This window comes from Nocardia sp. CC213A (assembly GCF_030766805.1).
In the GTDB taxonomy this organism is placed as follows: domain Bacteria; phylum Actinomycetota; class Actinomycetes; order Mycobacteriales; family Mycobacteriaceae; genus Nocardia; species Nocardia otitidiscaviarum.
Genome location: NZ_JASFXA010000004.1, coordinates 113,488 through 227,293 on the forward strand (window position 1 = coordinate 113,488; position 113,806 = coordinate 227,293).

At 68.9% G+C, this 113,806-nt stretch carries 111 protein-coding genes and 1 riboswitch (2 of these 112 running past the window's edge); of the genes, 47 read left to right on the top strand and 64 right to left on the bottom strand.

Annotated features, from left to right (window positions below; genetic code table 11):
- Positions 1–570, bottom strand: the start of a protein-coding gene (gene lat / locus QJS31_RS09000) for an L-lysine 6-transaminase (protein ID WP_282781813.1). 771 nt of this gene lie to the left of the window's left edge; only the first 570 of its 1,341 coding nucleotides appear in the window; it begins with the start codon at positions 568–570; its stop codon lies beyond the left edge, outside the window.
- 65 nt (positions 571–635) lie between these two features.
- Complete coding sequence (locus QJS31_RS09005) at positions 636–1,088, bottom strand: Lrp/AsnC family transcriptional regulator (protein ID WP_029925658.1); 453 nt, start codon at positions 1,086–1,088, stop codon at positions 636–638.
- 55 nt (positions 1,089–1,143) lie between these two features.
- Between QJS31_RS09005 and QJS31_RS09010 the strand changes: the two genes are divergently transcribed.
- Complete coding sequence (locus QJS31_RS09010; RefSeq protein ID WP_282781815.1) at positions 1,144–2,673, top strand: aldehyde dehydrogenase family protein; 1,530 nt, start codon at positions 1,144–1,146, stop codon at positions 2,671–2,673.
- A gap of 19 nt (positions 2,674–2,692) precedes the next feature.
- Here the strand turns inward: QJS31_RS09010 and QJS31_RS09015 are convergent, their stop codons facing one another.
- Positions 2,693–3,544 carry an SDR family oxidoreductase gene (locus QJS31_RS09015; protein WP_306356412.1) on the bottom strand — a complete coding sequence of 284 codons (852 nt, stop codon included), beginning with the start codon at positions 3,542–3,544 and terminating at the stop codon, positions 2,693–2,695.
- 121 nt (positions 3,545–3,665) lie between these two features.
- Entirely contained in the window at positions 3,666–4,628 is a 963-nt protein-coding gene (locus QJS31_RS09020) for a patatin-like phospholipase family protein (RefSeq protein ID WP_306356413.1), read from the bottom strand.
- A 68-nt stretch (positions 4,629–4,696) separates the two neighbouring features.
- Here QJS31_RS09020 and QJS31_RS09025 point away from each other — a divergent pair, with 68 nt between their 5' ends.
- The gene (locus QJS31_RS09025; protein WP_282778014.1) at positions 4,697–5,377 is read left to right on the top strand and encodes a TetR/AcrR family transcriptional regulator; all 681 of its coding nucleotides are present in this window, start codon (positions 4,697–4,699) and stop codon (positions 5,375–5,377) included.
- On the opposite strand, the gene QJS31_RS09030 is transcribed toward QJS31_RS09025, so the two are convergent.
- The gene (locus tag QJS31_RS09030) at positions 5,328–5,873 is read right to left on the bottom strand and encodes a histidine phosphatase family protein (protein ID WP_282778015.1); all 546 of its coding nucleotides are present in this window, start codon (positions 5,871–5,873) and stop codon (positions 5,328–5,330) included. The genes QJS31_RS09025 and QJS31_RS09030 overlap by 50 nt on opposite strands.
- A 113-nt stretch (positions 5,874–5,986) precedes the next feature.
- On the opposite strand from QJS31_RS09030, the gene QJS31_RS09035 reads away from it, so the two are divergent.
- From QJS31_RS09035 to QJS31_RS09055, 5 genes are all read left to right on the top strand, one after another.
- Complete coding sequence (locus tag QJS31_RS09035) at positions 5,987–10,939, top strand: DEAD/DEAH box helicase (RefSeq protein WP_306356414.1); 4,953 nt, start codon at positions 5,987–5,989, stop codon at positions 10,937–10,939.
- 18 nt (positions 10,940–10,957) lie between these two features.
- A complete protein-coding gene (locus tag QJS31_RS09040) occupies positions 10,958–11,728 on the top strand; it encodes a DNA-formamidopyrimidine glycosylase family protein (RefSeq protein ID WP_306356415.1) in 771 nt (256 codons plus the stop codon).
- A 143-nt stretch (positions 11,729–11,871) separates the two neighbouring features.
- Positions 11,872–12,264: a MarR family winged helix-turn-helix transcriptional regulator gene (locus QJS31_RS09045; RefSeq protein WP_306356416.1), complete on the top strand. Its 393-nt coding sequence runs from the start codon at positions 11,872–11,874 to the stop codon at positions 12,262–12,264.
- Between the two features lie 85 nt (positions 12,265–12,349).
- Positions 12,350–12,670 (top strand): multidrug efflux SMR transporter, encoded by a 321-nt coding sequence (locus tag QJS31_RS09050; RefSeq protein WP_195119791.1) that lies wholly within the window; start codon positions 12,350–12,352, stop codon positions 12,668–12,670.
- Positions 12,671–12,703: 33 nt separating this feature from the next.
- Entirely contained in the window at positions 12,704–13,120 is a 417-nt protein-coding gene (locus tag QJS31_RS09055; protein ID WP_282778025.1) for a multidrug efflux SMR transporter, read from the top strand.
- Between the two features lie 103 nt (positions 13,121–13,223).
- Here the strand turns inward: QJS31_RS09055 and QJS31_RS09060 are convergent, their stop codons facing one another.
- The 4 genes from QJS31_RS09060 to QJS31_RS09075 all read right to left on the bottom strand — a co-directional run bounded on the left by QJS31_RS09060 (position 13,224) and on the right by QJS31_RS09075 (position 14,736).
- Positions 13,224–13,490, bottom strand: coding sequence for a DUF4235 domain-containing protein (locus QJS31_RS09060; protein WP_039810455.1), 267 nt, complete (start codon positions 13,488–13,490; stop codon positions 13,224–13,226).
- Positions 13,491–13,494: 4 nt separating this feature from the next.
- Complete coding sequence (locus QJS31_RS09065) at positions 13,495–13,800, bottom strand: DUF3618 domain-containing protein (protein ID WP_306356417.1); 306 nt, start codon at positions 13,798–13,800, stop codon at positions 13,495–13,497.
- Positions 13,797–14,234: a phage holin family protein gene (locus QJS31_RS09070; protein WP_306356418.1), complete on the bottom strand. Its 438-nt coding sequence runs from the start codon at positions 14,232–14,234 to the stop codon at positions 13,797–13,799. Before QJS31_RS09070 ends, QJS31_RS09065 begins: the two co-directional genes overlap by 4 nt.
- 190 nt (positions 14,235–14,424) lie before the next feature.
- Complete coding sequence (locus QJS31_RS09075; protein ID WP_282778031.1) at positions 14,425–14,736, bottom strand: EthD family reductase; 312 nt, start codon at positions 14,734–14,736, stop codon at positions 14,425–14,427.
- A gap of 117 nt (positions 14,737–14,853) precedes the next feature.
- On the opposite strand from QJS31_RS09075, the gene QJS31_RS09080 reads away from it, so the two are divergent.
- On the top strand, positions 14,854–15,807 hold the full coding sequence (locus QJS31_RS09080; protein WP_306356419.1) for a LysR family transcriptional regulator: 954 nt from the start codon (positions 14,854–14,856) through the stop codon (positions 15,805–15,807).
- A 202-nt stretch (positions 15,808–16,009) separates the two neighbouring features.
- On the opposite strand, the gene QJS31_RS09085 is transcribed toward QJS31_RS09080, so the two are convergent.
- The 5 genes from QJS31_RS09085 to QJS31_RS09105 all read right to left on the bottom strand — a co-directional run bounded on the left by QJS31_RS09085 (position 16,010) and on the right by QJS31_RS09105 (position 19,457).
- Positions 16,010–16,576 carry a hypothetical protein gene (locus tag QJS31_RS09085; RefSeq protein WP_282778035.1) on the bottom strand — a complete coding sequence of 189 codons (567 nt, stop codon included), beginning with the start codon at positions 16,574–16,576 and terminating at the stop codon, positions 16,010–16,012.
- Between the two features lie 179 nt (positions 16,577–16,755).
- Entirely contained in the window at positions 16,756–17,361 is a 606-nt protein-coding gene (locus QJS31_RS09090; RefSeq protein WP_282778036.1) for a dihydrofolate reductase family protein, read from the bottom strand.
- A gap of 355 nt (positions 17,362–17,716) precedes the next feature.
- On the bottom strand, positions 17,717–18,355 hold the full coding sequence (locus QJS31_RS09095; protein WP_306356420.1) for a LysE family translocator: 639 nt from the start codon (positions 18,353–18,355) through the stop codon (positions 17,717–17,719).
- Between the two features lie 167 nt (positions 18,356–18,522).
- A complete protein-coding gene (locus QJS31_RS09100) occupies positions 18,523–18,951 on the bottom strand; it encodes a hypothetical protein (protein WP_306356421.1) in 429 nt (142 codons plus the stop codon).
- Between the two features lie 203 nt (positions 18,952–19,154).
- Positions 19,155–19,457 (bottom strand): hypothetical protein, encoded by a 303-nt coding sequence (locus tag QJS31_RS09105; protein ID WP_306356422.1) that lies wholly within the window; start codon positions 19,455–19,457, stop codon positions 19,155–19,157.
- Between the two features lie 163 nt (positions 19,458–19,620).
- Here QJS31_RS09105 and QJS31_RS09110 point away from each other — a divergent pair, with 163 nt between their 5' ends.
- Positions 19,621–20,154 carry a hypothetical protein gene (locus QJS31_RS09110; RefSeq protein WP_306356423.1) on the top strand — a complete coding sequence of 178 codons (534 nt, stop codon included), beginning with the start codon at positions 19,621–19,623 and terminating at the stop codon, positions 20,152–20,154.
- 103 nt (positions 20,155–20,257) lie between these two features.
- Here QJS31_RS09110 and QJS31_RS09115 read toward each other — a convergent pair whose 3' ends face one another.
- Together QJS31_RS09115 and QJS31_RS09120 are read right to left on the bottom strand one after the other, a co-directional pair.
- The gene (locus QJS31_RS09115) at positions 20,258–20,566 is read right to left on the bottom strand and encodes a hypothetical protein (protein WP_306356424.1); all 309 of its coding nucleotides are present in this window, start codon (positions 20,564–20,566) and stop codon (positions 20,258–20,260) included.
- Positions 20,567–20,610: 44 nt separating this feature from the next.
- A complete protein-coding gene (locus QJS31_RS09120) occupies positions 20,611–20,772 on the bottom strand; it encodes a hypothetical protein (protein ID WP_306356425.1) in 162 nt (53 codons plus the stop codon).
- 851 nt (positions 20,773–21,623) lie between these two features.
- Here QJS31_RS09120 and QJS31_RS09125 point away from each other — a divergent pair.
- On the top strand, positions 21,624–21,767 hold the full coding sequence (locus tag QJS31_RS09125) for a hypothetical protein (RefSeq protein ID WP_282778052.1): 144 nt from the start codon (positions 21,624–21,626) through the stop codon (positions 21,765–21,767).
- A 272-nt stretch (positions 21,768–22,039) separates the two neighbouring features.
- Here QJS31_RS09125 and QJS31_RS09130 read toward each other — a convergent pair whose 3' ends face one another.
- Positions 22,040–22,369 carry a hypothetical protein gene (locus tag QJS31_RS09130; RefSeq protein WP_282778053.1) on the bottom strand — a complete coding sequence of 110 codons (330 nt, stop codon included), beginning with the start codon at positions 22,367–22,369 and terminating at the stop codon, positions 22,040–22,042.
- Between the two features lie 37 nt (positions 22,370–22,406).
- Between QJS31_RS09130 and QJS31_RS09135 the strand changes: the two genes are divergently transcribed.
- Both QJS31_RS09135 and QJS31_RS09140 read left to right on the top strand, forming a co-directional pair.
- Positions 22,407–23,366: a helix-turn-helix transcriptional regulator gene (locus QJS31_RS09135; protein WP_306356426.1), complete on the top strand. Its 960-nt coding sequence runs from the start codon at positions 22,407–22,409 to the stop codon at positions 23,364–23,366.
- Positions 23,367–23,445: 79 nt separating this feature from the next.
- The gene (locus tag QJS31_RS09140; protein ID WP_282778055.1) at positions 23,446–23,655 is read left to right on the top strand and encodes a DUF397 domain-containing protein; all 210 of its coding nucleotides are present in this window, start codon (positions 23,446–23,448) and stop codon (positions 23,653–23,655) included.
- Positions 23,656–23,727: 72 nt separating this feature from the next.
- Here the strand turns inward: QJS31_RS09140 and glpD are convergent, their stop codons facing one another.
- Positions 23,728–25,467, bottom strand: coding sequence for a glycerol-3-phosphate dehydrogenase (gene glpD, locus QJS31_RS09145; RefSeq protein ID WP_306356427.1), 1,740 nt, complete (start codon positions 25,465–25,467; stop codon positions 23,728–23,730).
- Between the two features lie 194 nt (positions 25,468–25,661).
- On the opposite strand from glpD, the gene glpK reads away from it, so the two are divergent.
- On the top strand, positions 25,662–27,158 hold the full coding sequence (glpK, locus tag QJS31_RS09150) for a glycerol kinase GlpK (protein ID WP_306356428.1): 1,497 nt from the start codon (positions 25,662–25,664) through the stop codon (positions 27,156–27,158).
- Between the two features lie 9 nt (positions 27,159–27,167).
- Here the strand turns inward: glpK and QJS31_RS09155 are convergent, their stop codons facing one another.
- The 5 genes from QJS31_RS09155 to QJS31_RS09175 all read right to left on the bottom strand — a co-directional run bounded on the left by QJS31_RS09155 (position 27,168) and on the right by QJS31_RS09175 (position 33,956).
- Positions 27,168–27,881: a hypothetical protein gene (locus QJS31_RS09155; RefSeq protein WP_306356429.1), complete on the bottom strand. Its 714-nt coding sequence runs from the start codon at positions 27,879–27,881 to the stop codon at positions 27,168–27,170.
- A gap of 168 nt (positions 27,882–28,049) precedes the next feature.
- Complete coding sequence (locus tag QJS31_RS09160; protein WP_306356430.1) at positions 28,050–29,237, bottom strand: PLP-dependent aminotransferase family protein; 1,188 nt, start codon at positions 29,235–29,237, stop codon at positions 28,050–28,052.
- Between the two features lie 400 nt (positions 29,238–29,637).
- Positions 29,638–31,176 (bottom strand): hypothetical protein, encoded by a 1,539-nt coding sequence (locus QJS31_RS09165; RefSeq protein ID WP_306356431.1) that lies wholly within the window; start codon positions 31,174–31,176, stop codon positions 29,638–29,640.
- Positions 31,177–31,267: 91 nt separating this feature from the next.
- Positions 31,268–32,353 carry a hypothetical protein gene (locus QJS31_RS09170; RefSeq protein WP_306356432.1) on the bottom strand — a complete coding sequence of 362 codons (1,086 nt, stop codon included), beginning with the start codon at positions 32,351–32,353 and terminating at the stop codon, positions 31,268–31,270.
- A 199-nt stretch (positions 32,354–32,552) separates the two neighbouring features.
- The gene (locus QJS31_RS09175) at positions 32,553–33,956 is read right to left on the bottom strand and encodes an NAD(P)H-quinone dehydrogenase (RefSeq protein WP_029925603.1); all 1,404 of its coding nucleotides are present in this window, start codon (positions 33,954–33,956) and stop codon (positions 32,553–32,555) included.
- A gap of 201 nt (positions 33,957–34,157) precedes the next feature.
- Between QJS31_RS09175 and QJS31_RS09180 the strand changes: the two genes are divergently transcribed.
- Positions 34,158–34,637 (top strand): gamma-glutamylcyclotransferase, encoded by a 480-nt coding sequence (locus QJS31_RS09180; RefSeq protein WP_282786317.1) that lies wholly within the window; start codon positions 34,158–34,160, stop codon positions 34,635–34,637.
- Between the two features lie 180 nt (positions 34,638–34,817).
- Here the strand turns inward: QJS31_RS09180 and QJS31_RS09185 are convergent, their stop codons facing one another.
- From QJS31_RS09185 to QJS31_RS09195, 3 genes are all read right to left on the bottom strand, one after another.
- Positions 34,818–35,939, bottom strand: a complete 1,122-nt coding sequence (locus QJS31_RS09185) for a M20 family metallopeptidase (RefSeq protein WP_282776241.1) — start codon at positions 35,937–35,939, stop codon at positions 34,818–34,820.
- Positions 35,940–36,145: 206 nt separating this feature from the next.
- Positions 36,146–37,333, bottom strand: a complete 1,188-nt coding sequence (locus QJS31_RS09190) for a M20 family metallopeptidase (RefSeq protein WP_372341606.1) — start codon at positions 37,331–37,333, stop codon at positions 36,146–36,148.
- 481 nt (positions 37,334–37,814) lie between these two features.
- Positions 37,815–38,519 carry an enoyl-CoA hydratase-related protein gene (locus QJS31_RS09195; RefSeq protein ID WP_282776237.1) on the bottom strand — a complete coding sequence of 235 codons (705 nt, stop codon included), beginning with the start codon at positions 38,517–38,519 and terminating at the stop codon, positions 37,815–37,817.
- A 178-nt stretch (positions 38,520–38,697) separates the two neighbouring features.
- On the opposite strand from QJS31_RS09195, the gene QJS31_RS09200 reads away from it, so the two are divergent.
- Both QJS31_RS09200 and QJS31_RS09205 read left to right on the top strand, forming a co-directional pair.
- Positions 38,698–39,477 carry a purine-nucleoside phosphorylase gene (locus QJS31_RS09200; RefSeq protein ID WP_282776234.1) on the top strand — a complete coding sequence of 260 codons (780 nt, stop codon included), beginning with the start codon at positions 38,698–38,700 and terminating at the stop codon, positions 39,475–39,477.
- A gap of 9 nt (positions 39,478–39,486) precedes the next feature.
- On the top strand, positions 39,487–41,331 hold the full coding sequence (locus tag QJS31_RS09205; protein WP_306356434.1) for a phospho-sugar mutase: 1,845 nt from the start codon (positions 39,487–39,489) through the stop codon (positions 41,329–41,331).
- A gap of 69 nt (positions 41,332–41,400) precedes the next feature.
- Here QJS31_RS09205 and upp read toward each other — a convergent pair whose 3' ends face one another.
- On the bottom strand, positions 41,401–42,024 hold the full coding sequence (gene upp / locus QJS31_RS09210) for a uracil phosphoribosyltransferase (RefSeq protein ID WP_282776230.1): 624 nt from the start codon (positions 42,022–42,024) through the stop codon (positions 41,401–41,403).
- A 190-nt stretch (positions 42,025–42,214) separates the two neighbouring features.
- Here upp and QJS31_RS09215 point away from each other — a divergent pair, with 190 nt between their 5' ends.
- The 5 genes from QJS31_RS09215 (at position 42,215) to QJS31_RS09235 (ending at position 46,694) form a co-directional block, all read left to right on the top strand.
- Positions 42,215–42,538, top strand: coding sequence for a type VII secretion target (locus QJS31_RS09215; RefSeq protein ID WP_306356435.1), 324 nt, complete (start codon positions 42,215–42,217; stop codon positions 42,536–42,538).
- 636 nt (positions 42,539–43,174) lie between these two features.
- Positions 43,175–44,377: an NlpC/P60 family protein gene (locus QJS31_RS09220; RefSeq protein ID WP_306356436.1), complete on the top strand. Its 1,203-nt coding sequence runs from the start codon at positions 43,175–43,177 to the stop codon at positions 44,375–44,377.
- Between the two features lie 375 nt (positions 44,378–44,752).
- On the top strand, positions 44,753–45,094 hold the full coding sequence (locus QJS31_RS09225) for a hypothetical protein (RefSeq protein ID WP_306356437.1): 342 nt from the start codon (positions 44,753–44,755) through the stop codon (positions 45,092–45,094).
- Positions 45,091–45,420, top strand: coding sequence for a YbaB/EbfC family nucleoid-associated protein (locus QJS31_RS09230; protein WP_282776221.1), 330 nt, complete (start codon positions 45,091–45,093; stop codon positions 45,418–45,420). The genes QJS31_RS09225 and QJS31_RS09230 overlap by 4 nt, the downstream gene beginning before the upstream one ends.
- Before the next feature lie 26 nt (positions 45,421–45,446).
- Positions 45,447–46,694 (top strand): primosomal protein, encoded by a 1,248-nt coding sequence (locus QJS31_RS09235; protein ID WP_282776220.1) that lies wholly within the window; start codon positions 45,447–45,449, stop codon positions 46,692–46,694.
- A gap of 204 nt (positions 46,695–46,898) precedes the next feature.
- Here the strand turns inward: QJS31_RS09235 and QJS31_RS09240 are convergent, their stop codons facing one another.
- The 5 genes from QJS31_RS09240 to QJS31_RS09260 all read right to left on the bottom strand — a co-directional run bounded on the left by QJS31_RS09240 (position 46,899) and on the right by QJS31_RS09260 (position 51,434).
- Positions 46,899–47,561 (bottom strand): hypothetical protein, encoded by a 663-nt coding sequence (locus tag QJS31_RS09240; RefSeq protein WP_282776218.1) that lies wholly within the window; start codon positions 47,559–47,561, stop codon positions 46,899–46,901.
- A gap of 441 nt (positions 47,562–48,002) precedes the next feature.
- Positions 48,003–49,094 carry an adenosine deaminase gene (locus QJS31_RS09245; RefSeq protein WP_282776216.1) on the bottom strand — a complete coding sequence of 364 codons (1,092 nt, stop codon included), beginning with the start codon at positions 49,092–49,094 and terminating at the stop codon, positions 48,003–48,005.
- A gap of 106 nt (positions 49,095–49,200) precedes the next feature.
- Complete coding sequence (locus QJS31_RS09250) at positions 49,201–49,473, bottom strand: excalibur calcium-binding domain-containing protein (RefSeq protein WP_282776214.1); 273 nt, start codon at positions 49,471–49,473, stop codon at positions 49,201–49,203.
- A gap of 80 nt (positions 49,474–49,553) precedes the next feature.
- Entirely contained in the window at positions 49,554–50,840 is a 1,287-nt protein-coding gene (locus QJS31_RS09255) for a thymidine phosphorylase (RefSeq protein ID WP_306356438.1), read from the bottom strand.
- A gap of 192 nt (positions 50,841–51,032) precedes the next feature.
- Positions 51,033–51,434, bottom strand: coding sequence for a cytidine deaminase (locus tag QJS31_RS09260; RefSeq protein WP_282776210.1), 402 nt, complete (start codon positions 51,432–51,434; stop codon positions 51,033–51,035).
- Between the two features lie 303 nt (positions 51,435–51,737).
- Here QJS31_RS09260 and sdhC point away from each other — a divergent pair, with 303 nt between their 5' ends.
- The 11 genes from sdhC (at position 51,738) to QJS31_RS09315 (ending at position 62,529) form a co-directional block, all read left to right on the top strand.
- Complete coding sequence (sdhC, locus tag QJS31_RS09265; protein WP_081592260.1) at positions 51,738–52,133, top strand: succinate dehydrogenase, cytochrome b556 subunit; 396 nt, start codon at positions 51,738–51,740, stop codon at positions 52,131–52,133.
- Between the two features lie 2 nt (positions 52,134–52,135).
- Positions 52,136–52,567, top strand: coding sequence for a succinate dehydrogenase hydrophobic membrane anchor subunit (locus QJS31_RS09270; protein ID WP_029925568.1), 432 nt, complete (start codon positions 52,136–52,138; stop codon positions 52,565–52,567).
- A gap of 16 nt (positions 52,568–52,583) precedes the next feature.
- Positions 52,584–54,383: a succinate dehydrogenase flavoprotein subunit gene (gene sdhA, locus QJS31_RS09275; protein WP_282776206.1), complete on the top strand. Its 1,800-nt coding sequence runs from the start codon at positions 52,584–52,586 to the stop codon at positions 54,381–54,383.
- Positions 54,383–55,150, top strand: coding sequence for a succinate dehydrogenase iron-sulfur subunit (locus QJS31_RS09280; protein ID WP_029925565.1), 768 nt, complete (start codon positions 54,383–54,385; stop codon positions 55,148–55,150). The genes sdhA and QJS31_RS09280 overlap by 1 nt, the downstream gene beginning before the upstream one ends.
- Before the next feature lie 235 nt (positions 55,151–55,385).
- Positions 55,386–55,994, top strand: coding sequence for a chemotaxis protein CheB (locus QJS31_RS09285; protein ID WP_282776202.1), 609 nt, complete (start codon positions 55,386–55,388; stop codon positions 55,992–55,994).
- Entirely contained in the window at positions 55,991–57,895 is a 1,905-nt protein-coding gene (locus QJS31_RS09290; RefSeq protein ID WP_282776199.1) for a CheR family methyltransferase, read from the top strand. Before QJS31_RS09285 ends, QJS31_RS09290 begins: the two co-directional genes overlap by 4 nt.
- 155 nt (positions 57,896–58,050) lie before the next feature.
- The gene (locus tag QJS31_RS09295) at positions 58,051–58,842 is read left to right on the top strand and encodes a GAF and ANTAR domain-containing protein (protein ID WP_282776198.1); all 792 of its coding nucleotides are present in this window, start codon (positions 58,051–58,053) and stop codon (positions 58,840–58,842) included.
- A 45-nt stretch (positions 58,843–58,887) separates the two neighbouring features.
- Positions 58,888–59,667, top strand: a complete 780-nt coding sequence (locus QJS31_RS09300; protein WP_282776197.1) for a GAF domain-containing protein — start codon at positions 58,888–58,890, stop codon at positions 59,665–59,667.
- A 449-nt stretch (positions 59,668–60,116) separates the two neighbouring features.
- Positions 60,117–60,689, top strand: a complete 573-nt coding sequence (locus QJS31_RS09305; protein ID WP_282776196.1) for a hypothetical protein — start codon at positions 60,117–60,119, stop codon at positions 60,687–60,689.
- 115 nt (positions 60,690–60,804) lie between these two features.
- Positions 60,805–61,569, top strand: coding sequence for a GAF and ANTAR domain-containing protein (locus tag QJS31_RS09310; RefSeq protein ID WP_282776195.1), 765 nt, complete (start codon positions 60,805–60,807; stop codon positions 61,567–61,569).
- Between the two features lie 63 nt (positions 61,570–61,632).
- Positions 61,633–62,529, top strand: coding sequence for a phenylalanine 4-monooxygenase (locus QJS31_RS09315; RefSeq protein ID WP_282776193.1), 897 nt, complete (start codon positions 61,633–61,635; stop codon positions 62,527–62,529).
- Here QJS31_RS09315 and QJS31_RS09320 read toward each other — a convergent pair.
- Entirely contained in the window at positions 62,495–63,115 is a 621-nt protein-coding gene (locus tag QJS31_RS09320; RefSeq protein ID WP_282776191.1) for a TetR family transcriptional regulator, read from the bottom strand. The two genes, QJS31_RS09315 and QJS31_RS09320, sit on opposite strands and share 35 nt — an antisense overlap.
- A complete protein-coding gene (locus tag QJS31_RS09325) occupies positions 63,105–64,616 on the bottom strand; it encodes a DHA2 family efflux MFS transporter permease subunit (RefSeq protein ID WP_282776189.1) in 1,512 nt (503 codons plus the stop codon). Before QJS31_RS09325 ends, QJS31_RS09320 begins: the two co-directional genes overlap by 11 nt.
- Before the next feature lie 180 nt (positions 64,617–64,796).
- On the opposite strand from QJS31_RS09325, the gene QJS31_RS09330 reads away from it, so the two are divergent.
- On the top strand, positions 64,797–65,471 hold the full coding sequence (locus QJS31_RS09330; RefSeq protein ID WP_306356439.1) for an ester cyclase: 675 nt from the start codon (positions 64,797–64,799) through the stop codon (positions 65,469–65,471).
- Between the two features lie 265 nt (positions 65,472–65,736).
- On the top strand, positions 65,737–67,104 hold the full coding sequence (locus QJS31_RS09335) for a D-alanyl-D-alanine carboxypeptidase family protein (protein WP_306356440.1): 1,368 nt from the start codon (positions 65,737–65,739) through the stop codon (positions 67,102–67,104).
- Positions 67,105–67,146: 42 nt separating this feature from the next.
- Here the strand turns inward: QJS31_RS09335 and yhjD are convergent, their stop codons facing one another.
- The 3 genes from yhjD to QJS31_RS09350 form a co-directional block, all read right to left on the bottom strand.
- The gene (gene yhjD / locus QJS31_RS09340; protein ID WP_282776183.1) at positions 67,147–68,166 is read right to left on the bottom strand and encodes an inner membrane protein YhjD; all 1,020 of its coding nucleotides are present in this window, start codon (positions 68,164–68,166) and stop codon (positions 67,147–67,149) included.
- 62 nt (positions 68,167–68,228) lie between these two features.
- Complete coding sequence (trpS, locus tag QJS31_RS09345; RefSeq protein WP_282776181.1) at positions 68,229–69,260, bottom strand: tryptophan--tRNA ligase; 1,032 nt, start codon at positions 69,258–69,260, stop codon at positions 68,229–68,231.
- Between the two features lie 78 nt (positions 69,261–69,338).
- Positions 69,339–70,277, bottom strand: coding sequence for an oxygenase MpaB family protein (locus QJS31_RS09350; protein WP_282776179.1), 939 nt, complete (start codon positions 70,275–70,277; stop codon positions 69,339–69,341).
- A gap of 108 nt (positions 70,278–70,385) precedes the next feature.
- On the opposite strand from QJS31_RS09350, the gene QJS31_RS09355 reads away from it, so the two are divergent.
- A complete protein-coding gene (locus QJS31_RS09355) occupies positions 70,386–71,021 on the top strand; it encodes a TetR/AcrR family transcriptional regulator (protein ID WP_306356441.1) in 636 nt (211 codons plus the stop codon).
- A 303-nt stretch (positions 71,022–71,324) separates the two neighbouring features.
- On the opposite strand, the gene QJS31_RS09360 is transcribed toward QJS31_RS09355, so the two are convergent.
- The 3 genes from QJS31_RS09360 to QJS31_RS09370 form a co-directional block, all read right to left on the bottom strand.
- Positions 71,325–71,813 (bottom strand): barstar family protein, encoded by a 489-nt coding sequence (locus tag QJS31_RS09360; protein ID WP_282776176.1) that lies wholly within the window; start codon positions 71,811–71,813, stop codon positions 71,325–71,327.
- A 323-nt stretch (positions 71,814–72,136) separates the two neighbouring features.
- Complete coding sequence (locus tag QJS31_RS09365) at positions 72,137–72,673, bottom strand: ribonuclease domain-containing protein (RefSeq protein WP_282776174.1); 537 nt, start codon at positions 72,671–72,673, stop codon at positions 72,137–72,139.
- Positions 72,670–73,485 carry an exodeoxyribonuclease III gene (locus tag QJS31_RS09370; RefSeq protein WP_282776172.1) on the bottom strand — a complete coding sequence of 272 codons (816 nt, stop codon included), beginning with the start codon at positions 73,483–73,485 and terminating at the stop codon, positions 72,670–72,672. Before QJS31_RS09370 ends, QJS31_RS09365 begins: the two co-directional genes overlap by 4 nt.
- A 63-nt stretch (positions 73,486–73,548) precedes the next feature.
- Here QJS31_RS09370 and QJS31_RS09375 point away from each other — a divergent pair, with 63 nt between their 5' ends.
- Positions 73,549–74,409, top strand: a complete 861-nt coding sequence (locus QJS31_RS09375) for an alpha/beta fold hydrolase (RefSeq protein ID WP_282776170.1) — start codon at positions 73,549–73,551, stop codon at positions 74,407–74,409.
- A 197-nt stretch (positions 74,410–74,606) separates the two neighbouring features.
- On the opposite strand, the gene QJS31_RS09380 is transcribed toward QJS31_RS09375, so the two are convergent.
- The 6 genes from QJS31_RS09380 to QJS31_RS09405 all read right to left on the bottom strand — a co-directional run bounded on the left by QJS31_RS09380 (position 74,607) and on the right by QJS31_RS09405 (position 80,412).
- Positions 74,607–75,443, bottom strand: coding sequence for an SDR family oxidoreductase (locus tag QJS31_RS09380; RefSeq protein WP_282776169.1), 837 nt, complete (start codon positions 75,441–75,443; stop codon positions 74,607–74,609).
- A 155-nt stretch (positions 75,444–75,598) separates the two neighbouring features.
- Positions 75,599–76,864: an acyl-CoA dehydrogenase family protein gene (locus QJS31_RS09385; RefSeq protein ID WP_306356442.1), complete on the bottom strand. Its 1,266-nt coding sequence runs from the start codon at positions 76,862–76,864 to the stop codon at positions 75,599–75,601.
- A gap of 45 nt (positions 76,865–76,909) precedes the next feature.
- Positions 76,910–77,788, bottom strand: coding sequence for an SDR family oxidoreductase (locus tag QJS31_RS09390; protein WP_282776165.1), 879 nt, complete (start codon positions 77,786–77,788; stop codon positions 76,910–76,912).
- 38 nt (positions 77,789–77,826) lie between these two features.
- A complete protein-coding gene (locus tag QJS31_RS09395; RefSeq protein WP_282776164.1) occupies positions 77,827–78,690 on the bottom strand; it encodes a MaoC/PaaZ C-terminal domain-containing protein in 864 nt (287 codons plus the stop codon).
- A gap of 1 nt (position 78,691) precedes the next feature.
- The gene (locus QJS31_RS09400; protein ID WP_282776162.1) at positions 78,692–79,129 is read right to left on the bottom strand and encodes an SRPBCC family protein; all 438 of its coding nucleotides are present in this window, start codon (positions 79,127–79,129) and stop codon (positions 78,692–78,694) included.
- A 77-nt stretch (positions 79,130–79,206) separates the two neighbouring features.
- A complete protein-coding gene (locus QJS31_RS09405; RefSeq protein ID WP_306356443.1) occupies positions 79,207–80,412 on the bottom strand; it encodes a lipid-transfer protein in 1,206 nt (401 codons plus the stop codon).
- 336 nt (positions 80,413–80,748) lie between these two features.
- Between QJS31_RS09405 and QJS31_RS09410 the strand changes: the two genes are divergently transcribed.
- Positions 80,749–82,401: a cytosine permease gene (locus QJS31_RS09410; protein ID WP_282776158.1), complete on the top strand. Its 1,653-nt coding sequence runs from the start codon at positions 80,749–80,751 to the stop codon at positions 82,399–82,401.
- Between the two features lie 339 nt (positions 82,402–82,740).
- On the opposite strand, the gene QJS31_RS09415 is transcribed toward QJS31_RS09410, so the two are convergent.
- Positions 82,741–83,385, bottom strand: a complete 645-nt coding sequence (locus tag QJS31_RS09415) for a TetR/AcrR family transcriptional regulator (protein WP_306356444.1) — start codon at positions 83,383–83,385, stop codon at positions 82,741–82,743.
- Between the two features lie 208 nt (positions 83,386–83,593).
- A complete protein-coding gene (locus tag QJS31_RS09420) occupies positions 83,594–84,757 on the bottom strand; it encodes an MFS transporter (protein WP_306356567.1) in 1,164 nt (387 codons plus the stop codon).
- Between the two features lie 575 nt (positions 84,758–85,332).
- On the opposite strand from QJS31_RS09420, the gene QJS31_RS09425 reads away from it, so the two are divergent.
- Positions 85,333–85,575 (top strand): hypothetical protein, encoded by a 243-nt coding sequence (locus tag QJS31_RS09425; RefSeq protein WP_282779537.1) that lies wholly within the window; start codon positions 85,333–85,335, stop codon positions 85,573–85,575.
- Positions 85,576–85,775: 200 nt separating this feature from the next.
- Here the strand turns inward: QJS31_RS09425 and QJS31_RS09430 are convergent, their stop codons facing one another.
- From QJS31_RS09430 to QJS31_RS09440, 3 genes are all read right to left on the bottom strand, one after another.
- Positions 85,776–86,783, bottom strand: coding sequence for a glycerophosphodiester phosphodiesterase family protein (locus QJS31_RS09430; protein WP_306356445.1), 1,008 nt, complete (start codon positions 86,781–86,783; stop codon positions 85,776–85,778).
- Between the two features lie 239 nt (positions 86,784–87,022).
- Positions 87,023–88,240, bottom strand: a complete 1,218-nt coding sequence (locus tag QJS31_RS09435) for an NADP-dependent isocitrate dehydrogenase (protein ID WP_029923812.1) — start codon at positions 88,238–88,240, stop codon at positions 87,023–87,025.
- Positions 88,241–88,510: 270 nt separating this feature from the next.
- A complete protein-coding gene (locus QJS31_RS09440) occupies positions 88,511–90,007 on the bottom strand; it encodes an MFS transporter (protein WP_282779535.1) in 1,497 nt (498 codons plus the stop codon).
- 137 nt (positions 90,008–90,144) lie between these two features.
- Between QJS31_RS09440 and QJS31_RS09445 the strand changes: the two genes are divergently transcribed.
- The 3 genes from QJS31_RS09445 (at position 90,145) to QJS31_RS09455 (ending at position 93,533) form a co-directional block, all read left to right on the top strand.
- Positions 90,145–90,843, top strand: a complete 699-nt coding sequence (locus tag QJS31_RS09445) for a TetR/AcrR family transcriptional regulator (protein ID WP_306356446.1) — start codon at positions 90,145–90,147, stop codon at positions 90,841–90,843.
- A gap of 12 nt (positions 90,844–90,855) precedes the next feature.
- A riboswitch (SAM riboswitch) is annotated at positions 90,856–90,966 on the top strand.
- A 93-nt stretch (positions 90,967–91,059) separates the two neighbouring features.
- Positions 91,060–92,385: a bifunctional o-acetylhomoserine/o-acetylserine sulfhydrylase gene (locus QJS31_RS09450; protein WP_195145181.1), complete on the top strand. Its 1,326-nt coding sequence runs from the start codon at positions 91,060–91,062 to the stop codon at positions 92,383–92,385.
- Positions 92,382–93,533: a homoserine O-acetyltransferase gene (locus tag QJS31_RS09455; RefSeq protein ID WP_306356447.1), complete on the top strand. Its 1,152-nt coding sequence runs from the start codon at positions 92,382–92,384 to the stop codon at positions 93,531–93,533. The genes QJS31_RS09450 and QJS31_RS09455 overlap by 4 nt, the downstream gene beginning before the upstream one ends.
- Positions 93,534–93,629: 96 nt before the next feature.
- Here the strand turns inward: QJS31_RS09455 and QJS31_RS09460 are convergent, their stop codons facing one another.
- Positions 93,630–93,944: a DUF3017 domain-containing protein gene (locus tag QJS31_RS09460; protein WP_282779531.1), complete on the bottom strand. Its 315-nt coding sequence runs from the start codon at positions 93,942–93,944 to the stop codon at positions 93,630–93,632.
- A gap of 227 nt (positions 93,945–94,171) precedes the next feature.
- Here QJS31_RS09460 and QJS31_RS09465 point away from each other — a divergent pair, with 227 nt between their 5' ends.
- Positions 94,172–94,636 (top strand): tRNA (cytidine(34)-2'-O)-methyltransferase, encoded by a 465-nt coding sequence (locus tag QJS31_RS09465; protein ID WP_029923806.1) that lies wholly within the window; start codon positions 94,172–94,174, stop codon positions 94,634–94,636.
- A gap of 116 nt (positions 94,637–94,752) precedes the next feature.
- Positions 94,753–95,409, top strand: coding sequence for a Uma2 family endonuclease (locus QJS31_RS09470; protein WP_282779530.1), 657 nt, complete (start codon positions 94,753–94,755; stop codon positions 95,407–95,409).
- Positions 95,410–95,463: 54 nt separating this feature from the next.
- On the opposite strand, the gene QJS31_RS09475 is transcribed toward QJS31_RS09470, so the two are convergent.
- Both QJS31_RS09475 and QJS31_RS09480 read right to left on the bottom strand, forming a co-directional pair.
- Positions 95,464–95,694 (bottom strand): DUF167 domain-containing protein, encoded by a 231-nt coding sequence (locus QJS31_RS09475; RefSeq protein WP_282779529.1) that lies wholly within the window; start codon positions 95,692–95,694, stop codon positions 95,464–95,466.
- A gap of 234 nt (positions 95,695–95,928) precedes the next feature.
- Positions 95,929–99,330, bottom strand: coding sequence for an error-prone DNA polymerase (locus QJS31_RS09480; RefSeq protein WP_306356448.1), 3,402 nt, complete (start codon positions 99,328–99,330; stop codon positions 95,929–95,931).
- Positions 99,331–99,512: 182 nt separating this feature from the next.
- On the opposite strand from QJS31_RS09480, the gene QJS31_RS09485 reads away from it, so the two are divergent.
- A complete protein-coding gene (locus QJS31_RS09485) occupies positions 99,513–100,559 on the top strand; it encodes an SDR family NAD(P)-dependent oxidoreductase (RefSeq protein WP_282779527.1) in 1,047 nt (348 codons plus the stop codon).
- A gap of 255 nt (positions 100,560–100,814) precedes the next feature.
- On the opposite strand, the gene QJS31_RS09490 is transcribed toward QJS31_RS09485, so the two are convergent.
- Both QJS31_RS09490 and QJS31_RS09495 read right to left on the bottom strand, forming a co-directional pair.
- Positions 100,815–101,837: a sucrase ferredoxin gene (locus tag QJS31_RS09490; protein ID WP_306356449.1), complete on the bottom strand. Its 1,023-nt coding sequence runs from the start codon at positions 101,835–101,837 to the stop codon at positions 100,815–100,817.
- Positions 101,834–102,394, bottom strand: a complete 561-nt coding sequence (locus QJS31_RS09495) for a YdeI family protein (protein WP_029923801.1) — start codon at positions 102,392–102,394, stop codon at positions 101,834–101,836. Before QJS31_RS09495 ends, QJS31_RS09490 begins: the two co-directional genes overlap by 4 nt.
- 107 nt (positions 102,395–102,501) lie before the next feature.
- Here QJS31_RS09495 and QJS31_RS09500 point away from each other — a divergent pair, with 107 nt between their 5' ends.
- A complete protein-coding gene (locus QJS31_RS09500; RefSeq protein ID WP_282779524.1) occupies positions 102,502–102,876 on the top strand; it encodes a nuclear transport factor 2 family protein in 375 nt (124 codons plus the stop codon).
- A gap of 65 nt (positions 102,877–102,941) precedes the next feature.
- On the opposite strand, the gene QJS31_RS09505 is transcribed toward QJS31_RS09500, so the two are convergent.
- From QJS31_RS09505 to QJS31_RS09515, 3 genes are all read right to left on the bottom strand, one after another.
- Positions 102,942–103,700 (bottom strand): alpha/beta fold hydrolase, encoded by a 759-nt coding sequence (locus QJS31_RS09505; RefSeq protein ID WP_029923799.1) that lies wholly within the window; start codon positions 103,698–103,700, stop codon positions 102,942–102,944.
- A gap of 83 nt (positions 103,701–103,783) precedes the next feature.
- Positions 103,784–105,403, bottom strand: a complete 1,620-nt coding sequence (locus tag QJS31_RS09510; RefSeq protein WP_306356450.1) for a DNA polymerase Y family protein — start codon at positions 105,401–105,403, stop codon at positions 103,784–103,786.
- 87 nt (positions 105,404–105,490) lie between these two features.
- Complete coding sequence (locus QJS31_RS09515) at positions 105,491–106,279, bottom strand: hypothetical protein (protein WP_306356568.1); 789 nt, start codon at positions 106,277–106,279, stop codon at positions 105,491–105,493.
- A 177-nt stretch (positions 106,280–106,456) separates the two neighbouring features.
- Between QJS31_RS09515 and QJS31_RS09520 the strand changes: the two genes are divergently transcribed.
- On the top strand, positions 106,457–107,611 hold the full coding sequence (locus tag QJS31_RS09520) for a serine/threonine-protein kinase (RefSeq protein ID WP_029923796.1): 1,155 nt from the start codon (positions 106,457–106,459) through the stop codon (positions 107,609–107,611).
- 328 nt (positions 107,612–107,939) lie between these two features.
- Here the strand turns inward: QJS31_RS09520 and QJS31_RS09525 are convergent, their stop codons facing one another.
- The 3 genes from QJS31_RS09525 to QJS31_RS09535 are packed head-to-tail and all read right to left on the bottom strand — an operon-like array spanning position 107,940 to position 111,426.
- Positions 107,940–108,986: a hypothetical protein gene (locus QJS31_RS09525; RefSeq protein WP_306356451.1), complete on the bottom strand. Its 1,047-nt coding sequence runs from the start codon at positions 108,984–108,986 to the stop codon at positions 107,940–107,942.
- Complete coding sequence (locus QJS31_RS09530) at positions 108,983–110,395, bottom strand: aminotransferase class I/II-fold pyridoxal phosphate-dependent enzyme (RefSeq protein WP_306356452.1); 1,413 nt, start codon at positions 110,393–110,395, stop codon at positions 108,983–108,985. Before QJS31_RS09530 ends, QJS31_RS09525 begins: the two co-directional genes overlap by 4 nt.
- Entirely contained in the window at positions 110,392–111,426 is a 1,035-nt protein-coding gene (locus QJS31_RS09535; RefSeq protein ID WP_306356453.1) for a helix-turn-helix transcriptional regulator, read from the bottom strand. The genes QJS31_RS09530 and QJS31_RS09535 overlap by 4 nt, the downstream gene beginning before the upstream one ends.
- 426 nt (positions 111,427–111,852) lie before the next feature.
- On the opposite strand from QJS31_RS09535, the gene QJS31_RS09540 reads away from it, so the two are divergent.
- Positions 111,853–112,296, top strand: a complete 444-nt coding sequence (locus tag QJS31_RS09540; protein WP_306356454.1) for a hypothetical protein — start codon at positions 111,853–111,855, stop codon at positions 112,294–112,296.
- On the opposite strand, the gene QJS31_RS09545 is transcribed toward QJS31_RS09540, so the two are convergent.
- Both QJS31_RS09545 and QJS31_RS09550 read right to left on the bottom strand, forming a co-directional pair.
- A complete protein-coding gene (locus QJS31_RS09545; RefSeq protein ID WP_039810146.1) occupies positions 112,246–112,887 on the bottom strand; it encodes a response regulator transcription factor in 642 nt (213 codons plus the stop codon). The genes QJS31_RS09540 and QJS31_RS09545 overlap by 51 nt on opposite strands.
- 70 nt (positions 112,888–112,957) lie before the next feature.
- Positions 112,958–113,806 carry the 3' portion of an ATP-binding protein gene (locus QJS31_RS09550; RefSeq protein WP_306356455.1) on the bottom strand. The gene runs 504 nt beyond the window's last position, so only the last 849 of its 1,353 coding nucleotides appear in the window; its start codon lies off the right edge, out of view; it ends in the stop codon at positions 112,958–112,960.

Sequence of the window (113,806 nt, forward strand, 5' to 3'; positions counted from 1 at the left end):
GAACCGCGCCGTCTTCACCGGATCGGTGTTGGTGAGCGACATCGTGTAGCCGGTGCGCCCGTGGAAGGCTCCGGTCAGATGCAGCACCTTGGTGCCGAGTTCGGCTGGGCGACCGTGCATTTCGTTGTGGCGGCTCTTCCAGTCGAAGGCCGTCTTGAGGGCGTTCTCCACCGCCAGGCCGCCACCGTCGATGAAGAACAGGTGCGGCAGCCGGGGATCGCCGAGCACCCGCCTGAAAGTCTCCACGAAGCGGGCCATTTCGACGGTGTAGATATCGGAGTTGCTGGGCTTGTTGATCGCCGCGTCCGACAGGCTCGCGCGGAAGGCGCGGTCGTCGGCCAGCGCGGGGTGGTTCATCCCCAGCGCGTTGGAGGCGAAGAACCCGAACATGTCGAGGTAGACGTCACCGGTGCGGGCGTCGACCAAACGGAGACCGCGGGATTTCCGCAGGTCCAGGACTATGTCGAAACCGTCCGCGAGGATGGACGCGGAGAGGATTTCGTGCACCCGGGCGGGGGTGACCAGTGTCGTTTCGGCAACCGCCCCGAGCCGATCGAATTCGAGGGTCACGCCACCCACTGTAAAGGAAAATTAACGGCGAGACCTGTAAACAACGAAATAATTACGCTCCAAGGCTACTTGTCATAGAATGTCTGCAGAATGATGGTGCTTCGTGTCCTGACGTTCGCGGTCGCGCGGATCTCTTGCAGCAGTTGCTCCAGGTGCCGGGGGGACGCCACCCGGACCAGCAGCATGTAGCTCTCCTCGCCGGCCACCGAATGACATGCCTCGATTCCGGGTACATGTTGCAGGAGAGCGGGCGCGTCATCGGGTTGCGACGGGTCGAGAGGAGTGATCGCGACGAATGCCGACAGCATCTGGCCCAACGCCTCGGGATCCACATTCGCCGTGTAGCCGCGAATCACGCCACGCGCCTCCAACCGCCGTACCCGCGACTGCACGGCGGAAACCGACAGGTTCGCCTTCTCGGCAAGGTTGGACAGGGTGGCGCGACCGTCGGCAATCAGTTCGCGTATCAGCAGTCGATCGATATCGTCGAGTACGGGTTTCGCCGGTGTATCCGCCATCAGCGAAGACTAACGCGGCGAACCGAACTCGGTGGTGGGAACCCAGGAGGTGCAGATGACCCAGGCATTGACCGAGCGCAACACTCGCGAGCTGAGGAACCGCGCCGAGGCGCTGTTGCAGCGGCTCGGCGTGGCCATGCCGGAGCCGGGTCCGCTACCGGCCCGCACTCCCATCACCGGCGGCGACTTGGCCAGCCTGCGACCGAGTTCCCGCGCGGAGGTGGACGCGGCCGTCGAGCGGGCGGCGGCGGCCTTCCGGGACTGGCGCACCGTGCCCGCACCGGTGCGCGCGGCCGTGGTGCGGCGGCTGGCCGCCCTGCTCGCCGAGCATCAGGAGGAACTCGGCGAACTGGTGACGCTGGAGGCGGGCAAGATCCCGGCCGAGGCGCGCGGCGAAGTGCAGGAGATGATCGACATCTGCGAATTCGCCATCGGCCAGTCGCGCCAGCTGTACGGGCGCACCATGCCGTCGGAACGCCCGGGGCACCGGCTGATGGAGACCTGGCATCCGCTCGGGGTGGTCGGGGTGATCTCGGCGTTCAACTTCCCCGTGGCCGTGTGGGCCTGGAACACCGCGCTGGCGCTGGTGTGCGGTGACACCGTGGTGTGGAAGCCGTCGGAGACCACGCCGCTCACGGCGCTGGCCTGCCACACCCTGCTGCGCCGCGCGGCGGTCGAGGCGGGTGCGGATCCCGAAGTGCACCAACTGATTCAGGGCTCGGCCGAAGTGGGCGAGCAGCTGGTCGACGACTCCCGGGTCGCCCTGGTGAGCGCCACCGGATCGGTGCGCATGGGCCGCACGGTGGCCCCGCGGGTGGCGGCTCGGTTCGGCCGCTGCCTGCTGGAACTGGGCGGCAACAACGCCGCGGTGGTGACGCCGTCGGCGGATCTGGATCTGGCCGCGCGGGCCATCGTGTTCGCCGCCGCCGGAACCGCCGGGCAGCGCTGCACCACCCTGCGGCGGCTCATCGTGCACGCCGACGTGATCGGGCCGCTGCTGGATCGGGTGGCGGCCGCGTACCGGCAACTGCGCGTGGGCAATCCGCTCGACGAAGGGGTGCTGGTGGGTCCGCTCATCAACAGCGCGGGCTACCTCGGCATGCAGACGGCGCTGCAACGCGCGCTCGAGGACGGCGGTGAGCTGATCTGCGGCGGTGAGCGAGTGGAGGGGTTCGGCGAGGACGCCTTCTACGTGCGGCCCGCACTGGTGCGCATGCCCGCCCAGACCGCGGTGGTGCGCGAGGAGACCTTCGCCCCCATCCTCTACGCGCTCACCTACCACGACCTGGACGCCGCCATCGAGCTGCACAACGGTGTGCCGCAGGGCCTTTCGTCCGCGATCTTCACCCGCGACCAGCGCGAGGCGGAACGCTTCCTGGCCGCCGACGGCTCCGACTGCGGTATCGCCAACGTCAATATCGGCACCTCGGGTGCGGAGATCGGCGGCGCGTTCGGTGGCGAGAAGGAGACCGGCGGCGGTCGCGAATCCGGCTCCGACTCGTGGAAGGCGTACATGCGCCGGGCCACCAATACCGTCAACTACTCGACCGAACTACCGCTGGCACAGGGCATCCGCTTCGAGTAGTCGCCGACCGTACGAGGGGTCACCCCTCCTCGTCGGTGGCGATGGCGCGGATCTGCGCCTCGTAGCGCTCGCGGGTGGCGGTGTCGGCGGGATGCAGGGCGCGGTCGCCACCGAACAGGCGGCGGACCAGGCGGACCGCCGGTTCGGGGGCGGCGGCCAGGGCCACGTCCACCGGTCCGAGGTAGTTGGGGACGGCCACCTCCGCCTTGCGGGTGCGGACGGTCTGGACGACGGCGGCGGCCACATCCTCCGGGTCGACGGTCGGAAGGCCGTGTCCCAGCGTCAATCCCGAGGACAGGCGGGTGCGGACGGCGGAAGGCAGGACGCAGCTGACGCTCACGCCGTGCTCGGCGAACTCCAGCCGGGTGGCGGCGGAGAGGCCGACGGCGGCGAACTTGCTGGCGTTGTAGACGGCCAGGCCGGGCAGCGGGATCTTGCCCGCCAGCGAGGCGACGTTCACGATGTGGCCGACGCCGCGGTCGATCATGCCGGGCGCGACGGCGCGCATACCGTGGATGAGTCCCCAGACGTTCACGTCCATGGTGGTGCGGCCCACCGCGTCCGGCTCGTCGAGGAAGGCCCCGGCCGGCATGACACCGGCATTGTTCACCAGGATGTCGACGCGGCCGAATTCGGCGACTACCCGGTCCCACTGCGCGCGGTAGCGCACATCGAGTTCGAATGCCTTGCCCCCCAGGGCCGCCGCGGCGGCTTCGGCGGCGGCGCGGTCCACATCGGCGATGGCGACCTGTGCCCCCTTGCCTGCGAACAGTTCGGCCGTGCACCGCCCGATCCCCCGCCCGGCCCCGGTGACCAGGACCCGCGCGCCGGTCGGATCGATTGCGGGATAGCCGTTTCCGAAGATGCTCACGCTGTTTCCTTCCTCGCCTGATCGGACTGATCCTCAGCCTGCCCGCCTCCCGATGCCGCCTTCGACCGGCATCCTGGCGGCTGGCCCGCTCCGATCCCGTGCCGCCGCCGTACCTGACCGCTCACGCGAATTCCCCTCGCTCCATTGCCTTACGGGTGCTGACCAGGCTGTGCTCGAAGGTCTCTCGGCGGCGGCGGCCGTCCATGAAGTTCGGCCCCATCACCGCCAGGTCCTCGGCGTCCGCCCCGAGGCACAGCACCTTGGTGCCGGTGGCGCGCACGCGTGCGATCTCGTCGTCGAGCCGCGCGCTCATCCGCTGGCGCAGTTGGCGTTCGAGGAGGTGTCCGGGACCGGTGGCGGGCACCGGGGTGGCGGAGGCCATGGGGGTGAGCACCACGATCTCGTCGAGGTGATCGGGGATGAGCAGGTCCACCGAGGCGGTGGAGGCCGCGCCGCCGTCGATGAAGCGGCGTCCGGCGATGGGCACCGGCGGGAACCAGCCCGGCACCGCCCACGAGGCCCGCAGGGCCGCACCGAGATTCGCCTCCGGCGCGTCGGGCGCGCCGAAGGCCACCCGTTCCCCGGTGGCGTAGTCCATGGCCACCAGCCGGGCCGCCGGATGCGGCAGCCACCCGCCGTCCGGCCGCAGCCGGTCGGCCAGCCGCTGCAACCAGCCCGGATCGCCGCCGCCGACGGGCAGCAGTCCGCTGGCGACGGTCAGCAGGCGCTGACCGCCGGAGACCCGACCGCCGCGCACGGCCCGCAGCGTGCTCGCGGGCGCACCGAGGCGCGGTCGCGGCAGCGGCGGGAACCGGCCCGGTTCCGCCCGCAGGTGCGCGGTCAGCACCGGATCGCTCGACGTCCCCCGCTGCATGGCGACCAGGTCGTCCACCGCGATGCCGCTGCCGAGCAGGGTGACCATCTCGGCCCCCGCGGAGGTGCCGATCATGACGTCCGCCGTGCGCGGATCCCAGTCCAGTACGTCGCGCGCCGCGGCCAGCGCGGCGACGATCCACGCCGCGCCGAGCGTGCCCCCGCAGCCGATGGCCAGGCCACGCCGCTGTGACCCGTTGCTGTTACTCATGGTTTCGAACACTAGCAGTTCTCGGATACTGGCGGTATCCCAAATCCGACGGTACATAGAATCGACGCATGCCACGTCTCACCCGGTCCGAGAGCCAGGCCCGCACCCGCGCGGAGCTGCTGGCCACCGCGCGTGATCTCTTCCTCACCGACGGCTACGCCAAGACCAGCCTGGAGCGCGTCGCCGAGGAAGCCGGATACTCCAAGGGCGCGGTGTACTCCAACTTCCGCACCAAATCCCAGCTGTGCCTGGAGGTGCTCGAACTCATTCACGAGACCAAGTTCGGCGAGGTGAGCGCGCTGCTGGCGGCGCACGAGGCATTCGACGAGCGCATGGCGGCCTTCCAGGAATGGGCCGAGCGCACCCTCGGCGATGTCGGCTGGACCATGCTGGAATTCGAGTTCGCCATCGTGGCGCGCGACGATCCGGCGCTGCAGGCCGCGCTGGTGTCCAATCTGTCGCTGATTCGCGGCACCGTCGCCGCGCAATTGCAGAGCCTGGCAGGCTCGCTGGGCATCGCGCTGCCCATGCCGCCGGAGGACGCCGCCACCGCGGTGCTGAGCCTCGGCCTGGGGCTGGGGATTCAGCGGGCCATCGACCCGAGCCTGTCGGCGCGGCTCATTACCGATGCGGTGCGGGCCATGATCACGCCCGTTGGCGTCGGCGCGTCCGGTAGCGCGGTCACGCCTGGTGAGTCGGTCACGCCCGGAAGTGCAGGGTCCACTCGCCTCGGTAGTGCAGCCGGGTAATGCTCACCGGCGGAATGTCGATGCGCCAGAACGACTTCGCGGGCGCGTCCAGCGCCACCAGCAGCGCGCACCGGATGACGGCGGGATGGGTGATGGCGATGGTCGGCTCCCCGTCGGCGGCGATGTCGGCCAGCCACTGAGCCGTCCGCTCGATCACGTCCACCACGGACTCGCCCCCGTGCCCCTTGAAGGTGGGGTCGGTGAGCCAGGCGTAGAGGTCCTCCTTGGGCACCGTCATGAGTTCGCCGCCGCGCCACGCGCCCGCGTCCAGGTCGCGTAGTCGGTCCTCCTCGGCGCCCAGCAGTCCCATCAGGGCGGCCGTTTCGACGGTGCGGCGTTCCGGCGCGGTCAGCACCCGGGCGGTATTGAGACGTCCGCAGGCAGAGGCGGCCCGCCGTCCGGCTTCGGTGAGCGGTTCGTCGACGGGGAATCGTGCCTTGCGCATCGCCTCGGTCATGCCGTGACTGACCAGGTCGAGTCTTAGCACCTTCTGCACGGTTGGAAAGCGTACGCGCGGCATCGGCGGGCGTACTTCGATTGCCCGCCGTTGTCTCGACTGTGACCGGGTGATATCCGGACGATGTCGGTGCCCGGGTGCAGACTGGGGGCATGGATCGGTTCTCCCCCGCCACCCGGCAGTGGTTCGACGGCGCGTTCCCCGCGCCGACGGCCGCGCAGTTGGGGGCCTGGGAGGCCATTTCCGCCGGGGAGCACACGCTCGTCGTCGCGCCGACCGGGTCGGGCAAAACGCTGTCGGCGTTCCTGTGGGCCATCGACCGGCTGGCCGCACGCGAGCCCGTGGAGGGGCCGCGCACCACCTCCGTGCTGTACATCTCGCCGCTGAAGGCGCTGGCCGTGGATGTGGAGCGGAATCTGCGCGCGCCGCTGGTGGGGGTGACGCAGACGGCCAAGCGGTTGGGGTCGGAGCCGCCGGAGATCCGGGTGGGGGTGCGGTCGGGGGATACCAGCGCCGCGGATCGGCGGTCCATGCAGCGCACGCCGCCCGACATCCTCATCACCACGCCCGAGTCGCTGTTCCTCATGCTCACCTCGGCGGCGCGCGAGACGCTGCGCGGGGTGCACACCGTGATCGTGGACGAGGTGCACGCCATCGCCGGGTCCAAACGCGGTGCGCACCTTGCGCTTTCACTGGCCCGACTGGATTTGCTGACCGAACGCCCGGCACAGCGGATCGGGCTGTCGGCCACGGTGCGCCCGCCCGCCGAGGTGGGGCGGTTCCTGGTGGGCAATGCTCCGATCACCATCGTGTCCCCGCCCGCACCCAAGACCTTCGACCTCACCGTGCGGGTGCCGGTGGCGGATATGACCGAGCCCGACGAGTCCGGGGAGGCCGCCTCCATCTGGCCGCATGTGGACGAAGCCATCGTGGACCTGGTGCTCGAACACCGGTCCTCCATCGTGTTCGCCAATTCGCGGCGGCTCTCGGAACGGCTCACCGCCCGGCTGAACGAGGCGTACGCGGCTCGGCTCGGGGAGGCGGTGGATACCGAGCACGCGCCGCCCGCCCAACTGGGTCCGTCGACCGAGGTGGTGCACGGTGCCGCGCCGCTGCTGGCGCGGGCGCACCACGGCTCGGTCAGTAAGGAACAGCGGGCGCTCATCGAGGACGATCTCAAGAGCGGGCGGCTGCGCTGCGTGGTGGCCACCAGCAGTCTGGAACTCGGCATCGATATGGGTGCCGTGGAATTGGTGGTGCAGGTCGAAGCGCCGCCCTCGGTGGCGAGCGGGCTGCAACGGGTCGGGCGGGCCGGACACCAGGTGGGCGAGATCTCGCGCGGCGTGATCTTCCCCAAGCACCGCACCGACGTCATCCACTGCGCGGTGGCGTCGATGCGCATGACCGCCGGGCAGATCGAGGAGCTGAAGGTTCCGGCACACCCCCTGGACATCCTCGCCCAGCAGACCGTGGCCGCGTGCGCGCTGGAACCACTGGACGCCGATGCCTGGTTCGAGGTGGTGCGGAGTACGGGAAGCTATGCGGCACTGCCGCGTTCGGCCTACGAATCGGTGTTGGATCTGCTGTCCGGGCGGTATCCGTCCGACGAGTTCGCCGAACTGCGGCCGCGCATCGTGTGGGATCGCGACGCCGGGACGCTGACCGGACGGCCGGGGGCGCAGCGACTGGCGGTCACCTCCGGCGGGGCCATTCCGGATCGCGGCCTGTTCCCGGTGTTCATGGTGGGCGAGAAGGCTTCGCGCGTCGGCGAACTCGACGAGGAGATGGTGTACGAATCCCGCGTCGGGGATGTGTTCGCGCTCGGGGCCACCAGCTGGCGCATCGAGGAGATCACCTTCGACCGGGTGCTGGTGACTCCCGCCTTCGGCCAGCCGGGGCGACTGCCGTTCTGGCACGGTGATTCGCTGGGCCGCCCGGCCGAATTGGGCGCGGCCCTGGGGGAATTCGTGCGGCAGGCCGGGCAGGCGGTCGAACGGGCGGGCCGACGCGGCGCAGCGGACACACCCGACCGGACATCCAGGAGCCCGAGTGCGTCCGACAGCGGGCTACGGGCGGCCGAGGTCTCCTCTCGCGTCACGGCGTCCGACCCCAGCGCCGCGACACCTCCCGAGTCCGGCGCGACCGACACCGCACACGGGGCCGACTCGTCCCAAGCGTCGCCGGTTACAGCACGGCGGGACGGCTTCAGGACGCTCGCTGCCGCACACAACGAGTCGGATACGGACGACGGTGCGGGCCACGCCGCCGCCCAGGCGCGCGCGACCGGTGGCAAGGTGGGAAAGCAGGCCACCGGGCGGCAGGGCCGGACACGCAAGGCGTCAGCTGCGGGCGGCTCGGAGCTGAGCTTGCCGGATGTTTCTGCGGCGGCGGGGTTGGATGAGAATGCCACGGCGAATCTCGTTGCGCTGCTGGAGGAGCAGCGCACGGCGACCGGGCAGCTGCCGACCGACAAAACGCTGCTGGTGGAGCGGTTCCGGGACGAGTTGGGTGATTGGCGGCTGGTGCTGCACTCGCCGTACGGGCTGCCGGTGCACGCGCCGTGGGCGCTGGCGGTGGGGGCACGGCTGCGGGAGCGGTTCGGGGTGGATGCCGCGCCGACACCGTCGGATGACGGGATCGTGGTGCGGCTGCCGGACACCACCGACGAGCCACCCGGGGCCGAGCTGTTCGTCTTCGAACCGGATGAGATCGACGATGTGGTGACCGAGCAGGTGGGCGGCTCGGCGCTGTTCGCCTCGCGGTTCCGGGAGTGTTCGGCGCGGGCGCTGCTGCTGCCGCGCCGCGATCCGGGCAAACGGGCTCCGCTGTGGCAGCAACGGCAGCGGGCGGCGCAGCTGCTCGATGTGGCGCGCAAGTTCCCGGACTTCCCCATGCTGCTGGAGACGGTGCGCGAATGCCTCCAGGACGTGTACGACCTGCCCTCGCTGCGCGATCTGCTGAGCCGGGTGGCGCGGCGGCAACTGCGGCTGGTCGAGGTGGAGACCGCCACGCCGTCGCCCTTCGCGAATTCGCTGCTGTTCGACTACATCGGGCAGTTCATGTACGAGGGTGACAGCCCCCTCGCCGAACGGCGGGCGGCGGCGCTGTCGCTGGACTCCAGCCTGCTCGCGGAGTTGCTGGGCCGAGTGGAGCTGCGCGAGCTGCTCGACGCGGCGGTGCTGGAGCTTACCGAGCGGGAGTTGCAGCGGCTCACCCCGGAGCGGCACGCCCGCGATCTGGAGGGGCTGGCGGATCTGCTGCGGCTGCTGGGGCCGCTCACCGCCGCGGAGGCCACCCTGCGGTGTGTCGAGGATCCACGCGAATGGTTCGCGGAGTTGGTGAAAACCCATCGGGCGCTGGAGGTCTCCTTCGCGGGATCGTCGTGGTGGGTGGCGGTCGAGGACGCCGCGCGCCTGCGCGACGCGCTCGGCGTACCGCTGCCCATCGGCGTTCCGGCGGCGTTCGTGGAACCGGTGGCCGATCCGCTCGGTGATCTCGTCGGCCGCTATGCCCGCACCCACGGGCCTTTCACCGTGGACGCGGTGGCACACCGCTTCGGACTCGGCCCGGCCGTCGCGGCGACCGCCCTGCACCGTTTGGCTATCGAAAAGCGGGTGGTGGAAGGCGAATTCACCCCCGGCGCGGCGGGGGCCGAATGGTGCGACAACCAGGTGCTGCGCCGCCTGCGCCGCCGCTCACTCGCCGCCGCCCGCAAGGAGGTGGAGCCGGTCGCCACCGCCGCCCTCGGACGTTTCCTGCCCGCCTGGCAACATATCGGCACCGGGGAGCTGCGCGGCGTGGACGGTGTCGCCGCGGTGGTGGAACAGCTTGCGGGCGTGCCCATTCCGGCGTCGGCCTGGGAATCGCTCATCCTGCCCTCGCGGGTGCGCGACTACGCCCCGGCCATGCTGGACGAACTCCTGGCCACCGGCGAGGTCCTCTGGTCCGGCCACGGCGCGATCACCGCCAAGGACGGCTGGATCGCCCTGCATCCGGCCGAACAAGCGCCCCTCACCCTGCCGCCGCCCGACGACTTGGAACTCGGCGAGGTACACATCAGCCTGCTGACGGCCATGGGCGCGACCGTGATCGGCGCGGACACCGCACCGGGTGTGGACGGACCCGCCACCGCCCAGGTGGTGCCGAGTTCCGGTGGGGCGTACTTCTTCCGGCAGTTGGCGGAGGCCACCGGGATCGAGGACGAATCCCAGGTGGTGACGGCCCTGTGGGAGCTGGTGTGGGCGGGCCATGTGGGCGGCGACACCTTTGCCTCGGTACGCGCGCTGCTCTCCGGGACCACCCGCACCACCACGGCGCACCGCACGCCGCGCCGCGCCCCGCGCGGGCGCATGTACCTCCCCCGCGCGGGCGCACCGGTCCGCACCAGTTCGCCCCGGGTGGCCGGACGCTGGTCGCTGCTTCCGGAGCGCGTGGCGGACAATACGATTCGCGCCCACGCCACCGCCGATGTCCTTCTGGAACGCTATGGCGTGCTTACCCGCGGCTCGGTGCAGAGCGAAGGCGTGCCCGGCGGCTTCGCCCTCATGTACCGGGTGCTCACCGAATTCGAGGACCGCGGCCGCTGCCGCCGCGGCTATTTCGTGGATTCCCTTGGCGGCGCGCAGTTCTCGACCACCGATGTGGTGGACCGGCTGCGCTCCTACGAAACCGACCGCATCCGCTACCCGGGCGACGGTGTCGAGGGCGCACCCTCCGCCGAAGCATCGGGTGCCGCCGTCGCGCTGGCCGCCTGCGATCCGGCGAATCCGTACGGGGCGGCACTGCCGTGGCCGAAGGCGGCGGCCGAAGGGGCGGGGCATCGGCCGGGACGCAAGGCCGGGGCGCTGGTGGTGCTGGTGGAGGGCGAGCTGGCGCTGTATCTGGAGCGCGGGGGCAAGACACTGCTGACCTTCACCGAGGATCCGGCGGCGCGCACGGCCGCCGCCGGTGCCCTGGCCGGACTGGTACACGCCCGGCGCGTGGATTCGCTGGTCATCGACCGGGTGAACGGGGAATCCGTGCACGGCAACACCTTCGCCGACTTCCTGACCTCGGCGGGCTTCGCCCCGACCCCGCGCGGCTTCCGACTACGGAGCCGTCCGTGACCGTCCCACGGCAGCGATATGCCCGAGGGTGACACCGTCTACCTCGCGGCCGAGCGGCTGCGCGCGGCGCTGGTCGGAAAGACGCTGACCCGCACCGACTTCCGAGTACCCCGCTACGCCACCCTCGACCTGCGCGGCGATCCGGTGGACAGTGTCGGCAGCTACGGCAAGCACCTGTTCGTCCGCACCCCGTGCCTCAGCATCCACACCCACCTGAAAATGGAAGGCACCTGGCGCGTCTACACCCCCGGACAACGCTGGACCAAGCCGGGTTTCACCGCCCGCCTCATCCTCGCCACCGCCGACACGCAGGCGGTCGGCTTCTCCCTCGGCCTGGTGGAGGTACTGCCCCGTCCCGACGAACACACCGCCACCGACCACCTCGGCCCCGACCTGCTGGGTCCGAACTGGGACGCCGACGAAGCCCTCCGCCGCCTGCGCGCCCACCCCGACCAGCCCATCGGCCTCGCCCTCCTGGACCAACGAAATCTCGCCGGGATAGGCAATATCTACCGCAGCGAGATCTGCTTCCTCCGCAGGGTGCACCCCGCCACCCCGATCGCCCATATAGACGACCTTCCGGCGCTCGTCGACGAAGCACACCGAGTCCTCACCCGGGCCGCTCACCACCCTCCATGGCGCGCCTTGGCCTACGGCCGCCACCACCGCCCCTGCCCCCGCTGCGCCACCAACCTGATCGCCCGCCACCTCCCCGACCCCGACGAGCCCACCCGCGCCGACCGCAGCATCTACGTCTGCCCCCGCTGCCAGCCCCGGCCATCCGACTGAGGAATTGTTTTCGCTTCCGACTGGCGTTGTCGCCGCAGACCTGTTACCTTACATGCATGTACATGCAACCAACTGAGACGAGTCGGATGCCGCAGGGTCACGTCAGCGCCGCCTGGTCGAAGGTTGCCGCACTGACCTCCGCCGTGGACGCGAACCTCGATCGGTGGCTCGCCGATACCTATCGCGTCGGGCTGACGGAGTTTCGTGCGCTGAGCCTGGTGAGCCAGTCGCCCGAAAAGGAGTTGCGTGTCAATGATCTCGCGCAGAGCGTCGGCCTGAATCAGAGTTCGGCAACGCGCCTGGTGACTCGCCTGGAGTCGAAGGGTTACGTCCGTCGCGACCTCTGCGCGGACGACAAGCGCGGTGTCTACGCGGTCATCACCGAGCAAGGCGAGGCATTGGTCCGCGATGCGCGATCCCCCTACGAAGATCGCATCACCGAACTCCTGACCGCGGCCTCAGCCCACTTCCCCGGTGTCGACATCAGACAACTCGGGGCGGCCCTGCGGGAGATCGAAGCGTTGCTCGCACCCTGAACCACCCGCTGTCACGGCATCGGCTTTCACTGTCCATATACCTGCATGTACATGCATTTATACTCCCGTTGAAAGGAATATCGTCATGAGCTGGCTCTACTTGGGCATCGCGGTCATCTTCGAGGTCGCCGTCGGCATTGCCGCGGGCAAGGCACAGGGCTTCACGAACCTGCGGTGGACGATCGGCACGCTCGTCAGCGGCGCGATCGCCACCTTCTTCCTCAGCCTCGCCCTGCTGACCTTCGACGTCGGCGTCGGATACGCCCTGTGGACCGCACTGGCCGGGGTCTCGATCGTCGTCATCGGCGCGCTGTTCCTCGCCCAGCGCCTGACCTGGAAGAAGTTGCTGGGCATCGCCATCGTCATCGTCGGCGTAGTCGGACTCAATCTCGCCGGAACCGTGTAACCCCATCCCCGCATTCGCGAAAGGACAACTCCCATGACCACCACCGCAACGCCCCATTCGGCACCCGCAACAGTCGAACAGAAGACCGGACCCTGGCTGGCACTGCTGGCAGCCGGCGGTTTCGAGATCGGCTACGCCCTCAGCGTGAACGGCAGCGAGGGATTCACCAACCCGCTCTGGTCGGCCGTCGCCATCGTCTTCTTCCTCTTCACCCTGTACTTCCTCAGCGTCGCGTTGAAGAAGATCGACGTCGGGATCGGGTACGCCGTATGGGCCGGTATCGGCGCCGTCGGCGCCGCCCTCCTCGGACCGGTCTTCTTCCACGAAACCCTGACCCTGGCCAAAGCATTCTGGCTCGCGGTCATCATCGGCGGAGTCATCTGGCTCAAACTCGCCGACAGCGCCAAACTCGACCGCACCCGAGACGTGCCTGCCGCCGCACAGGCCTGACGCACAGCCGAGCACCGCCGCGTGATCCACCACGCGGCGGTGCTTTTCACTGTCGTGCCGGAGCCATCGTCGTCCGAGGCCGTCATGACAGCCGCCGGGCGCGTCAGCTGGGCCAGGTACCGGTCAGGCGGTGGGTGGTGGTGGCGCCGGCGCGGTCGACGGCGGCCTTGACTCCGGCGAATATCGCGCCTTGGACGACTGCGGCGAGCAGGACCTCGCGCCAGCTTCGATCCGGGTCGGTTGCTTCCGGGACCTGCTCGTCGTGGCGGAGCATCTTCCAGGTCTGCTTGAATACCGCCGCGGCGAGCAGGCCGCTGACCGCGCCCAGGACGAGACCGATCGGCTTGTAGGCAATGTCGACTGATTTCACTGGATCACCCGTTCCGTCGGCGACGAACCGCCCACACCGCGATCACCACGCCCGCCACACCCGCGAGTACGAGGCCGGGGTGACTGCGTGCCTGCTGGGCGGCGTCGGTGGTCTTGTGCTTCAACTGTTCCGCCTTGGCGGCGGCCTGGTGTTTGGCCGCCTCGGCCCGATCCTGTGCGCGGGCCTTGACGTCCGTCTTGGCCGCGAGCGCTTCGACGGTCTGCCCGAGTTCCGCACGAGTGTGCTCGACCTGCTCGCGCAACTCGTCGACGGAAGCCGCGGTCTTCTTCTCCGAGTCCGGCTGATTCATCGGTGTGCGCTTTCCTTGATCTGAGCGATATCGGCTTTGACGGTTTCGATGGTGTGCTCGGGTGTCGGCGGGGTGGCCTGATCGACCTCCTTGCGGCCGACCAGCGCCAGTACCGCGGTGATCACGGCGAGCAGCGCCGTGACGATCAGCGCCGACGCCCACATCGGCAAGGCCACGGCCAGCGCCGCGATCACGGTGAAGACCAAGGCCTGCAAGGTCAGGAATCCGACCACGGCGGCACCGCCGAACAGCCCGCCACTGATTCCGTACCGCTTGCCCTTCTCCCGCATCTCCGCCTGTGCCAGCCGCAGCTCCCCACGCACCAGCTCGGTGAGCTGCTGCGACGCCTGCCGCACCAGCTCACCGACCGGCTCCCGGCTCGGATCGTGGGTGGCTGGCCCGGGTCCGATGTGCTGCGATTGCGCACCCGACACGGCAATCACCTCCGCATTCACGCTCTCTCGATGGTTATGTCCGGGCAGCCCCGAACTCCTCTGTCAACCGGCTACCCAAACCCGTGCGTCTGACACCGGGGCAACCCGCTCGCGGGCGGTGCCACCTCCTCGGACAGGCAGCGTCGCGGGAAGGCGCGCGCAAGCATCGGATCACCACTGCCGTCCCGCCTCAGCTGGTCCCCTCCCGCACCGGATAGTCGATGATGACCACACCGCCGGTCGCGTAGTTGACGACATCGGCGGCCGCCCGCTGGCCTTGCTCCGACGCCGACGCCGCGGCCAACGCGGCGGCATCGGCGAAGTCGGCTTCGAAGACCGCGAAGTACGGTGCTGCTCCGTTGGTCGCCGCCACGTCGAAGCTGTAGCGCCAGGCGAGCAGGCCGGGCATCTTCGTTGCCAGTGGAAGGTGGTTGGTCACGTAGTAGTCGCGGAAGTGGTCGGGGTCGACGGGCTTGGGGTACAGAACTACCAACTTGTGCATGGCCGCCTCTCGGTGTGTGAGTGAATATGCGCAGGTTAGGGCTTGATCCGTGGACCAGGGAAAGACCGGTACGGGATAGACTCAGAACGGATCGTTATCAATCGACCGGGAGGGCATGTGGCTCCGGATACGGTGAGCCTGCGGTACTTTCTGGTGCTCGCGCGGGAGTTGAACTTCACCCGCGCGGCCGCACGGATCGGGATCGCCCAGCCCGCACTGAGCGCCCGGATACGCCGATTGGAGGCCGAACTCGGTACGAGCTTGCTGGTTCGCAACACGCGCAGCGTCGTATTGACCACGGCCGGTGCGGTTTTGGCGGAGTCCGCGCCGCCCGCGCTGGCGGCGCTGGACCGGGCATGGGACACCGCCCGGAAGGCGGGAGCCGGTGAACTGGGCACGCTGCGCATCGGATACAGCCTCAGCGCTGGGGCCGGGACGGCACCGGCCTTGGTGGACAGAATAATTCGCAGCAGCCCAGGTCTCGATGTCAGCGCGGTCCCGATGGCGACACCGGAGATCTCCCCCGCGGTCGCCGATGGCCGCATCGACGCGGGGATCACCCGGGGTGAACAGCCGGGTCGTGGCGTGCGCCGGTTCCTGCTGCGGCGGCTACGCGTGGGAGTCCAATTGGCACAACATCATCCGCTGGCCGAACACCCGGAGATCGCGATCGCCGATGCGGCCGCGTATCCGCTGCGACTCCCCGACCGCACGGCCAACCCCCCGGTCCACGATCAGCTGTCCGCACTGTTCCGCGACATCCGACCACGGCCTCGATCCGTCACGCCCACAGTCTCTTTCGACATGGCTCAGCGCGACCTACTCGACGGCCTCACCCTCGCCCCGGCCGGTGAAGCCGCGATCACGACACAACCGGCCGGTCTCATCTGGCGACCGCTGCGGGGCGCACCTCCCTTGACGATCCACCTGGTCCTCCCGCGCGTGCAGTCGCCACTACACCGCCGCATCCGCGGCGTAGCAAAAACCCTGGCACACGAGCTGCACTGGCTGCCGGACCTAGGCGCGGCAGATCACTCGAGACGAACGTCAGCCGACACTGCGAGCGGGTGAGTTGGCGGAGGCTGCACCAGCAGAAGTACAGGCGCAGAACGGATGTGGTTTGGACCGCCCGAAGAGCGCGCAGCCTTGGCCATTTTCGCCGAGATGGTTCGCGCCCAGGGCGGGGGGCGAGTGGCGAATGTGGGCTGCGCAGCGGTGCGGATCACCGGTACTGGCCGTAGTCGCCGACCGTGGACAACCACATGCGGCGGTATCAGCTGAAGTAGCGTACGTCGACCTCCGGGGCGTAGCGCTTCACGGCGTGCTCCAATCGTGTGCGATTCACTTCCCAGCCGATGATCCGCCGACTCACCGAGAACAGACCGGGCAGCGGAGTGCGGAAATCGGGGCCGCCTTCGCTCCACGAGCCGGGCGGATTCGGCAATGTCGATGATCGCTCTCGCGTGGTCAGGCAGATGTAGGTCAAGGGGTAGCGGCCGGGTTCTGTCACCACCGCGACCGAGGTGACCTGCGCCCACGGAAGGCTCACAGCCCCTTGGCGGTCGCCGAGAATCGGGGACTCGCCCAGAGTGATACCGGTGTGGTCGACACGCAATGCGATACGACGTGACAACGTCATGCTCAGGATCTTGTACAGGTAGACCAATCCGCCCCCGCCGAAAAAACCCAGGCAGGCGATCCGTAGCAGGAGCGGGCAATCGGGAAGGAAACCGACAAGAGCGAATCCTGCGCACACGGCGATCGTCGATACATCCCGCACGGTGAAACCGAACCGAACCTCGTAGACGCTGTCGCTCACCCGCCGATTCTGCTCCGCCACGTCACACTCCTTCACCGGATGGTCGGGCCTGCGATGATCGGCCCTCGCGAAGCACGCTAACCGCCGGGCATTAACGATCCGTTGGCATTCGCTTGGAGCACGGAAGCCGGTGAAACAGAGCTCTTCCGCCCTTCGGACCTCGGCTCATCGCCAAGTGTTCCGTCGGCGGACGCGCGACATCACGCGGGAGCACCGAGCGGCGGGCGTTCGAGGACGCGGGGCCTGTACTCGACCAACTGGGTACGACCGTCGAAGGTACGGTGCTCGATCATCTCGAGGGCAACGTCCGGGTAGCCGTCGTAGATGCGTTCCGCGCCCGTGGCACCGGTGATGACCGGGAACATCACGACCCGGAATCGATCGACGAGCCCGGCTCGCAACAGGGAACGGCACAGGCTCAGGCTGCCGATCGTAGTGAGCAGCCCCGAGCCGTTCGATTTCATGGCGCGAACCGTCTCGATGGCGTCGTCTCGGACAAGCGTGGAGTTGGCCCACGTCAGTGGCTCCTCCAGTGAAGAGGAGAACACCACCTTGGACGCTCGGGTGAGCCCGTCGACGGACGCCTCCTCTTCGGGCCTGAACTCGTCCTGGCCAGCCGGGACCTCGCCGGCGGCGAAGCCCGACATCAGGCGGTAGGTATTGGCTCCCATCAGATAGGTGGGCTCTGGTTGTTCGCCGAGCCATGCGAGGTACTCCGGGCCTTCGAGGCCCCAGAAACCGGGCCACCCCTCCCCTGATGCGTAGCCGTCGAGGGTCGTGATGAAGTCGACGAGAAGCTCCGACATGACGGTGTCCTTTCTACGGTGTCATGAGCTTTGACCGACCGGGGGCGGCAGATTCATCGGCCGATCCTCACACTCGACGAGCTCGGCACTATAGGCCAGTCGCCGCCCGCCATTCATCGGTGACGCAACCTTCCTCAGACGTCCCCACTCTGGCCGAACGGCATCATCGTTCACCGCATCACGGTATCGGCCCACCTGGTGAAACACTGGCATAGATCTCAGCACGCAGCGTTCGGCTAGGGCGTATCGGCAGGATGGTCCCGGCCGCCCGTAAGTGGAATGAGCGGATTCGACAGACGACAGCGGTAGTCTCACCGCTGTGGCATCCCATGGACCGCCACCGATGCGGTAACAGCTACGTCGCGGAGGTTTCGGCCAGCAGGCCAACGCCGAACAACCCCAACACACCTCCGCTGCCACGTAGCAGCGCCCGCGTGACCCGAGTGTTCTTCACCGCTCGCCGCGCGGTCCCGAACACCATCGCGTAAACCAACAACGAGCATAGTCCCACGACGGCGAACGCCAGACCGAGCACGAACGCTTCGCCGGGATGGCTTGTGTTGCTGAGAAATTGGGGGATCACGCTCGCGAACACCATCATGGTCTTCGGATTGGACAGGTCGCACAGCAGACCCTCGCGAAAACTGCGTAGCAGTCCGCCCCGACGATCGGTCTCCGTCCGCGCCTGTGTAGCCGAACCCAAGACCGCGAGGTTCCGCGACAGCGCCAGCCGCACACCGAGGTACAGGAGATACAGCGCTCCAACTACCCGCACAATGTCGAAAGCGATCTGCGAGGAGACCAGCAAGGCTGTTAGCCCGGCAGCAGTGGCCATCGCCCACACAAGATCTGCCACCAGCACGCCGAATGCCACGCCGAACGCTGCCTGTCGTCCCCGCAGGAGCGCACTTTTCAACGTTAGAACTACCGCTGGACCGGGAATGGCGACCAGGAGGACGGCCACGGCGGTGAACGCCAGCAGATTCGGCAGCACAATCCGATCACACCAGAATCGCTGCGGCACCACAACCTAACGGCCCGACACCGTTGGCTACTGCACCTGAGAGTCCTCAACTCGGCAATACGGTCCGTTCGGCCGGTGCCAGATCAACCGTTGCCGCCCGCCCGCGCTGGCCGGTTCGGTCAGCGCGACCAGCGGCATTATGGCGCGTCCGGGCCGACTGCCTTTCCGACCTCGGGGCGGCTCCCATCGTCGAGTTCGGCGCGCTGGGGCTCGACTTGCGTGTCCAATGAGCAGCCGCAGAACCAGTGTTCGATCTCATCGACCTCGGACCAGCCTGTCGGTTCGGCCATGCGTATGCGGTCGCGCGTGACCAGCACCTTGGTAATCCCACCGCACTCGTGGAACAGGATCAGCTCGACATTGTCGATCCATGACGGACTTTCGTTCAACACCCGCTGTAGGTCGAGAAAGAGCTGATCGTCCTTGGATCCGTAGAACTTGCGCTCGAAGCGACTCGCGATCGGCAGACGAGACGAGCCGTCTTCGTTGTTGCCGAAGTGCAGTTCGGGATGGGCCTCGACAAACCACAACGGCAACGTGAGCGGCCGATCCTCAGAGATCACCACAGTTCTGAATCCCATACCAACCCTCGTATCGTCTCGTTCGTGCGCGGGGTCCCCACCGCGGTTGGGTCAATCTTGCAGCCAACCGCATTCACCGGGCATTCGACGTTCCGGGTGGCGGGCAGATTGCACGCCTGTCCCGCGGAGGCGCGGGCGTCGGGCCGGCGGCCGATTCGGTCAGCGCGACCTGCGGCAGCGCAGGACGTTCAGGGAGTGGATTGTCCGATGGCTCTCAGGACGTCGGCAAGCCACACAAGGTGATAGCCGAGCGCACGGTCCTCATGTGCCAGGAGATCACTAAGGTGCTGCCACGATTCAGAGAGTTGACCGACCGTCAGATCGGATGGTCGGTTGTAGACGTCATACACCTGCTCGGGCGGAATAGACCAGAAGTAGTCCTGATCGAGGGTGACGGATTGCGTGCCAACCGCGGCCTCGGCATGGGCAATCGCCAGTTCGAATGCCCTGCGCAACTCAGCAAGCGGCACGGTCAGTGAGTCTGCGGTCATGATCATCATCATGGGGCCCTGGCACCACAATGAGGGGCAATTCGTTCGCAGGTCCCGCGGCTGTCCGGAGCTGTGCATGTCGCGGCATGCACCGATTACCGTCCCACCCGGACGCCAGCGTGTCGACGGTAGAACGAACTCGGTCGTGCCGAAGAATCGGACCATGAGCACATATGGGACAGCAGTGATCGCCGATGTTGCCACCGAAGCCGAGGCACAGGCCCTGGTCACGAACCTGAAGACCCTGGCCGCGATGACGGTCGACCGGCACTCGCTCAATCCGGTTACGCCTGTTGGGTCATGGTGGCGAGCAAGCGGATACGTCGCAATGTCGGTCGCGGAGATGCTCGGAACTGGCCTGTTCGCTGGAGTCGAGACCGCTCGTGCGGTGGTCGCCGACGACATGGATGAGTTCGGTGTCGTGTGGACTGCTTGGAAGATCGAAGGTTCCGAACCGACGATCGTTTACCGCAAGTACCTGTCATCACCCGGAGGCAATGTCGATCCGACGTTGGCCTCCAGCGATCGAACCGGCGCGAATGCTGCGGCAGAGTTGGCGCATCTCTGGAACGCCGACCCTGCAGCGACCGCAGCCGTGGAATCGACATTCGATGAGATGGCGCAGGCGCTGGGCCGAGTAGGCACCCCGTTCATGCCATGGCTCAACGCTCTCGGCCTTGAATGGCCGGTCCGCTGACACCAAGCCACTGCGCCCTCGCGGGAGTTGCACGTCCGCAACTCGGCAGTTCAGTGCGTTCCGATTGCGGCCCTGATGGTCCGAATCGGCCCGGCAAGCGGAGTTACGGTACGTTCGCATCGTTACCTGTAGTGGCAATCGGGATCAGCAGCTCAGTCGGAGAGACAGTCGCCGCCGCCGTGTCATCATCTGGGATCTCGGCCAGGAAGGTGCCGAGATTGGCGAAAACCTCCGCCCAGGGCACATTCGCGTTCCTGAAGATGGACTTCTGGGTCCCGAATTCGGTAATCGCCACCAGCGGCTCGAGCGCGCGTTCGCTACTCAGCCGTATCGGGATTCGGGTGGCTCGCGAGCGGAGGGCAGGAGCGCCCCGATCAAAGACGTTGGAATCGCCCGGTTCCAGCGCGGTCAATATCCTGGCCCGAATATCGAAGTCTCGGGCGTACTCCGGACGGTTCAGCGAAAGGACAGGTAGATCTCCCGCAGGAGGTCTCCTTCTGCCGCCGTGGCCAGATCCTTGCGCGCGATAAGGGAGGCCGCGAGGAACTCGATGCACAGCAACCACTCACCAGCGACTCTGCACTTCCTTCTGTCATGGTCATCATCCAGGACGGCCATCACTCGAAACTCGGAAGTTGGCGCGTTCAGCCGGCCGCAGCACGGCCGGTTCGGTCAGCGCGCCATCCGGCAAGTACGGATGGCGCCGCTGGTCGTCTGCTGCAAGGATCAGCGTGAAGACTCGTCAGGGGATGACCTTCCAGGGAACCCAGTCACCCATGTCCGGCACCAGCTCGAGCCCTATGGTCCTGTTGCTCTCCGGGGTGCCATCCTGGCAACGCTGCATGCCCTCGATTTCGAGTCGATAGATGGGGTGAAGGCGGTCGGGCCGCTCGCCTAGATCCCGCACTTGCAGGATCGTGTAGCGGCAACCGGGAGCGGGGAGGTGCGCGTGCGATGGCGGCTCGTCGTTGTTCGCGTGGTTCGGGTTTGGCATAACCGAGAATCACTTTGTCCGGATCACCGTTGTTGAGGCGGCTGACGATCTTTTTCGCCATGTCGCTCGCATCCAGGTCACTCATGGCGTCGTGGATGGGAGTGGGCACGGAACACGGGGCGATTCAACCCCCAGGATCATTGACTGCACGAGCGCTATGTAATCGGCAGTTGCGAAAGTTCCGCTGATCTCGGGTCAGTTCGGCCCGTTGATCTTCGGCCGACCCCCGCCGACCGATCGGTCAGCGCGATCAGCGGCATGAGAGGGCGTTCGTGTACCCGCAGTTTCTGGAGACCTTGCGTAGCCCCTGTCCAAGGGCCTGCCAGGCATAACGAGAGTGGCCGATATCTCCTGGCAGCGGTGAAACATCGCGTCCCGATGAGCCGATTCGACCACGGTGAACTCCAATAACGCAGATAGCTACCCTATGTACGTCGATCACTCACCTGGCGTAGCTCTGCTCATCGGAATTCTTGTGTTCACCACCCTCGTGGTGGTGACACTTCGGTGGCGCGGCAGGTCCTGGCTCGTAGTGGTGCTCGGCGGTGTGGCCGCGGCGCTCGTCGGCTACGTCGTGGGCCTGGAGATGATCGTTCTGATCTGGAGGCGATCGTTCTGATGTGGTGAAGACCGTTGCCCTCGGAATCAATCCCCCGTGTTCGCGCCCGGATGGCATTCGGCCTCGGCTGCGCGCTAGCAATCACGCGGGCGAGGGGGCGGGGTGGTGCGCTGGTCCGGGGGAGCTGGCCGTCGTCGCGGTACGGGTCGACTGGGGCGGTTCGGGGATCGGGGTAGGGGGTGACGCGGCCGTCGGGCCAGAGGAGAGCCCATGTGCCGTCGTGGAATTGGAGCCAGCCGCGCGGCTGGTCGTCGCCGGTCGGTGCCGGGGTGTCATCGCCGTGGGTCGGCATCGGATCGGGGGTAGGTGTTGTCCGGGTCGATGGTGATCACGGATACGACGTTCAGGAGGGCGGGGGGTACGGTGTCGCCGTCGAAATGGGCTGTGCTGGGGACGAAGACGGCGCTGGCGGCTATGCGGGTGATGGTGGATTTCAGGGCCGCGAGGGGTGGTTTGCCGGTGCGGCCGTCGAGGACGATCATCTTGGCGAAGTCGAAGCCGCGGCGGGCGGCGAGGCTGCGGATCTGGGACTCGTCCCAGGCTTGGCGGACGCCGCTGATGTCGGAGCGCAGGTAGCCGATCGCGGTGGGGCGGAATCTCATGGCGGGGGTCCGTTCTGTCGGGATGTGGGGTGTCGGGATGGTTTCGATGACACACCTCGCGGCAGCGACACGCGGGCCGAAACGGCGGGGCCGAAAGAAGTGCCCGGAAATCGCTGAACGGGCACCGGTGCAGGTGGGAGCATTTCTTCGGAACGGTGAACTCGACCTCCCCGAATCGGAGGATGCGATGACCCAGGCGAACGGTGAGGCGGGGTCGACGCTGCCGCGGCGTCAGCTCGGCCGGTATCTGCTGGAATGGCGCAGCCGCGCCGGATACACGCAGGCGAAGGCCGCGCAGCTCTTGGAGATCGGGGCGACCAGTCTCGGCAGGCTGGAGAAGGGGGAGAATTCGCGGATCAAGTCGCGGGATATCCAGGCCGCGTGCGATTTGTACGGTGTGCCGGAGGATTTGACCGCGGCGTTGGTGGGGTTGGCGAGACAGGCGAATGTCAAGAACTGGTGGCATCAGTACGGGGATCTGATCCCCAAGGACTTCGACGTGTATGTGGGACTCGAGGCCGCCGCGTCGAAAATCATTACGTACCAACCGGAGTTGGTGCCGGGGCTGTTGCAGATCGCCGAGTATGACCGGGCGTTGGTCAGCCAGATCTGGCCAGACGATTCCCCCGAGGAATGGGAGCGGCGAGTGCAGTTGAAGATGCAGCGCCAGAAGGTCGTCAGTCGGCGCACCCAACCGGTTGAGCTGGAGGCCGTGGTCGGTGAGGCCGCACTGCACCGGATCGGGGGTAGTCGCCGCATCATGGCAGCACAGCTTCGACGCCTGGCCGATCGGTCCACCGAGGACAACGTGGAGCTTCGGATACTCCCCTTCACCGCAGGCTTTCCGGGTGGTATCTCGATGCCTCCCTTCGTCCTGCTTCAGTACGGTGAATCAGCGCCCGGGGAGCCCATCGAGCCGCCTGTCGTGTTCCTGGAGGGCGTGGTGGGCAACATGTACATTGAGGACGCCGACGACGTGACGAGCTTCGCACGTTAGTTTCATCGTCTGAGGGACGCGGCACTCGACGGCACCACCAGCCGACAGCTGCTCAGGAAGATGGCGAGGGAGTATGAGGGTGGACATTGACCTGTCCGGCGCGCACTGGTTCACAAGCAGCCACAGCCAGGGCGGTGGCGAATGCGTGGAGGTCGCCTTCCTCGACGACGGAGTTGTCGGCGTCCGTGATTCCAAGAACCCAACCGGCCCCGCGCTGATCTTCACCGCCAGCGAGTGGAGCGCCTTCACCACGCGGGTGAGCACTGGCGAATTCCACCGGCCCAACTGATTTCACTCGGACGAAGCGAACGCGAGCGCCCCACCACAGGTGGGGCGCTCGCCGTATCGCCGGAGCTTTCAATCAGTCGGCGCTGAGTGGAACCGGATCCAGCACCTCCCGGCGCGCCTCCGGCGCTTCCAGGCGCAGCGCGTCGGCGGAGGTGTCGTCGGGCTGGGTCTGGGATTCGATCTCCGCGCGCACGCGGGCCTGGTAGGTGCTCACCTCGCGGGCGATGTCGGCCTCTTCCCAGCCGAGGACGGGGGCGACCAGGCGCGCCACCTGGTCGGCGCAGTCGACGCCGCGATCGGCGTATTCGATGGAGATGCGGGTGCGACGGGCCAGGATGTCGTCCAGGTGCAGCGCGCCCTCGGCGGCGGCCGCGTACAGGGCCTCCACCTGGAGGTAGGCGGGGGCGGCGGTGATCGGTTGCAGCAGATCGGGTTTGCCGTCGGCCAGGCCCAGCACCTCGTCGATGAGGGAGCCGTAGCGGTTGAGCAGGTGTTCGATGCGGTAGGGGTGCACGCCGTACTTCTCGGCGAGGTGCGGAACCTGATTGAGCAGGGCGTGGTAGCCGTCCGCGCCGAGCAGCGGCACCTTCTCGGTCACCGACGGCGACACCCGGCGCGGGATGTCCACCAGCGCCGCGTCGACGGCGTCGTAGGCCATCACCCGGTAGGTGGTGTACTTGCCGCCCGCGATGGCCACCAGGCCGGGTGCGATCCGGGCCACGGCGTGTTCGCGCGAGAGCTTCGAGGTCTCGTCGCTCTCTCCCGCCAGCAGCGGGCGCAGGCCCGCGTACACGCCGGTGATGTCGGCGTGGGTGAGCGGCGTGACCAGCACCTCGTTGATGCGGTCGAGCAGGTAGTCGATATCGGCCTTGGTGGCGGCCGGATGCGCCAGGTCGAGATTCCAGTCGGTGTCGGTGGTGCCGACGACCCAGTGGTTGCTGCCCCACGGGATCACGAACAGCACCGAGGTGGGGGTGCGCAGGATCAGGGCCGCGTCGCTGGCTATGCGGTCGCGCGGCACCACGATGTGCACGCCCTTGGAGGCGCGCACATGGAATCGTCCCCGCACATGCGACAACTCCTGGATCTCGTCGGTCCATACCCCCGTGGCATTGATGACCACGCTGGCGCGGGCCTCGGTGGTGCGGCCGTCCTCGCTGTCGCGCACCTTCACCCCGACCACCCGGTCGGCCTCGCGCAGGAAGCCGACCACCTGGGTGGAGGTACGGATGGTCGCCCCGTAGTGGGCGGCCGTCCGCGCCACCGTCATGGTGTGGCGGGCATCATCGACCAGCGTGTCGTAGTAGGTGACGCCGCCGGTCAGCGCGCTGCGCTTGAGCCCGGGAGCCAGTCGCAGCGCCCCGTGCCGGGTCAGATGATGCTGTCCCGGAACGGATTTCGCGCCGCCCATGGTGTCGTACAGCAGCAGGCCCGCCGATACATAGGGCCGCTCCCAGCCGAAATGGGTCAGCGGGTAGAGGAACTTCAGCGGCTTCACCAGATGCGGCGCGAGCTTGGACAGCGCCAGCTCCCGCTCTCGCAGCGCCTCGCGTACCAGCCCGAACTCGAACATCTCCAGGTAGCGCAGGCCGCCGTGGAACATCTTGGAGGAGCGGCTCGAGGTGCCCGCCGCCAGATCGCGCGCCTCCACCAGCGCCACCTCCAGACCACGGGTGGCGGCGTCGAGCGCGATACCCGCGCCCACCACGCCACCGCCGATCACGATCACGTCGAACGGCTCCTTACCGAGCCGTTCCCAGGCAGCGGCACGCTGCTCCGGGCCCAGGAACTGAGAGTGCGGGTGCTTCGCCATGCTCGACTCCTCCGGCCGACCGGTGCGCCGGAGGCTCCGGCGACGCGGCATTCGTATCGATGACGCTCGTGGCTCTGGTGCAGTTGCCCATGGGTAACCAGACACCAGCCTAACGCGGTCGTTCGCGACAGGAAGCAACGACGGGGCCTGTGTCATCCGCCCGTATCGGCCCGTTCGCACGGTAGCCTGCTCCAATGCGTCGCTATGTGGCCGCCATCGATCAGGGTACGACCTCGAGCCGGTGCATCGTCTTCGACCAGCGCGGGGCGATCGTCGGCGTCGCGCAACGGGAGCACGAGCAGATCTTCCCGCAGCCGGGCTGGGTCGAGCACGATGCCGAAAGCATCTGGCGCAATACCGAATCCGTGATCGCTGAAGTCTTGGAGAAGACCGGCCTGAGCGCGAGTGACATCGCCGCCGCCGGAGTCACCAATCAACGCGAGACCACCGTGGTGTGGGATCGCGGCACCGGCAAGCCGATTCACAATGCCATCGTCTGGCAGGACACCCGCACCGCCGCGCTGGTCGGCGAACTGGGTGGCGGTGACGGCCCGAACCGGTACGCCGACCGCACCGGCCTGCCGCTGTCCACCTACTTCGCCGGTCCCAAACTGCGCTGGATTCTCGATCACGTGCCCGGGGCGCGGGAACGCGGCGAGAACGGCGAACTCTGCTTCGGCACCATCGACAGCTGGGTGCTGTGGAACCTCACCGGCGAACACATCACCGACGTCACCAACGCCTCGCGCACCATGCTCATGGATCTGCGCACCCTGCAATGGGATCCGGAGATCTGCGCGGAATTCGGGGTGCCCGTCGCCATGCTGCCCACCATTCGCAGCTCGTCGGAGGTGTACGCGGACATCACCTCCGGTGCGCTGCGCGGCGTGCCCGTCGCGGGAATCCTGGGCGATCAGCAGGCCGCCACCTTCGGACAGGCGTGCCTGTCACCCGGCGAGGCCAAGAACACGTACGGCACCGGCAATTTCATGCTGATGAACACCGGCACCACCCCGGTGTTCAGCGAGCACGGGCTGCTCACCACCGTCTGTTACCGGCTCGGCGCGGAACCGGCCGTGTACGCGCTGGAGGGCTCCATCGCCGTCACCGGCTCCCTGGTGCAGTGGCTGCGCGACAATCTCGGCCTGATCAGCACCGCCGACGATGTGGAAGAACTGGCCCGCTCGGTGCCCGACAACGGCGGCGTCTACATCGTGCCCGCCTTCTCGGGACTCTTCGCGCCACGCTGGCGGCCCGACGCCCGCGGTGTCGCGGTGGGGCTGACCCGGTTCGCCAACAAGGGCCATTTCGCCCGAGCGGCCTTGGAGGCCACGGCTTTCCAGACCCGCGAGGTCCTCGACGCCATGCGCGCCGACGCGGCCGCCCAACGGTTGGACGTGGAACTGGTGACCCTCAAGGTGGACGGCGGCATGGTGGTCAACGACCTGCTCATGCAGTTCCAGGCCGATATCGTGGACGCTCCGGTGGTGCGCCCGGTGGTCACCGAGACCACCGCGCTCGGAGCCGCCTACGCGGCCGGATTGGCGGTCGGCTACTGGGCGAGCACGGAGGACATCCGCGCCAACTGGTCGGAGGACAAGCGCTGGAAGTCCACCATGACCGACACCGACCGCGACCGGCTCATAGCCGAATGGAACAAGGCCGTGGAACGCACCTACGACTGGGTGTGAGCGCACCGATCACGCTGGTATGAGCCGGAATCCGGCTCCGGCACCACCCCGGCGGTCGAGGTCGGCCACGATCGCGGTCATGGCCGTCGCGCCGCCGGTGAGCCACTGACTGGCCACCAGCGCGTCGCCGACCACGATGGGGGCGCCGGAGTCGCCGATGTTCTCGGTCACCGAGTTCACCACGTAGGGGCCGACGGTGCCGAGCATGACCCCGCACGTCAGACCGGTGGTGATGCCCAGCTTGCACAGCGTCGTACCGGGCGGCGGCGGTGGGGCGATGCGGCGCACCGGATTTCCGACCACCGTGGGCAGCGGCGTCACCACGGACCGGTCGAAAACGACGACGGCGTAATCGAGTCCGGGTCCGTTCGGACCGGGCACGAGCGGATTACCCCCGCTGATGAACGCCACCCGGCCGACCACGGTGTCACCGGCGGGCGACACCGCCACCACCTCGTCACCGGGCCACTGCCGCCCCTCCCGGTCGTAGACGCAGTGCGCGTTGGTGATTCCGACCAGATCGCCGTGCCGGTCGTAGCCGACCGCGGTGAGGGTGCAGAACCACATCCAGGTCGCCTCCGCCAAGGGCACGCCGTGCAGCATGGCCACCCCCATGCCGCCGCCGAGGGCGATGACGGGGCGCGGAGCCGCCTCGGCGTGCGCGGCACCCGCGCAGAGCAGCGCCGCGACCGTCAGCGCCGTGGCGAAGCGGGAGCGTCTCATGCGGCCGTCGAGGCGAGCATGGGAGCGCCGGGACTGCCGGGCATCAGATCGCCGAAACCGCCGGGGACAGCACCGAGTCGCAACACATTCCTTCCGTCGACCGCACGGGAGCAGCCGTGATCCCGTGTCGTGGAAGACCATACGTTCCGGCCCCGAGGCCGTGGACGGTCAGCCCCGCACGGCGGCGTGCGCGGTGGCCAGGCGGTCGATCGCGCGGCCCAGGGTGTCCGCGTCGGAGGTGGTGAAACACAGGCGCATGGCGTGGCTGTAGTCGGTGGCGACCGCGAAGGCCGAACCGGGCATGTACGCGACGCCCGCGTCCAGGGCGGCGGGTAGCAGGGCATCGGTATCGGTGCCGTCGGCGAAATCCACCCAGACGAACATGCCGCCCGCCGCGTCGGTGCTGACCACGGCGTCGCCGAAGCGGGTGCGCACCGCGTCGACGAGCGCCTTGGCTCGCGCGCCGTAGGCGGTGCGCACGGAATCGATGTGCGCGGCAAGCCATTCGGCGTCGGTGAGGAGGTCGGTCACGATCTGCTGGGTGAGCGCGGAACCGCAGAGGTCCGCACCCTGCTTGAGCAGTTCCACCGCGCGGCACACCCGGGTCGGGGCGACCAGCCAGCCCACCCGCAGCGCGGGCGCGAGAATCTTGGACGAACTCGACAACCGAATCACGTTGGGCGAGTAGGTGGCCACCGGCTCGGGGGACGGCCGGACGAACCAGAGCTCACCGTAGGGATCGTCCTCGATGATCCAGAAGCCGTACGCCTCGGCGAGTTCCGCCAACTCCCGCCGACGCTGTGGCAGCAGCGTGACACCGCCGGGATTGTGGAAGTTGCTGACGGTGTGCACGACGGCGGGCCGCTCACCACGAGCCAGCAGGTCGCGCAGAGCGTCGAGACGCATGCCGTCGGGGTCCAGGGGAACGGCCTCGATCCGCGCCCCGGCGGCACGGAAGACCTGGAGCGCGCCGACATAGGCCGGATCCTCGACCACCACCAACGCACCCGGATCGAGCAGCACCTCGGCCAGCAGGGACAGCGCCTGCTGCGAACCGTGTGTGACGAACACCTCGTCTACGGGCACCGGGCGGGCGAGGCGCGTGGATTCACGCGCCGCCAGCACCTCACGCAGCGGACCCCAGCCCGGCGATTCGGTGTATTGCAGGCGCGAGCGGTCCGACAGGGCGGTGTCGGCGGCGCGGGCGATACGGTCCCGCGGCATGAGCTCGGCGTCGGGCAAACCGCCGGCGAGGCTGATGATGTCGGCGCGCGCGGTGAGTTTGAGCAGGTCGCGAATCGCCGAACTCCGCAGCCCGTCGAGACGCCGGGACAGGGGTGGGGTGAGCGGCGACATGGACACCTCCGAGGGAAAGCCGGGGTTCGCGGAACCTCCACTGTTTCACAAGGCGACCAGAATATGAAATTTGATTCTCATATACTGGTATGAGCAGTGTGGTCGGTGCCCCGGCACCGGCACACGTTCGTCCGATGACCCGCGCACCACCTGTGGCGGAGCGGCGGTGCGGTCCGCCACCACCGCCCAGGCACGCACCGTCACTCAGGGACGCGCTGTCACTCAGGGACGCGCCGTCACTCAGACGCGCACCGTGACTCAGGGACGCACCGTCACTCAGGCACGCACCGCCACTCAGGGACGGACCGTCACTCAGGCACGCACCATCACTCAGGCGCGCACCGTGACTCAGCCACGCACCGTCACTCAGGCACGCGCCGCCCCAGGGACGCGCCGTCGCTCAGGGCCGCTCGTTGATGGCGACGATCAGGTGCCTGCCGTCACGGTCGACCGTGGTGATGTGCTGCCGGTACACGGTGGTGGTGCCGTCCGGGCGGTGCTCGGTGAGGTCGGCGTCGAAAATGTCCGGGGTGATCTCCACAATGCGCAGGCAGTAGGTGGTGCCCATCGGAATCACCTCGTCGATGGCCTGCTGAATGGTGTCCGCCGGGGAGATGTTCAGCGCGTCCGGGGCCACGAACTCGCGCGCCTTGGTGCCGCTGCGCTGCGCGTAGAAAGCGTGCTGGAAGCCCAGGATGGCCTCCGCTCCGGAGGCGGTGGACCCCGCGCCGTTGCCGACCGTGACCCTGCCGTCCTTGCGGGCCGGACAGCTCAGCGCGGCACTGCTCGTCACCGCCGCCCCGGTGGTGGCCGGGGCCGGATCGGCCGACACATCGTCCTCGGGGCCGCCCCGGGTGATCAGAGCGACCGTCACCACGACTGCGATCAACACCACGACCGCGCCCGCCACCAGCAGCAGACGGCCCCGCCCGCGGCTCTCCGGCTCGGGCGGTGGCGGCGGCGCGGCCTTCGGTGCGAGCATCTTGCCGATGGGGTCATCCGCCCACGACAGCGATTCCCGTTCCGGCCCGGTGGATTTCGCCGCCGAGGTGGACGAGCGCGCCGGTTCCGGCGTGGCGGGCGGGTAACCCGTCTCGCCGCCGCGCAGCCACGACGACTCGCGGCCGGAGTTGGACGTGTTGATCCCGCCCGCGGCCGCCCACCCCGACGACTTCTTCGGTGCGGGCGGCACCTGGTCGCTGGACAGGCGCACGGTGGTGTCCGGGGCGGGCGTGGGGTCGAACCGCGCGGTCGGCGGCGCGGGAGCCGATTCCGGTGCGCGATAGTCCGGCGCGTCCACCGGCCGCCAGCCGATCTCGGGACTGGGCGAGGGCGGCGCGGCCGGAGTCCACGCCGCGGCCCCCGCATCGGGGGCCTTGCCGAAGTCCGACAGCGGTGGTCCGAAATCGGAGAGCGGCGGCCCGAAATCACTCTGCGGAGGCCCGAAATCACTCTGCGGCGGGCCGAAATCACTCTGCGGCGGGCCGAAGTCGGAGAGCGGTGGACCGAAATCACTCTGCGGAGGCCCGGAATCAGGATGCGGCGAGCCGACGTCGTTCCGCGGTGAGCCGGCATCAGCGTGCGGCGGACCGGAGTCGTCCGAGGCTCCACCGACCTGACCCGCACCCGGGTCGGTAGCACCCCGCGCGGACACCGGGTCGGCCGTCGGCGGGCCGAAACCGGCGACCGGTGGGCCGAACTCCGTCAGCGGCGGGCCGAAACCCGCGTCCCCCGGACCGTTTCGCGTGCTGTCGGCGAGATCGCGGCGCGACAGCTGCTCGGTCTCTTGCGTATCCGGATCGGCGGCCGGCTCCGCGTCGGCCGTCACCGCATCGCGCGACAGCTGCTCCGTGGGGCGCGACTCCAACCCGTCCGACTCCGGCGGGAGCCCGGACCGCGCGTTCGCGGCGTCCGCGGTCTCATCCTTGCCGGAACCCATCACCGGTGTCCTTTCCCCACGCATGCACTGAGGGCGGCCGCGAACGACCGCCCCCACGCGACAAACTCAGCTGCCGGATTCGACCCCGAGGTCAGTACTGGACCGAACCACCCCACTGGGTGGTCGCACCGCCGACCTCGATCGTCTGGGCGGGCAATTCGCCCTGCGGGAGCTTACCAATTTCACCCAGCGCCGCCAGTGCCGCGGAGCCACCCGGCTGCAGGCGGATCCAGCCCTCGGCGGCCGCCTTGGCCGCATTGGCCTGGGTGGTGTCCACGGTGAACTCGACCTTGCGGTCCTCCGCGCCGCCGCCGCCGACGAAGCCGGTCACCTTGATGGTGTTGGCCTCGATGAACTCCAGCGAGACACCGGCCTCACCGTAGCCGCCCGGGGTGCTGTAGCCGACGGTGCCGACGTAGCCGTCCAGGTTGCTGAAGTGGTGGGTGTTGGCCGCGAAACCGGGCAGCAGCGCACCGCCGTCGACGTTCGCGCCGACCTCGGTGTGCGGACCCGTCATCTCCACCACGGGCGCGGCGGGAGCGGTCTCGACCACGGGGGCCTCCCAGCGCGGCTGCACCGTCTCCGGGCTCGTCAGGGTGTCGACCGGGGTCTCCTCGTCCGGCTGGACCGCCTCCGCGTCGGCCTCGGGGGCCTGCGCCTCCGGCTGCGCCGGAACGGTGGTGCCCGGCTGGCGCGGGGTGTTCACGGCGGGCTCGGCCGGATTCTGCTGACCCGGCACCGGCAACGGCGCCACCCGCGGGGTGGTCACACCGGGCTGCGACGGCGACGGCTGCGGGGTCTGGGCGCCGGGCTCGGCCGGCGCGCCGGGGTCGGTCTGAGTGCCGGGCTGCGTCGTGCCGGGCTGCGTGGTCCCCGGCTGCGTGCCCGGGGTCTCCCCCTGCGGTACCGGCTGCTCCGGATTGATGCCCGGCTGGCTCGGCGTGGGCCGGTTCTCGGGCTTGCGGGTGTTGTCCGGCTGCGGGGCCGGGGCGCCACCCGTGCGGGGCTGCACCTCCGGGTTCTCGGCCTCACCCGGCTGCGCCGGCGCGGTCGGCGAGGCGTTGGGATCGTTCGGAACGGCATTGGCCGGGGTGGACATCAGTGTGGCCGCCACGGCCGCACCCGCCACCGTTAGGGAGGTGCTCACCTTCATGCGGTTCGGCTTGCGGTGCTTCACTTCTCGTGTATCCCTTTCGATCCCTCATCCCGCGCGCGTCACGCGGGTGACCGCGAGTTCGCACCGGTAGGGACCGGAAAGGGTTGCACCCCCGACAATCTCGCGATCGCCCGACCGATCGCTTTCCCGCCGCGAAGTGAATCACACTGCGCGGCCAGCGGCAAGGCGGCAGGTGTTCCCAACACCGGATGTTCACCCGTCAGTCGAGATCATCATGACGCATGAGCTGCCGCGCCGCCTCGGTAACGGAGCCGGTAAGGGAGGGATACACCGAGAATGTCTGCGCCAGATCGTTCACCGTGAGGTTGTTCTGCACCGCCAGCGCGATCGGCAGGATCAGCTCGGACGCGATCGGGGCCACGACCACGCCGCCGATCACCACACCGGTCGCCGGACGGCAGAAGATCTTGACGAAACCGCGGCGCAGGCCCGACATCTTGGCGCGCGGATTGGTGTTCAGCGGCAGCATGACCGTGCGGGCCGGGACCTCGCCGTTGTCGATGGCGGTCTGGCTGACGCCCACGGTCGCGATCTCCGGGCGGGTGAACACCGCCGAGGCGACCGTCTTGAGGCGGATGGGCTGCACGCCCTCGCCCAGCGCGTGATACATGGCGATGCGGCCCTGCATGGCGGCCACCGAGGCCAGCGGCAGCAAGCCGGTGCAGTCGCCCGCGGCGTAGACGCCCGTCGCGGTGGTGCGCGAGACGCGGTCCACGCGCAGGTAACCCCCCTTGTCGAGTTCGATGCCGAGCCGCTCCAAGCCCAACCCCTGGGTATTGGGCACCGAACCCACGGTCATCAGGGCGTGCGAGCCGGTGACGGTGCGGCCGTCGGAGAGTTTCGCCACAATGCCGTCCGCGGTGCGCTCGACCGCGTCGGCGCGGGCGTGCTTGACCAGTTCCACACCGCGCTCGGCGAGGGCGTCCTCGAGCACGAGCGCGGCGTCGGCGTCCTCACCGGGCATGACGCGGTCGCGGGAGGAGACCATCTTCACCTTCACGCCCATCTCGGTGTAGGCGGAGACGAATTCCGCGCCCGTGACACCGGAACCGACCACCACCAGGGTCTCCGGGAGTTCCTTGAGGTCGTAGAGCTGCCGCCAGGTGAGGATGCGCTCGCCGTCGGGCTCCGCGCCGGGCAGCACGCGCGGGCTCGCGCCGGTGGCGATCAGCACCACCTCGGCCTCGAGCACGCGCTCCTGACCGTCGAACGTGGTGGCCTTCACCAGGTGGGTGGCCAGACCCGGGGCCTGGTCGATGATCTCGCCGCGGCCGTGCAGCACGGTCACGCCCGCGGTCTGCAACTTGGTCTTGATATCCGAGGACTGCGCCTGCGCGAGCGCCTTCACGCGCGAGTTCACCTCGGCCAGCCGCACCTGCGCCTGCGACGGGTGCACGGTGATGCCCAGATCGCGGGCACGCCGCAGATCGGTACGCACACCGGTGGACGCGATGAAGGTCTTGGACGGCACGCAATCCCACAGCACACACGCGCCGCCGATGCCGTCACTGTCGATCAGCGTGACCGGCGCCCCGTGTTGGGCCGCCACCAGCGCCGCCTCGTATCCGGCGGGGCCGCCTCCGATGATCGCAATGCGGGTCATTGTTCCTCCGCTTCAGCTCGGCAACCGGGATCTCCGGCGCCTACCAAACTGTATTTTCCGCCCTCCGCCACGTTCCCGGCGGGTGCGGGCCGGTCACCCCGCCTGTCGAACGCGTCACACGCACACCCCGCCCCGCCCGTCGAACAATCGGATACCGCGGGGATCGGAACACCGGGTGGCTACATTCGATAGGCTCATACGGTGCCGATTTACGCCGCCTATGGATCCAACATGGATCCGGAGCAGATGCTCAAGCGCTGTCCGCACTCCCCCGTGTACGGAACCGGCTGGCTGGAGGGGTGGCGCCTCACCTTCGCCGGAGACGACATCGGCTGGGAGGGACCGCTGGCGACGGTGGTCGAGGAGCCCGGTTCGCGCGTGTTCGTCGTGCTCTACGACGTTCCCGACGACGACGAGGTGAGCCTGGACCGCTGGGAGGGCTCGGACTTCGGGATCCACAAGAAGATCCGGCTCCGCGTCACCCCCAGCCCCGGCACCGGCACCCAACCGGTGTTGGCCTGGCTCTACGTGCTGGACGCCTACGAGGGCGGGCTGCCGTCGGCGCGGTACCTCGGGGTCATCGCCGACGCCGCCGAGAAGGCGGGCGCGCCGGAGGAATACGTCCACGCGCTACGCACCCGCAACAGCAAGAACGTGGGACCCGGCACCTTCGGGCTCTGATCCGCACGCCGCCCGAACCTTTCCCGTTCCAGCAGGATCGGCCCTGACCCGGGCCGTTCCCCACTCCAGCACGCTCAGCTCTACCGCCGCTCTCGGCCCTACGTCGGCGAGCGGGCCCACCACAGCGAGCGGGCCGCATCCGAATTCGGAGGCGGCCCGCTCGCCTGGAATCTTCGTGCGTCAGTGCGCGTTCAGCACCAGGTTGCTCATCACCCGCACACCGACCGCCAACGCGCGCTCGTCGATGTCGAAGGTGGGCTGGTGCAGGTCCAGCTGCTCGCCGTGCCCGGACCAGACACCCAGCCGCGCCATGGCGCCGGGCACCTCCTCCAGGTACCACGAGAAGTCCTCGCCGCCCCCGGACTGGGGCGTATCGGCCAGCGCGTCCGGTCCGAGCGCCCGGATCGACTCCTCGAACATGCGCACGGCGGTCTCGTCGTTCACCACCGGCGGCACGCCGCGCTTGTAGTTGAGCTGATACCGCACGCCGGTCGGGGCCAGCAGCCCGTCCACGATCTCGCGGACCATGGGCTCGAGCAGCGACCAGGTCGCGTGGTCGCCGGTGCGCACGGTGCCGGTGAGCATGCCCGTCTGCGGAATGGCGTTGGGCGCCTTGCCCGCCGACACCGCGCCCCACACCATGACGGTGCTGGTGCGCGGATCGATGCGGCGACTCAGCAGCCCCGGCAGACCGGTGATCACGGTGCCGATGGCGTACACCAGATCGCTGGTCAGATGCGGCCGCGACGTGTGCCCGCCGGGCGAATCCAGCACCAGTTCGACGGTATCGGCGGCGGAGGTGATGGCACCCACCCGGATGCCGACACGCCCGACCTCCAAACGCGGATCGCAGTGCAGCGCGAACATCCGCGACACGTCCTCCATGGCGCCCGCGGCGACCATGTCCAGCGCACCGCCGGGCATGACCTCCTCGGCGGGCTGGAACACCAGCCGCACACCGACCGGCAGGTCCGGCACCTCGGCCAGCGCCAGCGCGGTGCCGAGCAGGATCGTGGTGTGCGCGTCGTGCCCGCAGGCGTGCGACACGCCCGGCACGGTGGAGGCGAACGGCAGTCCGGTGTATTCCTGTAACGGCAGCGCGTCCATATCCGCGCGCAGGCCGATACGCGGGCCGTCATCGGGGCCGATGTCGCAGATCAGCCCGGTGCCGCTGGGCAGCTTCCGCGGTTCCAGCCCGGCCTTGACCAGCCAGGTCTCCACGAATTCGGTGGTGCCGAACTCGGTGCGCGACAGCTCGGGGTTCGCGTGGATGTGCCGTCGCCAGGAAATGAGGTCTTCCATGTGCTCCGACAGCCACGCGTCGACCGCGTGACGCCCGGTCTGTACTGCCGTGGCGGCGCTCGCTCTGCCCGGTCTGGTCACGCAAGCCGCCGCCTCCGGGCCTGCGGTTCGTGCTGCGCCCGAAGCGGTGCTCGCGGATCCGTCCGTGGTCACGCAAGCCGCCTTCTCCGGGCCCAACCCTCGCACCGGGGACCGGCCGGTTGTACTCACCGAATGTCCTCCTGTCGCTGAAACTGCCGTTGCTTGACGCGTTCCGACAACCTGTCTCTGTGTAATTCATCGCTCGCGACCTGTATCGCCGTTCTCGCCAGCGCCGTTGCCCCGTCGAGGACGGCGCGATCGGCCGAGGCGTTCACGGCGGCGGCCGCGAAGGCGGGCTGGTGCGTGACCGCTCCACCGGCATCGATGCCGATAATCGGGTGAATGCCGGGAATGACATTGGTGACATTGCCCATATCGGTACTGCCCAACGGTCGTGCCGCCTCGAGTTCCGGGGCAATCGGAGCGCGTCCCAGACCGACGATCTGTTCGCGATACGCCAACAGTAGTGCGGCATCGGGCGTGAGCTCGGTATATGTGGGCGCGAGCTGCCGGATGTCGTGTGTGCATCCGGTAGCCAGGGCACCAGCCTCGAAGCACGCCGATGCGCGTCGCATCAGATCGTCGAGGGCCGCGGAGTCCTCTGCTCGTAGGTAATACAGCAGTTCCGCGTGTCCGGGCACGATGTTGGGGGCCACGCCGCCCGATCCGACTATACCGTGGAGTTGCTGTCCGGGGAGGAGATGTTGACGCAGCAATCCGAGGGCAACTTGCGCGACGGTGGCGGCGTCCCCCGCATTGCGCCCGTATTCCGGGGCCGCGCTGGCATGCGCCTCGCGCCCGTGGAAGACCACCTGCAGATCGGCGAGGGCCAGCGAGCGCGCGCCCGCGATGTCCTCCGGACCCGGATGCACCATGAGCGCCATCGCCGTGTCGTCGAACACCCCGCGCTCGAGCATGAGCACCTTGCCGCCGCCGCTCTCCTCGGCGGGCGTGCCGTAGACCTTCACCGTGATGCCGAGCCGGTCGGCCACCGCGGCGAGCCCCAACCCCGCGCCCACCGACGCGGCGGCGATGATGTTGTGCCCGCAGGCGTGGCCGATCTCGGGAAGCGCGTCGTACTCGGCGAGAAAACCAACCACCAAGTCTCCATGGCCGTAGCTGGCCGTGAAAGCGGTGGGCAGCTCACCCACGCCGGTCTCGATCTCGAAGCCGTACTCGGCGAGCGGTTCGATGACCTTGGCGGCGCTGCGCCGCTCCTCGAAAGCCAGTTCCGGTTCGTTGTGAATCGAGTGCGACAGCGCCACGAGGCGCTCCCGCGCCCCCGCGATCACCGCGTCCGCCCCGGTCAGCAGCGCCGAATCCGCCGATGCCACGGCAGCATGCACCGATAGGTCGGCAGTGCGCTGCCGACCATTCGAACTCGGGTCATCGCCGCCGCTGTGCGCTGACATGGGAGACAGTCTCGCATTGTGTCACCCGAATGTCGCAGCGGCCGACCCCGGACGACACCCCCAATACCGCCCGGCCTGCCATCCGGGGAGTTCGGACGCGGATGCGCCGCCTGCCTGATTCCAGGAGTAATCCCGAGCTCAACCGCAACAAACACCTTCCCCGTAGCGGCTGCGCCCGGGCAGTCGGCGCCAGAGCGCGGGGTGGGCAAGTGCGGCACCCTCCGGCACCCACCACCCCCGAGCAGCAGCCGACGACGCCTTCGCCCGCACCACCCCTCGGCCGGGGGCCTCCATGCACACCGCTCCAGCACCGCTTCGCAAGCGCGCCTGGAACGCCGATGCCCCGCGCACCACTGGCGCGCGGGGCATCGACCACAGCCACTCACCCCAGGCTGAACGCGAGATTCTCCGCCGTCGTCGGCGTCGTCAACCCTTCGAGCGTGCGCGCGTGCAGCGCCTTCTTGATGACCGCGAGGTTGGGCTTGCGGTTGCCCGCGAGTGCCGCCGCCCGCGCCACCGCCGCACCCAGCAACTGGTCCGCATCCGCTTTGTCGTCCACGATGCCCGCCGCGATGGCGTCATCGGCCGCGTACCGGCGTCCGGTCGTCATGGCCTCGACCGCCACCTGATTGGTCAGCCGCCCGGTGACCAGCGCATTCATCGCCACGGTGAACGGCATGCCCAGATGCACCTCGGGCAGGCACCAGAAGCCGCGGTCGGCGCGCATGACCCGGAAGTCGTGCGAGGTGGCCAGCATGGCCCCGGCCCCGAAGGCGTGGCCGTTCACCGCCGCCACGGTCGGCATGGGGAAGGCCAGCAGGCGGGTGTAGAGCGAGTGCACCCGGTCCAGGTACCAGTGGTTCTTGTCGAAATTGCCGAACAGCCAGTCGGTGTCGAGTCCGTTCGAGTAGAACTTGCCGGTCGCCACCGTCACCAGCGCGCCCGGTCCCTCGGACGCCTCGACCTCATCCAGCTTCGCGTGGACCTCGTCGATCCAGTCCGGGTGAAAACGGTTCTCGCTGTCGGTCTGCCCCTCATTGCCGAGGTACAGCACGAACACGTCCCCGTCACGCTTCAAATACGGCATGCGTGCAGCGTAATCACCCCCCACCCACTACCTACTCGCGGGTAGCCACACGGTTCCCGGTGCAGAGGAACTGGCGGCGGAGGGCTCTCGTATTTCGCCGCCACCGGGAAGCGGGCAAAGGGGGCGGGGGATGGATGGGAGACTGCGCGGGAGATCGAGTGGGACTAGGGTGGGCGGCATGCTAGCCGCGCAGGCCGCCGAGGCGATCGCCGAACGAACCGGAGTGCAGGAGCACCGAGTCGCGGTGGTGCTCGGGTCGGGATGGCAGGAGGCAGCGCTCGAGATCGGGGAGCCGGCCATCTCCATTCCCATGAGCGAGGTGCCCGGATTCGGGTCGCCGACGGCGCAGGGACATCAGGGCACGATCCACTCGGTCAGCGTGGGTGATGCGCCCGTATTGCTGCTCATGGGGCGGCAGCACCTGTACGAGGGGTACGAACCCGCGCAGGTGGTGCATCCGGTGCGCACCGCCATCGCGGCGGGCGCGCGGACCGTGCTGCTCACCAATGCGGCGGGCGGCATCCGCCAGGGCTTGCGGGTCGGCGAGCCGGTGTTGATCGGCGACCACCTCAATCTGACCGGTCGGACTCCACTGGTCGGCGCGGACTTCGTGGATCTGGTCGATGCTTGGGATCCCGAATTGCGTTCTTTGGCAAAGGAAGTCGATCCGAGTCTGACCGAAGGCGTGTACGCGGGGCTGACCGGGCCGCAGTACGAGACCCCGGCCGAGATCCGGATGCTGCGTACCATCGGCGCGGACCTGGTCGGCATGTCGACGGTGCTGGAGGCCATCGCCGCGCGAGCGGCGGGGGCGCGGGTGCTGGGCATCTCGCTGGTGACCAACCTCGCCGCCGGGGTGACCGGCGCGCACCTGTCGCATGCGGAGGTCCTCGCCGAAGGCCATGCGGCCGCACCACGATTGGGGAAATTGCTGCGCGGCGTGCTGGAACGACTCTAGGAGGCGCTCGTGCTGCGCTTCGGCACCGCCGGTCTGCGCGGACCCCTGCGGGACGGTCCGGACGGTATGAACGTGGAGACGGTGACGCGCGCCAGCGCCGGAATCGCGGACTGGCTGCGCGACCGTTGCCTCGGCGGCGGTCTGGTGATCGTCGGCCGCGACGCCCGGCACGGGTCGGCGGAATTCGCCGCCGCCACGGCGGAAGTCTTCGCCGCCGCCGGTTTCACGGTGCTGCCCCTCCCCCGCCCGCTGCCCACCCCGATCGTGGCCTACGCGGTACGCGAACTGAAAGCGGTTGCGGGCGTGCAGATCACCGCCTCACACAACCCGGCCACCGACAACGGCTACAAGCTCTACCTGGATGGCGGCTCCCAGCTCGTCCCGCCCGCCGACACCGAGATCGAGCACCGCATCGAAGCGGTCACCACCCCCGTCCCCCGCTCCGATCCCGCCTCCGCCGCACCGGATCCCGGCCTGCTGTCGCTCCCCGCCGATGCCAGTGTCGCGGACATGGGCGAGGAGATCGTGCGCCGCTACCTCACCCGCGTCGCCGAACTGCCGACCCGCATCGGTGGTGCGGCACCCGCCACATCACGCAGGGCACCGACGATCCCGGCCGGGGCCACTACACGGCCGCCAGCAGCAGAAGCGCCGCCCACCCCCGGCACCGACGAACTCAGCACCCCGACCAGCACATCCAGCACCGGGGGCTCCTCCATCTCGGGTGCGACCGCGCGCATCGGCGGTACGACCGCGGGCGGCGACCAGGTGAGCGCCCACATGCGCGCGACGCCGACCACCGGAGCTGCCGGTGCATACGGCCCGGAGTCCGCCGTCGATACCGTGGGGACGTCCGGTGGCGACGGTGCTGAGCGGTTGTGGCGCAGGCCCATTCGTATCGCGTTGACCGCCATGCACGGTGTGGGCGGTGAGCTCGCGGTGCGGGCGTTGCGGGCGGCCGGGTTCGCGGATGTGGAGGTGGTGACGGAGCAGTTCGCGGCGGATCCCGACTTTCCCACCGTCGCGTTCCCGAATCCGGAGGAGCCGGGGGCCGCCGATCTGCTGCTGGCGCTCGCGGAGCGGGTCGGGGCGGATGTGGCCATCGCGCTGGACCCGGATGCCGACCGGTGTGCGGTCGGGGTGCCGGGGCGCGGGGGCTGGCGCATGCTGCGCGGGGATGAGACCGGGGTGCTGCTTGGCGATTACGTGCTGCGCACGGCCGCTCCGGGTGCGCTGGTCGCGACCACCATCGTCTCGTCACGACTGTTGAGCAAACTCGCTCCGGCACGCGGGGCGCGCTACGCGGAAACGCTCACCGGGTTCAAGTGGCTGGCCCGTGCGGGCGACGGGCTGGTCTACGCCTACGAGGAGGCCATCGGGCACTGTGTGGACCCGGCCGCGGTGCGCGACAAGGACGGTATCTCCGCCGCCGTCGCGGCGGTCGATCTGGTGGCGCGGCTGCGGGCCGCCGGACGCACCGTCGACGACGTACTAGACGACTACGCGGTCGAATTCGGCGTGCACGCCGGTGCCCAGGTGTCGCTGCGCCTGGCCGACCCCACCGAGGCCGCGGCCGTGGTGGCACGGTTGCGCGCCGAGCCGCCCACCGAGATCGCCGGGGAGCCGGTCACTTCCACGGATCTGCTCCAGGTGCGCGGGCGCATGCGCACCGACGCCCTGATCTTCGAGAGCGACGCCCTGCGCCTGGTGGTCCGCCCGTCCGGCACCGAGCCGAAGCTCAAGTGCTACCTGGAGACCTTCGAACCGGTCCCGGACCCGGCCCAACTCGCCACCGCGCGCGCCGCCGCCGAGCAGCGGCTCGCCGGAATCCGAGAGTACTGCGAAAAGCTGTGAACCACACCATGAACGGTCAGCGCTGCGCCTCGTGCGGACACGACGAGCTGGAGCCGGGCCGGAAAGTGCTCAGCGGGGGCCGAATTGGCGGTCTCCGGCGTCACCGAGGCCGGGGACGATGAAGGCTTCGGAGTTGAGGCCGCGGTCCATCGAGGCGGTGACCAGGCGGATGGCGTGGCCCGACTTCTCCAGGGCGGCAATGCCCTCGGGGGCGGCGACCACGCACAGCACGGTGATGTCGCGGGCGTTGCGGGTAGCCAGCAGGTCGAGGGTGTACACCATGGAGCCGCCGGTGGCGAGCATCGGATCCAGCACGATGACCGGGGTCCGGGACAGATCGTCCGGCAGGGATTCCATGTAGGGCGTCGGCTGGTGGGTCTTCTCGTCGCGCGCCAGGCCGACGAATCCGATGCGAGCGTCCGGGATCAGATTCTCGGCGGTCTCGACCATGCCCAGCCCCGCGCGCAGCACCGGGACCAGCAGCGGCGGTGCGGCCAGCCGGGTGCCCTCGGCCGCGGCGACCGGGGTGGTGATGGGGAAGGTCTCCACCGGCGCTTCCCGCATGGCCTCGTAGACCAGCAGCGCGGTGAGATCACGCAGCGCTGCCCGGAATGTCGGATTGGGGGTGCGGGCGTCGCGCATGGTGGTGAGCAGTGCGGCCGCGAGCGGATGATCGACGATCTGGGTGCGCATGTACGAAGAGGATACGGCGAGTTGCCACGCGCCACGCCGACGGCCTGCGCATTTCCGCGCCGACCGGAACCGGCCCGGGTCGGCCCGCGTCCAATCCCATGAACGAACCACTCCGCCGTCGGCAGCCCGCCGAGACGTCCCGACGTACCCCGGCTGCCCGTGGCGGCCGAAGCGTGATTGGGGGATTCGGATGTACGACCTCACCGTCGACCCGACCGGCATGACGACCTACGCCACAGCCACGAACCTCCGGGCGGCCGACCTCACCGCCGCCGCCACCCGAGCTGCCCCCGCCAGCCCACCCCTACTCGCGCCGCGCTTCGGCCTGCTGGCCCCCGACCTCCTCGCCGCCTACACCGCGGCCCACACCACCCACCTCACCACCATCAGCGCCCTCGCCGCCGTCCTGACCACCATGGCGGGCACCGCGACCGGCTCGGCCACCACCTACACCGCCCTGGACGGCGCCCGCGCCGCGGGACTGCGCCCGACCACCGGGGAGATGAGCGCATGAGCACCGAACGAGGTACCGGCCACCTCCACACCCGGGCGACCACGACCCGCCCCCGCGGCGAGCGCATGACCACCCGGCACGGCACGAACACCAGCCTCGAGCACTACCCGACCACCGTGGACGGGAGCGCACGAACACCGAGCCGAACGCGGACCGCACCCCCTCCGAACACCACACCCACCACGACGACACCCTGGACGACCACCGGACACGGGTTCCTCCGCGCCTGCGCTGAAACCACTTTCGGTCACCTCGGAGGCGGGGGTGGGAACGCTCGGCACGGCGCGGCAGGACACAGATCGAGAAGCCGGGACCGATCGCACCGCGGCTGTGGGCGCGACAGCTCGACAGGGCGGGACGGATACCTGTACGGGGGCCTTGCGACCGAGCACGGTGGAGGTGGTCGCATGACTATCCGGCAGGACGCGGACCGCATGCGTGAGGATTCGCGGCCCAGGTTGTCGGGGGTGGTCGCATGAATACCGGGCACGGTGCCGGGCGTGCGCGCGGGGAGAAGGTGTGTGCGCGGTGGTCGCGGCGGGCGGTCGGGCCGACCGGGTGCCGGGTGCGGGCGGGGCGGTGGGGTCGATGCTCGGGGCGGCGGGGGTCGCCGGGTGACGCGGGCGGGGGTGCGCGGTGAGCGGGGTCGATGTCGGGGCGTTGGCGCGGCCGATCGTCGAGTTACGGGCGAGTCTCGGGGACGCGGCGCAGGTGGCGGCCGCGGTGGAGGCGTTGCGGCGATTGTCGGATGAGCTCGACGGGCTGCTCGGCTCGGGGCGGGCCGGTGTCGACCAGCTGGCGGACGCGTGGCGGGGTGAGGCCGGGGATGCCGCGCTGGGCACCGGGTTGCGGGTGCAGACGGCGGTGGCGGAACTGGCCGATCGCGGCCGGGCGGTGGCCGAGGTGGTGGAACGCGCGTCCGGGGAGGTGAGCGCGGGAGAACGCGAGCTGGAGGAGATTCTGCGGTCGTTCGGCACGAGCGTGACCGCGCTCGGCCCGGCGGTGGCGACACCGCCGGGCGTCAGCCTGATCGTGGCGGCCGCCATCGAACATCTGGGGCGGGCGCTGGCGGTGGTGGGCCGGGTACGGGTGGACCTCGAAGACGAGACGGCGGCACTGCTCGACCTGGCCGAGCCGATACCCACTCCCCTACCGGTCGAGGCGGAGGCGTCCGCGACCGCACCGGCGAGCACGGCCGGTCCGCCGAGCACGGCCGGTCCGCCGAGCACGGCCGGTCCGCCGAGCACGGCCGAGCCGATGGGTGGCGCTACGACCCCGGCCGCGCTCGGACCCGCATCGAACAGTCCGGTTCGTTCGGGAGCCGGGATGTTCGACACCGCATCGCGATTCGCCGACTCCGCACGCACCGTCCCGGCCGCGATGAGCACCCCGGGCACGGGCGCGCTGTCCGAGGACCGCACCGAGCCCAGTTCAACCGGACAGGGGGTGAAGCTCACCCTCCCCGACGGCAGTACCGTGGAAGCGCCCAATCAGCAGGCGGCGGATGCCGTACGCAATGCGCTCGGCGCGGTCGGCACCCCGTATGTCTGGGGCGGCACCACTCCCGGCGTCGGCCTGGATTGCAGCGGACTGACGCAGTGGGCCTACGCGGAGGCGGGCGTACCGCTGCCGCGCCTGGCCCAGCACCAGGGCGATGGGCATCTGCGGGTGGGTCCGGGAGAATTGCTGCCGGGCGATCTGGTGGTATGGGACGGGCACGTGGCCATGGTGATCGGCAACGGCCAACTGGTGGAGGCGGGCGACCCGGTCCAGGTGGGTCCGATCCGCACCGAGAACAGCGGGATGCGGTTCCTCGGTTTCTACCGCCCGACCGCCTGACGAGCCGAAACCGCTGGCGGCTGGCGTCCGGTGGAAAGCACGACCGGCGGAGCGCCACCAGCGGAGCACAACCGCCAGAGCACGATGGGCGAAGCACGACCGAGCGGAACACGATGGACGAGCGGGGTACAGCAGCGCACTCGACCGTGGAGGCGACAGCATGAGTGGTCAGGCGCTCGGCAGACGGCGCGGGTTCCGGGCGAGCCGAGCGGCAGGCTGCCGGGCGAGCGCCGGGCGGGCCGCATACCGCCCCGCCCTCGCCCGAATGGTCCTCGCCGACGTCCCACCGGCCCCGGCCCACGCCCCACCCGTCCCCGCTCGAACGAGCACAGCCCAGGGCCGACAGGTCACCACCCACTTCCGGAAGGTCACCGCATGAGCGAAGCACAGGTCCCGAACGTGACCACGGCGAGCAGTTCCAATCGCGCGGGCACGGTCACGGTGCGCGCCACCGATCAGGGGATGCCGGTGGAGATCTCCTTCGAGCGCGGCGAATACCGTTACGGTGCACAGGCTCTCGCCGACGAGATCCTGCGGCTGACCAAGCGGTCCGCCATCGCGGCCAAGGCGCGGCGGCGTGAACTGCTGGCGGAGGCGGGCCTGCCCGACGACGCGCTCGACCGGCTGGGGCTGCCCAGCCGCCGGGCCGCGGTCGAGGCGCTGGATCTCCTCGACGACGCCGACACCGGGCAGACGAGCTGGGTGAAGCCGGTATGAGCGCCGAGATGGACGCCCTGGTCACCGGGGTTACCAACCAACTGGAAGCGCTGGAGGCCGCGCTCTACGACCTGAAGCGGGTGCGCGGCCGATTCACCGCCGAGGATGGTTCGGTCACCGCCGAGGTGGACGGCGACGGCGCGCTCACCGGCCTCTGGCTGGCCGAATCGGTGACCTCCCGACCCCCGGCGGAGGTCGCGCAATCGATCCTCTGGGCATGCGGGCGAGCGGCCGCGGAGGCCGGTACGCAGCGGTCCCGAATCGTTGCCCGGCTGAACGAGTCCTTCACGCCGGGAAATGTTGCGGGGAACCCGGATAGTGCCTGACGCCACCACTGGCTAGGCTTCCGGTCATGGCTTCTGGAGACATCGTCCCGATCGAGCTCGGTCTGACAAATGGCGACCTCGTCACCCTGTGGGCGCCGCGCTGGCGGGACGGTGACGACGAGTGGGAGGCGTTCCTCGGTCACGAGGACTCCCTCTACGGTTTCGACTCGGTCGCGGAGCTGGCCGCGTTCATTCGCGCCGACTCCGACAACGACCTCGTAGACCACCCGGCGTGGAAGATCATCGCCGGGCTGTCGGCGGCGGAACTGGAGCCCGAGGAGCAGTACGTCTTCGACCTCGTCGGCGTGCTGGAGCTGGCGGCGGGCGACCCGGATCCGGAGGTCGTCGCCGAGCTCGAGGAAACCCTCGACATGGTGCGCAATATCGGCGAGGTCTGCGAACTCGACGTGATCACCAAGTTCTTCGGCTCGCATCCGGTGCTGGGCGCGCTGCCCGCCGGGGTGAGCGCCTTCACCGGCCAGGAGGGACTCGAGCTCTGGGACCAGATCGGCGCGGCCATCGCCAAGGACTGGGACTCCGTGCTCGACGCCGTCGACTCGGTGGTGAAGACGCCGGAGGTGGATGCCGACGCGGTCGCGGTCGCGGAGGCCGAACTGCTTGCGGCGGAGGAGAACATCGTCGACGCCGAGGACGCGGCCGAGACCGACGAGGACATCGAGCCGGTCGACCTCGACGAGGAGGACGACGAGGACGAGGACGAGTCGTTCTGGCACGAGGTCGGCATCGACCCGGTCAAGATCGTCACCTCCGAGGGCGTCTACTTCACGCTGCGCTGCTATCTCGACGACGAGCCGGTCTTCCTGGGCACCGACGGCACCATCACCGTCTTCGGATCCGAGCGCGCGCTGGCCCGCTACCTGGCCGACGAGCACGACCACGACCTGGCGCAGGTGAGCACCTACGGTGAGGTGCAGACCGCCGCCGTGGACGGCTCGCTCGAGGTCGAGGTGACCGACGAGAACGTCTATGTGCTGCCCGGACTGGCCGACGACCTCGCCGAGGGCCCGAAGGCCGTGGATGTGGACCAGCTCGACCTGGCGGTCGAGTTGTTCACCGACGCCGCCGATTACGCCGAGGACGACGCGGTGGAGACGGCGCTGGCGGTGTCCACCCCGCTGGGCTGGTACGTGTCCTACCTGCTCAACCCGGACCCGACCCGGCTGGCGCCGAACCCGCCGTTCGCCGCCGAGGCGGAGGCGTGGAAGGCGCTGGAGCAGGGCTTCGAGAGCCGCCTCAGCGTGCACAAGGGCTGAGCGGCAGCAGGTTTCACCGGGTGTGCCCGCCTTCCGGAGGTCTTGGAAGGCGGGCACGGCTGTGTGTGCGACAGCCCGCGCCGATCCGACCAGCGTCCGCGGGCGGCCGTCGGGCGTCGGGCGCTAGTCCGTGTCGGGCGGGCGGCGCGGGGCATCAAGCGGGCGGCGTGTGCGTCAGAGGCGTCGAGCGGGCGGCGCGTGGCGTCAGGCGGCGTTGAGGCGGATCCAGATCTGTTCGGAGCGGCCCAGCAGACGGTCGTCGGCCCCGTAGAGGGCGGTGGAGGTGTGCGCCTTGCGGCCCTCCTCGCCGTGGAAGGCTCCGATCACCACGCACTGTTCACCCGGTTCGGGCCGGGCGGTGATCGTGGCGGTCATGGAGCCGAGAACCGCCGGACGGTCGAACATTCCGGGAACCGCCCAGGCGCCGGGGCAGTCCATGGCGGCCCAGAGCAGCGGCGCGCCGATGGGCACGGTGCCGTCCGGGGTCCAGGGGGCGGCCACGATGCCGTCGGCGACCGGGCCGGGTTCGATGCGCAGGCCGTCGGAGCGCAGGCTGCCGCAGACGAAACAGTGGCCGAACAGGTCGTTGTTCCGGTATTCGCTGGTGGCGGTGGATGCGGTCGCGAACGCCACCGGGTCGGGTGCGGTTCGGTCGAAGTCGCCGGGGGTCGACTGCGCGACCAGGGTGTCGCCGTTGAACAGGTCACCGTCCGCGAAGCGCAGATCCACCTCCAGCGGCGGCGGGCTGCGCAGGATGACGCGCACGGTGGCGGCGTCGTGCTGGTCGGCCAGCAGGCCCGCCACATAGCCGCCGTTGCCGGAGCCGGGCGGGCCGTTGAAGCGGCCCGGAATGCGCACAGTCTTCATAGTTCGCCACGGTAACGAAGTTGGGCGCGGTGCGGTGGATCGGGATACCGGTACTCCTTTTCCCCGCCGAGCCGAGGCGCAGAGGGGATTCCGCGCGCCGTGCAACGGGCCCGTGGGGCCGCGAGCGCACCGAGGCGCGGTCGCGGCGGCGGGAACCGGCCCGGTTCCGCCAGCAGGTGCGCGGTCAGCACCGGATCGCTCGAGGTCCCCCGGATCCGTCCGTACACGGCCGGAGTATGCCCGGCCGACGCATGGTCGGCCGGGCCGGTGGATTCGCCGACACGAGCATGATCGAACGCCTCCGAGCGACGCCGACCGACCGGGCCGACGGTTCGCATGGACTCGGCCGGGCACCAACCACGGACTCGACCGGGCACCAACGCTGCGAGGATCACGGCCACCCCGGGCAGCCGTCGCGGAGCGGACGCCCTCGCGAGCGGCTCAGCCCAGCAGTACCGCGTACCCGGGTTTGATCACCTCGTCGATGATGCGGAGGCGGTCGGGGAACGGGATGAACGCCGACTTCATAGCGTTGATGGTGAACCGTTCCAGATCGCTCCAGCCGTAGTCGAAGGTTTCGACGAGCTTGAGCATCTCGCGGCTCATGGTGGTGTCGCTCATGAGGCGGTTGTCGGTGTTCACGGTGACGCGAAAGCGCAGCCGGGCCAGCAGGTCGAAGGGATGCTTCTCCAGCGACGGCACCGCACCGGTCTGCACATTCGAGGACGGGCACAGCTCGAGCGGGATCCGCATGTCTCGGACGTAGTTCGCGACCAGGCCGAGCCGGGGGCCGTCCGTCGAGTCGACGATGTCGTCGGTGATGCGCACCCCGTGGCCGAGTCGGTCGCAGCCGCAGAAGGCCAGCGCCTCGTGGATGGACGGCAGTCCGAACGCCTCACCGGCGTGAATCGTGAAGTGCGCGTGGTTGGCCCGCAGGTACTCGAAGGCGTCCAGGTGCCGGGTGGGCGGGTATCCGGCCTCGGCCCCGGCGATGTCGAAGCCGCAGACGCCGCGGTCGCGCCAGCGCACCGACAACTCCGCGATCTCCCGCGAGCGTGCCGCGTGCCGCATGGCGGTCAGCAGGCAGGTGACGCGGATGGGATGGCCCTCCTCCGCGGCCAGTGCCTCACCCTCGCGGAAGCCCTCGAGGGTGTACTGCACCACCTCGTCCAGCGTCAGTCCGGCCTCGAGGTGCTGCTCGGGTGCGAACCGCACCTCGGCGTAGACGACGCCGTCGGCGGCGAGGTCGAGCGCGCATTCGCGGGCCACTCGCCGCAGCCCGTCCGGGGTCTGCATGACGGCCACGGTGTGGGCGAAGGTCTCCAGATAGCGTTCGAGCGATCCGCTGTCCGCGGCGTCTCGGAACCAGCGCCCGAGGGTTTCGGCGTCGTGTGCCGGAAGCTGGTCGTAGCCGCAGTCGCGCGCCAGCTCGAGCACGGTCGCGGGCCGTAACCCGCCGTCGAGATGATCGTGCAGCACGGCCTTGGGCGCTTGGCGGATCGAAGCAAGGGTAAGGGGCGTCGGTCCAGTCATGTACCCACGTTAGTCGGGAAAACGTGCGGCGTCAGGGTAGTCGCGGTACGGCCATCCGCACTGTGGCGTGTTGTTGCCCGCCCGTTGCTCCCGGGTCATCCCGGCGTCAGTTGCAGGCGATGCCGTCGTTGTCCTTGTCCAGGCCGCGGCGGTAGCCGGGCTCACCGCGCATGAGGGGGCCGTTGGTCTCGCGTCGCACCTGGGTGCAGTTGACGTAGTAGGGGTGGCGGTCCTCCGATTGGGTGGTCTTGGTGGAGTCGCCGTCGGGGTTGTCGTCGATTCCCGCCGCGGCGGGGGCGGACAGCGCCAGCGTCGCGCCCACTGCCGCGGCGGCCAAGGCGGTGGCCAGGCTCGCCCGCCGGAAATGTGTTCTGTGCATCACGCCTCCCGAGCGTAGGTCGATATCGATGTCACGGCAGATGTCTCGGCCGCTCGATTCGACATACGACGGAGGCCGGGTCAGGGTTCGATTCGATCGAGAACCAGTGGTGTGGAGGTGAATTCGTCGGGGGTGCCGATGGTGTAGGCGTCGCGGAGGTCGTCGAGGGCGGCGGGAATGGCGGCGGGGGTGTCGGTGTGCAGGGTGAGCAGAGGCTGGCCCGCGGTCACCGGATCGCCCGGCTTGGCGTGCATTTCGATGCCCGCGCCCCATTGCACCGGGTCGCCCTGGCGAGCGCGGCCCGCACCCAGCCGCCAGGCGGCCAGGCCGATATCGAGGGCGTCCAGGCGGGTGAGGGTTCCTGTCGAGGGGGCCGGCACCGTTTCGGTGTGCGCGGCCCGGGGCAGGGCGGCATCGGGATCGCCGTCCTGGGCGGTGATCATCGCCCGCCAATGATCCATGGCGCGCCCGTCGGCCAGCGCGTCCGCGGGGTCGATATCGTGGATTCCGGCCTGCGCCAGCATCTCCCGCGCCAGGACGAGGGTGAGTTCCACCACATCGGCCGGGCCGCCGCCGGACAGCACTTCCAGCGATTCGGCCACCTCGAGCGCATTGCCCGCGGTGCGGCCCAGCGGCGTGTTCATATCGGTGAGCAATGCCACCGTCCGCACGCCCGCGTCGGTGCCGAGTTCCACCATGGCCGTTGCCAGTTCGCGGGCGTTCGCGAAGTCCTTCATGAACGCGCCGCGCCCGACCTTCACGTCCAGCACCAGCGCGCCTGTGCCCTCGGCGATCTTCTTGCTCATGATCGAGCTGGCGATCAGCGGGATGGATTCGACCGTGCCCGTCACATCGCGCAGCGCGTAGAGCCGTTTGTCGGCGGGGGCCAGGTCCGCGCCCGCCGCGCACACCACCGCGCCGATCTTCGGGTCGGCGAGGATCTCCCGCATCCGGGCGACCGGCAGCTCGGCCCGCCAGCCCGGGATGGACTCGAGCTTATCCAAGGTCCCGCCGGTGTGACCGAGCCCGCGCCCGGACAGCTGCGGCACCGCAGCGCCGCAGGCGGCGACCAGCGGGGCCAGCGGGAGCGTGATCTTGTCCCCCACGCCGCCGGTCGAGTGCTTGTCCACGGTCGGGCGCGGTAGGTCGGTGAAGTCCATACGCTGCCCGGAGCCGATCATGGCGGCGGTCCACCGCGCGGTCTCCCGGCGCGTCATCCCCCGCCACACCACGGCCATGGCCAGCGCCGCCATCTGCTCGTCGGCCACCTCACCGCGGGTGAACGCGTCGATCACCCAGTCGATCTGGGCGTCGCTGAGCTCCCCGCCGTCCCGCTTGGTCGTGATGACCCCCACCGCGCTCCGCATGTGTCGATCCTATGGCCGCTCAGCCGATCCGCACCCGGGCGAATGCCTTCGCGCACCCCGTGCCGCACCGCGCACCGCCGGTAGCGCCACCCGCCGTCCCGCCACGCCGGCACCGCGACGGGCCGGACATCGCAGCGATGGCCACCGCCGCCCGGCCCGTGGATCGACCGCGAGCCCGCCGCCGATCGGACGCTAGCGTTGCCCGGCGGCGAGATCGTCGGGCCCGAATGCGTCGGGCAGCAGCGCGCGCAGCGCCACCGGCCCGCCGCGATGGTCGACCAGCAGCTCGTTACCGCCGTGCTCGAACAGGATCTGCCGACACCGGCCGCACGGCATCAGGATCTCCCCGCGCGAGTCGCAGACCGACACCGCGGCCAGTCGTCCCCCACCGCCCGAAATCAAGTTACCGACCAGTACACATTCGGCGCAGAGGCCTAGACCGTATGAGATATTTTCCACATTGCAGCCGCTCACAATACGTCGGTCTACGGTGAGAGCGGCCGCCCCGACCGGGAATCGGGAGTAGGGCGCATAGGCATTGTGCATGACTTCGAATGCGTTGCGGCGCAAGGCATTCCAATCTACTTCCGGCATATCGGACCTTCCTCGCATGGGCACGACGGTAGCGCGTTAACAGCCTTGACAACCGGCCTTGCAAATCAGGAAAGGCAAACCTAACTCAGGCAATTCGGCGGCAACGAGCGGCACGCCGAATTAGTTCCCCCAAACGCGTGGGATTAGAGTTCACGACAGATCGGTTCAGGTACCCGGCAGCGGACCGGACCACCGCAACCGGGATAACGATTCCGGCTGTGAGCTGGTGTTATCAAGTAAGCCTACGCGGCTCCGCGAGGGATCTGACCGGGTCCATCAACGACGTTGGAGGCACCGCACTCTATGACCACGCTAGAAGCTCCGGCCAAGCCGAAGCGGACCCTGTACCGAGGCGACCCCGGCATGTGGTCCTGGGCTTTGCACCGCATCACCGGTGTCACGATCTTCTTCTTCCTGTTCGTCCACGTTCTGGACACCGCCCTGGTGCGGGTCAGCCCGGACACCTACGACCAGACGATCGAGACGTACAAGACCCCCATCGTCGCCCTGCTGGAGATGGGCCTGGTCGTGTGCGTGCTGTTCCACGCGCTCAACGGCGTCCGGGTCATCCTGGTCGACTTCTGGGAGAAGGGCCCCCGCTACCAGCGGCAGATGCTCTGGATCGTGCTGACCATCTGGATCCTCCTCGCCGGGGCGGGCATCGGCCGCCAGTTCTTCTACCTGCTGACGGAGCACTGACAATGAGCGCACCTGTTCTCGGTAAGTCCTACGACCGCCCCGCCAGCCTGGACGCGCCCCGCGCGCCGCGCCGCACCTCCGGCAACAACTTCGAGAAGTACGCGTGGATCTTCATGCGCTTCTCCGGCCTGCTGCTGATCGTCCTGGTGCTCGGCCACATGTTCATCATGCTGATGATCGACGGCGGCGTGAAGCGCCTGAACTTCGCCTTCGTGGCGGGTCGCTGGGCCTCCCCGTTCTGGCAGATCTGGGACCTCACCATGCTGTGGCTGGCCCAGCTGCACGGCGGCAACGGCCTGCGCACCGTCATCGACGACTACGCCCGCAAGGACTCCACCCGCTTCTGGCTGAAGACCCTGCTGGTCGTCTCGATGATCCTGGTCATGGGCGTGGGCACCTACGTCATCTTCACCTTCGACCCCAACATCAGTTAGGAACAGGCCACCTCGCATGAGTGAGCGCAGCGAACGAATCAACAGTGCTGGTGAATCTCGCCCTGTTCAGGAGCACCGCTACGACGTCATCATCGTCGGTGCCGGTGGCGCTGGCATGCGTGCGGCGATCGAGGCCGGTCCTCGCGTCCGCACCGCCGTACTGACCAAGCTCTACCCGACCCGCTCGCATACGGGCGCGGCGCAGGGCGGCATGTGTGCCGCGCTGGCGAACGTGGAAGAGGACAACTGGGAGTGGCACACCTTCGACACCGTCAAGGGTGGTGACTACCTGGTCGACCAGGACGCCGCGGAGATCATGGCCAAGGAGGCCATCGACGCCGTGCTCGACCTGGAGAAGATGGGCCTGCCGTTCAACCGCACGCCGGAAGGCAAGATCGACCAGCGGCGCTTCGGCGGCCACACCCGCGACCACGGCAAGGCCCCGGTCCGCCGCGCCTGCTACGCCGCCGACCGCACCGGCCACATGATCCTGCAGACGCTGTACCAGAACTGCGTCAAGCACGACGTGGAGTTCTTCAACGAGTTCTACGTGCTGGACCTGATCCTGACCGACGGCGAGCGCGGCCCGGTGGCCACCGGTGTGGTGGCCTACGAGCTGGCGACCGGCGACCTGCACGTGTTCCACGCCAAGTCGATCGTGTTCGCCACCGGCGGCTCCGGCCGCATGTACAAGACCACCTCGAACGCGCACACGCTGACCGGCGACGGCATGGCGATCGTGTTCCGCAAGGGTCTGCCACTGGAGGACATGGAGTTCCACCAGTTCCATCCGACGGGCCTGGCGGGCCTCGGCATCCTCATCTCGGAGGCCGTCCGCGGCGAGGGCGGCATCCTGCGCAACGCCTCCGGCGAGCGCTTCATGGAGCGCTACGCCCCCACCATCAAGGACCTGGCGCCGCGTGACATCGTGGCGCGCTCCATGGTGCTCGAGGTGCTCGAGGGCCGCGGCGCGGGCCCGAACAAGGACTACGTCTACATCGACGTGACCCACCTCGGCGAGGACGTGCTCGAGGAGAAGCTGCCCGATATCACCGAGTTCTCCCGCACCTACCTGGGTGTGGACCCGGTGAAGGAGCCGGTGCCGGTCATGCCGACCTGTCACTACGTGATGGGCGGCATCCCGACCCGCATCCGCGGTGAGGTGCTGCGCAACAACACCGATATCGTCCCCGGCCTGTACGCCGCGGGCGAGTGCGCGTGTGTGTCGGTGCACGGCTCGAACCGCCTGGGCACCAACTCGCTGCTCGACATCAACGTGTTCGGCCGCCGCGCGGGTATCGCCGCCGCCGAGTACGCGCAGCGCAGCGAGTTCGTGGAGATGCCGGAGAACCCGGCGCAGATGGTGCAGGACTGGCTGGCGCTGATCCTGTCCGACCACGGCAACGAGCGGGTGGCCGACATCCGCACCGAGTTGCAGTACACGATGGATATGAACGCCGCCGTGTTCCGCACCGAGGACACCCTCAAGCAGGCGCTCACCGATATCCACGCGCTCAAGGAGCGGTACACGCGGATCACCGTGCAGGACAAGGGCAAGCGCTACAACAGCGACCTGCTGGAGGCCGTCGAGCTGGGCTTCCTGCTGGAGCTGGCCGAGGTCACCGTGGTCGGCGCGCTCAACCGCAAGGAGTCGCGCGGCGGCCACGCCCGCGACGACTACCCGGATCGCGACGACACCAACTACATGCGCCACACCATGGCCTACAAGACCGGTCCGGAGCTCATCTCCGATATCCGGCTGGACTACAAGCCGGTGGTGCAGACCCGTTACGAGCCGATGGAGCGTAAGTACTGATGACTGCTGTCGCTGAAACGCCGCAGAAGGCGGCTCCGGTCCCCGAGGGCTCGACGATCATCACGGTCAAGATCGCCCGGTTCAATCCGGAGGACGGCCAGGGCCAGCACTGGGATTCCTTCCAGGTGCCGGTGCTGCCGACCGACCGGTTCCTGAACGTGCTGATCTACATCAAGTCCTACCTGGACGGCACGCTCACCTTCCGCCGCTCCTGCGCGCACGGCGTCTGCGGATCCGACGCCATGCGCATCAACGGCGTGAACCGGCTGGCGTGCAAGATCCTCATGAAGGACATGCTGCCGAAGAACGGCAAGGACATCACCGTCACCGTCGAGCCCATCCGCGGCCTGCCCGTGGAGAAGGACCTCGTGGTGGACATGGAGCCGTTCTTCGACGCCTTCAAGGCGGTCAAGCCGTACCTGATCACCTCGGGCAACGAGCCGACCCGCGAGCGCATCCAGTCCCAGCACGACCGCGCCCGCTTCGACGACACCACCAAGTGCATCCTGTGCGCCTGCTGCACCACCTCCTGCCCCGTGTACTGGAGCGACGGCAGCTACTTCGGCCCGGCCGCGATCGTGAACGCGCACCGCTTCATCTTCGACAGCCGTGACGAGGGCGCCCGCGAACGCCTGGACATCCTCAACGACGTCGAGGGTGTGTGGCGCTGCCGCACCACCTTCAACTGCACCGACGCCTGCCCCCGCGGCATCGAGGTCACCAAGGCCATCCAGGAAGTCAAGCGCGCGCTGCTGTTCGCCCGCTGACCGCTCGCCGTCGAGGGCCCGTCCGTGATGCACACGGGCGGACCCTCGACCCGCAACCGGTCGGTTCGAGGGCGGCGTGGCGATCGTCTCGGTCAGGATGTCCCGCAACAAGTTTCACCGACGTGTAGCGGACCGCACGGTCGATGCCGGTGGTTTCCGGAAGGCGCCCCGGCGCGATCGCAAGGCCGACGGCTCGGCGTCGGCGCGGGACGGCCCCGCGCGCTAGGCTGAGTCGATGCGAGGCGACATCGGCCGACAACCCTCATCCGCGAATTTCGACATCGTCGCGGTGGCCTCCTCCGCCGGGGGCATCACCGCGCTGAGCAAGGTGCTGGGCGGGCTGGGAGCCGACTTTCCCCTGCCCGTTCTGGTGGTGCAGCACTTGGACCCGCGACACGAGACCGTCATCGCCGACGTACTGTCCCGCCGAGCTCAGTTGCCGGTGCGCCTGGCCGAACCGGATGTACGCGCCGAGCCCGGCATCGTGTACGTGGCACCGCCCAACTATCACCTGCTGGTCGGCTCGAAGGGAGTGCTGGCATTGTCCAGCAGCGAACTCGTGCATTTCGTCCGGCCTTCGGCCGATTTACTGTTCGAGTCGGTGGCCGGCACGTACGGCGAACGCGCCATCGCGTGTGTGCTCACCGGATCCGGCAGCGACGGCGCGATGGGAGTAAGTGCGGTGAAAGCCCGCGGCGGCACCGTCATCGTGCAGGACCCGGAGGATGCGGAGTTCAGCGGTATGCCGGATGCCGCGCTGCATACCGGTTCGGTGGATTTCGTGCTGCCTTTGGAGGAGATCGCCAGGGTAATCCGCGGCCTGGTCGAAGTGAGGGGATCGTGACGGAATCCAAGCAGTCCGACGGCGTGCCGGAGGTCGACACGACCGCGCGGGTCGACGGACCGCTGGAGGATCTGCTGATCTTCATCCGCGACGCGCGCGGATTCGATTTCACCGGCTACAAGCGCTCGTCCCTGGCCCGCCGCATCCGCAAGCGCATGCACGAGGTACGCATCATGGAGTATCTCGACTACCGCGACTATCTGGAGAGCAACGCCGAGGAATTCCAGTACCTGTTCAACACCATTCTCATCAACGTCACGAGCTTCTTCCGCGATATCGACGCCTGGCAGTACCTGCAGCGCGAGATCGTTCCCGAAATCGTCACCGGCACCTCGGGCGGCGAGATCCGGATCTGGAGTGCGGGCTGCTCCAGCGGGGAGGAGGCGTACTCTCTCGCGATCGCTTTCGCCGAAGTGCTGGGTATCGACGAATGCGTCAAACGTGTCAAGATCTACGGCACCGATGTCGACGAGGAAGCGCTGCGCGACGCCCGCACCGGCCTTTTCACCGCCAAAGCGCTGGAGCCGCTGTCGACCGAACTACGCGGGCGCTATTTCGAACCCACCGGGGACAAGTTCGTCTTCCGCCCCGACCTGCGCCGCCGCGTCATCTTCGGCCGCCACGACATCACTCGCGACGCCCCCATCTCCCGGCTGGACCTGCTGATATGCCGCAATACCCTGATGTATTTCAATGTGGAGGCCCAGTCGCAGATCCTCGATCGCTTCCACTTCGCGTTGCGCGACGGCGGATTCCTGTTTCTGGGCAAGGCCGAGATGCTGCTGTCGGACAGCGAGCGCTTCGAGGTAGCCAGTATGCGCCAGCGTGTCTTCCGGCGTCGAGCGGGGGAGGCCGCATCGCAGCAACCCGTCGTTCCGCCGCGGCTGGACACCGGTCTGGGGCAGGAGGTGCAAGGATTCGTCAAGCGGCGGCAGCTGAGTGAACTCGCGCTGGAAACAGCGCCTTTCGCGCTCACCGGGGTCGATGCCGACGGCAAAGTGACCGTCATCAACAACCAGATGCGCGGACAGTTCGGCCTGAACCAGCACGACCTGGGCCGACCGCTCAGCGATCTGGAGATATCCTACCGGCCGGTCGAGTTGCGGTCATTGATCGAGCAGGCGGTCGCCGAGCGCCGGGCCATCAGGCTGACCTCGGTGGAACGTCGGCTGGGTCCGGACGACAGCCAGTTCTTCGACGTGATCGTGCAGCCGCTGTGGAACTCGGACGGGACAAATATCGGTGCGGCGGTGAGTTTCGTCGACACGACGGTGCCCACCCGGCTCTCACTCGAGCTCAAGGTCAAGCGCGAGGAACTCGAAACCGCCTACGAAGAACTGCAATCCACCAACGAAGAGCTCGAAACCACCAACGAAGAACTGCAATCCAGCATCGAGGAACTCGAAACCACCAACGAAGAACTGCAATCCACCAACGAAGAGCTCGAAACCACCAACGAAGAACTCCAGTCGGGTAACGAGGAACTCGAAACCATGAACGAGGAGATGCGGATTCGCAGCACTGAACTCGACGAGGCCCGGACGTTCCTGGAGGGAGTGCTGTCCAGCGTCGCGGCGGGCGTGGTGGTTCTCGACGCCGATCTGCGGGTGCGTAGCTGGAACCGCGGCGCCGAGGAATTGTGGGGACTGCGCGCTGACGAGGTGAACCAGCAGTACTTCCTGACCCTCGATTTCGGACTGCCCACCCACCGGCTCAACGACGCCATCGCGCAGACGCTGCGCACCGGTCGGCGCACCGGACCGGTCGATGTCCCGGCGGTCAACCGCATCGGCCGTTCCATCGTGTGCGCGGTGACGTGCTCCCGGCTGGATGGTTCCCGAGACGGGGTGGTGCTGCTCATGGAGGAGACGCCGACGACCGCCGCCGCGCAACAGCAGTGACCCACAAAGAAATCCGCTCAGCAGGCCCGGTCGGCCGCGATCGGCGCTAAGCTGTTCTGGTGTCGTCGCCAGTGGCCGCGCACCCAGAGATCGCCGAGGCGTGGAGGTGCTACAGGCAGGCATTGGAGCGCGCTGCCAATGCCGCATCGACCGCTATGCGTTACGAGTCACAGGCCGCCCTTCGGCCCGAGTCGATGCGTCCGTTCCGGCTGCGAATGGCCACGCTGCATCGGCAGACAGAGGCACGCCAGCGCGCCTGCGCGCGGCTCTATCACCTGTACATCCTGCGACTGCTGCGCTGGCGCGCCGGTGGACAGCCGGCGCAGCGGCCCGTTTTCATGGCCGTGGTCGCCGACCAGCTGCACATGGACAGCGCGGCCGTCGTCATCTTCGACGACAAGCGGCACGAGTTGCTCACGGCAGTATCCGACGACACGGCGCGGGCGGCACACGAAGCGGAGTCGGTGCTCGGCGACGGCCCTACCCTCGATATCGCCGCCGGAACCGACCGAGTGCTCGCCACCGGCGCGGAGGTGACCCGGTCCTGGCCCCAGTTCGGCCGGGTCGCAGATGATCTGGGCATTCACACGGTGCTGGCGGTGCCCCTGCGGGTCGTGTCACGCCGGCTCGGCGCATTGTGCGGCTACTCCCGCCGGTCCAGTACGAACGACGACGCGCTCACCCGCGCGGCCCGGGTGGCGGACACACTGTCCAGCACCGTTCTGCTCGCCGAGCAGAACGACTCGAACGAACTCGTGCTGCGCGGCACCCTGTTCGACGACGCGGACTACCCGAGTATCGTCAACCAGGCGACCGGTGTGGTCGCGGCGCAGCACGGCCATGACCTGGATACGGCGCTGGCGCTACTGCGAGCCCGTGCGTTCGCCGAGGGAGTCTCATTGTCGGAGCTGGCGCACAGGGTGCTGGAACGCTGCCGATCGCGGTGACCGAGTACTCTCTGGACCGATCACGGGTGGGGCTAGGCTGACCGTATGGCGGATACCGCCCCGACCGGCGACCGGTCCACTTCCGGCGCGACTGCCCGTGATCGAGTCGAACGACTGCGGTGCCTCGCCGATCTGGCTCGGGAACGGGCGGAGGCGTCGCGGTCCACTGTGACCGACCTGCTGGTGCGAGAGCGGGCGGCGATGCAGCAGCACCGGGTCGATACCGAGGTCAGCGCGACCGAGCGGTTGCTCGATACCCTGGCTGTCCCAGGCCGGACACGGTATCCGGGCATGGAGGCACTCGACCCCTACTTCTTGGCATCCACCGGCCGTGCGCGACTGCTCAATGTGCTGCTGGACACTGCCGTCGCCGGTTCGTCGGCGGATATGGGGAACGTGCAGCTGTTCGATCCCGCCCGGAGCGAGTTGCGGATCGCGGCGTGCCGGGGCTTCGATCAGCCCTTCCCCACCCTCTTGGAGTCGGTGGTCGCGGGGGGCACGGCGGCGACCGCGGCCGTGATCCGCGCGGAGGCGGTATTGGTGCACGATATCGCGCACAGCCAGGTCTTCGACGAATCCAGCCGGACGGTGCTGCTCGACGCGCACGCCTACGCTGTGCTGTCACTTCCCATGATAACGACGAGCGGGCGCATCGTCGGAGTGCTGTCGTGCCACTACGAGTCGGCGAATACGTCAATGGAGCATGACGAATTACTGTTCGCGCTGCTGGCCGACGCGGGCGCCAGATCCTTGCAGTGGCAGGACCGACGTCCCGCGGACAGTAGGTTCCACGCGCGTGTAGCCGACCTCAATCCGCTCGATTAGCAATGCAGCACAAGGTATTTCCAGGCTGCGAACACGAGTTGAACTATTTTCCTACGTAGTTGGCCCCCAGGTCTATGAATTGTATTTGTTTGCAACGTTTTATCCGGTCATATACTCCGAACCAACCGACCCGTTCCGCTACGAGTACACGGGCCCGGAGCCGACCGATTCCGGTCCCGCGGCACGCCATCGCGCGTATAGTTCTTCTCACGTTTCCCCGAGTCCCGAAGCGCGGCTCTGGATCCTTGCCAACCCTTGGAAGGCCAGATGTCCGGCATCGCTCGCACTCTCCGTGTTCCGCTCCCGACCATCGGGTATCGCGACATGTCCCAACCCGCCCCGACGGCCTTCCTGCCGGCGTGTCGATGTGCGCGAGATGCCACGCGGGAAGATGCGACCCGCAGCGGTCGGCGACACACGTGAGATTCACCCGGTACAGGAGGTTCATCATGCCATTCGCCGATCGCCGCGATGCGGGCCGCCGACTCGTCGAACGTCTCCGGGCCTTTCGGGGACCGGACATCCTTGTCCTCGGCATGCCGCCGGACGGTGTCGTCATCGCCGACGAGATCGCCACCGCACTCGGGGTGCCGCATGGCGTCCTCATGATGCACGACGCCCACGCCGCTGTCGCGGGAACATCGGCGAGACCGCTACGGGGCCGCACCGTGGTGCTGGTACGGGATGCGTTCCACGTCGACGACGTGGCCGACGTGCGGGCCGCGGTACGTGCCGTGTACCACGGCGGCGCGCTCCGCGTCGTGGTGGCCGCACCCGTCGCCGAGTACCGTGCGGTAGGTCGGCTCGCCGACGCGGCCGACAAGATCGTATGTCTGAGCATGCCGGACGTCCTCGGCGATATCGATCAGTGGTATGGACACGCCCGGACGCACGGGCACGCGGATGCGCGACAATACGCCCACGATGACGCCGGGAGCGGGACCGGAGGGTTTCGCGGGATGACGGCGCGCATATTTCCTCGGCCGATCACCCGCGTGGCCCCGACACGTGCGCAAGCCTGATACACGCGGGGAGCACGGGCTCATGTCCCGCCCCGAGCGGGTATCAACTTCTGTTTCACATTTCCGTGGTCGACGCGCATACTACGTCCGTGGGGCGTGGGAAACCGACGAACAGATGCAATCCGAACTCGCGGTAGGACTGTCCGAGCTGACCGCGGCGCTGCTGTCCACATCGGATATCGAGGGATCGCTGTACGGCTCGGCCGAGGCGATCTCCCGAATGCTGCCCGGTCAACCCATGACGGCGATCAGCATCGCACGTACCGGCCGTGCACCGCTGACAGCCGCTAGTTGCGTCCGGGCGCGAGCGGCCGATGCGATCCAATACCACCTCGGATGCGGACCCGGCCTGGAGGCCATCGAAACGAGGCAGCCGATCAAGGTGGTCGATGCCGCCGGAGAACACCGCTGGGGCGAGTACCCCACGCAGGTCCTGGCACATGGTGTCCGATCGATCCACTCCGAGCCCATGGCCATCACGCCCGACGATGTCGGTATCCTGAACCTGTACTCGGCCCAGCCCCACGAGTTCGACCACCCGGTGACCGAGGCGATCACGCTGACCGCCGCTCATACCGGAGTCCTGCTGTCGGCGGTGCTCGCAACCGCGCGCCAAGCCGCGCTGACCGATCAATTGCTCGACGCGCTGGCCTCCCGCTCGGTCATCGACCAGGCTTTGGGCATCGTGATGGGACGGCGGCACTGCGGCCGCGAAGAGGCCTTCGCCGTGCTGCGCGAGACCTCACAGCACCGCAATATCAAACTCGCCGTGGTGGCCGCTCGACTCATCCACACGGTGACCGGAAGCTGGCCCGAGGAACCACATTTCGGAGCTGAGGACACCCGGCGCGCCCCTCGGCGATATCCGGGGCACAACTAGACAATTTGTGTAGCTGAAGAGGCTTTTGTTGTCATGGTGAGGCGGTAGTGCTTGCCTGGAGTCATGTTCACCGAAGCTCAGCTGTACTCGCCGGTGACCACGGGCGCCGACGGTGATGTGACGGTGCATCTGAGCGACGAGCATCCCGGCGTGCACGATCCGGAGTATCGGGCCCGCCGCAATGCCATTGCCGCCCTCGCACTGTCGTATCGCCCCGGGGAGCCGGTGCCCCACGTCGACTACACCGGCGAGGAACAGGAGGTCTGGCGGATCGTCTCCGCCGAGCTGGCCCGCAAACGCCGCCGCTACGCCTGTGCGGAGGTGCGGGCGGCCGCCGAGCGGCTGGCGCTGCCCGCCGACCGCATTCCCCAACTCGACGAGGTGTCCGCGGCGCTGACCCCGCTCACCGGCTTCCGCTACGTGCCCGCGGCCGGGCTGGTGCCGCTGCGGGAGTTCTTCGGTTCCTTCGCGGACCGGATCTTCCACTCCACGCAGTACATTCGCCATCACAGCGCGCCGCTGTACACCCCGGAGCCGGATGCGGTGCACGAAATCCTGGGCCACGCCAATCAATTGGCGAGCCCGCGCTTCGCCGCCATCTACTCCGAGGTGGGCGCGGCGGTGGCCCGGTTGGAGACCGACACCGCGCTGAAATTCCTGGCCGATGTCTTCTGGTTCTCCATGGAGTTCGGCGTGGTCCGCGAGGAGGGCGAGGTCCGTTGCTACGGTGCCGGATTGCTGTCCTCGTACGGCGAGATCGAAGAGTTCCGCGCCGCCGAGCTGCGGCCGTTGGACATCGCCCAGATGGGCACCATCAGCTACGACATCACGCATTACCAGCCGGTGCTGTACTGCGCCGAGTCCGTGGCCGAGATCGAGGACGTGGTGGGCGGCTTCTTCGCCGAGATGGACGACGAGTCGCCGCTCAGAGTGGCATCCCGGCCGACAGGAAGTCGATGATCCCGGCGACGGCCGCGAGATCGAACGGGTCGCGGTCGGGGTCCATCAGTACCGCCTCGGCGGCTCCGATCAGCGCCCCGGCCAGGGCGCGCACCTCGACGTCGCGGGCATCGCGGCCGACCCGTTCGGCGACCATCCCAGCGATGAGGTCGACATTGCGGTCCATCTCCCGGGCCAGCGCGCCGCGCAGTTCCGGGACGCTGCGCACCAGATCCGCGCGCTCACGCTCGAACGCGAACTGACTCGGGTCGAGTGCGGCGACAGCCTCCAGCATGGCCCGTTTGATGGCTTCCAGCGCGGGCAGTTCCCGCGGCTGCTCCCGGTATTTCGCGATCAGGATCGGGTCGAGGTCGTCCGCCAGCACCAGTTGTTCCTTGGACGGGAAATAGCGGAAGAAGGTGCTGGGCGACACCTCGGCCGCCTCGGCGATCTGCTCCACGGTGGTCGCGGCATAGCCCTGCTCGCGGAACAGTCGAAAAGCCTCGACGCGGATGGCCCGGCGGGTGCGCTCCTTCTTCCGCTCACGCAGCGACCCGCCGGACCGCCCGGCGGCTCGGCGGGTCTCGGGCTTCGACTCAACCGACATGCAGTGATTGTCCCGTATCGGCCGCGCGCGTCCGACCTCCGGCTCGCGGCCCGGTGGTCAGCGCCGCGAGCCCGGCCGCGGCCAGACAGATCGCCGCGCATACCCACAGCATGGCGCTCATACCGCCGACGAAGGCGGTCCGCACCGTGTGCAGCGCGCCGTCGCCGAGCTGATCTGCCACCGCCACACCGGAATTCACGCTGTCGCTGATCGGCGCGCGATCCAGGTCGCCGAGTCCGGCGCGGTAGGCGGTGGACAGTACCGTGCCGAGTACGGCGATGCCGATGGTGCCGCCCGCCTGACGCAGCGCCTGTAGCAATGCCGAGCCGGAACCGGCGCGCTCGGCCGAGAGATCGTCGATGGCCAGCCCCATAGCGGCGGGCATGACGAAACCCATGCCGATACCGAGCAGTGTCAGGGAGGTGGCCGCGACTGGATAGCCGCTGTCCACCGTGATGAATGCGCCCAGGGCGAGCCCTCCGGCGAGCAGCGCGAATCCGGAGGTGAGCACCACGCGCGGTCCGGCCGCGGGCAGGAGTCGGTCGGTCACCCGGGTGCCGATGAGCAGACCCGCGATGAGCGGCAGCAGCCGCAGCCCGCTGCCGAGCGCATCCGCGTCCAGCACGGCCTGGAAGTACTGCGGCATGGTGAAGAACAGGCCGAACATGGCGAATTGCACCAGGACCATGTACACGGTGCCCCAGCGGAATCCGCGCGCCCGGAACAGTTCCGGATCGATCAGCGGATGGGTGGTCCGCCGCTGCCACAGCGCGAACGCCGCCAGCAGCGCCACCCCGGCGGCGATGCAGGCCCAGGCGATGCCGTCGCCCCAGCCCTCGTCGCCGCAGCGGATGAAGCCGTAGGTGAGACCGAGCATGCCGAGCACCGACAGTGCCACACCCGGCAGGTCCATGCGGACCACAGTGTCGCCGCGGGATTCCGGCAGCAGCAGCGGCACCGCGATCGCGCCCACGATCACCAGCGGCACATTGATCAGGAACACCGAGCCCCACCAGTAGTGCTGGAGCAGCCAGCCGCCCACGATGGGGCCGAGCGGCAGGCCGATGGCGGTGGCGGTGATCCAGATGGTCAGGGCGCGCTGCCGCTCGTCGGGGTCTGGGAACAGGCCGGGCAGGGCCGCCATGGACAGCGGCATCATGGCCGCCGCACCGACCCCGAGCGCGGCGCGGGCGGCGATGAGCTGGCCGGAGGTGGCCGCGAAGGCGCACGCCACCGAGGCGACGCCGAACAGCAGCAAGGCGCCGAGCAGGAACCTGCGGCGGCCGTAGCGGTCGCCCAGCGCACCGGCGGGCAGCATGAGCGCGGCCAGCGCGAGGGTGTAGGCGCTGGTGAACCACTGCAGCGCGGCGGTGTCGGCGTGCAGGTCGACGGCCACGGTGGGTAGCGCCACGGTCAGCACGGTGACATCGAGTCCGATGGTGAGCATGGCCACCGAGAGCGCGCCGAGGGCCAGCCAGCGGCGGGTGTCCGCAGCCTTCATGACAGCTCCGATCATTTGCTAGTTACTATATTTTGAAAGCGTCTATCATTTACTAGTCGCTGTCAATAGCTGTCACGTCGGTCGCGTTCGACGCGACGCCGCCCGCGTTCGCTGTTAGGTTCAACCGGTCCGAAACGAGATCGACTGACCCACATCGGGTCTGGACACAAGAGGCACGAAATGACGGTTGATACAACAGAATCCGAAGCCACCGAGACCCCACTCCACCTCCAGGGCCGCGACGCCGTGATCGCCGCTGCGGCAGCGGAGGATTGGCGCGCGGAGGCTCCGGACTACCACCTGAGCAAGGAGGTGATGCCGAAGGAGCGCACCACCGACCACGCCCCCGGTTCGCTGGAGGCCATCGTCGAGGAGCTGGTGAAGGTCTTCGAAATGGAGGTGTCGCACAAGAAGGACCCGGCCACCTGGGTCTCCCTGGTCGCCGAGCACTACCGCGGCCGGGTCAACGGCGGTCCCTGGCAGAACGCCGAAGAGTTCGCCCGCATCGGCAGCTACAACATCCTGATCGGCGACAACCCCTACTACCCGGCGAACGAGGACTTCGAATCCTCGCACCACATCTTCCACACCGCCTTCCCGGGCGGATTCTTCTGGGAGGTGCTCGAGGTACTGGCGGGCCCACCCACCGTCACCTTCAAGTGGCGGCACTGGGGCCGCTACACCGGTGCGTACCAGGGCCACGAGCCCACCGGTGAGCTCATCGAGATGACCGGCATCACCATCGCCAAGGTCAGCGAGGATCTGCGCATTCTCGAACTCGAGCACTTCTACGACAACAACAAGCTGCTCGGCCCGCTCGCGCACGGCTGCCCCGTGCACAAGAGCACCGAATAGCACTCTCCCCCAAGCGGTTACCGCCGCTGCGCCGATTCACGGGCTCGTCACCCGGATTCGGCGACCACTCCGGGGGGAGATCTTCGAGCGTCGTCGGCCTCCGCGCGGTCGGCGACGCGCCGGAATACGGTGCACGCGACCGCATCGCGGCAGCTCCCGTCCGTACGGTCGGCACCGGGCCCGCACACCGTCCGGCCGGACATGGGACGACGGTTCCCGGCACATGCGGTGGACCGCGGATCGGCCACCGTTAAGCTCATCCACGATGAGTATTCGCCGCGGGCCAGCACCCCACGACTACGCCACCGAACCCGCCCGGCACCTCGCGGGCGGATGCCGGGGCATTCGGACCGGCCGGTTCGCGGCGCTGCGCACACCACTGCTCGCAGTCGTCCTCATCGCCTTGTCGGCGATCGGTCCCGCCACCGCGCAACCGCCCGCCGCCGATCCGACCACCACGGCACCGTTCACCACCCCCAATACCGACGCCTGCCCGAACAAGACGCAGCCACCACCACCGGTCGACACCTCGGAGGTGCCCGCCCCCGGCCAGCCCACGCCCACCCCGCTGCCGATTCCGGCGAAACCCGTTGGTGGCGACCAGCTCGGCGGCTGCGGCCTGGTGCTGCCCGAGGGCGCTCCGACGGTGCCGGAGGACATCTCCGCCACCGCGTGGGTGGTATCGGACCTCGATACCGGCGCGGTGCTCGCCGCCAAGGATCCGCACGGCCGCTACCGGCCCGCTTCCACCATCAAGGTGCTGCTGGCCGCCGTGGCGCTGCGCACCCTCGATCTCGACCGGGTGGTGATCGGCACCCAGGAGGACGCGAATGTGGAGGGCACCCGGGTCGGCATCGGGCCGGGTGGCCGCTACACCAATCGGCAACTGTTCCAGGCGCTCATCATGGCCTCGGGCAATGACGCCGCGCACGCCATCGCCGCGCAACTCGGCGGCGACGAGGCCGCGGTGGCGAAGATGAACGCGCGAGCGAAACAGCTGCGCGCCCTGGACACTCGCGCCGCCACCCCGTCGGGTCTGGACGGTCCGGGCATGAGCACCTCGGCCTACGACCTGGCGGTGCTGTTCCGCGATGCCATGGAGATCCCGCTGTTCGCCGAACTGATTCGCACCGAACAGGTGGACTTTCCGGGCTTTCCGGCGAATCCGCTGGTGCCCGGCGACGAGGACCATCCCGGCTTCGCCATCGGAAACGACAACCACCTGCTCTTCAACTACGAGGGCGCGCTGGGCGGCAAGACCGGTTTCACCGACGATGCCCGGCAGACGTTCGTGGCCGCCGCCGAACGGGGCGGCCGCCGACTGGTGGTGACCCTGTTGCAGGCCGAGGTGCGTCCACTGCGGCCGTGGGAACAGGCGGCCCGGCTGCTGGACTACGGTTTCGCCCTGCCGGACGGGGCGACCATCGGATCACTGGCGGATGTCGGGTCCGAACGTACCGAGAGCACCGATTCCGCTGTGGCCGTGGCGAGTCCACCACTGGACGACGCCGGGGCGCTGTCGCCACGCGGCCGAGATCACGACAATCTGCGGGTCACCCTCATGGTCGGCGGCACCATCCTGGTGCTCGTGCTACTGGCCGGGGCGCGCCGCATCAGCCGCCGTCGCTACTGAAACCGCCCGCCACCGGGTACCGATCGATCGGGGCGGGGAGCTTCATCGTCGGCGGCGCAGCGTCGACAGCAGCCCGGCGGCAAGGGCTCCCGCGCCGAACAGGGCCGCCCCCGCCCCGGCGGTGAGCCCCGGACCGCTCACCCGCGGTTCGATGACCGCCGGTCCCGGCGCCGGGATATCCGCCGGGACGTCGTTTTCCGAGGCGGTGGCCGCCCACGCGGTGGCGAACAGGATGATGCGCGCGGTGATGTAGCTGAACACCATCAGGCCGAGGATCGGACCGAAGGCGACCCCGGCCGGACTGGTCGCCACCCGCTTGAGAACGAATGTGGCCAGCTGCTTGAAGATTTCGAAGGCGATGGCCGCCATGAGGGCCGCGCGGGCCGCACTACGCAGGGTCACCGCATGCCTGGGCATGCGGGCGATGATCCAGACGAACAGCGCCCAGGTGGCCAGTACCGCCAGCAGCAGCGACAGTGCGGTCAGCACGGCGGTCGCGCCCGGAACATGGTCGAGCCCCACAGTTTCGAGCAGTTCCCCCGCGAGTCCGCTGCCCGCCAGCACCGACAGGCCCAGCGACACCACCGAGGCGAGTCCGAGACCGACGAGAGCGAGCAGGTCGGACCCCTTGGTCACGAACCAGTTCCGCTCCTCGGCCTTCTGCTCCCACTGCTCGGTGAGCGCCGCGCGCAGATTCGCCACCCACCCCAGCCCGGAGTAGAGGCCCGCCGCCAAACCGATGATGCCGACCCCGGCGCGGGATTCGACGGCCTGGTCGATGAGGTCGTTGAGCTGCTCGCCCGCCGAGCCCGGAATGTTCTCGACGATCTTCTCCTGTATGTCGGTGAGCAGCTCGGGATTGTTGGCCAGTACGAAGCCCGCCACCGCGAAACCCACCATGAGCAGCGGAAACAGCGACAGCACAGTGAAATACGTAATGCCCGCCGCGTAATAGTCGCCGCGCTGCCGCTGATATCGGCCGCCCGCGCGCACCATATGGTCCAGCCACGGGCGGGCCTGGATCCACCCCTCGATTCGCGCTTTGACCTTGTCGAGCACCATTCACCTCCGCCACGGCCCCGCGCGGGTGCGGCGGATATCGGCGCTGCGCCGACCCGGCCGAATCAGCTCGGCCGAGCCAGGAAGCCGACCCGGTCGTACACCTGCGCGAGGGTCTTGCCGGCGACCTCACGCGCCCGCTCCGCGCCCGCGGCGAGAATGCGGTCGAGTTCGCCCTGGTCAGCCATATACTCTCCCACCTTCGCCTGGAAGGGAGTGACAAATTCGATCAGCGCGTCGGCGGTATCGGCCTTGAGATCGCCGTAGCCCTTACCCGCGTAATCCTGCTCGAGGGTGACGATCGGGGTCTCGGTGAGCGCGCTGAGAATGGCCAGCAGGTTCGAGACGCCGGGCTTGTGCTCGGGGTCGTAGCGGATCTCGCGTTCGGTGTCGGTGACGGCCGAGCGGATCTTCTTGGCCGAGACCTTGGGATCGTCGAGCAGGTTGATCAGCCCGGAATCGCTGGCGGCCGACTTGCTCATCTTCGAGGTCGGATCCTGCAGGTCGTAGATCTTGGCGGTGCCGGACACGATATGCGCCTCGGGCACCACGAAGGTCTTCTTGAACCGAGTGTTGAAGCGCTGCGCCAGATTTCGGGTGAGTTCCAGGTGCTGGCGCTGATCCTCGCCGACCGGCACCTGATGCGCGCGGTAGAGCAGGATGTCGGCGGCCATGAGCACCGGATAGGTGAACAGGCCCACGGTCGCGTTGTCCGCGCCCTGCTTGGCCGACTTGTCCTTGAACTGGGTCATCCGGCTGGCCTCGCCGAAACCGGTGATGCAGTTCAGCACCCAGGTCAGTTCGGCGTGCTCGGGCACGTGCGACTGCACGAACAGCGTCGACTTCTTGGGGTCGACGCCGACGGCGAGCAGCTGGGCAGCCGAGATCTTGGTGCGCTCGCGCAGTTGCTTGGGATCCTGCGTCACCGTGATGGCGTGCATATCCGGGATGAAGTAGAAGGCGTCGTAGTCCTCCTGCATGCCCACCCAATACTGCACCGCGCCAAGGTAGTTGCCGAGGTGGAAGGACCCGCTGGTCGGCTGGATCCCGGACAGGACCCGCTGCTTGCGATCGGGGGTGGGTGCAGGACTGGACATGCCCCGATCTTCCCATGCCGCGTCCAGCGGGATTTCGGGCCACCCCGCCCGGCCGCACGGGGCCGCCCGCACCGCCCGTCAGGCGCCGAGCCGCGCCGCCAGCGGACGCGGATCCACCCCCGGCATGCTGGGCCGACCGGAGTTCACCAGCTGCTGTTCCCGGCGGGTGAGCAGGCGATAGAGCGGGTGGCTGGGGCCGGAGAGGGGGCCGCGCAGCGGGGCGGGCACCAGCGGCGGGGCGATATGGGCGGTGCGAACGGCCCGGGTCAGGCCGCGGAAGGCGACCTCCTCGGGCAGGCCCCACCTCACCCCGTACATCTCCCGGATGCGGGGCGGCAGGCTGCCCTGCACGAGCAGCGAGAATCCCGACGCGGCGGACTGGAACGGCAGCGGCAGCGGGTAGGCGACCCGCTGCCCCATGAGATAGGAGCCGACCAGTTCGGCCTCGTCGGTGAGGTACAGCTCGTCGGAGGCCAGGTAGGCGTCGAAGGAGCGGCGGAACTCGCGGTAGCTGGCGGGGGCGGCCGAACGCGGCATGCCGAACAGTTCACCCCAGCGCACATAGTCCTGGTAGAGGCCCTCGCGCTCGGTGTCGGTCAGGCGGCGGACCAGCAGGTCGTGCATGACCTCGGCGGAGTCGAAGGTGAACGCCATGGTCATGTACATCAGGTGCGGGTCGCGGGCGGAGTAGCGGGACCCGGCCGGATGCTTGTCCCCCGCGGCCTCCGGCAGTGCGCCGCTCACCGGGGCGTGCCGTTTGCGGGTGAAGGCCAGGGCCCGGTCGGCCTCGGCCTTGCTGCCCAGGAAGACGGCCTCGAACAGGCGGCCGGTCAGGGCGAGCCGGGTGTAGGGGGTGGTCCGGTGCTGGGTGTTCTCGGCGGTGCCGACGTACAGCAGCGGATTGACCGCGCCGATCACCAGCGCTCGCTGGCCGTAGGTGAGTCCCACCGCCCGCTTGCGCATGACGCGGCGAATCATCGAATCGTCGGAGAAGTATCCGGGCTCGCGTGCGGGCATCGTTGCCTCCAGTCAGGGGGACGCACGTCCATCTGGCAAGAGCATCCCCCAGAATTACGATTCTGGCAAGGACCCCTGCCAAAAACGCGACCATGCCAGAATCGACTCGTGACCGGGCAGCGAACCTACGGTGGCGTCTCCGCGGAACAACGACGCGCGGGACGCCGGGCGGCCCTGCTCGCCGCCGCCCTGGACATCCTCGGCAGCGAGGGTCTGGAACGGCTCACCGTCGCCGGACTCTGCGCCCGCGCCGGACTCAACGAGCGCTACTACTACGAACAGTTCGACAGCCGCGACGCCGTACTCACCGCGCTGTTCGACGGCATCGCCGAGGAGTTGGCGGCGACGGTACTGCGCGCGTTGCTCACCGCCCCCGACGACACCCACGGCAAGGCGCACACCGCCGTATCCGCCGGAATCGGCGTCCTCGCCGACGACCCGCGCAAGACCCGGGTGGCGCTGCTGGTCAGCGCGGCCACCCCGGAACTGCGCTCCCGCACCCTGCACACCATCCGCACCTTCGCGAACCTGGTCGCCGCCGAGGGCATCGACTTCTACGGCCTCACCGAGGCCGACCCCGACCCGGCCATCGCCTTCCGCGCCACCTACCTGGTCGGCGGCCTGGTGCAGATCCTGGCCAGCTGGGTCGAAGGCGACCTCGCCATGACCCGCGACGAACTCATCGACCAGACCACCGACGTGTTCGTGCTGCTGGCCGAGGACCTGGCGCAGCGGCTGCGCTGAACCTCGGTGCGGCTCTCGAGTACGCGAATCTCGACGACGCCGGCGCGATCTACGCGGTGCAGGTGTGAGAGAGCACGGCTGCCTTCGACGCGCATATGGAGGACGCCGCCCAGTCCGGGATGCACGAGGCGACCAAGGTGTTGCGCGCCCCCAGGACCACGGTTTTGACCACCATCGATTGATCGATCGCACGCCACGGCTTTCCTGCACGCCGATCGGATCCGCGCGGAGGTGACGGTGACCGGGCAACGGACGGGGTCACCACCGACCCGGTCGGCGGCAAAGCTGCCCGGTTCGCCGGAGTCAGTCGGCTTCCCGCGTATCGAATACCAGCGACGCCGTCGCGGAGGCGGGCGGCACGGCACCCTGCAACACCACACGGAAGACCACCCCGCGCCGCGCCCAGTAGTCCGCCGCGTCGGTCATGGCCGAGTCGAACCAGGACCGCTGCTCGGGTGCGTCGGCGAGCAGTTGGTCCGCGTCGCGCACGGCGATCACATAGCCCCGCGCGGGGCCGAGGCGGTCGTCCAGGTCGCGCAGGCTGTCGTCGAAGGCGTCGCGATTGCCGCCGAAGTAGTACGGGAACTGCAAGGCGGCGGCGAACTCGTCGAGCACACCCGCCACCGTGCGCATACTGCGCCCACGCACCTCGCGCACCACATAGCCGTCCGGCACCGCGTAGCGGACACCGCCGAACTCGGGGGCGCTCACGTCGAGTGCGCCGAGCACGGGCGTGGGTGCTACCGGGTCGGTCCGGTCGGTCGGCCGCACGGGAGCGGCCGGACCCGGCACGCCCGACTCATCAGCCCCGTTCCCTCCCACGCCACGTCGCTCCCGCGGATCCTGGGCGCGTGCATCCGTCCGCCCCGCCCGGTTCCGCTCGACCGCGCCCGTTCCCTCGGCCGTTTCGGCTCGCTCGGCCCCTGCCACAGCCGATGCGGCCGCATCCGGGCCTGATCCGGCCGCGCTCGACGCCCCGGGCGTATCACCGGCCGATTCCGTCCGGCCCGTGTCCGGGACAGCGTCGGTGACCCCGGATTTCGGGTGCGGGGCGGCCGATTCCGTGCGGACAGCGTCGGCGGACAGGAACTGGGACAGCGAGATCGGCCGGGGCATCAGCGCATCCTCGTGAAGGTGTCGTAGTGGTCGCCGGTGTAGTAGGCGGAGCCGTCGCTGCCGGTGACGATGCGTTCGGCGTCGCGGCCCCGGCCCCGCTGCTTGGGGTTCACGTCCCATTCGCGGTAGGTGATCGGATTGCCCGCGGCGTCCTTGCTCGGCAGGGCTCGGGAGCGGTTGAAATACCGGTCGCCGCCGTGGGTTCCGGGAGCGTCGGCGGAGTCCGGCCAGCGGCCCGCGTCGATCTCGACGAGGGTGCGGTAGGCGCGGTCGGGGACGCCCGGGACCCGGCTGAGCGCGGCCGCCGTCGTCGGGGTTCCGCGATTTCCGTTGGCGGGGCCGGGTTTCGGCGCGGTGCTCGCTATCCCGGCGTCCCGATCGGCCGCGGTGGTCGAGGTGGCCGCTGGGCGATTTCCGCTGGGCGAGGCCGCCTCTCGGCCGGAGTCGCCGCCACGCGAGCCGAGCACCGCCACCGCCAGCGCCACCAGGGCGACGCCCAGCAACAGCCAGGCGCGCAGCCGCGGCGACACCGTCACCGGTACTGCACCGTGACGGGAGCGTGGTCGGACCAGCGCAGCGCATAGGTCGGAGCCTTCTCCACCACGGCCTGCTTGGCGCGCACGGCGATCTCGCCACGAGCCAGGTGATAGTCGATGCGCCAGCCAGCGTCATTGTCGTAGGCGCGGCCGCGGTAGGACCACCAACTGTAGGGTCCGGGCTCGCCCGGATGCAGTTCGCGCACCACGTCCACGTATCCGGCGGCCAGCATGCTCGACACCCAGGCCCGCTCCCCCGGCAGGAATCCGGCGTTCTTGACGTTGCCCTTCCAGTTCTTGATGTCGAGTTCGGTGTGGCCGATATTCCAGTCACCGCAGATGACGAAATCGCCGGTGTGCGCCAGCATGCGCGCGCCCACCGCGTCCAGGAAGCGGTACTTCTCGTCCTGCATGGGCGTATCCGCCTCGCCGGTGTGGACGTACACGCTCGCCACGGTCAGCTCATCGAAGTCGACCTCGATATAGCGGCCGGTGGCACCGAATTCGGTACTGGGAACCCAGGTTCCGTTGTCGTCGTGGCCGATGCCGACGCGCACCGCGCGGGGCTCGCGCCGCGACAGCACACCCACGCCCGCCCGTCCCTTCACGCCCGGTTCGGCGTGGCTCAGGAACCATCCGGCATCCAGGGCCGGAGCCAGCGCCTTACGCGTCTGCTCCTCGGTTGCCCGCGTCTCCTGCAGGCAGATGACGTCGGCCTCGGTGACGTCCAGCCACTCGAGCATCCCCTTCCCGGTCTTGCCGGTGGCCGCGCGGATCCCGTTGACGTTGATCGTAGAGATGATGGTGGGCACGGTACGACCGTACAATGCGGCTATCCCACTCTTCTCGTGGACATCGAGGTCCAGGAAGGGGTGATGACGATGACGTCAGGCACCACCGCGCCCACCACCCCGCTCGCGCCGATGAGAGCCCTCCACATGGGTTCCGGCGAACCGCTGCTCCTGCTGCACGGCTTCATGCTCTCCCCGCACTGCTGGGAACAGGTGGCGCAGCGGATGGCCAACCACTGCGAGGTCTTCGCCCCCGCCTTCACCGGGCATTGGGGCGGACCGGATTTCGAGGGCTGGTACCTGGACGTCAGCGCCCTCGCCGATCGCATCGAGGATCAACTCGACGAGATGGGCTGGCGCTCCTGCCATATAGCCGGGAATTCGCTGGGCGGCTGGGTGGGCTTCGAGTTGGCCCGCCGCGGCCGGGCGCGCACGCTCACCGCCATCGCCCCGGCGGGCGGCTGGCAAACCCCGTCCAGCCTGCAGATCCGGGTGGGCATGAAATTCCTGTCGCTGGTACCGGTGGTGGAGATCGGCAAGCGTCTGCCCGAGGCGGTCGCGTTCAGCGCGCCGATCCGCCAGCTCGTCGCGGCCCTGCTCACCAAGAACTTCTCGGCCGCGCACCGGCGCGGCGTGGAGGCGGCCATCACCTCGGCCCTGAACTGCAAGGCCATGATCCCCATGCTGGTCAGCGGCCTGCGCGCACCCTGCCTCGAGCATCTGGGCGATCTGCCCACCCCGGTGCGGCTGCTGATGTGCGAGCACGACCACATCATTCCGAACCGGGTCTACGCCCGCCGCTTCCTGAAGGAACTGCCCGACACCGCGGACCGCATCATGATCCACGGCGTCGGACACGTCCCCATGCTGGAGGCCCCGGACCGGATCGCGACCCTCATCGCCGAGCACGTCTACGCCAGCCGCACCCGCCTGCGCGCGGTGTGAGCTGATCGAATTCGTTCGGTGATCCGGATCGTCGAGCCGCACCCGCCCGCGGGCGGTGTGAGCACGACCGAGGTGATCGGCCGCCCCGGCGGTCCGCGCCCGCCTGCGCACGGTGGAATCACCGCCGGGACGGTCGCCGCCCACGGCCGGGATCCCGGCCGTACCGCGAGCCGCCGCGTGGGCGACGGTCGCCCGGTTCAGTTCTCGCCGCGGGCGCGCTGTTCGTAGGCGCGCCGCGCGTCCTGGTCGACCTCGTCGGTGAACACGTGATCGAGCCCGAACGAGCGCGCCAGGAATTCGTTGGCCACCCGCGGCAGGAAGTACTGGAGGTGGACGAGCGCACCCGCGACGCGGGTCACCGACACGCGGTGGCGTGGCTTGGCGATGAGTCCGGCGACCGCGTCGGCGATGTCCTTCGGCTCGGCGTTGCGCAGCCCCTTGGCTCCCTCGGTACCGGCGATGAGTTCGGTATTGGTGAAGGTCGGGGCGACGGCGGAGAAATGCACGCCGGAGTCGCGGTGCTCGAGCCGCAGCGCCTCGGTGAGCTGGAGCACCGCGGCCTTGCTGGCGCAGTAGGTGGCCAGCCCCGGGGTCGGCGCTTCGCCCGCCAACGAGGCGATATTGATGATGTGGCCGCGTCCGCGCGGCAGCATGCGCTGCGCGGCCAGCTTGCTGCCCAGCACCACGCCGTACACATTGATGTCGAGGATGCGCCGGGTGACCCGGTCGGGTTCGTCGGCGAAGCGGCCCGCGGGCATGATCCCGGCATTGTTGACCAGTACGTCGAGCGGCCCCAACCGCCGCTCGACCTCGTCCAGGAAGGCCGCGAAGCTGTCGGGATCGGTGACGTCGAGCTTCCCGTAGACCTCCAGCCCCAGATCCGCGCCCGCCTCCTTGACCTTGGCCTCGTCCACATCGCCGATGGCCACCAGCGCCCCGAGATCCCGCAGGGCGCGCGCGGTCGCGAAACCGATGCCGCGCGCCCCTCCCGTGATCACCACGACCTTGCCCGCGATTGTCGCCGCCGTACTCATCTCGCCTCCAAGTCGGCATCGGCCGGAACACCGGCCGGGTCACTATTTCGATGATTCATCGCCCCACCGCAATCCCGCACGGATTCGGGCGAATCGCCGGGTACCCGCGAGCACCGGAGCCGCCCGCCGTGCGCGGGCGGCTCCGGGCGTGACCGCTACTGCGCGAGCAGCCCCTTGGCCACGTGGGTCACCTGGATCTCGTTGCTACCGGCGTAGATCATGAGCGACTTGGCGTCGCGGGCCAGCTGTTCCACCCGGTACTCGGTCACGTAGCCGTTGCCGCCGAACAACTGCACCGCCTCCATGGCCACCTCGGTGGCGGCCTCCGAGGCGTACAGCTTCATGGCCGAGGCTTCCGCCAGGGTGGGCTGCTTTCCGGCCCGGCCCCGCTCCAGCGCGCTGAACACCATGTTCTGCACATTGATTCGCGCCACCTCCATCTTGGCCAGCTTGAGTTGCACCAGCTGGAAGCGGCCGATCTCCTGGCCCCACAGCTTGCGGTTCTTGGCGTAATCGATACAGAGGCGGTGACATTCGTTGATGATGCCCAGCGCCATGAAGGCCACGCCGACCCGCTCGGCGGTGAAACTCGAACGGGCGCTGTCGCGTCCGTCGCCGCCCTTGTGCTCCTCGGTCTCCCCGAGCAGACGATCCTTGGTGAGCCGCACATTGTCGAAGAAGAGTTCACCGGTCGGTGAGGAGTGCAGGCCCATCTTCTTGAACGGCTTGCCCTGGGTGAAGCCCTCCATGCCCTTGTCCAGCACGAAGGTCAGCACCTTGCGATCCCGCTTTTCCGCGCCGTCGCCCTCGTCGAGCTTGGCGTAGACCACCACCACGTCGGCGTACGGACCATTGGTGATGAAGGTCTTCTGCCCGTTGAGGATGTAATCCTCGCCGTCGCGCTTGACGTAGGTCTTCATCCCGCCGAACGCATCGGAACCCGAATCCGGTTCGGTGATCGCCCAGGCCGCGACCTTCTTCATGGTCACGATATCGGGCAGCCACCGCTCCTTCTGGGCGAGCGTGCCGCGCGACATGATGGTGGTGGCCCCGAGACCGATGGACACGCCCATGGCGCTCACCAAACCCATGCAGACACCGGACAGTTCGCCGATGAGCACGGCCATCAGCGATTCCTGACCGCTGAACGGGCTACCACCGCCGGAGTCCTGCTTCGGCCTCTCCGGCAGCGGCTCCCCCGCGGCCAGCGCCTCCTCCTTCGCCCGCTGCTTGGCCAGCATCTTGGCGACCATCTCACCGGTCATGACGTCGATGCCGAACTCGCTGAACAGCTTTCGGATGACCGGGTAGGGGGACATCTCGCCGCTGTCCAGGGCGTCCAGGTTGGGGCGGACCTCCTTGTCGATGAACGCGCGGACCGCGCCGCGGATCATCTCGTCGGTCTCGGACCACTCGAACATCGTTGTTCTCCTCGATCTTTCGAAGATCTGTGGGGTCAATAGAGGTCAGGGTAGGCGGTTGGCGATATCGTCGAGGGTCCACGGACCTTCGGTCTCGATGGTCTTCACGTCGTGCCAGCCCGCCAGTTCGGAGATGGCGCCGCCCTGCACCGCGAACACCTTGCCGGTGATCGGGCACTTCTCGGTGGCCAGGTAGGCCACCAGCGGGGAGATGTTGGCGGGACTGAAGGCGTCGAATCCCCCCTCCTCCACCGCATCCGCCTCGGCCGCCATCATCGCGCCCATGCCCGGCGTGGCCAGGGTGAGGCGGGTGCGGGCGATCGGGGCGATGGCGTTCACGCGCACGCCGTAGCGGGCCAGCTCATCGGCGGCCACCAGGGTGAGCGCGGCGATACCCGCCTTGGCCGCACCGTAATTCGCCTGACCGGCGTTCGGGACGGTGGTGCCCGACGCCGAGGCGGTGTTGACGACCGCGGCATTGGGCTGGTTGCCCGCCTTGGACTGGTCCTTCCAGTACGCGGCGGCGTGCCGCAGTACCGCCGCGTGCCCCTTGAGGTGCACGGCGATGACCGCGTCCCACTGCGCTTCGTCCATGCCCGCGATGAAGCCGTCGCGCAGGATGCCCGCGTTGTTCACCACCACATCGAGGCGGCCGAACTCGGACACGGCCTGGTCCACCAGGCTTCTCGAGCCCTGCCAGTCGGCGATGTTGTCGGTGTTCGCTACCGCTCGCCCCCCTGCGGCGACGATCTCGTTCACGACCTCCTGCGCCGGGCCGGCGTCGGAGCCCTCACCGGCATTGCTGCCGCCCAGGTCGTTCACGACGACGGCCGCGCCCTCACGCGCGAACAGCAGCGCGTGCTCCCGGCCGATGCCGCGACCGGCGCCGGTGATGACGGCCACCCGGCCCTCGAGTGCACCCATGGAAACTCTCCTTCGAAATGTCTGTGGCTGGGCGGTTTTCAGTCGGCGATGACGGCCACGCCGTCGGTCAGCACCAGATCGTCACCGCGTGCGGTCACGAAGGCATAGGTGGTGCGCCCGTCCGCGCTGCCGGTCCGCCAGATCCGGGTCTCCAGGTCGTCGTTGGGGAAGACCATCTTCGAGAAGCGCACCGCGAACCGCCGCAGCCGGTGCACATCGGAGTCCGCCACCGCGGTGAGCACGCCCCAGGACGACATGGCCATGGTGCACAGGCCGTGCGCGATGATGCCGGGCAGTCCGGCGTCCTTGGCCACCTGCTCGTCCAGGTGGATCGGCACCGGATCACCGGAGGCCGGTGAGTAGCGGTAGGTCTGGTCGGCGTCCACGTGCGCGGACACCGTCGCCAGCGGATCCCGTTCCGCCAGCGCCGGATCGAACTTGTGCGCCGGAGCGGTGTCGCCCACGCGCGGCCCGGCGTCGAGATTGCGGAAGAACGCGGTCAGATACTGCTCGTTGACCAGTTCCCCGTCCTCGGCGCGGCATTCGATGAGCACGGTGATGGTGGAGCCGTTGTCGCGGCCCTCGTAGCCGATGACCTTGGCCCGCGACCGCAACCTGTCGCCGGGACGGATCGGCCGGTGGAAGTGGAAGTCCTGCTCCCCGTGCACGACCCGCCCGAAGACGTCCATCGGCACCACGTCGATGATCGGCACCATCATGGCGTCGAAGACCGGCACGATCCCGAAGATCGGCGGTGCGATATCGCCCTTCAGATGCGCTTCGATGGGATCGTTGGTGGCGGCAGCGTATTCGGCGATCCGCTCCCGCGTGACCTCGAAGGGCTCCTCGTCGCTCCAGACGTCGAGCCCCTTGGGGTCGAATTCGACTGCGGTGCTTGTCATCTCAGGCCGCCGTGGCGAGGCTGTCGAGCTGCGCGAGGGTCTTGTCCAGCTGGGTCAGGCCGTCCTTCTCGACCGCCTTGCCGAGCGCGCCCTTGATGAGCGCGCCCTCGAAGTCGCCGGAGACGGCGAACTTGGTGCCCTCGCCTTCGGCGGTGATGTCGAAGGTGAACCGCACCTTCACCCCGGCCATGCCGGTGCCGCTGAGCACCATCTGGTTGGGCGAGTCGACGCTCTCCACCACCCACTCGATCTTGTTCGCCATACCGAGCATGACGATCTTGGCGACCAGCTTGGCGCCGGGGGCCAGGGTGGCGGGCGGCTCCTCCATCCAGCGCTCGTGGATGGAGAACCACTTGTCCCAGGTCTGCGGGTCGGAGACGACCGCCCACAGGGCTTCGGGGGTGGCGTTGAGGGTTTTGCTGGCTTCGATGTGGCCCATGGGGAAACTCCTGTGCTGTGCCGCGGACCCGGCGCTGCCGGACGCGGCGGTCGGTTGGGATGGGAAGGTCGGCTGCCTCAGCGCTCGGCGCGCTGGTAGGCGGTGACGACGGCCGCGCCGCCGAGCCCGATGTTGTGCTGGAGTGCGGCGGTCACGTTGTCCACCTGGCGCTTGTCGGCCCGACCGCGCAGCTGCCAGGTCAGTTCCGAGCACTGCGCCAGACCGGTCGCGCCCAGCGGATGCCCCTTGGAGATGAGCCCGCCGGAGGGGTTCACCACCCACGTGCCGCCGTAGGTGGTCTGATTCGCGTCGATGAGCTTCCCGGCTTCGCCCTCGCCGCACAGGCCCAGGGCCTCGTACAGCAGCAGTTCATTGGCGGAGAAGCAGTCGTGCAGTTCGATGACCTGGAAGTCCTCCGGGCCCAGCCCGGCCTGGTCGTACACGCTGCGCGCGGCCTGGACATTCATGTCGTAGCCGATGAGGTTCTTGGCGGTGCCGTCGAAGGTGGAGGCGAAGTCGGTGGTCATGGCCTGGCCGACGATCTCCACCGCCTGTCCGGCGAGGCCGTGCTTGTCCACGAACGCCTCGCTGGCCAGGATGACCGCGCCGGAGCCGTCGGAGGTGGGCGAGCACTGGAGTTTGGTGAGCGGGTCGTAGATCATGCGCGCGCCCAGGATGTCGTCGAGCGAATACTCGTCCTGGAACTGCGAATACGGGTTGTTGACCGAGTGCTTGTGGTTCTTGTAGCCGATCTTGGCGAAGTGTTCGGCGGTGGTGCCGTACTGCTTCATGTGCTCACGCCCGGCCGCGCCGAACATCCACGGCGCCACCGGGAACAGCACCTCGGAGATCTCGGCGAGGGCGAGAATGTGCTTGCCCATGGGCTGTTCGCGATCGTCCCAGGTGGACTCCAGCGAACCCGGCTTCATGCGCTCGAAGCCCAGAGCGAGGGTGCAGTCCGCGAGCCCGCCCCGAATGGCCTGCGCCGCAAGGTAGAGCGCGGTCGAACCGGTCGAGCAGTTGTTGTTCACATTGACGACCGGGATGCCGGTCATGCCGAGCTCGTAGACGGCGCGCTGGCCCGAGGTGGACTCGCCGTACACGTAGCCGACGTAGGCCTGCTGCACTTCCCGATAGTCGATTCCGGCGTCCGCGAGAGCCTTGGTCCCGGACTCCCGCGCCATATCGGGGTAGTCCCAGTCGCTGCCGTCCTCGTTCTTGCGGCGGCCCGGCTTCTCGAACTTCGTCATGCCGACGCCGACGACGTAGACCCTGTTCGTCATCGAACTCCTCACATTCGCGATCCGTTCGGATCGAACTGGCCACAAACATACAGCTCTGCACGTAACTAGACAAGGGCTCACCCGATTGCTCTGATTCTGATGACTAAACGTCCAGGTAGACGTAGGGATATTGCACATACAGCTAGAGGTGTATGTGCGCTTCGTCGCGGGCGCACGCGTAACCGGTACGCCAGCCGATAGCCAGCATCTGTGATCCACACCACCGGTGAGGATGCCGTAACGGCGGCGTAATGGATCGGCAATTGCCCGTGCACATCCCTGTACGAAGTTCACATGGTTGCTGTGCACGCTGAGAGGTTTTGACGGGAGTAGCACGTGGTCGATATCGATACCCGCGCGACCGATTCCGATGGAATAGCCGCCGCCAAGGAGACTTTGGAGGACTACACCCTCCGATTCGCCCCGCGCAGCTATCGCAAATGGAGTCCGGCGGTGGTCGGGGTCTCCGCCCTCGGCGGTATCGCCTACCTGGCCGACTTCGCCATCGGAGCGAATATCGGCATCGCGCACGGCACCGGAAACGCGCTGCTGGGCATAGGTATTTTCGCGATCGTCGTCATGCTCACCGGATTTCCGCTGGCCTATTACGCCGCGCGCTACAACCTCGATCTCGATCTCATCACGCGCGGTAGCGGATTCGGTTACTACGGCTCCATCGTGACGAATGTGGTGTTCGCCTCGTTCACCTTCATCTTCTTCGCACTCGAGGGCTCCATCATGGCCCAAGGCCTGGAGCTGGGCCTGGGCGTGCCGCTCTGGCTGGGTTATCTGGTCTCCACGCTCATCATCTTCCCGCTGGTCATCTACGGCATGAACACCCTCGCCAAGTTGCAGGTGTGGACGACTCCGCTGTGGTTGCTGCTGATGGTGCTGCCGTTCGGATTCCTGCTGGTGCGCCATCCCGATTCGGTGTCGGCGTTCTTCGCCTACGGCGGCGAGGACGGCGCGGGCGTGAGCCTGTCGGGCACCCTGCTGGCCGCGGGCGTGTGCCTGTCGCTCATCGCGCAGATCGCCGAGCAGATCGACTATCTGCGCTTCATGCCGCCGCGGACGCCGGAGAACGCGCGCCGCTGGTGGACCTGGATGCTGCTGGCCGGACCCGGCTGGGTGGTCTTCGGCGCGCTCAAGCAGGTCGTCGGCCTGTTCCTGGCGGTCTACCTGATCGCGAATCTGCCTGCGGCGCAGGGCATCGCGAATCAGCCGGTGCACCAGTTCCTGGAGATCTACAAGGATATGGTGCCGGGCTGGCTGGCCATGACCCTCGCCGTGGTGCTGGTGGTCATCTCACAGATCAAGATCAACGTGACCAATGCCTACTCGGGCTCGCTGGCCTGGACCAACTCCTACACCCGAGTCACCAAGACCTACCCGGGCCGCCTGGTCTTCCTGGTGGTGAACCTGGCCATCGCACTGGTGCTCATGGAAGCCAACATGTTCGACTTCCTGAACAACATCCTCGGCTTCTACGCCAACTGCGGCATCGCCTGGATCGTCACCGTCGCAACGGATATCGCGATCAACAAGTACGTGCTGAAGCTCTCGCCCAAGGTGCCGGAGTTCCGCCGCGGCATGCTCTACGACTTCAACCCGGTGGGCCTGGTCGGCTTCGGACTGTCGACGGTGCTGTCCATCGCCACCTTCTTCGGCCTGTTCGGCGATCTGCTGAAGCCGTATTCGCCGCTGGTCGCCATCGTGGTCGCCTTCGTCGCGACGCCGGTCACGGCCATCGCCACGAAGGGCCGGTACTACCTGCGCCGCGCCGACGACGGCATCGACGCGCCGATGTTCGACGAGCACGGCAACCCGTCCGGCGAGACGCTGCCCTGTGTGGTGACCGGCATGGAGTTCGAGCGGCCCGACATGATCGCCTCGGCGGTGCCGGGGCCGGAGGGCGAGATCCAGTACATCAGCTCGCTGGCGTTGTCCACGGACAAGGCGGGCGTCCACCTGCTGCCCCGCCAGCACTGAGTCCGCCGAGCACTGCGTTCGCCGAGCACTGAGTCCGCCGAGCACTGCGTCCGCCGAGCACTGCGTTCGCTGCCGGCGTCGGCTCGAAAACGGCTGCGGCCCGGCACCTTCGGGTGCCGGGCCGCAGCGTCCGGACACGGGACGTGGACCCGCACAGGGCTACGTCGCCGGATGCGGGGCTCGCCCGCGAGCCGGGCTTCCCGGAGCGGGCGCGGACCCGAACGGCCGGGGGCCGACCTGGCCGTGGCACGCCCGCGAGACGGAGGGGGCCGGGCCGCTGTACCGGGTGCGGGCGGGCGCGGCAATGCCCGGCCCTATTCGGAACGGCGCGCTCGCGGCTCAGTCGGTGAGCCGGATGCCCGGCAGCGCTACCTGGGCGGCGGTGCGCAGGTGTTCCGAGGCGCGCTGCCAGCGGCGGTGCGCGCGTTCGGTGCCCGGGTCCACGAAGCTGGAGACCAGGATGCCGCGCAGCGCGTCCATGGCCGTGTACACGAAATCGCGGGCGTCCTTGCGCTCCACCTCGTCCGGCACGTACCGGCTCAGCGCCATGAGCACCGCATTGTTGACGAACGGCTCCACCTTGCGCACCTCGGCCGCCAGCTCCGGATCGGTGCGCCCCGCCACCCACAGCTCCATGGCCGCGATGAACAGCGGCCCCTGATGCAATTCCCACAGCGATTCCAGCACCGTGGCAATGGGATCCGACCCCGATTTGATCTTCCCGAGCTCCTGCATGGCCGCCTCGGTCCGCCGCTGCGCCAGATGGTTCACCGCCGCGACCACCAGATCGTTCTTGGACCCGAAGTGGTGCACCTGCGCACCCCGCGTCACCCCGGCCCGCTCCGCCACCCGCGGCGTGGTGGTCCCCGCGTACCCGTACTCGACGAGGCAGTCGATGGTGGCGTCGAGTAATCTCGTCCGCATCTCACTACTGCGCTGCTCCTGCGTGCGGCGCGGCGGCTTCGAGACTGCGGAGCTGGTCATTCCGACGATTCTACACTTACATGCAGATCTGTACGTAACTGACCGCCGCGCGATCCGCCTTCCGCGTCGCCAACAGCCCGGCGCGACGACCTGCGATGATCACGCCGGACCCACCACTCGAACCTGGTCCGCCCCGACCACCCGCGATCGGTCGACAGTTCCGTCATACGACACACCGGCGCGGCGGCGTCCCGTGCCAGGCTGTCGATCAGGTCGACCAGCGGCTGCTCACCCGCGCTTCGGTGCGGCGGGCCAGCGCGACCGTCACCGCGAACAGCAGCACGCCCAGGGTCGCCAGCCCGGCTCCGACGGCGGCCGGGGCGGTGTAGCCGAGGCCGGCGGCGATCACCAGGCCGCCCAGCCAGGCGCCGGCGGCATTGGCGATATTGAGCGCGGCGTGGTTCAGGGCGGCGGCCAGGGTTTGGGCCTCGTGGGCCACGTCCATGAGGCGGGTCTGCAGGGCCGGGGCCAGGGCCGCGCCCGAGGCGCCGACCAGGAAGGCGCCGAGGCCCGCGGTGACGGGGTTGTGGGCGGCCGCGATGAAAGCGGCCAGGATGACCACCATGGACAGCAGGGCGGCGAAGACAGCACGGTTGACGCCCCGGTCGGTGAGGACGCCGCCGATGATATTGCCCGCGACCATGCCGAGGCCGAAGAGCATGAGCACGATGGGAACGAAGCCCAGCCGCATGCCCGCCACGTCGGTGAGGGTGGTGGTGATGTAGGTGTAGACGGCGAACATGCCGCCGAAGCCGACCGCGCCGACCAGCAGCGTCAGCAACACCTGGGATTTGCCGAGTGCGCCGAGTTCGGTGCGCGGGTCGGTCATGCGAATGCCGGTGAGTTCCGGCACGAACCGCGCGATGGCGGCGACGGTGGCCACGCCGATCACGGCGACCACCACGTAGGCGTCCCGCCAGCCGAGGTGCTGGCCCATCCAGGTGGCGGCGGGAACGCCGACAACATTGGCGGCGCTCAAACCCAGCATAACCGCGGCAACCGCCTTGGCGCGCTGCCCCACCGGTGCGAGCGTGGCCGCCGCCAGGGAGGCCACGCCGAAATACGCCCCGTGCGGCAGACCGGAAACGAAGCGCGCCGCCACGAACGTCCCGAATGACGGCGCGAGCACCGACGCCGCATTGCCCAGCGTGAACGCCGCCATGAGCGCCATCAGCAAGCGCTTGCGCGGCACCCGCGCGCACAGTGCCGCGATCACCGGAGCGCCGACCACCACACCCAGCGCGTACGCCGAGACCGCATGCCCCGCGGTGGGTTCGGACACCTTCATGCCCCACGCGATATCCGGCAGCAAACCCATGGTGACGAATTCCGTGGTGCCGATGCCGAATCCGCCCAGCGCCAGGGCGAGCATGGCGGGGATGTGCCAACCGCTCCCGCCGGGCACCGCGGGCTCATCTCCGCCGGAGGCGGACCGGGCGCGACCGTCCGCCGCGGCAACCCGGGTGTCTGGTGCCCCGGACGCTCGCGCACCCTGCGCGGCGGCCGTGCTCTCCTCGGTCGCGGTAGCGGGCGTGTCGGCGGCAATCCCGGGTTCGGTCACAGTCCATGGCAACACCGCCGCGAACCCGACCACCACCCGAGTATCGGGTGATCTCAGTCACGACCTGGCCGGAGTCATCATCCCGGCTCGAAATACTCTGCCCCGCAAAGCCTTTCCACCTACCCCCCGCGGCCCCGCGGACAGCGTGATCCCACTCACGCGGATTCGCGCGGCATCGACCAGTCGGTCGGGCTCGGACGGCAGCCGCGCGCCGGGTGAACCCGCCCGGAATCCGCTCCGGGTTCCGCCGCCGAGAACCCGGGCAGTCCGCAGCGGACCTGATAACTGGGGTCTCGCAGGCGCTGCTCCCCCCATGCATTGTCGAAACTCCGTGAACCGCAAGCATTCACGGGGAACATACCGCACTCGACCAGGAGGTATCATCGATGAAGAACATCGTGCGGATCGGCATCGCGACCGCGGCCGTGGCCGCGGCACTCACCGCGACGACCGGCGGCGCCATGGCGACGCCGCTGGAGCTGGAGCCGATGTCCACCGGCGACGCCCATTCGCCCGCGGCACCCATCGACGGCGCTGTCGGCACGGGCAGCAGTGACCTGCTCGCGGTGCCGTTCGCGTTGATCCACACCCTCAGCGGTCCCCCTTGCGGGAACCCGATGTTCTGCTGATCGCCGACAGCCGGGAACCACCGCGACGACCTGTTGCGGGGCTGAAAGCCACCGGTCCTGCGCGCCACAGCGCGGCAACAGTTCGGGCACCCGCTTCCCCTATCGGTGGGGGCAGGTGACCGGCATGTGTCGCGGCGATGGCTCCCGCCGGGACGGTGGGTCGGCCGCCATCGTTCGCCGCAGCGCGCTGTTCACGTGCGTCAGCGCAGCAGCGGTGCGACGACATCCGCCCGGTTCGTCCACACCAGGCCGGTGAACCCGTCCGGAATCCGCTCCAGCGATTCCGGCGTGTCGAATCCCTCGGAGAATCCGCCGTCCCCGGCGACCAGCACCACGCGGGCGTCGGTGGCGGCCATCCGCTCCACGAACCGGTCGGGCCAGCCCCACAGGAAGCGGGTGTAGCCCTCGGGAATGTGCAGCTGGGTATTGCGGCAGGTGGCGGGGGCGGTGCCGGTCCAGCCGACGGCCGCGTATGCGCCGAGGCACTCCAGCATGATCTGCTTGGACATCACCCGCACGGTGGGCAGCGCCGCCCGCAGGGCCGCGATCGGCTTGTCACCGCCGTACACGGTGAGCGCGCTGCGCCGTTCGGCCGGTTCGGCGGCCAACCGGGCGGCCAGGGCCTCACCCTCGGCCGGGTCATTGCTCTTGATGTGGATCAACAGCGACCGGGTGGGGAAGGCGGTCAGCACCGCCTCCAGGGTGGGCATGAGGCCGACGCCCTTACCTCGGAACGGATAGGACTTGCCGCCGTCGGCGGTGTAGCCGTAGCCGATGTCGAGGCCGCGCAGTTCCGCCATGGTGTGGTCGCGGGTGGTGCCGGTGCCGTCGGTGCGGCAGTCCAGTTCCCAGTCGTGGAAGACGGCGAACTGGTCGTCGGCGGTCCAGTGCACGTCGAATTCGACCTGGTCGGCTCCGGCGTCGAAGGCGGCCCGCATGCCGGCGACAGTGTTCTCCAAATATCCGTGCTCGGGCGGGTGGATGCGCTCGGCGGTGCAGGTGTCGGCCTCGATCCCGTCCGGATCGAAGGTCTGGCCCAGACCGCGATGCGCGAGCACCAGCGGCCCGGCATCGGAATCGGCGGCGGCCGGAGCCGGATCGATGCAGCCGAATCCGGCGAGCAGCAGGGCGACCAGGAGTGTGGCCGCCCAGCGGCGCTGCCGTCGACGGGATCCGAGGGAACGCGAAAGGCGTTGTGTCGCAGACATCGTCCTGCATCCTGACATGTCCGCCGCGGTTCGGGTAGCCGCGTCCGGAAACAGTTCGGGCACCCGCTCCACCGGTGAGTGGGGGCAGGTGCCCGGCATGTGTCGCGGCGATGGCTCCGGCCGGGACGGTGGTCCCGGCCGCCATCGTTCGCCGCGGCGCGCTGTTCACGTGCGTCAGCGCTGTGCCCATCCGCGCAACGCGGAGGAGCGGGTCGGGCGTGGGTACGCCCGGGATTGCATCAGCGCAGTTCGCGCGCCAGGTTGGCGTCCAGCACACCGAGGAATTCCTCGGTGGTCAGGTAGCCCTGATCCCCGCCGACCAGCAGCGCGAGATCCTTGGTCATCTGGCCGTCCTCGACGGTCTTGATGACGACGTCCTCGAGGGCCTGGGCGAAGCCGATGACCTCGGGGGTGTTGTCCAGCTTGCCTCGGTGAGCCAGGCCGCGGGTCCACGCGAAGATCGAGGCGATCGGGTTGGTGGAGGTGGGCTTGCCCTGCTGGTGCTGGCGGTAGTGCCGGGTGACGGTGCCGTGCGCGGCCTCCGCCTCACAGGTCTTGCCGTCCGGGGTGAGCAGCACGGAGGTCATCAGACCCAGCGAGCCGAAGCCCTGCGCCACGGTGTCGGACTGCACGTCGCCGTCGTAGTTCTTGCAGGCCCAGACGTAGCCGCCCTCCCACTTGAGCGCGGAGGCGACCATATCGTCGATGAGGCGGTGCTCGTAGGTGAGACCGGCCGCGTCGAACTCCTCCTTGAACTCGGTCTCGTACACCTCCTGGAAGGTGTCTTTGAACATGCCGTCGTACGCCTTGAGGATGGTGTTCTTGGTCGACATGTACACCGGGTAGTTCTGCTGCAGGCCGTAGTTGAGCGAGGCCCGCGCGAAGTCCCGGATGGACTCCTGGAAGTTGTACATGCCCATGATGACGCCGCCGTCCTCCGGCATCTTCACGACCTCGTGGACGATCGGCTCGGAGCCGTCCTCCGGGGTGAAGGTGAGGGTGACGGTGCCCGCCTGGTGCACCTTGAAATCGGTGGCGCGGTACTGGTCGCCGAAGGCGTGGCGGCCGATGATGATCGGCTTGGTCCAGCCCGGAACCAGACGCGGGACGTTGGAGATGATGATCGGCGCGCGGAAGATGGTACCGCCGAGGATGTTGCGGATGGTGCCGTTGGGCGACCGCCACATCTTCTTGAGGCCGAACTCCTTGACGCGGGCCTCGTCGGGGGTGATCGTCGCGCACTTGACGCCGACGCCGTGCTTCTTGATGGCGTTGGCCGCGTCGATCGTGACCTGATCGTCGGTCTTGTCGCGGTACTCGATGCCGAGGTCGTAGTACTCGAGGTTCACATCGAGATACGGATTGATCAGCTTGTCTTTGATGAACTGCCAGATAATCCGGGTCATCTCATCGCCGTCGAGCTCGACGACGGTGCCTTCAACCTTGATCTTGGACATGGATCTTCGTGTCCTCCTAGGAAGGTGGTGCTCCCATTGCACGGCCGGTGAGCACCGCTTGTAGCGGACCCCAGCTGTTCAACAGACAACGTATACGCATGGCGCGCGGCACGGGGCCTGTGGTGCCAGGTCCACGTACGCTGTGGCGTCAAGCAAGACAAGCGTACTGCTGCTATGAACCTCACCGCGCAGGTAGCCCCCGCTGTGCGGGACCAGCGGAGGCTACTCGCAAGTAGGAAACACCCGGCCTCAGCGTCGAGGATACGAGGATCAGACGCCGACGTGAACCGGCTTCTCACCGCCCTCGAGCAGGTTCTCCGGCTTGTCGCGGATCATCAGGGCGATGATGGGCAGGGCGATGAGGAAGAAGCCCGCGCCGATGTAGAACGCCACGTCGTAGCTGTGGATCGCCGCCCGCGCCATCACATTGTCGATGGTCGGATTGTCGGTCACATACCGCTCGGCGACCTGGACCGAGATGGTGGTCAGCAGCGCCGTGCCGATGGAGCCGCCGACCTGTTGCGCGGCATTGAGCAGCGCGCTGGCCACCCCGGAATCGGCCTCGTCGACCTGATGCAGCGCGGTGGTCTGCATGGCCACGAAGACACCGCCCATACCGAGCGCGATGAGCGTCATGGCGGGCAGTACCGACGCCGCGTAACCGTCACCGAAATCGAGCTGGGCCAGATAGAGCAGTCCCAGCATGCCCAGCGCGGTCCCGGCCAGCAGCACCGGACGCGGGCCCAGCTTCGGCAGCACCGCGCTGGCGACACCCGCCGACACCACGATGCCGATGGGGAACGGCAGGAAGGCGACACCGGCCTTCAGCGCCGAGTATCCGAGGGTTATCTGCAGGTAGTAGCTGAGGTTCAGGAACATGGCGAACATGGCGATCGGGATCAGCAGCGCCACCAGGAACGAACCGCCCCGATTGATCTCCCCGGGGATGCGCAGCGGCAGCAGCGGATTCGCGGACCGGTGTTCGATGAGCACGAAGGCGATCAGCAGGGCCACGCCCGCGGCCAGCAGCCCGAGGGTGGAGGCCGCGCCCCAGCCGTTCTCGGCCGCCCGGGTGAAGCCGTAGACGATGGCGATCAGCCCGAGGGTGCCGGTCACCGCGCCGGGCAGGTCGTATCCGCCGGTGCGCGGAGCGGGCTCGTCCTTGATGACGAAGGCGTAGGCCCCGACTAGCGCCAACAGCGCGACGGGGGTGTTGACCAACAGGCACCAGCGCCAGTCGGCGTACTCGGTGAGCGCGCCGCCCGCGATCAGCCCGATGGCCGCGCCGCCCGCCGAGACGCCCGCGAAGACGCCGAACGCCTTGGCGCGTTCGTTCACCTCGGTGAAGGTGATCGACACCAGGGACAGTGCCGCGGGCGCCAGCAGCGCCGCGAACGCGCCCTGTAGGCCGCGCCCGGCGAACAGCTGCCCGGCGTTCTGCGCGAGGCCGGCCAGCGCGGAGGCGGCGGCGAAGCCGACCAGTCCGATCAGGAAGATGCGGCGGCGGCCGAGGTAGTCGGCGAGGCGGCCGCCGAGCAGCAGCAGGCCGCCGAAGATGAGGGTGTAGGCCGTCAGCATCCACTGCTTGTCGGCCTCGCTGATGTGCAGATCCTGCTGCGCGAAGGGCAGCGAGATCGTGACGATGGTGGCGTCCAGCACCACCATGAGCTGCGCCAGGGCGAGTACGCCCAGGGCCAGCCAGCGCTTGGAAGCGCTTGTCTCTCTGGATATTTCGTCGGGTTCGCGAGTCGCTGTCGCAGTGGTCACGTGGTTCTCCTCAGGGCATTCCGAACGACCGGAACCATACTGGCACCCACCGACAAATGACGTCAAGCGAAAAATGTCGCAATCAGACAGATGGCTGTTAATGACACAATTCGGTCCGATAGCGATAGACTGAGGCAATGTCCGAGTCGTCAACGCCTGCCGATCTCCTGGAACACCGCCGCCCGGGACTGCGCGAACGCAAGAAGCAGCAGACCCGCGAGCGCATCATCGATGTGGCACTCGAGCTGTGCGACGCCCAGGGCTTCGACGCCACCACCGTCGAACAGATCGCCGACGCGGCCGACGTCTCACCGCGCACCGTGAACCGGTACTTCGAGAGCAAGGAAGAGATCGTCATCGCCCCCATCGAGGCATGGGGGCAGGCGTTGGCCGAGTATCTGCGGGCGCAACCACCGCACGACAACGAGCTGCAGGCCATGCTCGACGGCTTCCTCGCGCTCACCGACCGCATCATCGAGGCCGACGAGCCCGTGCCGTTCCGCTGGTTCCAGCAGATGCAGAACATCATCCGCGGCAGCGCCGCGGTACGCGCCCGCAGCCTCGACGCGGGCGAACACAAGACCCAGCAGATGGGCGAGGTGCTCGCCGAGCGCATGGGCCTGCCCGCCGACAGCCTGCCGGTGCGGTTGCTGCTGGGCACCTGGCACACCATCATGCGGGTCGGTAGCGAGGTCCAGGCCGTCGACGGAAACTGCGCCACCTCCGCCCGCGGCATGGCCGACGCCGTGGTCGCGGCCTATCGCGAATTCCTGCGTATCTGCGGAAACGTCTGTGTGTCCAGCCCCACTGCGGACTCCGACCCCTCCGCCCGCTAGAATCTCGCATCAGGTCAAGAGCATCAGCGTCAAGCCCCGGCTTGCTGATCGGCAACCCTCCAGCTGCGGTGGGGTGCTCCGGGTGAGGACCGGGCGCTCGAAGGCCGAGCGCAAGCGCACTGTAGGAGGTCTACCGAAATGTGTTGTTGTCGAAGCCCATTCGCCTTCCGATAACGTCAGACTTCCCGCCATTCGGCGACTTTCTTGGAGCAGGACATGAGTGACTCGACCGCGCCCATCGAACCGGCCAACTGGTCTTTCGAGACCAAGCAGGTGCACGCCGGACAGGCTCCCGACGCCACCACCGGGGCCCGCGCGCTGCCGATCTATCAGACCACCTCGTACGCCTTCCGCGACACCGAGCACGCCGCCGCGCTGTTCGGACTGGCCGAGCCGGGCAATATCTACACCCGGATCATGAACCCCACCCAGGATGTGGTGGAGCAGCGCATCGCCGCCCTGGAGGGCGGCGTCGCGGCGCTGCTGCTGGCGTCCGGACAGGCCGCCGAAACCTTCGCCATCCTCAATCTGGCCGCCGCCGGGGATCACATCGTCGCCAGCCCGCACCTCTACGGCGGCACCTACAACCTCTTCCGCTACTCGCTGCCCAAGCTGGGCATCGAGGTCAGCTTCGTCGACGATCCCGACGACCTGGAGCAGTGGCGGGCGGCGGTGCGACCCAACACCAAGGCGTTCTACGGCGAGACCGTGGCCAACCCCAGCAGCGCGCTGCTGGACATCCCGGGCGTCGCCGAGATCGCCCACGCCGCCGGGGTGCCGCTCATCGTGGACAACACCGTGGCGACGCCGTACCTGATCCAGCCGCTGCGCCACGGGGCCGACATCGTGGTGCATTCGGCCACCAAATACCTTGGCGGACATGGCTCCGCGGTCGCGGGCGTGATCGTCGACGGCGGCGGATTCGACTGGACCGGGCGCGACGAATCCGGCGCGGCGCGGTTCCCGGGCTTCACCACCCCCGATCCGAGCTACCACGGCGTGGTGTACGCGGATCTGGGTGCGCCCGCCTTCGCGCTCAAGGCGCGGGTGCAGCTGCTGCGCGACCTCGGCTCGGCCGTCTCGCCGTTCAACGCCTTCCTCATCGCCCAGGGCATCGAGACGCTGAGCCTGCGGGTGGAGCGGCACGTGGCCAACGCGCAGGCGGTCGCGGAGTTCCTGGCCCAGCGGCCGGAGGTGCTGTCGGTGTCCTACGCCGGGCTGCCGTCCTCCCCCTGGTACGAGCGTGGCAAACAGCTGGCACCGAAGGGTGTGGGCGCGATCGTGTCCTTCGAGCTCGCCGGGGGCGTCGATGCGGGCAAGAAGTTCGTGGACGCGCTGGAGCTGCACAGCCATGTCGCTAACATCGGGGATGTGCGTTCCCTCGTCATCCATCCGGCCTCCACCACGCATTCGCAATTGACGCCGGAAGAGCAGCTGGCCTCCGGCGTCACACCGGGGCTGGTGCGGTTGGCCGTGGGTATCGAGGGTATCGACGACATCCTGGCCGACCTCACGGCCGGACTGACGGCGGCGGCACGTTGACCGTGAACATCGAATCGAGCACGTCCCGGGAGACGGTGGAGGCGCTGCTTCCACCGTCCGACGGGACGCTCGGCAGCATTGCCATCGGGGACGTCGAACTCGAGAACGGGGCGGTCGTCACCGACGTGACGCTGGCCGTACAACGCTGGGGCGAACTCTCGGCGAATCTGGACAACGTGGTGCTGGTCGAGCATGCGCTGACCGGTGACTCCCATGTGGTCGGGTCGGCGGGTTCACCGCCCGGCTGGTGGGAGGGCACCGTCGGACCCGGTGCGCCCATCGACACCCGGGAGTGGTGTGTCATCGCCACCAATGTGCTCGGCGGCTGTCAGGGCTCGACCGGACCCGCCTCCCTGGCCCCCGACGGGAAGCCTTGGGGCTCACGATTTCCCGACATCTCCATCCGTGATCAGGTGACCGCCGAGGTGCGACTGTTCGATCTGCTCGGGATCGAACGGCTGGCCGCGGTGGTCGGCGGCTCCATGGGCGGCATGCGGGTGCTGGAATGGATGATCGGCCACCCCGACCGCGTCGGCTCCGCCCTGGTGCTGGCCGTCGGCCCGCGCGCCACCGCCGACCAGATCGGCACCCAGACCACCCAGATCGCAGCCATCACCGCCGATCCGGACTGGCAGGGCGGCGACTACCACGGCACCGGGCGCGCGCCCATGACCGGCATGCGCATCGCCCGCCGTATCGCGCACCTGAGCTACCGCACCGAATTCGAACTCGACCACCGTTTCGAGAACCACGCCCAGGGTGACGAAAACCCTTGGGACGGTGGCCGTTACGCGGTGCAGAGCTACCTGGAATATCAGGCCGACAAGCTCGTCTCCCGCTTCGACCCCGGCACCTACATCCTGCTCACCGAGGCCATGAACCGGCACGACGTGGGCCGCGGCCGCGGCGGTATCGCCGCCGCCCTGAGCTCCACCCCGGTGCCCTGCATCGTCGGCGGCGTGGACTCCGACCGCCTCTACCCGCTGCGCACCCAACAGGAACTCGCCGACCTCCTCCCCGGCTGCAAGGGCCTGGAGATCGTCCGCTCCCGCGACGGCCACGACGGCTTCCTCACCGAAACCGAGGCGGTCGGCAAACTCCTTACCGACACCATGGACCTGGCCCGCGCCGCCCGCGACAACCACTGACCGTAGCGGCGGCACCCGGCCGCCCGCACCACACGCGACAACCACGGACGGCCGCGCTACGGCAGCCCGGCGGTCATACGCGGATCTCCGCCCGATCTAGGTGATGCCGAGCGGGTTGACCGTGGCGGCCAGCACGATGATGGCCGAGCCCAGCGCGGCCAGGGCGATCACGTCGAACCATTTGCCGCGCACCGCGAGCAAGCCGACCTGTTCGGTGGGCAGCAGCATGCGGAAGGCGGCGGCCAGCAGGGCCGCGCCGCCGATGAACACGGCACCGCGTCGCCACCGGTCCCAGGCCAGGAAGACGACCGCCACCACCAGCACCGCGGCCACCAGGATGAGCGGCAGATGGGTGCGGATGGATGCGCCGATGCGGCTGCTGCGGCTCTCGGGGGCGGCGTGGGCACTCACGCGCCGCAGTCTAGCGGCGGGGCGGTTTCCACCGATACGGCCCGGTCGAATCCACCCGGCACCGCCACACCGGTCGGCAACCCCACACCACCCAGCAACGCCACACCGATCGGCAACCCCACACCGATCGGGCAACCCCACACGCCCCGGCAACGCCACATGGCCCGGCAACGGCCGCGCCGCCGGTCCGGCACAGCGGCGTGACCCCCGTCTGGTTGACTGGCGGGGTGTTCCATCTGGTGTTCTACGAGCCCCGCATCCCGCCGAATACCGGCAACGCCATCCGGCTGGCCGCCGGGACCGGATGCCGACTACACCTGATCGAACCGCTCGGCTTCGATCTATCCGAGCCCAAGCTGCGGCGGGCCGGATTGGACTACCACGACCTCGCCTCGGTCACCGTGCACAAGGATCTGGCCGCCGCCTGGGACGCCATCCGCCCCGAACGCGTCTTCGCCTTCACCGCCCAGGCCACCACGCACAGCACCGCCGTCGCCTACCGCGAGCACGACACCCTGCTCTTCGGCCCCGAACCCACCGGCCTGCCCGCCGAGGTCCTCGCCGACCCGCACGTCACCACCCAGGTGCGCATCCCCATGCTCCCGGGCCGCCGCTCCATGAACCTCTCCAATGCCGCCGCCGTCGCCGTCTACGAAGCCTGGCGGCAACTGGGCTTCCCGGGCGCGGTGTAGTGACAGACGCGCGCCCACACGGTCTACTGGCACTGACAGCACCTGACATCGCGGACGAAACCGTCTGCTTCTCGTGAATCCGGGAGGCCGTGGACATGCCGAAATATCCTGAGGACATGTCCGTCCCCCACCTCGAGCGGCCCGATATCCCCGAGTACATGACGTGGGAGGAGCTCGAGCGGCTACCGGAGGAGATCGCCGAGCAGATCGAACTGTGGGACGGGCGGGTGATGTGGATGCGACGTGGCCCGGCCGAGCATCAGACGTTCACGCGTCGACTGACGAACTCGATCGAACGGTGCGCCCGCTCCTCCATTTCGGCCACCCCTGGGAAGTGCTGGCGTGTCAACCTCGAGACGAACGTCTTCTTCGGCACCAGCGGAAAGTCCGACTTCGTGACACCGGACTTCCTGATCCACCGCTGCCTCGAAACCCCGTACCAGGATGTCCGTGCCGCCGATGTCCACCTCGTCGGCGAAGTGCTGTCTCCCGGCAACACCGCATCCGATATCGAGGCGAAGAAGGCACGCTACGCGCGGGCCGGTATTCCGCTGTACTGGGAGGTGACGCTCGCCCGCGAGGCCAGCGCCATCGAGAAGGTGCGCGCCTTCGCGCTGCAAACCGAACCCGGCCAGCTGGTCCCGGCGGGCGTGCACCTGCTGCATGCCGCCAACTACCTCATGGCCGGCGAGTGGACCGCGGCCGATACCGACGGCATCGAGTTCGACTTCCCCTTCCCGCTGCGCATTCCGTGGGAAGAGCTCGCGTTCTGAACCCGATCGCCCCCGACCGCACTCCGGTCGTGGCGGGATAGGCCCGGGCACGCGTCAGTCGTCGATATCGAAGCGTTTGAAGCGGGAGGTCGCGCCCGCGGTGAGGCGGACGGCGGATTTGGGCACGCCGTAGTGGGCGGCGAGGAGTTCGCAGGCGGCCCTGTTGGCCTTACCCTCCACGGCGGGGGCGCGGACGTAGAGCTGGAGGGTGCCGTCGGGGAGCGCTTCCACCAGCGGCCCCTTCCTGCTGTTCGGTTTGATCGTCGCGCGGACCACGGTCGGCACTGGGACTCCCTTCGACGCGCCCCATTCTCCCGCGAGCACTCCCGCACCGAACCCGGACCGCTCCGGCGGGTGGCTCTCGCGGGTGCCGCACCGGCGGCGGGCGCGACTGGCGATCGAACGGTCAGCGTTGCGGAGTCAGCGTGATGGAGCCGACCACCACGCCGTCCACGGACGTGGGGGAACGGTCCGCTGCGACTCCAGTGGCCATCGCGGCGTGAGCAGTAGCGTCGGCGCTCAGCGGAAGTCGCGGGACTTCGCCTCGATGCGCAGGTCCATGCGTTGCAGGTGGTCGGCGACCACCGTGATCGCTCCCTCGGCGTTCTGTACGCGTCCGCGGATCAGCAGGGCGGGCGCGCTCTGGGCGAGGCGGCGGTAGCGGGTCCAGAGGCCGACGGAGCAGACCACGTTCACCATGCCGGTCTCGTCCTCCAGGTTGAGGAAGGTGACGCCGCCCGCCGTGGCGGGGCGCTGCCGGTGCGTGACCGCGCCGCCCACCAGCACCCGCGTGCCGTCGCGAATATCGGCGAGGTGGGCGGCGGGCACCACCCCCAGCGCATCGAGTCGCGGGCGCAGGAACTCGGTGGGATAGCTGCCGGGTGAGACGCCGGTGGCCCAGACGTCGGCGGCGGCCAACTCCAGCTCGCTCATACCGGGCAGGGCGGGTGCGGCGGTGGCCGCACCGGTGCCAGGGAGCCGGTCGGGGCGTTCCCCCGCCGCGGCCCCGGCGGCCCACAGGGCTTGGCGGCGGGTGATGTCGAGGCTGCCGAGCGCACCCGCCGTGGCCAGCGATTCCGCTTGCGGGACAGTAAGTTCCACGCGGTTGGTGAGGTCGAGGAACGAGCGGTAGGGTCCGTCGGACAGGCGGGCGGCGACGATCCGCTCGGCCAGTTCGTCGCCGATGTGCCGCACCGCGGCCAGTCCCAGCCGGATCTCCATCCCCCGCCGTTCCAGCGTCGCTTCGGCGAGACTGTGATTGATATCCGGCCCGTGCACCACCACCCCGTGCCGCCGGGCGTCCGCCACCAGCGACTGCGGCGAGTAGAACCCCATCGGCTGCGCCCGCAGCAGGCCCGCGCAGAATGCCGCCGGATGATGCAGCTTGAACCACGCCGAATAGAACACCAGTGAGGCGAAGCTCTGCGAATGACTTTCCGGGAAACCGAAATTCGCGAAGGCGTAGACCTTCTCGTAGATGCGGTCGGCCACCTCGCCGGTAATGCCGTGCCGTTCCCGCATACCCCGATAGAAGCGTTCCCGCAGCCGCTCCATCTTCTCCGGTGACCGCTTGGAGCCCATGGCGCGGCGCAGCTGATCGGCCTCGGCGGCGGTGAATCCGGCGACATCGACGGCCATCTGCATGAGCTGCTCCTGGAACAGCGGGATGCCGAGGGTGCGTTCCAGCGCGTTCGCCAGCGCCGGATGGTCGTAGGTGACCGGCTCCAGCCTGTTGCGACGGCGGATGTAGGGGTGCACGGAGCCGCCCTGGATGGGCCCGGGGCGGATCAGTGCCACCTCCACCACCAGGTCGTAGAAGTTCCGCGGCCGCAGCCGCGGCAGGGTCGCCATCTGCGCGCGCGACTCCACCTGGAACACGCCCACCGAGTCGGCGCGCGAAAGCATGTCGTACACAGCGGTTTCGGTGAGGTCCAGCCGGTGCAGCTCCACGGTCTCCCCCTTGTGCTCACGCACCAGGTCGATCATGTAGTGCAGGGCGGAGAGCATGCCGAGACCGAGCAGATCGAATTTCACCAGCCCGGCGGCGGCGCAGTCGTCCTTGTCCCACTGCAACACACTGCGTCCCGGCATGCGCGCCCATTCGGTGGGGCACACATCGGCGATGGGGCGATCGCAGATCACCATGCCGCCGGAATGGATGCCCAGATGCCTGGGCAAACCCTCCAATTCACCGGCCAGGGCGAGGACGTCGTCGGGAATGTCGGTGTGCTCCTCCTTCGCGACACCCGTCCAGCGGCTCACCTGCTTACTCCAGGCGTCCTGCTGTCCGGACGAGAAACCCAGTGCGCGTGCGGCATCGCGCACCGCGGACTTACCCCGATAGGTGATGACATTGGCCACCTGCGCCGCGTACTCGCGCCCGTACTTGGCATAGACGTGCTGGATGGCCTCCTCGCGGCGGTCCGATTCGATGTCCACGTCGATATCGGGCGGGCCGTCGCGCTCGGGCGCGAGGAAGCGTTCGAACAGCAGCTGATTGGCGACCGGATCCACATTGGTGATGCCGATGGCGTAGCAGACGGCCGAGTTGGCGGCGGAACCCCTGCCCTGGCACAGGATGTCGTTGTCGTGGCAGAAGCTGACGATGTCGTGCACCACCAGGAAGTAGCCCGGGAACCGCAACCGCTCGATCACCTCGAGTTCGTGTTCGAGCTGCCGGTACGCCTGCGGGTTGTGCGCGGGGGGACCGTAGCGGCGGGCGGCCCCCCGGTAGGTGAGTTCGCGCAGCCACGAGGTCTCGTCGTGCCCCTCCGGCACGTCGAAGGGCGGCAGCCGCGGGGCGATCAGGCGCAGGTCGAAAGCGCATTCCCGGGCCAGTGCGGCGGCATCGGCCACCGCCTGCGGGCAGGCCGCGAACAGCCGCGCCATCTCGGCTCCCGACCGCAGATGCGCGCCGCCGGTGGGGGCGAGCCAGCCCGCCATCTCGTCGAGGCTCTGCCGGGCCCGGATGGCGGCCAGCGCCATGGCCCGGCGGCGCTGTGGCGGCGCGGCGAAATGCGCTCCGGTGGAGGCGATCACCGGCAGGCCGAGGCGGTCGGCCAGGGCGAGCAGCCGGGCATTGCGCTCGTCGTCGGTGGGTATGCCGTGGTGGGTGAGCTCCACGCTCACCCGGTCCGGTCCGAATCGTTCCATCAGATCCCGCAGTGCCGCTTCGGCTTCCGCGTCGCCCCGCCGCAGCGCCTGCCGCACATGCCCTTTCCGGCAGCCGGTCAGCACCTGCCAGTGCCCGCCCGCCGCCTCGGTGAGCCGGTCCAGTTCGTAGCGCAGAATGCCCTTCTCGCCCGCCGCCATGTGCGCCGCCGCCATCTCCCGGGACAGCCGCCGGTACCCTTCCTGCCCGCGCGCCAGGATCAGCAGATGCGGTCCGGCGGGATCGGGTGCGCCGGTGCGCGGCTCGGAATCGCTCGGCACGGCCGACTCGGCTGGGCGTCCGCGCGTCCGAGCTCTGCCACCGGACGCGGTCGGGTAGCTCGAGGCGGGTCGGCCGCCGCGCGGGGCGAGGTGGGCACCGGGGCGGGCGGCGCTGCCGAGGGAGAGTTCCGCACCGAAGACGGTGGGCATACCCCATTCGCGGGCGGCCTCGGCGAAGCGCACGACACCGTAGAAGCCGTCGTGGTCGGTGAGGGCGAGGGCCTCGAGGCCGAGGCGGACGGCCTCCTCGACCAGTTCCTCCGGCTGGCTGGCTCCGTCGAGGAAGCTGTAGGCGGAGTGGGCGTGCAGTTCGGCGTAGGGGACGGTGGGTTCGTCGGGGCGGTGCAGCGGTGCGGCACGGTAGGGCTCGCGCTTGCGGGACCAGGCCGGGCTGTCGCCGCCGTCGCCCGCGGGGACGGTTCGGTTCGGGCGTCCGGAGAGCACCCGTTCCAGCTCCGACCAGGTCGGCGGCCCGTTGTGCCAGCCCACGACACCTCCTCCGCACGCACTCCAGAAATCGAACTTGTGTTCGATAATCAGCGACTGTACACGCATTCCAACCGGGCGGTTTGTATTAACTCGAGCCCATCACGCCAACCTCGGAACTCACCCTGGCATTGGAACTTACTTTGGAGTAAGTTCGAGCCAATCCGACCTGCAAAGGAGCAGTCATGAGCGAGCGAAGCGAGCGACCAGAAGACACAGCCGAGCTCGCTCGTGACGCCGCCGAGCGCCAGCGAGGGGGCGTCACGAGCGAAACGACAGGCGACGGCTACCGGGCCCGTCGACGCGCTCGCCGGGACCTGTCCGGCAGACACGTCATCATCACCGGCGCGTCCTCCGGCATCGGCCGCGCCGCCGCCTCGGCCGTGGCCGAGAAGGGAGCGACGGTCTTCCTGCTCGCCCGCCGCGCCGAGGAACTGGCCGTGGTGGTCGAGAAGATCCGGGCCGAGGGCGGCGACGCCTACGCCTACCAGTGCGATGTCACCGACGAGGACTCCGTCGAGAAGGCCGTGACCCAGATCCTCGACGCACACGGTCACGTGGACATGCTGGTCAACAATGCCGGGCGCTCCATCCGCCGCGCCGTGCACCGCTCCACCGACCGCATGCACGACTTCGAGCGCACCATGGCGGTCAACTACTTCGGCGCGGTGCGCATGACCCTGGCCCTGCTACCGCAGATGCGCGAGCGCAAATTCGGCCACATCGTGAACATCTCCAGCGCCGGAGTGCAGGTCGCCACGCCGCGCTTCGCCGCCTACCTGGCCTCCAAGGCCGCCCTCGACAAGTTCGCCGAGGTGACCGCGATCGAGATGCTGGCCGACAACATCACTTTCACCACCATCCACATGCCGCTGGTGCGCACCCCCATGATCGCCCCGAGCGGCAACCAGGGCCCCTCGGAATCCCCCGAATGGGCCGCCGCCACCATCGTCCGCGCCCTCACCGACCGCCCCAAGCGCATCGACGTCCCGCTCGGCACCCTCGCCGAATACGGCAGCCTCATCACCCCGCGCATCAAGGACCGCATCCTGCACCGCTACTACCGCGCCCTCCCCGACTCCCCCGCCGCCAAAGGCGAGAAGTCCGAGGAGACAACACAACTGGAAATCCTCCCCCCGAAACGCCACCGCCGCGAAGTGCCCCCCGCCGTCCGCGCCACCGGCACCGCCCTCCGCCGCGCCGCCCGCCTCGTCCCCGGCACCCACTGGTAGCACCGCGAGGGGGAATCGGCGGCGGGACGCACCCGCACGATGCCGCCACCAATTCCCCCTCGCCCGCAACGAATCCGGATCCACGGCGTGGTAACCGGATGCACAAGCCGCCAGCGTCTACCTGATCCGCAGTACCGGACCGGCCGGGGCCGCCTGTCTCGTCCCGGCGCGAGGTGCGGCACCAGTCGATTCGGCGCGCAATGATCACAGCGTGATAGCAGCGCGGCACAGGCGGCCTCGGCTCCCGTCGCGGGCTCACTCCAGCCGGTGCAGCCGAGTGGCGCGTAGCGCTTTGACCGGTTTGGGGGCGGCTCCGCAGCTGGCTTGGCGGGGTGTGTAGGCACAGGTGTGGACGGTGACCAGCCAGCGGCGGCCGTCGCGGTGGGTGACCTGCGCCGCGCCCGCGAAGGTGGCGGGGTCGACGGGTGCCGCCCCATCGCCGAGCCGGGCGGCAGCCGGTGCGATCGACGCGGGCACCTCGGTACTCGCCGCCGAGTTATCCGCCTCGGCGGGACCCCAGGTCGCCGAATCGGCTGTGATGGTGAATGCGTTCAGGGCCGCGGCGGTGTCGTCGCCGATATCCCGCAGGTGTTCGCGGACCGTGATCTCGGCTACCTGCTCCACCGGGGCATGGCCGCTGCGGCCGCGGAAGCCGGTCAGGGACAGCGTGTTCCGGTCGGCGGCGGCGAGTGTTTCGAGGGCGGTGTCGGCGGTCAGGCGGCCGTAGGTGAGGCCGGAGGGGAGCAGCACCACGGCGGGGGCGAAGCGGTGGCCACCGGTGTGGGAGCACTCCCAGACACGGCCGGGATATTCGGCGGCGAGGCGGGCGGCGATGGGGCGGCCGAGGCGGGCGCAGCACTGGTCGCGCTTGCCGTGGGCGCAGACCAGCACCGGCGGATCGGCGACGGCCGCACCGATTCCCGGGGGCGGGCCGTTGAGCAGGTGCGGGTCGAAGTCGAGCAGCTGTTTCAGGTCGGTGATCTCGAAACGTTCGCACCAGGGACGCTCGGGGTGCGAGCTGACGAGCAATACCGTTCGGACACCGGTGAACTCGTGGCGGCCCGGTCTGCGGATGAGCGTCGGACGCACCCGGGCGGCCTTGGTGCGGGCGGCCAGTTCGGCGGTGATATCGGGGCCGAGCACCTCGTCGCCGATCACATCGCGCCCCCACGCCCCGGGCTGCTCGACACACAGCCAGCCGGTGATGTGGGTGGCGCTGCCGGGTAGCGGCACCTCCCACGCCGCCGTCGTACACGGCAGTCCCGCGAATGCCGTCACAACGGCTGCCCGTCGATGAGTTTGCGAATCATCTGATCCAACCGCCGCGCCCGGGTCTCCGGCCGCACCGCGCTGCCGAGCTGCTGGCCGATCTCGACACTGATCTGATCGGGCAGCGTCTCGAAGAACGCCGCCGCCTCCGGATGCTTCGCCAGCTCGTCCAGGAAATCCTGCGGCAGTTCCCGGCCGTAGGCATTGTCCCAGCGGCCGTCGGACTTGGCGCGGTCGATCTCGGCCTGCCCGGCCGGATGCATGAGTCCCTGTTCGATCAATTCCTCGGCGTAGCCCACATTGCGCTGCGACCACGAGCTGCGCGGCCGCCGCGGTGTGAAGCTCTGTAGATAGAACTCGTCGTCGAGCCGCCGCGCCTGCCCGTCGATCCAGCCGAAACACAGCGCCTGACGCAGCGCACCGGCGTAGTCGAGTGATATGTAGCCGGTGCCCCGCTTCGCGAATTTCAGCCAAACCCCGTCCATGGCGGCGTGATTGGCCATCAGCCATTCCCGAAACTCCGCCTCCCCGGCGAAGAACAGGATCGGGCGATCTGATGCGGACACGATCTCACTGTAGAAAACGCCGCCGACACGTGGCGCAAACGGGCCACCCGTCCTGCCCCGGACAACGTCGTACCGGCGGAAATCGGACGCGCTCGTAGGGTGGAGGCATGACCGATAAGGAATTACTGAACGAACTCCTCGCGGTCGAGCGTCGAGGCTGGGACGCGCTGTGCACCAGCACCGGGGCGGACTTCTACGGCTCGCTCATGACCGAGGACGGGGTGATGGTGCTCGCCGACGGCATGGTGCTGGATCGTGACGGCGTCATCGACTCGCTGAAGAACGCTCCACCGTGGCGGACCTTCGAGTTGGAGAGTCCGCGCCTGGTGGACGCCGGCGACAGCACGATCCTGGTCTACACCGGCATCGCGTACCGCGAGGATGCCGAGCCCGCCTTCCGGGGCATCATGACCAGCGTCTACGTCCGCGTCGACGGGGACTGGCGGCTGGCCTGCTACCAGCAGACGCCGATTCCGGATTGAGCCTCACCCGTCAGGACCGCGGCCGGGCGGCCGTGCGATGCCGCCGGCGAGCCGCCCCCGCGTGGTCAGTGCCGGAGGAACGGCAGGACCGCCGCCTCGAACTCGTGGTAGCGGTCACGGTGGATGCTGTGCCCGCAGCGGAAGGTGTGCACGGTGCAGTCGGGGATGCTGACGCGCAGCTGTTCGACCTTGTCCGGGTCGACCATGCCGCCGGGGCCGCCGCGCAGGAACAGCGTCGGCGCGGCGATATCCGCGAGACCCTCCCACCATTCCGGATACGGCTTGCGGAACTGCTCCAGGGCGGTGCGGGTCATGGAGCGGTCGAAGGCCAGCACGGCGCGCGGATGGCGCAGCAGGCTGGTGGTGGCGTGCCACAGCTCCGGCACCGAGGGCAGCCGTCGGGTCAGGGTCACCTGTTCGTCACCGGAGCGCAGCGGTAGCGGCTGCTCCTCGATCACCAAGCGGCGCACCAATTCCGGACGCCGCATGGCCAGCCACGACACCGCGTAGCCGCCCAGCGAATGACCCACGAAATCCGCCGATTCGAGACCGAGCCGGTCGCACAGCCGCAGCAGGTCGCCGCCGAATTCGGCGAACAGGTACGAGTCGGCGTGCGCGCTGCGCCCGTGCCCACGCAGATCCGGAACGATCACCCGCCGCCCACGCCGCGCCAACTGCCGCGCGAACCGGTCCCAGGTGTGACCATCCCCGCCCATGCCGTGCACCAGCACCACCGGCACCGTGCTCGCGGCCCGCTCCGCCCCGGAATCCCGATAGGCGATGAGCACGTCCTCGAACGCGACCCGCGTAACCGTCGACTCCACGATCAGCCAGCCTACGGGGCGCGCCCGCACCGCGCCGCCGGTTGTGCGCGGCACCATACTCCCCGCTCGGATTGGTCCGGCGGTCACTCGTAGAGGCCCTCCACATGCCAGGCGTGGTCGTAGGCGAGCAGGAGCAGGGCGCGGGTGTCGCCGTCCAGCAGCACCTGGGCGCGAGCCACGTAGCCGGGTGAGCTCCGGTGGGTCCACCAGCGATCGTCGAGGGGCCAGGGTCCGGTCCAGCCGAGCAGCCGCCAACTGCGGGAACCCCAGTGCAGATGCGTCGGATCGGTGGTGAAGAGACCACGGTCGGTGACCCAGACCGGGGTGCCGTCGGCCGCCTCGAGCCGGATCCGCGGACGGTGCGCCAGGATGACGGCGGGGGCGGGTTCGGGCAGCCGCCCCGGCCACGGTTGCGCCGGATCGGCCGCGGGCACCAACTCCTCGCCCAGGGGCACCATGGTGATCCGCTCCTCGGGACCGCGCCCGCCACTGAGCACTCCCACCCGGACCGCCTCTCCGCCCAGCAGCCCCTGCACCCGAGCCAGCGCCCGCCGTGCCCGCGCCTCCTCCTCCCCGACCCCGCCCCACAGGCCCAGCTGGAGCGCCCCCGCCGACACCACCTCGACGGGTTCCAGCCGCAGCAGGGCGATGGGGGCGGTGGGCGCGGGCGGATCCGCCCGATCGCCGCCGCGGGTGCGGCGGGTGAGCCAGCCGTCGAGCTGCCAGCGGATGCGGTCGGCGGTGCTGTCGGGAGTGAGGGGTTCGGCGCAGCGCCAGGTGCGGGAGAGGTGTTCTCCGGCAGCGGTTTCCGCCTGGATCGACAGGCGGGTGCAGGCCACCGCGGCGGCGGCGAGGCGTTCGTGCAGCTGGGCGGCGAGCATGCGGCCCGCGAAGGCGGCGGCGTCCACGCGGTCGATGGGCGGGTCGCAGCGGTATTCCACGGTGAGGTCGGCGGCGGGCGGCCGGGTGCCGGGTCGGCGTTCGGGTCGGGCGAGCGCGCAGCGGTGCGCGGCGATGGCGTCCGCGCCGAAACGGGAGGACACCTCGGCGGGAGTGAGCGCCGCGAAGTCGCCGATGCGGCGTAATCCCAAGCGGTGCAGCAGATCCACCAGGTCCGCGCGTTCCGGGGCGGACAGGGCGGGTTCCACCGCGAGTTCGCCGATCGGCAGCGGCGCGAGGAAGGCCGCGCCGCCTCCGGGCGGCACCAGGGTGGCGCGCCGCGCGGCGAACACCGCCGTCGACAGTTCGTCGGCGATCCCGATCTGGCATTCCACCCCTACCGCCGCCACCGCGTCCACCAACCGCTCCGCCGCCGCCTCCTCCGATCCGAAATACCGCGCCGCGCCCCGAGCCGCCAGCACCAGCAGCCCCGGCCGCAACACCTCCACCCCCGGCACCGTCGCATCCACGGCCGCCACCACCGGTTCGAACGCCCGCGCATCCCTATCCGGATCATCCTGCACCACAAGCAGTTCCGGACACCGAGCCTGCGCCTCCCGCCGCCGCGCCCCCCGCCGCACCCCCTCGGCCCGAGCCACCGCCGTACAGGCCACCACCCGATTCGCCGAGAACACCCCCACCGGCCGAGTCACCGGCACCCCCGCCACGGCCGCCGCCGCCACCGCGGGCCAATCCGGACACCACACCGCCAACACCCGAGACGTGGACCGCCCGCTCACGCCGACCACCCGAGCGCTCCCCACCGCGCATTCGTTTCCGCCACGGCCACAGCTGCACGGGCCGACCGCCCGAGGTCCGGCCTCGGCGCACCCGCACCGGAACGCGGCGGTTCAAGAAGCCGCATGGCGAGCGAGCGGATCGGTCGGGGTGCGGAGGGAGTCCGCGGTGGTGCCGGCGGGGTCGGTGTGGGCGGGGCGGAGGGTTTCGACGGGCGTGTGATCCCATTCGACGCGGCCGTTGCGGGGGAAGGTGGCGAGGCGGCCGTGGCGGGGTGGGAGGGAGCGGCCGCGGACGGAGACGTCGAGGCGGACGGTGCGCAGACGGCCGCAGCCGCGGCCGAGGCCGTCGTAACCGGTGACCTTGGTATCGATGCGCAGGGAGGGGCCGGACCAGGAGCCGTCCGTGACCACGAGGGTGGAGCTGCGGGCGCGGGCGCGAGCGGAGAGCACGCGGGCGCGCGACGGCGGCACGGCGGCTCCGTCGAGGCCGAGGACCACCAGGTCCAGGCCGTCCAGCAGGACCGAGGCCACCTCCAGACGGTCGGGGCCGGGGTCCGCCACGACCGCCAGGCGACCCAGCTGGGCTCCCATTTCGGCGGCGGCCAGCAGACCGAGACGGGGCAGACCGACCGCGGCGGCGTGCCCTCCGGCACCGGTCACGGCGGCCAGCAGACCGGAGAGCAGGGAGCTGGCGCCGGTGTAGGCGACCACCGACCCCTTGGCCAGCCCGCCCTCGGGCAGCAACTCCACCAGCGCGGGCGGGACGGGCAGCGCTTCCCGTCGGAGCGCGCCGGACACCGCGGCTCGTCCGGACGGATCCGCGCCGCGGGCCGGGATCGCGGCCATCCGCCGCCGCAGCTGCTCGAGCTGCTGCCCCCGCACCTGCCCAGCCGAACCCATCATCGACCACCTCTCCCACCGATGGATCCGCCGCTACCGGATCCCGAATACCCAGCACCGATCCAGCTACCCACATCATTCGAATATACGTTCGAGTGCAATCCAGTAGAACCCGACACCTCGGTCACGTCAAGGGGGAGTGGCGCAAACGACGAGTTTCGAAGCAGGCCCGTCGGGATGGTTTTCCGCTACCCTGCACCCGTGACCGAACGCGCCCGTCCCATCGTCGGCCCCGATTACCTGGTGGCCGGCCGCTACCGCCTGCAATCCAAAATCGGCGGCGGCGGCATGGGCGCGGTGTGGCTGGCAACCGACCGCCTACTCCACCGCGACGTCGCCATCAAACAGGTGCTCACCACCGCCGGACTGAGCGAGGAGCAGGCCGAGGCGGTGCGCAACCAGATCGTCCACGAGGGCCGGGTGGCGGCCAAGCTCTCACACGAGCACGCCATCGCCGTCTACGACGTGGTGCTCGAGGCCGGTGAGCCGTGGCTGGTCATGGAGTACCTGCCCTCGCGCAGCGTGGCCAAGGCACTGGCGCTGGTGGACCGGCTCTCCCCCATCGAGGTGGCGCAGATCGGCGCGCAGGTGGCCGACGCGCTCGCGGCCGCGCACGCCGCCGGAATCACGCACCGCGATATCAAGCCCGGCAATATCCTCGTCGCCGACCGCGGCGACGAGGTGGGCATGGTGAAGCTCAGCGACTTCGGCATCTCACGCGGCGTCGGCGACGGCATGGACGATCCCGATGTCATCACCGGCACCCCCGCCTACCTGCCGCCGGAGGTGGCGCGCGGGGCACAGCCGACCAGCGCCAGCGATGTGTTCTCACTCGGCGCGACGCTGTACACCGCCATCGAGGGCCAGCCGCCCTACGGCTTCTCCGACGACAGCGACGCGGTGGTGCAGCGGGCCGCCATGGCGCAGATCATCCCGCCGGAGCGCACCGGACCGCTCACCCAGGCCCTGCTGCACATGATGGAGCCGGCACCGCAGCGCCGCCCCACCATGACCGAGGCCCGCAATGAGATCCTCACGGCCGCATTCGGTCCCGGCACCGCCCCCTACATTCTCGGCGCGCCCGTGCGCACCGAGGACGGCACCATCCCCGCCTGGGCAGCCCGCAACTCCGCCGCGGGCCTGCGCAGCCCGCACTCCACCCCGCTCCCCCGCCCGCCGCGCACCCAAACCGCCGCTCCCGCAGCGGCACAGCGCAAGCCGAAGGGCATCGACTTCGCCAACCTCGGCCCCAACGCGGGTCCGCTCGCGGTGGCCATCGGCCTGCTCATCGGCCTGTTGATCATCATCGTGATCCTCGTGGCGGTGATGTAGCCGCCCGCGTCATGGCGGTATGTCCGTCGAACCGGTTCGTCTCACCGAGATCCGCCGCCGGATAGGCTGGCACCGGCACTCGTGGTGGCGACCTACGGACCCGTTGGTTCCCCGCATTCACCGCAGTGGCGCCTCGGTGCCCACACGGCCCGTGCTCGAGTGCCGCACCTCGGTCAGCACGGCATGCGCCCGGGCGGCGGTATCCGCTGCGGCCGGACATCCCAGCGGCCGGACATCCCAGCGGCCGGACATCCCAGCGGCCAGACATCCGGCGACCGGGCATCCCAGCGGCCGGGCATCCTGCGACCGGGGTATCCGGCGACCGGTCCTAGAGGTGCGGCGCGGAGCCCAGGAGTCGCAGGATCATGGCGGCGGTGGCCGCGCCGTACGCCACGCTGGCCGCGCGGGGCTGTGCGGCCGGGTAGTTCGAACGGTGGGTGACCACAACGCCATTGGCGAGAGTGGTCGTGGCGTCCACACGGGTCGCGACGCAGTTGCCGCCCGCCTTGGCCGCGAGATCGACCACCACCGCACTCGCACTAGCGCCCGCGCCCGCGCCCGCGCCCGCACCCGCACCCGCACCCGCACCCGCACCCGCACCCGCACCCGCACCCGCACCCGCACCGAGAGCGTCCAACGCGTCGGCATCGAGCAGCAAGGGCGCGCGGTCACCACGGTGTACGGCCGCGCAGCAGATCAGGTCCGGGGCTTCGCGTTCGATGTGGTCGCGGATGCGGTCCGGGCTCGCATCCGGCACGAATACCCCTGCGCCGCAGGCGAATGCGGCGGACTCCTGCTCGGCGCGGTTGCCGAAGACCGTCGGCTTCTCGTCACCGTGGTCGACGGCCGCGGCGACGGCGGCCAGCCCGGCCTGCCCGCAACCCAGGATCAGGACACGCAACGGCCGGTCCCGGGGCGACAGCAGTTCCCGCCCTTCGGCATAGGCGAGCCGCCCGGCGAAACGGCTCATGGCGGAGAGCGCGTCGTGGGAGGCGGGCGGGTCGGTGCGCGGGACGAGTTCGAAGGCCACCGAGTCGATTCCGCGCGCCCGCAGGGCGGCGATCTCGGCCCGGCGGGCAATCGGATCCTGGAATCCGACCAGCCGCATACCCGAACGCAGCGGCATCGAATCCAGTTCGAAGGCGGGCTTTTTCACCCAGGCGACCACGTCGCAACGACCGAAGATCACCTGCCGGTCGGCCACGACGCCCGCACCGGCCGCCGCGTAGTCGGCGTCCGCGAACCCGGCCCCGAGTCCGGCCGAGCGCTCCACGACCACCGTCACGCCTGCCGCCACCAACCCGCGAATATCGTTGGGAGTCAGCGCGACCCGCCGTTCCCGGGAAGCCGTCTCGCGCGGTACGCCGACGATCACGACGCCGCCGCGAACTCGGGCAGCTCGGGCAACCCGCGCCCGGCCAGCACCTGCCCGTAGGTCAGCCCGGCCACCATATCCAGCACCAAACGCTCGATCCGGTCGAACAATTCGTCCAGCAGATCGGCGGACTCACTGCCGGGAGCCTTGCGCGGCGCGAGCACATTGAGCCGCACCCCCAGCCGCGGCGACCCGGTGCGGTCCAGGGCCACGCTGTCGATTCCGGCGGCGGCCAACAGCACATCCTCGAGCTGCGCACTGCTGTGCACCCCCGCCGATTCCAGGATCGCGCGGTCGAAGACCACGCTGAGGAACATGCCCTGCAAACTGCCGAGCGGACGCAGCACCGGCACGCCCACCCGGGCGTTGAGTCCCTCGATCCGCATCCGCGCCCGCTCCAGTTGCGCCCGCATCCGCGTGCGGTTGGCCGTGAAGTACTCCTCCCCCGTGTGTTCGAGGGTGGCGCGCACCAGATGGGTGGTCTCCCGCTGGAAGGCGATGGTCAGCCGCTCCCTCACCTCCCGCAACCACACCGCGTCACCGGTGCAGGCCGCGCCGAACTTGCATGGTCCGAAGGCGTTGTAGCCCTTGGAATTACCGGTGACGGTCAGCACCCGGTCGTACATCCGCCGCACCCCGCCCGCGCCCGCGACCCGCACCGCCGCCAGCGGAATGTGCTCCACCAGCCGGTCGAAGGCCATATCGCAGATGACGGGCACGTCGCGCTCCAGCAGCACCCGCCCGATCTCGCCCAGCTGCTCGGCCGAGTAGTCGGCGACGACCGGATTCCCGGGCAGCGTGAGCAGCACGCCGCACAGCCGCCCCTGCGCCGCGTAGCCGTCCAGGCAGCGCGCCAGCGCCTCCGGGTCGATCCGGAACGCGTCGTCGGCGGTGGCGGGGCAGGTCACGATGCTCAGCCCGTACTTCTCCACATGAATGCTGGAACTCTTGTAGAAGCCCTCGGGACAGACGATCACCCCGCCGGGCCGGGCCAGCGTGGCCACGGCCTCCTCCAGCAGCACCGTGCTCGAATAGGGGCAGACCACGACCTCCTCGGGCCGCACCCGCACCCCGGCCACCTCGGCCGTCGGCTGCCACAACCGCCCGAACAGCTTGTCGGCGGCCAACTCTCGCAGAATCATAGGCTGGCGTTTGTCGTACAGCACCCCGTCGCGGTACTCCGCCGGGCGTTCCAGCCGCAGCAGCTCGTTCCACGCCCGGTCCAGCGCCGCGACCGCCTTGGCGTCCGGGGCCAGCCCCGTCTCTCCGTGGTAGGCGTCGATGACCTCCGGATAGATCCGCCCCTCGGTCCCCGGAAACCACTGCGCCGCACCCAGATACCGCCGCACCTCGCGCTTGCGCTCCTCCGAGCGGCTGGTGCGGGCACCCAGTTCGAACCGGTGGTTCACCACCGATCACCTCGCGGCGCTTCTCCGGGTGCGGGTAGCTCACGCCATTGCCGTTCCAGTGCTTCCCGGAACAGCTCGCGGCAACCGTCGTCGGTGAGCCGCTCGTAGCGGGCCAACTCCGGCGCGGCGACGATATCGTTGACGGTGATGGCCGACCCTTCCCGAGCGAGGTCGTAGAGCTTCTCGAACCGCTTCACCGCGAATTCCACATCGTGTTTGAGCGCGGAGAAGCGGGTGGCGACACGCGCCTGCCGGGAGTAGTCGTATTCCCCCACGGCCACATAGCGTTCGTCGACCACCAGCATGCTCTGGGCGTTGCGGGCGTGTTCACGCTTGACCAGGATGCTCACCACGCCGGCGCGCGCCTGCCGCCACAGCTTGTCCTCGTAAGGCACCACATCGTCGATGCCGTCGAGCACATACATGCGCCGCACATCCCGCCCGGCGGCGGCGAGCCGCAGAATGGCCTGGTGGTAGTCGTCGCCGACGTCGCCGCCGATGGTGCCCAGGTCCGCGGTGTGGATGGCGCGCACGGAGTGGGCCGCCTGGCCGAGAATGGTGAGCCAGTCCAGCACCGTGTTCCACTCCCACACGGTGGCGCTGCGTGAGGGTATCTGCGCCAGAATCTCTTCCGCGCGTTCCAGTTGCCGGTCGGCGATGAGGCGCAGCGGTTCGATGTCGTCGCGCGCGCCGGCCGCGTCGATGAGGCGCTGGGCGATGCCGAGGGCGCGCTCCACCAGCTGCGGGTCCTTGCCGAGCAGCACGTTGAACCGCATGCGCAGCTCGTAGTACTCGCTGCCGACGGCCTCGCCGGGCTCGGCCGGGCCGGACATAGGAAGTTCCTCTCCCAGTGCCAGACTCAGCCGCTCCCGCAGCGGTAGCGGCGGGATGCGGGTGCCGTTCTCGATCTGCTGGATGAGGCTGCGCGAACAGTCGGCCTTGGCCGCCAGGGACGCCTGGGTATAGCCGCGTTCGATACGCAGGCGGCGTACCAGCTCGCCAATCCGCTCACTGTCCGCGGGCCGGGTCATCGGGCGCCTCCTGTCGGTCGCCCGGAATTCGCGTGCACACAGAGTGTCACGAGGCGACATTCTAATCACGATGTGTCATCGGTTGTCGAGTGATGGATGTTATGCCCTCTCACCTGGAACTTCATGCGGCACACCGCCGTAACCCCCGAGACGGGTGACACACGATGCACGGTAGCTCACCCGGCCTTCGGCGGTGTTCTTACGCTTCCGTGCACTGCTCACCGGACAATTGACAGCCTACTCGTGCTGAAATCCATTCTTACTGCCTAAATTAGGGCAGAAATGCTTACTAAATATCATCACAAGTCACTAAAGCTTTATTGACGTCCCAAAGTGGCGACTCTTAGCATTTAGGTACGGCCCCGCCCGCGAAACATCCACGCCAACAAGCCAAGTCACGAGAACCTTGAGCAGGAGGCGAGCACCATGACACTCCGGATCACCGACTGGTCGATCACCAGCGACCTCACCCCGGAAATCGCGATCTACGATCCCCGCGGCAACGGCTGGACCCTGAGCTGGCTGCCCGGACGCTTCCTGACCAAGGTGCAGGCGATGAGCGGAATGGCGCTCGACGAATTCCTGGGCGACTTCGACCTGGCCACGGCGGCCGCCGGTGACACGCCGACCGAGGACGTGCTGCTCGCCTTCGAACTGGCCGCGGCCCGCGCCGAGGATCTCGGAATCACCCTGGAGGAGGCCGTCGTTCGGCTCAGCACCCAGATAGTCCAGCGGGATCGGCGGCACCACGCCACCGGTTCGCGCAGCATCCTGCCCGCCGAGCGGAGGGGACCCGGCGGGCAGGATGGCGCGTGCCGCTCAGTCGATGCGCCGACGATGCGCCCAGCGGGTGAGGGCGTTGCGGTTTGACTGCTGCGTCTTGCGCAGCACATTGGAGGCGTGCGTCTCCACGGTTTTCACCGAGATGAACAGATTCTCGGCGATCTCCCGATAGGTGTAGCCGCGCGCCAGCAGGCGCAGCACCTCCAGCTCCCGCGGGGTGAGCGAATCCAGTTCCGGATCCAGCGGCGGCTCCGGCACCTGGGACCGGCCGGTGAAGGAGTCCAGTACGAATCCGGCCAGCCGCGGGCTGAACACCGCGTCGCCCCCGGCCACCCGGCGGATGCCGTCGGCCAGTTCCGGTCCCGAGATGGTCTTGGTGACATAGCCGCGCGCCCCCGCCCGAATCACCGCGATCACATCCTCGGCCGCATCGGAGACGCTGAGTGCCAAGCACACCGGCCCCGCCTCGATCCCCTGCAACACCGCGACGCCGCCGCCGTCGGGCATGTGCACATCCAGCAGCACCACATCCGGTGTGCTGGCCTTGATTCCGGCAATCGCCTCGGCCACCCCACCGGCCTCGCCGACCACCTGCATATCGGTTTCCCGGCTCAGCTCCGCGCGCACTCCCGACCGGAACACGGCGTGATCGTCGACGAGAAAGACCCGGACACTCACTGCATCTCCTCACGCTGCCTGCGGATCGAACCCACCCACATCCGTACCACACGCTGCGCCGACGTGGCGGTCAGCGCCGACCCTCCACGGTCGCGTCATCGGTCACCCGCTCGTTCGGCGACTCGGTCGCCGGTTCCTCACCCGATACCGGCTCATCGGTGCGAACGACCAACCGCTCATCGGCGCCGTCCTTGCGCGGCATGACGATTCGCACCTCGGTACCGCGGCCGGGCGCGGACTTCACCTCGACGGTGCCGCCACGGCGCTCGATCCGGCCGTGAATGGATTTGGCCAGGCCCTGCCGGTCGGCGGAGACGGCGTCGGGGTCGAACCCCTTGCCGCGGTCACGCACGAAGACGCTCACCTGATGCGGTTCGACCTCCGCGAACAGGTCGATGGCCGGGACGCCCGCATGTTTGGCGGCATTGACCAGCGCCTCCCGGGTGGCCCCGAGAATCGCGGTGAAATGCTCCTTGGGCAGCCCGCTGCCGCTGTCGTCGAGATCCATGGTGACATCGCCGACGGTCACCGGCGTGACCTTCACGCCGTGCTGGTCCTCCACCTCACCGGCGATGGTGCGCAGCGCCGCGGCCAGACTGGAATGCGCGGGCCCGGTGTCGTCGAACAGCCATTTGCGCAGCTCCCGCTCCTGACTGCGGGCCAGCCGCACCACCTCCTGCGGATTGTCGGCCTGCCGCTGGATCAGGGCGAGGGTTTGCAGGACGGAATCGTGCAGATGCGAGGCGATCTCCTCACGCTCCTCATTGCGAATGCGAGCCGAGCGCTCGTCGTTGAGCGCGCGCATCATGCGCAGCCACAGCGGCACGGTGAGCAGTCCCGCGCCGATCAGCGTGACCGCCACCGCCAGCAGCGCCGAACCGAGCGAACTCAGATCGATGCGCGCCAACACCACCACACC

Bases quoted from the DNA above. Each gene is read 5' to 3' on its own strand.
- QJS31_RS09520 (WP_029923796.1), top strand. From the start codon at position 106,457: ATGGTTTTCCGCTACCCTGCACCCGTGACCGAACGCGCCCGTCCCATC.
- QJS31_RS09240 (WP_282776218.1), bottom strand. From the start codon at position 47,561: ATGAAGACTGTGCGCATTCCGGGCCGCTTCAACGGCCCGCCCGGCTCC.
- sdhA (WP_282776206.1), top strand. From the start codon at position 52,584: ATGAGTGAGCGCAGCGAACGAATCAACAGTGCTGGTGAATCTCGCCCT.
- QJS31_RS09405 (WP_306356443.1), bottom strand. From the start codon at position 80,412: ATGACGAACAGGGTCTACGTCGTCGGCGTCGGCATGACGAAGTTCGAG.
- QJS31_RS09285 (WP_282776202.1), top strand. From the start codon at position 55,386: ATGCGAGGCGACATCGGCCGACAACCCTCATCCGCGAATTTCGACATC.
- QJS31_RS09450 (WP_195145181.1), top strand. From the start codon at position 91,060: ATGAGTGACTCGACCGCGCCCATCGAACCGGCCAACTGGTCTTTCGAG.
- QJS31_RS09135 (WP_306356426.1), top strand. From the start codon at position 22,407: ATGGTTTCGATGACACACCTCGCGGCAGCGACACGCGGGCCGAAACGG.
- QJS31_RS09310 (WP_282776195.1), top strand. From the start codon at position 60,805: ATGCAATCCGAACTCGCGGTAGGACTGTCCGAGCTGACCGCGGCGCTG.
- QJS31_RS09105 (WP_306356422.1), bottom strand. From the start codon at position 19,457: ATGACCGCAGACTCACTGACCGTGCCGCTTGCTGAGTTGCGCAGGGCA.
- QJS31_RS09375 (WP_282776170.1), top strand. From the start codon at position 73,549: ATGACGATGACGTCAGGCACCACCGCGCCCACCACCCCGCTCGCGCCG.
- QJS31_RS09325 (WP_282776189.1), bottom strand. From the start codon at position 64,616: ATGAAGGCTGCGGACACCCGCCGCTGGCTGGCCCTCGGCGCGCTCTCG.
- QJS31_RS09200 (WP_282776234.1), top strand. From the start codon at position 38,698: ATGCTAGCCGCGCAGGCCGCCGAGGCGATCGCCGAACGAACCGGAGTG.
- QJS31_RS09400 (WP_282776162.1), bottom strand. From the start codon at position 79,129: ATGGGCCACATCGAAGCCAGCAAAACCCTCAACGCCACCCCCGAAGCC.
- QJS31_RS09215 (WP_306356435.1), top strand. From the start codon at position 42,215: ATGTACGACCTCACCGTCGACCCGACCGGCATGACGACCTACGCCACA.
- QJS31_RS09175 (WP_029925603.1), bottom strand. From the start codon at position 33,956: ATGACCCGCATTGCGATCATCGGAGGCGGCCCCGCCGGATACGAGGCG.
- QJS31_RS09315 (WP_282776193.1), top strand. From the start codon at position 61,633: ATGTTCACCGAAGCTCAGCTGTACTCGCCGGTGACCACGGGCGCCGAC.
- QJS31_RS09535 (WP_306356453.1), bottom strand. From the start codon at position 111,426: ATGACCCGGCCCGCGGACAGTGAGCGGATTGGCGAGCTGGTACGCCGC.
- QJS31_RS09165 (WP_306356431.1), bottom strand. From the start codon at position 31,176: ATGGGTTCCGGCAAGGATGAGACCGCGGACGCCGCGAACGCGCGGTCC.
- QJS31_RS09185 (WP_282776241.1), bottom strand. From the start codon at position 35,939: ATGGAAGACCTCATTTCCTGGCGACGGCACATCCACGCGAACCCCGAG.
- QJS31_RS09005 (WP_029925658.1), bottom strand. From the start codon at position 1,088: ATGGCGGATACACCGGCGAAACCCGTACTCGACGATATCGATCGACTG.
- QJS31_RS09335 (WP_306356440.1), top strand. From the start codon at position 65,737: ATGAGTATTCGCCGCGGGCCAGCACCCCACGACTACGCCACCGAACCC.
- QJS31_RS09260 (WP_282776210.1), bottom strand. From the start codon at position 51,434: ATGCCGGAAGTAGATTGGAATGCCTTGCGCCGCAACGCATTCGAAGTC.
- QJS31_RS09250 (WP_282776214.1), bottom strand. From the start codon at position 49,473: ATGCACAGAACACATTTCCGGCGGGCGAGCCTGGCCACCGCCTTGGCC.
- glpD (WP_306356427.1), bottom strand. From the start codon at position 25,467: ATGGCGAAGCACCCGCACTCTCAGTTCCTGGGCCCGGAGCAGCGTGCC.
- QJS31_RS09540 (WP_306356454.1), top strand. From the start codon at position 111,853: ATGACACTCCGGATCACCGACTGGTCGATCACCAGCGACCTCACCCCG.
- QJS31_RS09385 (WP_306356442.1), bottom strand. From the start codon at position 76,864: ATGTTCGAGTGGTCCGAGACCGACGAGATGATCCGCGGCGCGGTCCGC.
- trpS (WP_282776181.1), bottom strand. From the start codon at position 69,260: ATGTCCAGTCCTGCACCCACCCCCGATCGCAAGCAGCGGGTCCTGTCC.
- QJS31_RS09320 (WP_282776191.1), bottom strand. From the start codon at position 63,115: ATGTCGGTTGAGTCGAAGCCCGAGACCCGCCGAGCCGCCGGGCGGTCC.
- QJS31_RS09485 (WP_282779527.1), top strand. From the start codon at position 99,513: ATGAGCGAGCGAAGCGAGCGACCAGAAGACACAGCCGAGCTCGCTCGT.
- QJS31_RS09350 (WP_282776179.1), bottom strand. From the start codon at position 70,277: ATGCCCGCACGCGAGCCCGGATACTTCTCCGACGATTCGATGATTCGC.
- QJS31_RS09235 (WP_282776220.1), top strand. From the start codon at position 45,447: ATGGCTTCTGGAGACATCGTCCCGATCGAGCTCGGTCTGACAAATGGC.
- QJS31_RS09040 (WP_306356415.1), top strand. From the start codon at position 10,958: ATGCCCGAGGGTGACACCGTCTACCTCGCGGCCGAGCGGCTGCGCGCG.
- QJS31_RS09010 (WP_282781815.1), top strand. From the start codon at position 1,144: ATGACCCAGGCATTGACCGAGCGCAACACTCGCGAGCTGAGGAACCGC.
- QJS31_RS09110 (WP_306356423.1), top strand. From the start codon at position 19,621: ATGAGCACATATGGGACAGCAGTGATCGCCGATGTTGCCACCGAAGCC.
- QJS31_RS09050 (WP_195119791.1), top strand. From the start codon at position 12,350: ATGAGCTGGCTCTACTTGGGCATCGCGGTCATCTTCGAGGTCGCCGTC.
- QJS31_RS09515 (WP_306356568.1), bottom strand. From the start codon at position 106,279: ATGGGTTCGGCTGGGCAGGTGCGGGGGCAGCAGCTCGAGCAGCTGCGG.
- QJS31_RS09415 (WP_306356444.1), bottom strand. From the start codon at position 83,385: ATGACCAGCTCCGCAGTCTCGAAGCCGCCGCGCCGCACGCAGGAGCAG.
- QJS31_RS09445 (WP_306356446.1), top strand. From the start codon at position 90,145: ATGTCCGAGTCGTCAACGCCTGCCGATCTCCTGGAACACCGCCGCCCG.
- QJS31_RS09420 (WP_306356567.1), bottom strand. From the start codon at position 84,757: ATGCTCGCCCTGGCGCTGGGCGGATTCGGCATCGGCACCACGGAATTC.
- QJS31_RS09395 (WP_282776164.1), bottom strand. From the start codon at position 78,690: ATGACAAGCACCGCAGTCGAATTCGACCCCAAGGGGCTCGACGTCTGG.
- QJS31_RS09075 (WP_282778031.1), bottom strand. From the start codon at position 14,736: ATGCACAAGTTGGTAGTTCTGTACCCCAAGCCCGTCGACCCCGACCAC.
- QJS31_RS09295 (WP_282776198.1), top strand. From the start codon at position 58,051: ATGCGTTACGAGTCACAGGCCGCCCTTCGGCCCGAGTCGATGCGTCCG.
- QJS31_RS09435 (WP_029923812.1), bottom strand. From the start codon at position 88,240: ATGTCCAAGATCAAGGTTGAAGGCACCGTCGTCGAGCTCGACGGCGAT.
- QJS31_RS09470 (WP_282779530.1), top strand. From the start codon at position 94,753: ATGTCCGTCCCCCACCTCGAGCGGCCCGATATCCCCGAGTACATGACG.
- QJS31_RS09300 (WP_282776197.1), top strand. From the start codon at position 58,888: ATGGCGGATACCGCCCCGACCGGCGACCGGTCCACTTCCGGCGCGACT.
- QJS31_RS09245 (WP_282776216.1), bottom strand. From the start codon at position 49,094: ATGACTGGACCGACGCCCCTTACCCTTGCTTCGATCCGCCAAGCGCCC.
- sdhC (WP_081592260.1), top strand. From the start codon at position 51,738: ATGACCACGCTAGAAGCTCCGGCCAAGCCGAAGCGGACCCTGTACCGA.
- QJS31_RS09035 (WP_306356414.1), top strand. From the start codon at position 5,987: ATGGATCGGTTCTCCCCCGCCACCCGGCAGTGGTTCGACGGCGCGTTC.
- QJS31_RS09090 (WP_282778036.1), bottom strand. From the start codon at position 17,361: ATGTCGGAGCTTCTCGTCGACTTCATCACGACCCTCGACGGCTACGCA.
- QJS31_RS09330 (WP_306356439.1), top strand. From the start codon at position 64,797: ATGACGGTTGATACAACAGAATCCGAAGCCACCGAGACCCCACTCCAC.
- glpK (WP_306356428.1), top strand. From the start codon at position 25,662: ATGCGTCGCTATGTGGCCGCCATCGATCAGGGTACGACCTCGAGCCGG.
- QJS31_RS09380 (WP_282776169.1), bottom strand. From the start codon at position 75,443: ATGAGTACGGCGGCGACAATCGCGGGCAAGGTCGTGGTGATCACGGGA.
- QJS31_RS09270 (WP_029925568.1), top strand. From the start codon at position 52,136: ATGAGCGCACCTGTTCTCGGTAAGTCCTACGACCGCCCCGCCAGCCTG.
- QJS31_RS09305 (WP_282776196.1), top strand. From the start codon at position 60,117: ATGCCATTCGCCGATCGCCGCGATGCGGGCCGCCGACTCGTCGAACGT.
- upp (WP_282776230.1), bottom strand. From the start codon at position 42,024: ATGCGCACCCAGATCGTCGATCATCCGCTCGCGGCCGCACTGCTCACC.
- QJS31_RS09020 (WP_306356413.1), bottom strand. From the start codon at position 4,628: ATGAGTAACAGCAACGGGTCACAGCGGCGTGGCCTGGCCATCGGCTGC.
- QJS31_RS09500 (WP_282779524.1), top strand. From the start codon at position 102,502: ATGACCGATAAGGAATTACTGAACGAACTCCTCGCGGTCGAGCGTCGA.
- QJS31_RS09280 (WP_029925565.1), top strand. From the start codon at position 54,383: ATGACTGCTGTCGCTGAAACGCCGCAGAAGGCGGCTCCGGTCCCCGAG.
- QJS31_RS09255 (WP_306356438.1), bottom strand. From the start codon at position 50,840: ATGCGGAGCGCGGTGGGGGTCATCACGACCAAGCGGGACGGCGGGGAG.
- QJS31_RS09130 (WP_282778053.1), bottom strand. From the start codon at position 22,369: ATGAGATTCCGCCCCACCGCGATCGGCTACCTGCGCTCCGACATCAGC.
- QJS31_RS09025 (WP_282778014.1), top strand. From the start codon at position 4,697: ATGCCACGTCTCACCCGGTCCGAGAGCCAGGCCCGCACCCGCGCGGAG.
- QJS31_RS09225 (WP_306356437.1), top strand. From the start codon at position 44,753: ATGAGCGAAGCACAGGTCCCGAACGTGACCACGGCGAGCAGTTCCAAT.
- QJS31_RS09430 (WP_306356445.1), bottom strand. From the start codon at position 86,783: ATGTCTGCGACACAACGCCTTTCGCGTTCCCTCGGATCCCGTCGACGG.
- QJS31_RS09160 (WP_306356430.1), bottom strand. From the start codon at position 29,237: ATGTCGCCGCTCACCCCACCCCTGTCCCGGCGTCTCGACGGGCTGCGG.
- QJS31_RS09230 (WP_282776221.1), top strand. From the start codon at position 45,091: ATGAGCGCCGAGATGGACGCCCTGGTCACCGGGGTTACCAACCAACTG.
- QJS31_RS09390 (WP_282776165.1), bottom strand. From the start codon at position 77,788: ATGGGTGCACTCGAGGGCCGGGTGGCCGTCATCACCGGCGCCGGTCGC.
- QJS31_RS09425 (WP_282779537.1), top strand. From the start codon at position 85,333: ATGAAGAACATCGTGCGGATCGGCATCGCGACCGCGGCCGTGGCCGCG.
- QJS31_RS09055 (WP_282778025.1), top strand. From the start codon at position 12,704: ATGACCACCACCGCAACGCCCCATTCGGCACCCGCAACAGTCGAACAG.
- QJS31_RS09155 (WP_306356429.1), bottom strand. From the start codon at position 27,881: ATGAGACGCTCCCGCTTCGCCACGGCGCTGACGGTCGCGGCGCTGCTC.
- yhjD (WP_282776183.1), bottom strand. From the start codon at position 68,166: ATGGTGCTCGACAAGGTCAAAGCGCGAATCGAGGGGTGGATCCAGGCC.
- QJS31_RS09120 (WP_306356425.1), bottom strand. From the start codon at position 20,772: ATGGCCGTCCTGGATGATGACCATGACAGAAGGAAGTGCAGAGTCGCT.
- QJS31_RS09195 (WP_282776237.1), bottom strand. From the start codon at position 38,519: ATGCCGTATTTGAAGCGTGACGGGGACGTGTTCGTGCTGTACCTCGGC.
- QJS31_RS09065 (WP_306356417.1), bottom strand. From the start codon at position 13,800: ATGAATCAGCCGGACTCGGAGAAGAAGACCGCGGCTTCCGTCGACGAG.